At 72.2% G+C, this 115343-nt stretch carries 89 protein-coding genes and 2 pseudogenes (2 of these 91 only partly in view); 49 read left to right on the top strand and 42 right to left on the bottom strand.

What is annotated here, in order from left to right:
* Together IE244_RS10495 and IE244_RS10490 are read right to left on the bottom strand one after the other, a co-directional pair.
* A protein-coding gene (locus IE244_RS10495) for a protein kinase domain-containing protein (RefSeq protein ID WP_191872746.1) crosses the window boundary here: on the bottom strand, nucleotides 1-2624 show its 5' end (the start). The gene continues 3724 nt to the left of window position 1, outside the view; only the first 2624 of its 6348 coding nucleotides appear in the window; it begins with the start codon at nucleotides 2622-2624; its stop codon lies beyond the left edge, outside the window.
* Nucleotides 2625-2861: 237 nt separating this feature from the next.
* Nucleotides 2862-4391, bottom strand: coding sequence for a helix-turn-helix domain-containing protein (locus IE244_RS10490; RefSeq protein ID WP_191872744.1), 1530 nt, complete (start codon nucleotides 4389-4391; stop codon nucleotides 2862-2864).
* A gap of 208 nt (nucleotides 4392-4599) precedes the next feature.
* Between IE244_RS10490 and IE244_RS10485 the strand changes: the two genes are divergently transcribed.
* Nucleotides 4600-5271, top strand: a complete 672-nt coding sequence (locus tag IE244_RS10485) for a hypothetical protein (RefSeq protein WP_191872742.1) — start codon at nucleotides 4600-4602, stop codon at nucleotides 5269-5271.
* A gap of 235 nt (nucleotides 5272-5506) precedes the next feature.
* Nucleotides 5507-8224, top strand: a complete 2718-nt coding sequence (gene acnA / locus IE244_RS10480) for an aconitate hydratase AcnA (RefSeq protein ID WP_308436257.1) — start codon at nucleotides 5507-5509, stop codon at nucleotides 8222-8224.
* A 162-nt stretch (nucleotides 8225-8386) separates the two neighbouring features.
* On the opposite strand, the gene IE244_RS10475 is transcribed toward acnA, so the two are convergent.
* Nucleotides 8387-11053 (bottom strand): SpoIIE family protein phosphatase, encoded by a 2667-nt coding sequence (locus IE244_RS10475; protein WP_191872738.1) that lies wholly within the window; start codon nucleotides 11051-11053, stop codon nucleotides 8387-8389.
* Nucleotides 11054-11552: 499 nt separating this feature from the next.
* Here IE244_RS10475 and IE244_RS10470 point away from each other — a divergent pair, with 499 nt between their 5' ends.
* Nucleotides 11553-14825, top strand: a complete 3273-nt coding sequence (locus IE244_RS10470; RefSeq protein WP_191872736.1) for a GH92 family glycosyl hydrolase — start codon at nucleotides 11553-11555, stop codon at nucleotides 14823-14825.
* 59 nt (nucleotides 14826-14884) lie between these two features.
* Here the strand turns inward: IE244_RS10470 and IE244_RS10465 are convergent, their stop codons facing one another.
* Nucleotides 14885-18688, bottom strand: a complete 3804-nt coding sequence (locus tag IE244_RS10465) for a GH92 family glycosyl hydrolase (protein WP_229854038.1) — start codon at nucleotides 18686-18688, stop codon at nucleotides 14885-14887.
* 392 nt (nucleotides 18689-19080) lie between these two features.
* On the opposite strand from IE244_RS10465, the gene ngcE reads away from it, so the two are divergent.
* The 10 genes from ngcE to IE244_RS10415 all read left to right on the top strand — a co-directional run bounded on the left by ngcE (nucleotide 19081) and on the right by IE244_RS10415 (nucleotide 32581).
* Complete coding sequence (ngcE, locus tag IE244_RS10460) at nucleotides 19081-20526, top strand: N-acetylglucosamine/diacetylchitobiose ABC transporter substrate-binding protein (protein WP_191872734.1); 1446 nt, start codon at nucleotides 19081-19083, stop codon at nucleotides 20524-20526.
* A 30-nt stretch (nucleotides 20527-20556) separates the two neighbouring features.
* Nucleotides 20557-21483 carry a carbohydrate ABC transporter permease gene (locus IE244_RS10455; RefSeq protein ID WP_191872733.1) on the top strand — a complete coding sequence of 309 codons (927 nt, stop codon included), beginning with the start codon at nucleotides 20557-20559 and terminating at the stop codon, nucleotides 21481-21483.
* Nucleotides 21484-21487: 4 nt separating this feature from the next.
* The gene (locus tag IE244_RS10450; protein ID WP_031169189.1) at nucleotides 21488-22411 is read left to right on the top strand and encodes a carbohydrate ABC transporter permease; all 924 of its coding nucleotides are present in this window, start codon (nucleotides 21488-21490) and stop codon (nucleotides 22409-22411) included.
* A gap of 225 nt (nucleotides 22412-22636) precedes the next feature.
* Nucleotides 22637-23848, top strand: a complete 1212-nt coding sequence (locus IE244_RS10445; RefSeq protein ID WP_191872732.1) for an ROK family transcriptional regulator — start codon at nucleotides 22637-22639, stop codon at nucleotides 23846-23848.
* A gap of 134 nt (nucleotides 23849-23982) precedes the next feature.
* Nucleotides 23983-25080: a sugar ABC transporter substrate-binding protein gene (locus IE244_RS10440; protein ID WP_191872925.1), complete on the top strand. Its 1098-nt coding sequence runs from the start codon at nucleotides 23983-23985 to the stop codon at nucleotides 25078-25080.
* Nucleotides 25081-25260: 180 nt separating this feature from the next.
* Nucleotides 25261-26052, top strand: a complete 792-nt coding sequence (locus tag IE244_RS10435; RefSeq protein WP_031169194.1) for an ATP-binding cassette domain-containing protein — start codon at nucleotides 25261-25263, stop codon at nucleotides 26050-26052.
* Nucleotides 26049-27341, top strand: coding sequence for a sugar ABC transporter permease (locus IE244_RS10430; protein WP_191872731.1), 1293 nt, complete (start codon nucleotides 26049-26051; stop codon nucleotides 27339-27341). Before IE244_RS10435 ends, IE244_RS10430 begins: the two co-directional genes overlap by 4 nt.
* A 129-nt stretch (nucleotides 27342-27470) precedes the next feature.
* Nucleotides 27471-29399 (top strand): 1-deoxy-D-xylulose-5-phosphate synthase, encoded by a 1929-nt coding sequence (dxs, locus tag IE244_RS10425; protein ID WP_191872730.1) that lies wholly within the window; start codon nucleotides 27471-27473, stop codon nucleotides 29397-29399.
* A 149-nt stretch (nucleotides 29400-29548) separates the two neighbouring features.
* Entirely contained in the window at nucleotides 29549-31048 is a 1500-nt protein-coding gene (locus tag IE244_RS10420) for an amino acid permease (RefSeq protein WP_191872729.1), read from the top strand.
* Between the two features lie 72 nt (nucleotides 31049-31120).
* Nucleotides 31121-32581 carry an ArnT family glycosyltransferase gene (locus IE244_RS10415; protein WP_191872728.1) on the top strand — a complete coding sequence of 487 codons (1461 nt, stop codon included), beginning with the start codon at nucleotides 31121-31123 and terminating at the stop codon, nucleotides 32579-32581.
* Nucleotides 32582-32654: 73 nt separating this feature from the next.
* Here IE244_RS10415 and IE244_RS10410 read toward each other — a convergent pair whose 3' ends face one another.
* Entirely contained in the window at nucleotides 32655-33071 is a 417-nt protein-coding gene (locus IE244_RS10410; protein ID WP_191872727.1) for a PIN domain-containing protein, read from the bottom strand.
* 38 nt (nucleotides 33072-33109) lie between these two features.
* Complete coding sequence (locus tag IE244_RS10405) at nucleotides 33110-34084, bottom strand: hypothetical protein (RefSeq protein WP_191872726.1); 975 nt, start codon at nucleotides 34082-34084, stop codon at nucleotides 33110-33112.
* Between the two features lie 17 nt (nucleotides 34085-34101).
* On the opposite strand from IE244_RS10405, the gene IE244_RS10400 reads away from it, so the two are divergent.
* The 6 genes from IE244_RS10400 (at nucleotide 34102) to IE244_RS10375 (ending at nucleotide 42225) form a co-directional block, all read left to right on the top strand.
* The gene (locus IE244_RS10400) at nucleotides 34102-35319 is read left to right on the top strand and encodes a CapA family protein (RefSeq protein WP_373305731.1); all 1218 of its coding nucleotides are present in this window, start codon (nucleotides 34102-34104) and stop codon (nucleotides 35317-35319) included.
* A 254-nt stretch (nucleotides 35320-35573) separates the two neighbouring features.
* Entirely contained in the window at nucleotides 35574-37982 is a 2409-nt protein-coding gene (locus IE244_RS10395; protein ID WP_191872724.1) for a HAMP domain-containing protein, read from the top strand.
* A gap of 6 nt (nucleotides 37983-37988) precedes the next feature.
* A complete protein-coding gene (gene pgsB / locus IE244_RS10390; RefSeq protein ID WP_191872722.1) occupies nucleotides 37989-39593 on the top strand; it encodes a poly-gamma-glutamate synthase PgsB in 1605 nt (534 codons plus the stop codon).
* Nucleotides 39590-40072, top strand: a complete 483-nt coding sequence (locus IE244_RS10385) for a poly-gamma-glutamate biosynthesis protein PgsC/CapC (protein ID WP_031169214.1) — start codon at nucleotides 39590-39592, stop codon at nucleotides 40070-40072. The genes pgsB and IE244_RS10385 overlap by 4 nt, the downstream gene beginning before the upstream one ends.
* 37 nt (nucleotides 40073-40109) lie before the next feature.
* Nucleotides 40110-41162, top strand: coding sequence for an NlpC/P60 family protein (locus tag IE244_RS10380; protein ID WP_191872720.1), 1053 nt, complete (start codon nucleotides 40110-40112; stop codon nucleotides 41160-41162).
* 46 nt (nucleotides 41163-41208) lie between these two features.
* A complete protein-coding gene (locus tag IE244_RS10375) occupies nucleotides 41209-42225 on the top strand; it encodes a DUF8189 domain-containing protein (RefSeq protein ID WP_191872718.1) in 1017 nt (338 codons plus the stop codon).
* Nucleotides 42226-42380: 155 nt separating this feature from the next.
* On the opposite strand, the gene IE244_RS10370 is transcribed toward IE244_RS10375, so the two are convergent.
* The 5 genes from IE244_RS10370 to IE244_RS10350 all read right to left on the bottom strand — a co-directional run bounded on the left by IE244_RS10370 (nucleotide 42381) and on the right by IE244_RS10350 (nucleotide 49149).
* Complete coding sequence (locus IE244_RS10370) at nucleotides 42381-44510, bottom strand: 3-hydroxyacyl-CoA dehydrogenase NAD-binding domain-containing protein (RefSeq protein WP_191872716.1); 2130 nt, start codon at nucleotides 44508-44510, stop codon at nucleotides 42381-42383.
* The gene (locus tag IE244_RS10365; RefSeq protein ID WP_191872714.1) at nucleotides 44507-45724 is read right to left on the bottom strand and encodes a thiolase family protein; all 1218 of its coding nucleotides are present in this window, start codon (nucleotides 45722-45724) and stop codon (nucleotides 44507-44509) included. Before IE244_RS10365 ends, IE244_RS10370 begins: the two co-directional genes overlap by 4 nt.
* 371 nt (nucleotides 45725-46095) lie before the next feature.
* Nucleotides 46096-47385, bottom strand: a complete 1290-nt coding sequence (locus tag IE244_RS10360) for a ribonuclease D (protein ID WP_191872712.1) — start codon at nucleotides 47383-47385, stop codon at nucleotides 46096-46098.
* A 135-nt stretch (nucleotides 47386-47520) separates the two neighbouring features.
* Nucleotides 47521-48177, bottom strand: a complete 657-nt coding sequence (locus IE244_RS10355) for a response regulator transcription factor (protein WP_031169226.1) — start codon at nucleotides 48175-48177, stop codon at nucleotides 47521-47523.
* 294 nt (nucleotides 48178-48471) lie between these two features.
* Nucleotides 48472-49149 (bottom strand): DUF3000 domain-containing protein, encoded by a 678-nt coding sequence (locus IE244_RS10350; RefSeq protein ID WP_078963897.1) that lies wholly within the window; start codon nucleotides 49147-49149, stop codon nucleotides 48472-48474.
* Between the two features lie 104 nt (nucleotides 49150-49253).
* Between IE244_RS10350 and hemE the strand changes: the two genes are divergently transcribed.
* The gene (hemE, locus tag IE244_RS10345) at nucleotides 49254-50294 is read left to right on the top strand and encodes a uroporphyrinogen decarboxylase (RefSeq protein WP_373305734.1); all 1041 of its coding nucleotides are present in this window, start codon (nucleotides 49254-49256) and stop codon (nucleotides 50292-50294) included.
* Between the two features lies 1 nt (nucleotide 50295).
* Here the strand turns inward: hemE and IE244_RS10340 are convergent, their stop codons facing one another.
* Nucleotides 50296-51120 carry a rhomboid family intramembrane serine protease gene (locus IE244_RS10340; RefSeq protein ID WP_191872708.1) on the bottom strand — a complete coding sequence of 275 codons (825 nt, stop codon included), beginning with the start codon at nucleotides 51118-51120 and terminating at the stop codon, nucleotides 50296-50298.
* Between the two features lie 118 nt (nucleotides 51121-51238).
* On the opposite strand from IE244_RS10340, the pseudogene IE244_RS10335 reads away from it, so the two are divergent.
* Nucleotides 51239-51478 (top strand): annotated as a pseudogene (locus IE244_RS10335) (hypothetical protein); the annotation flags it as partial.
* A 38-nt stretch (nucleotides 51479-51516) separates the two neighbouring features.
* On the opposite strand, the gene IE244_RS10330 reads toward IE244_RS10335, so the two are convergent.
* Together IE244_RS10330 and IE244_RS42745 are read right to left on the bottom strand one after the other, a co-directional pair.
* Nucleotides 51517-52911: an FAD-dependent oxidoreductase gene (locus IE244_RS10330; protein ID WP_191872706.1), complete on the bottom strand. Its 1395-nt coding sequence runs from the start codon at nucleotides 52909-52911 to the stop codon at nucleotides 51517-51519.
* 43 nt (nucleotides 52912-52954) lie between these two features.
* Nucleotides 52955-53269, bottom strand: a complete 315-nt coding sequence (locus IE244_RS42745) for a DUF4349 domain-containing protein (protein ID WP_373305730.1) — start codon at nucleotides 53267-53269, stop codon at nucleotides 52955-52957.
* 88 nt (nucleotides 53270-53357) lie between these two features.
* On the opposite strand from IE244_RS42745, the gene hemG reads away from it, so the two are divergent.
* Both hemG and hemQ read left to right on the top strand, forming a co-directional pair.
* Entirely contained in the window at nucleotides 53358-54812 is a 1455-nt protein-coding gene (gene hemG / locus IE244_RS10320; RefSeq protein WP_191872702.1) for a protoporphyrinogen oxidase, read from the top strand.
* Between the two features lie 5 nt (nucleotides 54813-54817).
* Nucleotides 54818-55549 (top strand): hydrogen peroxide-dependent heme synthase, encoded by a 732-nt coding sequence (hemQ, locus tag IE244_RS10315; protein WP_191872700.1) that lies wholly within the window; start codon nucleotides 54818-54820, stop codon nucleotides 55547-55549.
* A gap of 20 nt (nucleotides 55550-55569) precedes the next feature.
* On the opposite strand, the gene IE244_RS10310 is transcribed toward hemQ, so the two are convergent.
* The 5 genes from IE244_RS10310 to IE244_RS10290 form a co-directional block, all read right to left on the bottom strand.
* Nucleotides 55570-57219, bottom strand: coding sequence for an alpha/beta hydrolase (locus IE244_RS10310; RefSeq protein ID WP_191872698.1), 1650 nt, complete (start codon nucleotides 57217-57219; stop codon nucleotides 55570-55572).
* A 150-nt stretch (nucleotides 57220-57369) separates the two neighbouring features.
* On the bottom strand, nucleotides 57370-58149 hold the full coding sequence (locus IE244_RS10305) for a TIGR04222 domain-containing membrane protein (protein WP_191872696.1): 780 nt from the start codon (nucleotides 58147-58149) through the stop codon (nucleotides 57370-57372).
* Nucleotides 58150-58246: 97 nt separating this feature from the next.
* Nucleotides 58247-59017 carry a DUF4142 domain-containing protein gene (locus tag IE244_RS10300; protein WP_191872694.1) on the bottom strand — a complete coding sequence of 257 codons (771 nt, stop codon included), beginning with the start codon at nucleotides 59015-59017 and terminating at the stop codon, nucleotides 58247-58249.
* A 309-nt stretch (nucleotides 59018-59326) separates the two neighbouring features.
* Nucleotides 59327-60643, bottom strand: coding sequence for an MbnB/TglH/ChrH family RiPP precursor modification enzyme (locus tag IE244_RS10295; RefSeq protein ID WP_191872693.1), 1317 nt, complete (start codon nucleotides 60641-60643; stop codon nucleotides 59327-59329).
* A 214-nt stretch (nucleotides 60644-60857) separates the two neighbouring features.
* Nucleotides 60858-61574 (bottom strand): aminoacyl-tRNA hydrolase, encoded by a 717-nt coding sequence (locus IE244_RS10290; protein WP_191872691.1) that lies wholly within the window; start codon nucleotides 61572-61574, stop codon nucleotides 60858-60860.
* 130 nt (nucleotides 61575-61704) lie between these two features.
* Here IE244_RS10290 and IE244_RS41840 point away from each other — a divergent pair, with 130 nt between their 5' ends.
* On the top strand, nucleotides 61705-62658 hold the full coding sequence (locus tag IE244_RS41840) for an ABC transporter ATP-binding protein (RefSeq protein WP_229854036.1): 954 nt from the start codon (nucleotides 61705-61707) through the stop codon (nucleotides 62656-62658).
* Nucleotides 62655-63326: an ABC transporter gene (locus tag IE244_RS41835; RefSeq protein WP_229854035.1), complete on the top strand. Its 672-nt coding sequence runs from the start codon at nucleotides 62655-62657 to the stop codon at nucleotides 63324-63326. Before IE244_RS41840 ends, IE244_RS41835 begins: the two co-directional genes overlap by 4 nt.
* Here the strand turns inward: IE244_RS41835 and IE244_RS10280 are convergent.
* From IE244_RS10280 to zapE, 11 genes are all read right to left on the bottom strand, one after another.
* Nucleotides 63318-63500 carry a hypothetical protein gene (locus tag IE244_RS10280; RefSeq protein ID WP_191872689.1) on the bottom strand — a complete coding sequence of 61 codons (183 nt, stop codon included), beginning with the start codon at nucleotides 63498-63500 and terminating at the stop codon, nucleotides 63318-63320. The two genes, IE244_RS41835 and IE244_RS10280, sit on opposite strands and share 9 nt — an antisense overlap.
* A gap of 18 nt (nucleotides 63501-63518) precedes the next feature.
* Nucleotides 63519-64361 (bottom strand): polysaccharide deacetylase family protein, encoded by an 843-nt coding sequence (locus tag IE244_RS10275; RefSeq protein WP_191872687.1) that lies wholly within the window; start codon nucleotides 64359-64361, stop codon nucleotides 63519-63521.
* A 98-nt stretch (nucleotides 64362-64459) separates the two neighbouring features.
* The gene (locus IE244_RS10270; protein WP_191872685.1) at nucleotides 64460-65983 is read right to left on the bottom strand and encodes an FAD-dependent oxidoreductase; all 1524 of its coding nucleotides are present in this window, start codon (nucleotides 65981-65983) and stop codon (nucleotides 64460-64462) included.
* A 212-nt stretch (nucleotides 65984-66195) separates the two neighbouring features.
* Nucleotides 66196-66462 carry a hypothetical protein gene (locus IE244_RS10265; RefSeq protein WP_031172184.1) on the bottom strand — a complete coding sequence of 89 codons (267 nt, stop codon included), beginning with the start codon at nucleotides 66460-66462 and terminating at the stop codon, nucleotides 66196-66198.
* 116 nt (nucleotides 66463-66578) lie between these two features.
* Nucleotides 66579-67436, bottom strand: coding sequence for a PPK2 family polyphosphate kinase (locus tag IE244_RS10260; protein ID WP_229854034.1), 858 nt, complete (start codon nucleotides 67434-67436; stop codon nucleotides 66579-66581).
* A 179-nt stretch (nucleotides 67437-67615) separates the two neighbouring features.
* On the bottom strand, nucleotides 67616-68164 hold the full coding sequence (locus tag IE244_RS10255) for a YbhB/YbcL family Raf kinase inhibitor-like protein (protein ID WP_229854033.1): 549 nt from the start codon (nucleotides 68162-68164) through the stop codon (nucleotides 67616-67618).
* Nucleotides 68165-68173: 9 nt separating this feature from the next.
* Nucleotides 68174-68980, bottom strand: a complete 807-nt coding sequence (locus tag IE244_RS10250; RefSeq protein ID WP_191872681.1) for a slipin family protein — start codon at nucleotides 68978-68980, stop codon at nucleotides 68174-68176.
* A 123-nt stretch (nucleotides 68981-69103) separates the two neighbouring features.
* Complete coding sequence (locus IE244_RS10245) at nucleotides 69104-70594, bottom strand: SulP family inorganic anion transporter (RefSeq protein WP_191872679.1); 1491 nt, start codon at nucleotides 70592-70594, stop codon at nucleotides 69104-69106.
* 8 nt (nucleotides 70595-70602) lie between these two features.
* A complete protein-coding gene (locus IE244_RS10240) occupies nucleotides 70603-71181 on the bottom strand; it encodes a carbonic anhydrase (protein WP_191872918.1) in 579 nt (192 codons plus the stop codon).
* Between the two features lie 85 nt (nucleotides 71182-71266).
* Nucleotides 71267-71662: a hypothetical protein gene (locus IE244_RS10235; RefSeq protein WP_191872678.1), complete on the bottom strand. Its 396-nt coding sequence runs from the start codon at nucleotides 71660-71662 to the stop codon at nucleotides 71267-71269.
* 165 nt (nucleotides 71663-71827) lie between these two features.
* The gene (gene zapE / locus IE244_RS10230; protein ID WP_191872676.1) at nucleotides 71828-72931 is read right to left on the bottom strand and encodes a cell division protein ZapE; all 1104 of its coding nucleotides are present in this window, start codon (nucleotides 72929-72931) and stop codon (nucleotides 71828-71830) included.
* 37 nt (nucleotides 72932-72968) lie between these two features.
* On the opposite strand from zapE, the gene IE244_RS10225 reads away from it, so the two are divergent.
* The 12 genes from IE244_RS10225 (at nucleotide 72969) to IE244_RS10170 (ending at nucleotide 84935) form a co-directional block, all read left to right on the top strand.
* Entirely contained in the window at nucleotides 72969-73838 is an 870-nt protein-coding gene (locus tag IE244_RS10225) for a pyrimidine reductase family protein (protein WP_191872674.1), read from the top strand.
* Nucleotides 73839-73966: 128 nt separating this feature from the next.
* Nucleotides 73967-74440, top strand: coding sequence for an indole-3-glycerol phosphate synthase (locus IE244_RS10220; protein WP_191872672.1), 474 nt, complete (start codon nucleotides 73967-73969; stop codon nucleotides 74438-74440).
* Between the two features lie 186 nt (nucleotides 74441-74626).
* Entirely contained in the window at nucleotides 74627-76015 is a 1389-nt protein-coding gene (gene murC, locus IE244_RS10215; protein WP_191872671.1) for a UDP-N-acetylmuramate--L-alanine ligase, read from the top strand.
* Between the two features lie 14 nt (nucleotides 76016-76029).
* Complete coding sequence (gene msrB / locus IE244_RS10210; RefSeq protein WP_031172162.1) at nucleotides 76030-76437, top strand: peptide-methionine (R)-S-oxide reductase MsrB; 408 nt, start codon at nucleotides 76030-76032, stop codon at nucleotides 76435-76437.
* Nucleotides 76438-76664: 227 nt separating this feature from the next.
* On the top strand, nucleotides 76665-78050 hold the full coding sequence (locus IE244_RS10205) for a PP2C family protein-serine/threonine phosphatase (protein WP_191872670.1): 1386 nt from the start codon (nucleotides 76665-76667) through the stop codon (nucleotides 78048-78050).
* Between the two features lie 232 nt (nucleotides 78051-78282).
* Nucleotides 78283-79413 carry an ABC transporter ATP-binding protein gene (locus tag IE244_RS10200; RefSeq protein WP_191872669.1) on the top strand — a complete coding sequence of 377 codons (1131 nt, stop codon included), beginning with the start codon at nucleotides 78283-78285 and terminating at the stop codon, nucleotides 79411-79413.
* Complete coding sequence (locus IE244_RS10195; protein ID WP_191872668.1) at nucleotides 79410-80063, top strand: ABC transporter permease; 654 nt, start codon at nucleotides 79410-79412, stop codon at nucleotides 80061-80063. The genes IE244_RS10200 and IE244_RS10195 overlap by 4 nt, the downstream gene beginning before the upstream one ends.
* Entirely contained in the window at nucleotides 80060-80728 is a 669-nt protein-coding gene (locus tag IE244_RS10190) for an ABC transporter permease (RefSeq protein ID WP_191872667.1), read from the top strand. Before IE244_RS10195 ends, IE244_RS10190 begins: the two co-directional genes overlap by 4 nt.
* Nucleotides 80729-80848: 120 nt before the next feature.
* Nucleotides 80849-81811, top strand: coding sequence for an ABC transporter substrate-binding protein (locus IE244_RS10185; RefSeq protein ID WP_191872666.1), 963 nt, complete (start codon nucleotides 80849-80851; stop codon nucleotides 81809-81811).
* A gap of 180 nt (nucleotides 81812-81991) precedes the next feature.
* A complete protein-coding gene (locus tag IE244_RS10180; protein ID WP_191872665.1) occupies nucleotides 81992-83386 on the top strand; it encodes an MFS transporter in 1395 nt (464 codons plus the stop codon).
* Nucleotides 83387-83559: 173 nt separating this feature from the next.
* Nucleotides 83560-84498, top strand: coding sequence for an aldo/keto reductase (locus IE244_RS10175; RefSeq protein ID WP_191872663.1), 939 nt, complete (start codon nucleotides 83560-83562; stop codon nucleotides 84496-84498).
* A complete protein-coding gene (locus IE244_RS10170; protein ID WP_191872661.1) occupies nucleotides 84480-84935 on the top strand; it encodes a DinB family protein in 456 nt (151 codons plus the stop codon). Before IE244_RS10175 ends, IE244_RS10170 begins: the two co-directional genes overlap by 19 nt.
* Nucleotides 84936-85047: 112 nt before the next feature.
* Here IE244_RS10170 and IE244_RS10165 read toward each other — a convergent pair whose 3' ends face one another.
* The gene (locus IE244_RS10165; RefSeq protein WP_191872659.1) at nucleotides 85048-86040 is read right to left on the bottom strand and encodes an Lrp/AsnC family transcriptional regulator; all 993 of its coding nucleotides are present in this window, start codon (nucleotides 86038-86040) and stop codon (nucleotides 85048-85050) included.
* A 28-nt stretch (nucleotides 86041-86068) separates the two neighbouring features.
* A complete protein-coding gene (locus tag IE244_RS10160) occupies nucleotides 86069-86524 on the bottom strand; it encodes a tellurite resistance TerB family protein (RefSeq protein ID WP_031172144.1) in 456 nt (151 codons plus the stop codon).
* A 167-nt stretch (nucleotides 86525-86691) separates the two neighbouring features.
* Between IE244_RS10160 and IE244_RS10155 the strand changes: the two genes are divergently transcribed.
* Both IE244_RS10155 and IE244_RS10150 read left to right on the top strand, forming a co-directional pair.
* Entirely contained in the window at nucleotides 86692-87060 is a 369-nt protein-coding gene (locus IE244_RS10155) for an ArsR/SmtB family transcription factor (RefSeq protein ID WP_191872657.1), read from the top strand.
* Between the two features lie 4 nt (nucleotides 87061-87064).
* The gene (locus tag IE244_RS10150; RefSeq protein ID WP_191872655.1) at nucleotides 87065-89806 is read left to right on the top strand and encodes an HAD-IC family P-type ATPase; all 2742 of its coding nucleotides are present in this window, start codon (nucleotides 87065-87067) and stop codon (nucleotides 89804-89806) included.
* 68 nt (nucleotides 89807-89874) lie between these two features.
* On the opposite strand, the gene IE244_RS10145 is transcribed toward IE244_RS10150, so the two are convergent.
* Both IE244_RS10145 and IE244_RS10140 read right to left on the bottom strand, forming a co-directional pair.
* The gene (locus IE244_RS10145; protein WP_191872653.1) at nucleotides 89875-90327 is read right to left on the bottom strand and encodes a DUF6114 domain-containing protein; all 453 of its coding nucleotides are present in this window, start codon (nucleotides 90325-90327) and stop codon (nucleotides 89875-89877) included.
* A gap of 5 nt (nucleotides 90328-90332) precedes the next feature.
* Nucleotides 90333-91031: a DUF6230 family protein gene (locus tag IE244_RS10140; RefSeq protein WP_191872651.1), complete on the bottom strand. Its 699-nt coding sequence runs from the start codon at nucleotides 91029-91031 to the stop codon at nucleotides 90333-90335.
* A 713-nt stretch (nucleotides 91032-91744) separates the two neighbouring features.
* On the opposite strand from IE244_RS10140, the gene IE244_RS10135 reads away from it, so the two are divergent.
* Complete coding sequence (locus IE244_RS10135; protein ID WP_191872649.1) at nucleotides 91745-92398, top strand: Tat pathway signal sequence domain protein; 654 nt, start codon at nucleotides 91745-91747, stop codon at nucleotides 92396-92398.
* Between the two features lie 18 nt (nucleotides 92399-92416).
* Here the strand turns inward: IE244_RS10135 and IE244_RS10130 are convergent, their stop codons facing one another.
* On the bottom strand, nucleotides 92417-93313 hold the full coding sequence (locus IE244_RS10130) for a lytic polysaccharide monooxygenase auxiliary activity family 9 protein (RefSeq protein WP_191872647.1): 897 nt from the start codon (nucleotides 93311-93313) through the stop codon (nucleotides 92417-92419).
* 618 nt (nucleotides 93314-93931) lie between these two features.
* On the opposite strand from IE244_RS10130, the gene IE244_RS10125 reads away from it, so the two are divergent.
* Both IE244_RS10125 and IE244_RS10120 read left to right on the top strand, forming a co-directional pair.
* Nucleotides 93932-94579, top strand: a complete 648-nt coding sequence (locus tag IE244_RS10125) for a ScbR family autoregulator-binding transcription factor (RefSeq protein WP_191872645.1) — start codon at nucleotides 93932-93934, stop codon at nucleotides 94577-94579.
* 22 nt (nucleotides 94580-94601) lie between these two features.
* On the top strand, nucleotides 94602-95783 hold the full coding sequence (locus IE244_RS10120; RefSeq protein ID WP_191872643.1) for a damage-control phosphatase ARMT1 family protein: 1182 nt from the start codon (nucleotides 94602-94604) through the stop codon (nucleotides 95781-95783).
* Nucleotides 95784-95798: 15 nt separating this feature from the next.
* On the opposite strand, the gene IE244_RS10115 is transcribed toward IE244_RS10120, so the two are convergent.
* The gene (locus IE244_RS10115) at nucleotides 95799-97061 is read right to left on the bottom strand and encodes a cytochrome P450 (protein WP_191872641.1); all 1263 of its coding nucleotides are present in this window, start codon (nucleotides 97059-97061) and stop codon (nucleotides 95799-95801) included.
* A gap of 233 nt (nucleotides 97062-97294) precedes the next feature.
* A pseudogene (locus tag IE244_RS10110) lies at nucleotides 97295-98059 on the bottom strand (alpha/beta fold hydrolase); the annotation flags it as partial.
* A 122-nt stretch (nucleotides 98060-98181) separates the two neighbouring features.
* On the opposite strand from IE244_RS10110, the gene cyc2 reads away from it, so the two are divergent.
* From cyc2 to IE244_RS10090, 4 genes are all read left to right on the top strand, one after another.
* Nucleotides 98182-100362, top strand: coding sequence for a germacradienol/geosmin synthase Cyc2 (gene cyc2 / locus IE244_RS10105; protein ID WP_191872637.1), 2181 nt, complete (start codon nucleotides 98182-98184; stop codon nucleotides 100360-100362).
* Nucleotides 100363-100944: 582 nt separating this feature from the next.
* Nucleotides 100945-101514, top strand: a complete 570-nt coding sequence (locus IE244_RS10100; protein ID WP_191872635.1) for a PDZ domain-containing protein — start codon at nucleotides 100945-100947, stop codon at nucleotides 101512-101514.
* Nucleotides 101515-101739: 225 nt separating this feature from the next.
* A complete protein-coding gene (locus IE244_RS10095) occupies nucleotides 101740-102867 on the top strand; it encodes an aminopeptidase P family protein (RefSeq protein ID WP_191872633.1) in 1128 nt (375 codons plus the stop codon).
* A gap of 62 nt (nucleotides 102868-102929) precedes the next feature.
* Entirely contained in the window at nucleotides 102930-103865 is a 936-nt protein-coding gene (locus IE244_RS10090) for a phosphotransferase family protein (protein ID WP_191872631.1), read from the top strand.
* A gap of 115 nt (nucleotides 103866-103980) precedes the next feature.
* Here the strand turns inward: IE244_RS10090 and treZ are convergent, their stop codons facing one another.
* Complete coding sequence (treZ, locus tag IE244_RS10085; RefSeq protein ID WP_191872629.1) at nucleotides 103981-105726, bottom strand: malto-oligosyltrehalose trehalohydrolase; 1746 nt, start codon at nucleotides 105724-105726, stop codon at nucleotides 103981-103983.
* A 190-nt stretch (nucleotides 105727-105916) separates the two neighbouring features.
* Between treZ and IE244_RS10080 the strand changes: the two genes are divergently transcribed.
* A complete protein-coding gene (locus tag IE244_RS10080; RefSeq protein ID WP_191872627.1) occupies nucleotides 105917-106468 on the top strand; it encodes an FHA domain-containing protein in 552 nt (183 codons plus the stop codon).
* A 108-nt stretch (nucleotides 106469-106576) separates the two neighbouring features.
* Complete coding sequence (locus IE244_RS10075; RefSeq protein ID WP_191872625.1) at nucleotides 106577-106999, top strand: SSI family serine proteinase inhibitor; 423 nt, start codon at nucleotides 106577-106579, stop codon at nucleotides 106997-106999.
* 106 nt (nucleotides 107000-107105) lie between these two features.
* Here the strand turns inward: IE244_RS10075 and IE244_RS10070 are convergent, their stop codons facing one another.
* Together IE244_RS10070 and lpdA are read right to left on the bottom strand one after the other, a co-directional pair.
* Complete coding sequence (locus IE244_RS10070; RefSeq protein WP_191872624.1) at nucleotides 107106-108356, bottom strand: M14 family zinc carboxypeptidase; 1251 nt, start codon at nucleotides 108354-108356, stop codon at nucleotides 107106-107108.
* A gap of 139 nt (nucleotides 108357-108495) precedes the next feature.
* The gene (lpdA, locus tag IE244_RS10065; protein ID WP_191872622.1) at nucleotides 108496-109962 is read right to left on the bottom strand and encodes a dihydrolipoyl dehydrogenase; all 1467 of its coding nucleotides are present in this window, start codon (nucleotides 109960-109962) and stop codon (nucleotides 108496-108498) included.
* 111 nt (nucleotides 109963-110073) lie between these two features.
* Here lpdA and IE244_RS10060 point away from each other — a divergent pair, with 111 nt between their 5' ends.
* Entirely contained in the window at nucleotides 110074-111015 is a 942-nt protein-coding gene (locus IE244_RS10060; RefSeq protein WP_191872621.1) for a LysR family transcriptional regulator, read from the top strand.
* A gap of 6 nt (nucleotides 111016-111021) precedes the next feature.
* On the opposite strand, the gene treY is transcribed toward IE244_RS10060, so the two are convergent.
* Complete coding sequence (gene treY / locus IE244_RS10055; protein WP_191872620.1) at nucleotides 111022-113397, bottom strand: malto-oligosyltrehalose synthase; 2376 nt, start codon at nucleotides 113395-113397, stop codon at nucleotides 111022-111024.
* Nucleotides 113398-113518: 121 nt separating this feature from the next.
* On the bottom strand, nucleotides 113519-115343 hold the 3' portion of the coding sequence (gene glgX / locus IE244_RS10050) for a glycogen debranching protein GlgX (protein WP_191872619.1). 296 nt of this gene lie beyond the right edge of the window; 1825 of the gene's 2121 nt are visible here — the last part of the coding sequence; its start codon lies off the right edge, out of view; it ends in the stop codon at nucleotides 113519-113521.

Below are 115343 nucleotides of genomic sequence, written 5' to 3'. Positions count from 1 at the left end.
GGCTCCAGCCACGACTCCGGCAGGCGTCTGTCGTCCACGGCCTTCTGCGGATCGGCCGGCCACTCGTAGTCCTCGCCGGGCATGCCCAGGTACAGGTAGCCCTCGCCGTCGCGGCCCCCCGAGGCGGAGGTGTCCCGGCGCGGCTCGTACCGGAACGCGCCGCCCTCCCCGGTGCGCCAGACGGTCAGGTACTCCTGGCCGCACTCACGGCAGAACGCCAGCGGGAACAGCGGCTTTCCGTCGCTGTCCGGCTGCTCCAGCTGGTAGGTGCGGGTGAGCGGCCGGGTGAGCGGGTCCTCCAGCGTCGTGTAGACGGTGTCGCCCTTGGAGAGGAACTGGTGCAGCCGGAACGCGAACAACGGCCGTCCGGTCACCGGATGCTTGGCCTGCGCCCCCGCCTCCAGGGTCGCGCGGATCGCCTCGCGCACGCTCTCCTCGGCCACCTCGGACCCTGCGGCGAGCTCGGCCGCGGCCGCCTCCAGCGTGCCCGGGGCGCAGCGGCGCAGCCGCCCGGTGCCCCCCTCGCGCTCCAGCCCGAACCGGGACTCCACCCAGCGCGCCAGCGGGTCCGCCACCAGTGCCTGGTACGAGCGGGGCGCCGCCGGCACGCGCAGCCGCTCGGCCGGCACGGTCGCGGGGGCCTCCCCGGTCGCCCGGACCAGGGTCTCCCCGATGACGCGCTGCGGCAGCACCGTCGTACCGAAGAGCCGGCCGGCGACCCTGGCCGCCTCGCGCTGCCGGTCCTCCCAGGAGCCCTCGGTGGACAGCGTCGCCGAGGTGCCGATGCACTGCAGGGTCGCGGAGGCCTTGCAGGCCTCACGGACCCGGCGGATCAGGAACGCCACGTCCGCACCCTGCCGGCCCCGGTAGGTGTGCAGTTCGTCGAAGACGAGGAACTGCAGCCCTTCGGCCATGCGGATCAGACTGGACCGGTCGTCCGGCCGGGTCAGCATCAGCTCCAGCATCACGTAGTTGGTCAGCAGGATGTCCGGAGGGTTCCGGCGCAGTTCCCGGCGTTGTTCGTCGGACTCCTGGCCGGTGTAGCGGGCGAAGGTGACCGGCTCGCGGCCCGCCCCGAAGCCGTGCCGCAGATACTTCTCCAGCTCCATCAGCTGCGAGTTGGCCAGCGCGTTCATCGGGTAGACGACGATCGCGCGCACCCGGCCGCCCGCGCCGGGCCCCGCCGCCTGACGCTCCCTCAGCACGCGGTCCACGATCGGGACGATGTACGCCAGGGACTTGCCCGAACCGGTGCCCGTGGTCAGGACGTAGGAGTCGCCCGCCTGCGCGGCCTCGATCGCCTGCCGCTGGTGGAGGTGGAAGGTCAGGGGCCGGCCGTCCGGGCGCGCCGAGGTCTCCGTCTTGCCGGCCTGGAAGATCTCCGCGCACCGGGGGTGCAGCACGCCGTCCCGCACGAGGTCGGTGACCTGACCGCCGTCCGCGAAGAACGGGTTCAGTGACAGCCACGGGTCGGGCCACTGCGACTTCGCCGCCAGGTCGTCCTCGACGAAACCGGCGATCCGGGCGTCCCGGATCACCGTCGCACTCCTGGTGAAGCTCTCGTACTCGCTGATCAGGCCGGCATGGATGCCGAAGACATCCATCGCCTCGGGCAGGCGGGGCTCCCTGCGCGGCACGGGTGCCGGCGCGGCCGGGGCGGGCTCGGGGAGCAGGGCGTGCAGCCGCGCCACCGGGTCCGTCGCCTGCCAGTGCGGGGCCAGGAGGGCGGCCGTGCCGTCCGGTGCGAGGGCGAGCGGCACCAGCGCCTCACGCACCAGGGCGGCGTTCTCGGGCCGGAGTTCGGGGTCCTTCTCCAGGAGGCGGTCCACCAGCCGGACCAGCTCGCGGGGCAGGTCCGGGCGCACCAGGGTGAGCCGCGGCGGCTGTGCGCGCTGGTGCTGTTCGCAGAGGTCGTAGGCGGTTCCGGCCGTGAACGGCGGCCGTCCGATCAGCAGCTCGTACAGGATGCAGCCGAGCGCGTAGAGGTCGGCCGGGGCGAGGACCCGTTCGGCGCGGAACTGCTCCGGTGCCATGTAGCGGGCGGTGCCGACACCGACGCCCGTGCTGGTCAGCCGCGTCTGTTCGGGGTCGCCGACGACCGAGCCCATGCCGAAGTCGAGGATCTTGACGGTGCCGTCGCGGGTCAGCATCACATTGGCCGGCTTCAGGTCGCGGTGGACGATCCCGGCGGTGTGCGCGGCGGCGAGGCCGGCGGCGATCTGCGCCCCGACGGCGGCGGCCCAGGAGACGGGGAGCTGGGGTTCCTCGTCGACGAGGTCCGTGAGCGGATGGCCGTCCAGCAACTCCATGGCCAGGTAGGGCAGGCCGCGGCCGCCCGGCGTCCGGTCCACGCCGCCGTCGATCAGCAGGGTGAGGTTCGGGTGGCCCCGGGAGAGCATGCGCATGATCCGCACCTCGCGCCGGAAGCGGTCGATCTCCTTGCCGGGCCCCGAGGCGTCGTCGGAGGCAGCGGTGCGGCCGCGCAGCACGGTCTTGACGGCGACCTCCCGGTGCGGGGAGTCCGGTGCGGCCCGGAGGTCCTCGGCCCGGTGCACCTCGCCCATGTTCCCGCGCCCCAGGATCCCCGTGATCCGGAACCGTCCGTCGACCGTCTCCACGCCCACTGGCCCTCCCGGCGCGTGCAAGGCGGGCACCTCCCGCTACGTCCCCGCCAGGAGCGTATACCTTCACGTGTTGACGAGGCTCACGCCTTTGCGTTGACGTTGTCAACGGACGCCGTGCCGGTGTGCTGCCGGGCGGAACACGGCCACCGCGCCCGCTTCCGGCCGGCGTGGGAGCGGGGCGGGCGGGTGCGGCGGACGGTTCCCGGCGGGGGGGCCGGCCGACGGGCCGGGCGACGGTCAGATGTCCCGGAAGATCTCGATCTGCGCGCCGATCGAGTTCAGGCGCTCGGCCAGGTCCTCGTAACCCCGGTTGATGACGTACACGTTGCGCAGGACCGAGGTGCCCTCGGCCGCCATCATCGCCAGCAGGACGACCACGGCGGGGCGCAGGGCCGGCGGGCACATCATCTCGGCGGCGCGCCAGCGGGTCGGCCCCTCGACCAGGACCCGGTGCGGGTCGAGGAGTTGCAGCCGGCCGCCGAGGCGGTTGAGGTCCGTGAGGTAGATCGCGCGGTTGTCGTAGACCCAGTCGTGGATGAGGGTCTGGCCCTGCGCCACCGCCGCGATGGCCGCGAAGAACGGGACGTTGTCGATGTTCAGGCCCGGGAACGGCATCGGGTGGATCTTGTCGATCGGCGCCTCCAGCTTGGAGGGCCGGACGGTCAGGTCCACCAGCCGCGTACGGCCGTTGTCCGCGAAGTACTCGGGGCTGCGGTCGTGGTCGAGGCCCATCTCCTCCAGGACCGCCAGCTCGATCTCCAGGAACTCGATGGGGACGCGCCGCACGGTCAGTTCGGACTCGGTCACCACGGCGGCGGCCAGCAGGCTCATCGCCTCGACCGGGTCCTCGGAGGGGGAGTAGTCCACGTCCGCGTCGATGTTCGGCACACCGTGCACGGTGAGCGTGGTGGTGCCGATCCCCTCGACCTTGACGCCGAGGGCCTCCAGGAAGAAGCAGAGGTCCTGGACCATGTAGTTCGAGGAGGCGTTGCGGATGACCGTCACGCCGTCGTGGCGGGCGGCGGCCAGCAGCGCGTTCTCGGTCACCGTGTCGCCGCGCTCGGTCAGCACGATCGGGCGGTCGGGCCGGACCGTGCGGTCGACCCGGGCGTGGTACTGACCCTCCGTGGCCGCGATGTCCAGGCCGAACCGGCGCAGCGCGATCATGTGCGGCTCGATGGTCCGCGTGCCCAGGTCGCAGCCGCCGGCGTAGGGCAGCTTGAAGTGGTCCACGCGGTGCAGCAGCGGACCGAGGAACATGATGATCGAGCGGGTGCGTACGGCGGCGTCCGCGTCGATCGCCGCCATCTCCAGCTCGGCGGGCGGCACCAGTTCCAGGTCGACGCCGTCGTTGATCCAGCGGGTGCGCACGCCGATGGAGTTCAGCACCTCCAGCAGGCGGTACACCTCCTCGATCCGGGCGACCCTGCGCAGCACCGTCCGCCCCTTGTTGAGCAGCGACGCGCACAGCAGCGCGACACAGGCGTTCTTGCTGGTCTTGACGTCGATGGCGCCGGACAGCCGACGCCCGCCGACGACGCGCAGATGCATCGGACCCGCGTAACCCAGCGACACGATCTCGCTGTCCAGGGCTTCACCGATTCGGGCGATCATCTCAAGGCTGATGTTCTGGTTCCCGCGCTCGATGCGGTTGACCGCGCTCTGGCTGGTGCCGAGTGCCTCCGCGAGCTGGGTCTGTGTCCAGCCTCGGTGTTGCCGGGCGTCACGGATGAGCTTGCCGATGCGTACGAGGTAATCGTCTGCCATGAGGTTGAGGTTATCTCAGATATGAGATGGTGCTCGTTTGGGGGGTCCGTTCGGGTGACGGGCGTGACGCCCCGTCAGCGGCGCCTGGCCGCAACGGTGTGAGTCAGCCGGAGGGATCTGGGCAAATCGGCCGATGTCGTAGGACACTCGGTTACCCGGGCAACCCCTGTCCATGCGTATCCCTCTCTGTTCCCGAAGGGGGATACACATGAGGACCAGGATGCGCCGGCGGCTCGTCGCCGCGCTGCTCGTCGGCTGTTGCACGCTCGTCTCCTGCGGGACGAAGCGCGCGGACACGGCCCGGGACGACTCGCCGGCACCGCGCTCGACGGTGATCGACAAGGCGTGCGACGTCGAGAACCCTCCGCAGGACACGAATGACGACCAGGGGCTCCCGGACACGACGACCGACGACCAGGGGCTCCCGGACACGACGACCGACGACCAGGGGCTCCCGGACACGACGACCGACGACCAGGAACTCCCGGACACGACGACCGACGACCAGGAGCTGCCCGACACGACGACCGACGACCAGGGGGCGCCCGCGGGGGACACCACGGAGGACGGCGCGGACGTGCCGGGGGCCGGTCCGCACCGCTGGTTCTCGATGGCGCGCGAATTCCGCGCGTACCTGATGGCGAGCGCCCCGAAGGGGGATGCCGCCATCGCCGCCCATGTCACCCGGGTCTGCGTCCGCACGCCCGACGACAGCGGTCGCACGGAGGCCGACGTGTGGGTCGACTATGGCGTGTGGCAGGACGACGAGCTGAACGACGCCGCCAAGGCGTTCGTCCACTGGCGGCGGTCCGTGTACGGCGACCACGGCCATGTGACGGCCCTGGCCCCCGCCAAGATGGACACCGAGCTGAGCTGGTAGCCGCCGCCGGAGCGGACCGGGTCGGGTGCGGACCGGTCGGGTGCGGGCCGGGTTGGGCATGACCATCCAGCGCCCATGTACTAGTGTTATCTCGACATCGAGATATCTGCCGAGGCGCACCGTAGCCGCCACTCCAGTAAGGCTTACCTAACTTAGCCTGACCTTACTGGTTCGGCCAAGCCGGCGTGGCGGCACGATTGACGGTGGTACGCGCACATCAATGAAGGAGACTGTCGTGTCGGCGAACAGCTTCGACGCCCGCAGCACGCTGCAGGTGGGCGACGAGTCGTACGAGATCTTCCGGCTGGACAAGGTGGAGGGCTCGGCCCGCCTGCCGTACAGCCTCAAGGTCCTGCTGGAGAACCTGCTCCGCACGGAGGACGGCGCGAACATCACCGCCGACCACATCCGCGCCCTCGGCAACTGGGACTCCCAGGCCCAGCCCAGCCAGGAGATCCAGTTCACGCCGGCCCGCGTGATCATGCAGGACTTCACCGGCGTGCCCTGTGTCGTGGACCTCGCCACGATGCGTGAGGCCGTGAAGGAGCTCGGCGGCGACCCCGCCAAGATCAACCCGCTGGCGCCGGCCGAGCTGGTCATCGACCACTCCGTCATCGCCGACAAGTTCGGCACCAACGACGCCTTCAAGCAGAACGTCGAGCTGGAGTACGGCCGTAACAAGGAGCGCTACCAGTTCCTGCGCTGGGGCCAGACCGCCTTCGACGAGTTCAAGGTCGTCCCGCCCGGCACCGGCATCGTCCACCAGGTGAACATCGAGCACCTGGCCCGCGTCGTCATGGTCCGCGACGGCAAGGCCTACCCGGACACCCTGGTCGGCACCGACTCGCACACCACGATGGTCAACGGCCTCGGCGTGCTCGGCTGGGGCGTCGGCGGCATCGAGGCCGAGGCCGCCATGCTCGGCCAGCCGGTCTCCATGCTGATCCCGCGCGTCGTCGGCTTCAAGCTCACCGGTGAGCTGCAGCCCGGCACCACCGCCACCGACCTCGTGCTCACGATCACCGAGATGCTCCGCAAGCACGGTGTGGTCGGCAAGTTCGTCGAGTTCTACGGCGAGGGCGTGGCCGCCACCTCCCTGGCCAACCGCGCCACCATCGGCAACATGTCGCCGGAGTTCGGCTCCACCGCCGCGATCTTCCCGATCGACGACGAGACCCTGAACTACCTGCGCCTGACCGGCCGCTCCGACCAGCAGGTCGCGCTGGTCGAGGCCTACGCCAAGCAGCAGGGCCTCTGGCTGGACCCGAAGGCCGAGCCGGACTTCTCCGAGAAGCTCGAACTGGACCTGTCCACGGTCGTCCCGTCCATCGCCGGCCCGAAGCGCCCGCAGGACCGCATCGTCCTCGCGAACGCCGCCGAGCAGTTCAAGCTGGACGTCCGCAACTACGTGGACGACATCGACGAGGCGGGCAAGGAGTCCTTCCCGGCCTCCGACGCCCCGGCCGTCCACCCCAACGGCTTCCCGTCCAACCCGGTTCCGGTCACCGCCCCCGACGGCACGACCTACGAGCTGGACCACGGTGCGGTGACGGTCGCGGCCATCACCTCCTGCACCAACACCTCCAACCCCTACGTCATGATCGGCGCCGCCCTCGTCGCCAAGAAGGCGGTCGAGAAGGGCCTGACCCGCAAGCCGTGGGTGAAGTCCACCCTCGCCCCGGGTTCGAAGGTCGTCACCGACTACTTCGAGAAGGCCGGCCTCACCCCGTACCTGGACAAGCTGGGCTTCAACCTCGTCGGCTACGGCTGCACCACCTGCATCGGCAACTCCGGCCCGCTGCCGGAGGAGGTCTCCAAGGCCGTCAACGACCACGACCTCGCGGTCACCTCGGTCCTGTCCGGCAACCGGAACTTCGAGGGCCGTATCAACCCCGACGTCAAGATGAACTACCTGGCGTCCCCGCCGCTGGTCGTCGCCTACGCCATCGCGGGCTCCATGAAGGTGGACATCACCCGTGACGCCCTGGGCGCCGACCAGGACGGCAACCCGGTCTACCTGAAGGACATCTGGCCCTCCGAGGCCGAGGTCAACGACGTCGTCGCCAACGCCATCGGCGAGGACATGTTCTCGAAGTCGTACCAGGACGTCTTCGCCGGCGACGCCCAGTGGCAGGCGCTCCCGGTCCCGACCGGCAACACCTTCGAGTGGGACGCCGAGTCGACCTACGTCCGCAAGCCCCCGTACTTCGAGGGCATGCAGCACGAGCCGGCCCCGGTCTCCGACATCATCGGCGCGCGCGTGCTGGCCAAGCTGGGCGACTCGGTGACGACGGACCACATCTCGCCGGCCGGCGCCATCAAGGCCGACACCCCGGCCGGCAAGTACCTCACCGAGCACGGTGTGGAGCGTCGTGACTTCAACTCCTACGGCTCCCGCCGAGGCAACCACGAGGTCATGATCCGCGGCACGTTCGCCAACATCCGCCTGCGCAACCAGATCGCGCCGGGCACCGAGGGCGGCTACACCCGCGACTTCACCCAGGCCGGCGCGCCGGTGTCGTTCATCTACGACGCCTCGCAGAACTACCAGGCCGCCGGCACCCCGCTGGTCATCCTGGGCGGCAAGGAGTACGGCTCCGGCTCGTCCCGCGACTGGGCCGCCAAGGGCACCGCGCTGCTCGGCGTCAAGGCCGTCATCACCGAGTCGTACGAGCGCATCCACCGCTCGAACCTCATCGGCATGGGCGTGCTGCCGCTGCAGTTCCCTGCGGGCCAGTCGGCCGACTCGCTCGGCCTGACCGGCGAGGAGACCTTCTCGATCGAGGGCGTGACCGAGCTGAACAACGGCACGACCCCGAGCACGGTCAAGGTCACCACCGACACGGGCGTCGAGTTCGACGCGGTCGTCCGCATCGACACCCCCGGTGAGGCCGACTACTACCGCAACGGCGGCATCATGCAGTTCGTGCTGCGCAACCTGATCCGCAAGTAAGCGGCACAGGGCGGTCGAGGGCCGCGTCCCCGGTACCGGGGACGCGGCCCTTCGCCGTGCCGTGACCAGGTCATCGCCCCGGCTCAGGTGGAACACAGCCTTCTCCCGGCGGACCGGCACAGCGAGGAGCCGTCCCGGGCTGAGGCCCGCCTGCCGGCCGGCTCAGTCGACGAGGAACTCGCCCAGGTCTGGCATGTCTGGCATGTCCGGCACGGCCAGTTCGGCCCAGATCACCTTGCCCTGGTCCGTGTAGCGGGTGCCCCAGCGCTCGGCCAGCTGCGACACCAGGAACAGACCCCGGCCGCCCTCGTCGGTCGTCGCCGCGTACCGCAGATGCGGCGAGGTGCTGCTGGCGTCGGCCACCTCGCAGATCAGCGTGCGGTCATGGATCAGCCGCACATGGATCGGATCGGAGCCGTAGCGGATGGCGTTGGTGATCAGCTCGCTCAGCACCAGTTCCATGCCGAAGCCCAGCTCGGACAGGCCCCACTGCTCCAGCTGGCCGGAGACGGCGGCGCGCATGCCCGACACGGCGGCGGGGTCGCGCGGCACGTCCCAGTCGGCGACCTGGTCGGCCGGCAGCGCCCGGGTCCGCGCGATCAGCAGCGCCACGTCGTCCACCGGCCGCTCGGGCAGCAGCGCGTCCAGCGCCGCCTGGCAGCTCTCCTCCGGCGTCCGCTCGGGGTGACCGGCCAGTGCCCGGCGCAGCAGCTCCATGCCCACGTCCAGGTCGCGCGTACGGTCCTCGATGAGCCCGTCGGTGTACAGCACGAGCTGGCTGCCCTCGGGAAGGTCCAGCTCGGCCGTCTGGAACGGCATGCCGCCCAGGCCCAGCGGCGGCCCGGCCGGCACGTCGGGGAAGGTCACGCTGCCGTCGGGGTGGATCAGTGCCGGCGCGAGGTGCCCGGCGCGGGCCATGACACAGCGGCGCGTCACGGGGTCGTAGATCGCGTACAGGCAGGTGGCGCCCACGATCTCCCCGGCGGTCTCCGGAGAGGCCTCGTGCTGGTCGATGCGGCCGACCAGGTCGTCCAGATGGCTGAGCAGCTCGTCGGGCGGCAGATCGAGGGTGGAGAAGTTGTGCACCGCGGTACGCAGCCGGCCCATCGTGGCGGCCGCGTGCAGACCGTGTCCGACCACGTCGCCGACGGCCAGCGCCACCCTGCTGCCCGGCAGCGGGATCACGTCGAACCAGTCGCCGCTCACTCCGGACTGGGCGGGCAGATAGCGGTAACCCACGTCGAGGGCGCTCTGCTCGGGCAGCGTGCGCGGCAGCAGGCTGCGCTGGAGGGTGACCGCGAGGGCGTGCTCACGGGTGTACCGGCGGGCGTTGTCGATGCTCACCGCGGCCCGGGCCACCAGCTCCTCCGCCAGCGACAGCTCCTCGTGGTCGAAGGGCTCGCGTTTGGACCGCCAGAAGTTGACCATGCCGAGCACTTCGCCGCGGGCCTGGATGGGGGCGGTGACCAGCGAGTGGATGCCGAATTCCACGATCTGCCGGGCGCGCTCCGGGTCCTGTGCCTGCCAGTCCTGCGCGCTCGACAGATCGGTCACCAGCTCGGAGCGGCCGGCGTCGTAGCCGCGCGCCTGGGGGGTCGAGGGCAGGAAGTCGATCAGCCGGCCCTTCTCGTAGAGCGGATGGTCGTCCCGGATGCCGCCCACGGCCACACGCCGCATGTCCGTCGCCGTGGGGCCCGGCTCCTCGCCGTGCAGGACGGCGTCGGCCACGTCCACGGTGACGAAGTCGGCGAAGCGGGGGACGGCGACCCGCGTCAGCTCGTCGGCCGTACGGACCACGTCGAGGCTGGTGCCGATGCCCAGCCCGGCGTCGTACAGCAGCTCCAGGCGCTCCCGCGTGACCTCCGCCCGGCCCGACACCGCCTGCAGCTCGGTGGAGTCGCGCAGGGTCACCACGATGCCGCCGGGGCACCCCGCGCGGTCGGTGGGCCGCTGGTTGACGGCCAGCAGACGGCCCCCGGCGAAGTGCACCTCGTCGCCCGCCTCCCGGCCGGAGACCAGCAGCTCCGTCATCGCCGGGTCGAGGCCCGGCAGCTCCCGCACGCTGCGCCCCTCGACGTCGGAGGGCAGCTCCAGGAGCCGCCTGGCCTCGTCGTTGGCGAGCAGGATCCGCTCGTCGGCGTCGACGATGAGCACGCCCTCCCGCACCGAGTGCAGCACCGTGTCGTGGTGCTCGTACATGCGGCTCATCTCGTCCGCCGCCAGGCTGTGCGTCTGCCGCCGCAGCCGCCGGCCCACCAGCGCCGTACCGCCGGTGGTGACCACCAGCGCGCCGGCCCCGGCGGTCAGGATGATCGGCAGTTGCCGGTCCACCGCGTTGGTCACGTTCTTCACCTTCAGCCCGGCGGAGACGAGGGCGGTCACCCTGCCGTGGTCGTCGTCGATGGGAACGGTGGCCTGGACCTCGTGGCCGAGCGGGCCGTGGACGCTCTCGGTGTAGACCTTCCCGGCCAGCGAGGGTCCGATCCGGCCGACGAAGCGGTGACCGATCTTGCTGGGGATGGGGTGGGTGTAGCGGATGCCCTTGGTGTTCATCACCACGATGAAGTCGACTCCCGCCGACTTGCGCCCCATCTCGGTGAGGGGCTGGAGCACCTTGGACGGGTCCGGGGTGCGCAACGCCTGGAGGACGCCGGGAGAGTGCGCGAAAGTCTGCGCCACGGCTATGGAACGACGCCTGGCCTCCGTGCCGGTGTCGCGTTCCGACTGCAGGACGAGTGCGAGGACGCCGCAGACCACGAGCAGCACCACCAGCGCGACCTGGAGAAGGAAGACCTGGCTGGCCACGCTCCGCGGGCTCCGTTGGACCATGGAACGCCATGACTTACGCCTGAATCGGGCGAAACAGTCCGACATGCGGCATTTCTAGCACCGGTTGCACGCGTTGACTATGCCGGTCCACGAGATGGACGCCACATTTCATCGCCCCGCAGGTCACAGGACCCGTGTTGAGCAACAGGCGTCACGCCTGCATCGCCCGGGTGTGCCCTGGTGGAGGTGCTCGGGCGGACCCGGTGGCCATGCGCACCGGGTCCGCGAGCCGGGCGGGTGAGGGGGGTCGGTGTCCCGCCCGGGTGGTGGTGGCTTGTGTGTCGAGAAGTGCGCGACAACGTTGTCGAATGGTCTGTACATGACTCTACCGCCTGAACCGACAACGATGTCAACCCACTTGGGGTAGCCCGACCGGGTGATCCCGGCGCGCGCCCACGGCGTGTACGCGGTCTTCCGTGGTACCGCTGGCGCACGTTACTGTCCCTGCGGCTTGTGCGACCTGTGGTGCGCGACCCGTCCATGAAGGAGGAAGGGCCGCGTGCGTTTCAGACCCCTGTCCCTGCTGCTCGCCGCGCTGCTCGCGACCGGCGGCGTCGCCGCCACACCCGCCCTCGCGGCATCCGTCGCACCCCCCGGTCTCGTCAAGGACCCCACCTCGTACGTCGATCCGCTGATCGGCACCAGCAACGGCGGTGACGTCTTCCCGGGCGCCGTCGTCCCCTTCGGCATGCTCTCCTGGAGCCCCGAGAACACCAGGGGCGACGCCACCAGGACCGCCGCGCCCGGCGGCTACCAGTACGACGCCACCCGCGTCCGTGGCTTCAGCCTCACCCACATGTCCGGCACCGGCTGCGCGGGCGGCAGCGGCGACATCCCCTTCTTCCCGTACGCCGGCCAGGTGACCTCCTCACCGGCGAGCGACACCAAGGACGCCGTCTACGCCTCCGACTTCACCCACGCCGACGAGACCGCCGAACCCGGTCACTACAAGGTGGGCCTGGCCTCCGGCGTCACCGCCGACCTCACCGCCACCGCACGCACCGGCTCGGCCCGCTTCACCTTCCCGTCCGGCAAGCCCGCCTCGCTGCTGGTGCGCACCGCCCGCTCCGAGGCCGGCTCGGAGGACTCGTCCGTCACGATCGACCCGGACAGCCGGACCATCTCCGGGTCCGTGACCTCCGGGAACTTCTGCGGCTACCTGGATCCGGAAGGCCGGCGCGCCTACTACACCCTCTACTTCACCGCCCGCTTCGACCGCGCCTTCACGGGCACCGGCACCTGGCAGGACGACCGCCTGGACCCCGGCTCGCTGACGGCCTCCGGGGGCACCGGCGGCTTCTCGCACGGCGGGCGGCCCGTCGCGGGCAAGGGCGCCGGCGGCTATGTCGAGTTCGCGCCCGGCACCGGACCGGTGAACGTCAAGGTCGGCATCTCCTACGTCAGCCGGGCGGCGGCCGAGGCCAACCTCGCCGCCGAGAACCCGCCCGGCCGCTCCTTCGACGCCGTCGCGGACGCGGCCCGCCGGGCCTGGCGCGAACGGCTCGGCGCCGTCCGCGTCGGCGGCGGCACGGACACCGACCGCACCACCTTCTACACCGCGCTGTACCACGCGCTGCTGCACCCCAACGTCATCAGCGACGCCGACGGCCGCTACCGGGGCAGCGACGCCGAGGTGCACCGGGTGGGCCACGGCCACCGCGCCCAGTACGGCACCTTCTCCGGCTGGGACGTCTACCGCGACCAGCTGCAGCTGCTCACCCTGCTCGACCCGCGCACGGGCTCCGACATCGCCCAGTCGCTGTACGAGCTGGCCCGGCAGAACGGCGGCACCTGGGACCGCTGGCTGCACGGCGCGAGCGGCACCCACGTCATGAACGGCGACCCCTCGCCGACCGCGCTGGCCGGCATCCGCGCCTTCGGCGGCACGGACTTCGACCTGCACGGCGCGCTGGACTCGCTGGTCGAGGCGGCCACCGTGCCGACCGAGCAGGACCTGTCCCCGGCGGGCAAGCCGGTGCTGTCCGCCGGCCAGCGGCCCTCGCTGGACAAGTACCTCAGGCTGCACTACATGCCCAGCGTCTCCAACGCCTGGGGCGGCGCCGCCGAGACCCTGGAGATGTCCACGGCCGACTTCTCCCTCTCCCAGCTCGCCGCGGCGGCGGGCGAACAGGACACCCGGGCCGCCTTCGCCCGCCGCGCCCAGTGGTGGCAGAACGCCTTCGACGTCGCGGCCGACCCCGGCGGCGGTTACATCGCCGACCGCAAGGCCGACGGCAGCTGGGTCACCGGCTTCACCCCCGGCACCGGCAACGGCTTCGTGGAGGGCACGGCGGCCCAGTACACCTGGATGGTCCCGCACGACCCGGCGGGCCTGTTCGCCGCGCTGGGCGGCCGGGACAAGGCGCTCGCCCGGCTCGACGGCTTCTTCCACGACGAGGACGGCGGCTGGGCCTTCACCGGCCACGGCGGCACCAGGTCCGAGCTGGACAACGAGCCGTCGATCAACGTTCCCTACCTGTACGACTACGCGGGCGCCCCGTACAAGACGCAGGAGACCGTACGCGCCGCCATGCGGCAGCTGTGGTCGACCGGGCCCGGCGGCATCCCCGGCAACGACGACCTCGGCGCGATGTCGTCCTGGTACGTCTTCTCGGCACTCGGCATGTACCCGCAGGTGCCCTCCCGCGCCGAACTGGTCCTCGCCTCACCGCTGTTCCCGCGCGTCGAGATCAGCCGTCCGCAGGGCAACGACATCTCCGTGCGCGCGAGCGGTGCGGCGCCCGGCGCACCGTACATCCGGTCCCTGAAGGTCGACGGCCGGGACAGCGACCGCCCCTGGCTGCCGGCCTCCTTCGTCCGCGACGGCGGCCGGCTCGACTACACCCTGTCCGCCACCCCCGACCCCACCTGGGGCGCGGACAGTCCGCCGCCGTCCTTCCGCGAGGGCGAGCAGCCCTACCAGATCGGCGTCGGTCCCACCGCCGCCACCGTCGCCCCCGGCGAGAGCACCAGGACCGTCGTCCGCGCCCTGTCGCTGACCGGCGGCACCGGCCCCGAGGTGCGCTTCCGGGTGGACACCCCGGCCGGCGTCACGGCAGCGCCCGCCGAGGGCACGGTCACCGACGCGGCCCGGGAGATCACCCTGACGGCCGCGAAGGACGCCGCGCAGGGCTTCGCCACCGCCACGGTGACGGTGACCTCGGGCGACACCTCCTACCGGCAACCGGTGTCGCTGACCGTGGCCGCCCCCGGCACCCTGCTCGCCGCCTACGACAACACGGCGGTCTCCGACGACACCGGCGACCACGACGAGGCGGACTACGACGGCGGTGGCTGGAGCTACTCCCGCCAGGCCCTCGCGGCGGCCGGCCTGACGCCCGGCGGGCAGGGCACGGTCGAGGGCCTCGCCTTCACCTGGCCCGCCTCGCCCGACGGCCGCCCGGACAACGCCACGGGAGCCGGCCAGACCGTACAGCTCCCCACGCCCGCGGCCACGCTGTCCTTCATCGGCAGCGCGGTCAACGGCGACCAGCAGGCCAAGGCGACCGTCACCTACACCGACGGCACCACCGGCACCGTCGACCTGTCCTTCACCGACTGGACCGTCGGCGGCGGGGGCGGCACCGTCCAGTACGACAACCGGGTCGTCGCCAGGACCCCGTACCGCAACGTCGCGGGCGCCGACAAGGACCCGGTGGCGACCTACGTCTTCGCCACCAGGCCGTTCACCGCCCCCGACGGCAGGGCCGTCCGCAGCGTCCGGCTCCCGGACAACGGTGACCTGCACGTGTTCACCCTCGCCACCAGCTGAAGCACGAGAGCGGCCGTCCCGCCGGGGACGGCCGCTCACTGCCGTGTGCCAGGAGCCCGTCAGGCCAGCAGCTCCACCTCCGCCAGCGTCCCCGCGCCGTCCAGGACCAGCCGGTACTTCGGGTACCTGCCCGGCGTGGCGATGGTGAACGCCCGGGTCTGGCGGTCCCAGGCGAACCGTTCGCCCGAGCGGTGGTCCAGGGTCCGCCAGGTGGTGCCGTCCGTGGACCCCTGGAGGGTCCAGCCGGTCGGCGCCCTGGTGTGGTCGGCCGAGGACGTCAGGGTGTACTGGACGGGCTGGACGGCTTTGCCCACCGGCAGGTTCACCGAGGTGACCGCAGCCTCCGTCGCCGACGTGTTGTCGAAGAGCGGCCCGTCGCCCCTGAGGACGTCCGCCCGGGGCGCCGGCACCTTGTCGTCCTGGGTGACGGAGACCGGGGCGGCGTTCTTGCCCGTGCCCCACGTCGACGGCTTGGCGCCCATGAAGAACTCCAGCTCTCCGCCCTTGGACAGCAGCGAGTGCGGGAGCGACGTGGACGTCCACGGCCGGCCGTCGAAGGTCACGCCCTGGACGTAGACGTTCTTCGCGCTGTTCCCCGCTGCCTTGACGACCAGGTCGCGGCCGTTCTCCAGATGGACGGTGACCTTCTTGAACAGCGGGGAGCCGATGGAGTACTCGCCGCTGCCCATCACCAGCGGGTAGAAGCCGAGCGCGGAGAAGAGGTACCAGCCCGACTGCTCGCCGTTGTCCTCGTCGCCGTGGTAGCCCTGTCCGATCTCGCTGCCCGTGTACAGCCGGGACAGCGCCTCACGCACGTACGCCTGCGCCTTCCAGGGCTCGCCGGCCGCGTCGTACATGTAGATGACGTGGTGCGCGACCTGGTTGGAGTGGCCGTACATGCCCATCCGGACGTCCCGGGCCTCGGTCATCTCGTGGATGACACCGCCGTAGGACCCCACGTAGTCCGGCGAGGCCGTCTCCGGCGTCGCGAAGTACGCGTCGAGCTTGTCCGCGAGCCCCTGCCGGCCGCCGTACAGGTTGGCCAGGCCCCGGCTGTCCTGCGGAGCGGTGAAGGCGTAGCCCCAGCCGTTGGTCTCCGTGTAGTCGTAGCCCCACACGCGCGGGTCGTACGCCGAGGAGTCCAGCCGCCAGTTGCCCTTGGCGTCGCGGCCCTGGAAGAAGCCCGCCTTGGAGTCGAACAGGTTCACGTAGTCCCGGGCGCGGTTGAGGAAGTACGCCGACTCCTCGGCGTAGTGCTTCTCGCCCGTCTTCCGGTACAGGGCCTCGCCCATCTTCGCGATGCCGTAGTCGTTGACATAGCCCTCCATCGCCCAGGACAGGCCCTCGCCGGTCGCGGTGCTGGTGTAGCCGAGGAACGGCGAGGTGCTCATGCCCTTGCGGCCCACGCCCGACGTCGGCGGGACGACGGTCGCGTTCTTCAGGGCCGCGTCGTAGGCCGCCTTCGCGTCGAACTGCACGCCCTTCACGTACGCGTCGGCGAACGCCACGTCCGAGGAGGTGCCGGTCATCAGGTCGGCGTAACCGGGGGAGGACCAGCGCGAGGTCCAGCCGCCGTCCTTGTACTGCTGCACGAACCCGTCGACCATCTCGCCCGCCTGGGAGGGGGTCAGGAACGAGTACGCCGGCCAGGTGGTGCGGTAGGTGTCCCAGAAGCCGTTGTTGACGTACACCTTGCCCTCGACGATCTTCGCGCCGGTGTGGGTCGGGGTGTCCTGGCTCTGCATCGGGGAGAAGGGCGAGGCGTACCGGTAGGCGTCCGCGACCTTCTCGAAGCCGGAGTTCGGGTACAGGTACAGCCGGTACATGCTGGAGTACAGCGTGGTCAGCTGGTCCGGGGTCGCGCCCTCCACCTCGACCTTGCCGAGCAGCGTGTCCCAGGCGCGCTGCGCCCGCGCCCTCACCGTGTCGAAGGAGGTGCCGTCCGGGATCTCCTGGCGCAGGTTCTCCTTCGCCTGGTCCACGCTGATCAGCGAGGTCGCCAGGCGCAGGGTGACGGTGCGGTCCGTGCCCGCGGCGAAGCGGAGGTAGCCCTTCACCCCGCTCGATCCGCCGGCGGTGACCGGCTTGTCGAAGGTGCCGTACACGAACAGCCGGGTGGCCCCGGTGGACAGGCCCGACTTCACGTCCGAGTAGCCGGTGACGATCCCGTGCCCCTTGTCCAGGGTCAGCCCCGCCTGCTCGGTGACGTTGTCGAACAGGACGCTCGCGTCGTCGCCGGGGTAGGTGAAGCGCAGCACCGCCGCATGGTCGGTCGGGGTCATCTCGGCCCTGAGACCGTTTTCGAAACGCACCCCGTAGTAGTACGGCCGCGCGGTCTCGTTCTCGTGCCGGAACGGCAGCTCACGCGCCGTCCGGCCGGTGTCCGGGGTGCCGGCGGCGGCCGACGGCATCACCTGGAAGGTCTGCCGGTCACCCATCCACGGGCTCGGCTCATGGCTCGCGCTGAACGCCTGTATCGTGGGCAGGTTGTCGTCGTTGTTCGCACGTGCGTACTCGTACAGCCAGCTCAGCGAGGACGCGTTGGTCACCGGCGTCCAGAAGTTGAAGCCATGCGGCAGGGCCGTCGCAGGGAAGTTGTTGCCGCGTGAGAAGCTGCCGCTGGAGTTGGTGCCCCGCGTGGTCAGTGCGTAGTCCGACAGATGTGCCCTGGGCTTCTCGGGCGCCACGGGCTTGATCGCCACGTCGTCGATCCAGCCCCGGAACTTCGCCGGACCGTCGGGGGAGTCGTACGCCACCAGGATCCGGTCGACCGTCTTCCCGGCCGCCACCGAGCCGATCCCCGAGACCACGTCGTTCCACTGGTTGACGTACAGCGACTTCGACGTGCCCTGTCCGCGCGGCGACAGCGGGAACCCGTGCTGGTCCAGCGCGCCCAGGTCACTCAGATAGGTGCCGTCCGTGAAGGCCAGGTCGAGGGAGACGTCGGTGGCGTCGTAGTCCCGGTCGCCGTCGGCCATCGACGGGAAGATGCGGTACGACAGCCGGGTGTCGCCGGCGACCTTCACGTTCACGTCGAAGACCTTGTTGAACGAGTACGCCCGGCCGCCCGCCGTGTGCCGTCCGGCGTAGCGCAGGGCCCTCCTTCCGGTGAACCCGGCCCGCGCCTTGGCCGTCGGCGAGCCAGTGGGGCCCTTGTCGACCAGGGTCAGCATGTCCTGGGGTACCGGGCCGCCCCCGCCGCCGGTGGAGAACTGGACGTCGGCGAGCTGCAGGATGTCCGGGGCGCCGTTGTTCTTCGTGACCTCCAGCCGGAAGTGCTGGTACTCGGCCGGCTGGTCCAGGTCGTACGACCTGGTCTGGAACCGTTCGGAGAAGGCCTGGCCCGAGCGGGTGTCGACCGTCTTCCAGGCCTTGCCGTCGGCCGAGCCGAGCAGCGTCCAGTCCTTCGGGTCCCGCTGGGCGTAGTCGTTGGCCGAGGTGAGTGCGTACGTCAGCAGCTTGACCGGCTTGTCCAGGTCGAACTCCACCCAGCCGGTGGGTTCGAAGGTCAGCCACTTGGTGCCGGGCTCGCCGTCGACCAGGTTCTCCTCCACCTCGCCGGCCCCGGCGTTCTCGCCGCTCGCCCGGACGTCGGTGACATGGTCGGTGACGTTGCCCGGAATGCCGGTGCTGTAGCCGCCGTCCACGCCGGAGGCCCGCTTGGTGCCGTCCGGCCCGGTGTCCACGGTGTTCAGCCAGTCCGGCGCGGGATCGCCCGTCTCGAACGAGGATGCGAACTCCCGGTCGGCGGCCCGAGCCTTGGCGGGCAGGGCGACCGCCGCGCCCTGAGCGCCGACGGCCATGACAAAGGCGGCCGTGAGGACGACCGCCGGGCCCCATCTGTGCCGAGTTCTCCGCTGCATCTACGGATTCCCCTCCTGCACCCCCTACAGACAACGTTGTCTACCTCGGGGCGCAGGAACCAGTAGGGCGTCAAGTGGCCCGTGATGTCAAGGGTGTTGGGTGTGGCATTCAGGGACTTATGTCGCGACTTTTTCCGCCTTGCCGCACACGGGCCGCTCATATTTCCGCGAGGTCTCAACTCGGAAAAGACCCAGGGCGAACCCTGCATTCGATCTTGCTCAGCCGACCGAAAGTGGACTATACCTGTCGGCGTTTCCCGCACGATCCCGCACGACTCTGCATTGACCCAGCACGACTCTGCACGACTCTGCACGACCCAGCACTACCCGACCGCGGTGCCGGGGAGGATCCGGTTCACCGCCTGAGTCCTGGAGAAGGCGAGGACTTGAGCATGGGATCCACCTCGAACCACGGTGCCGAAGGTGTCGGCCGTCGCGATCTGATCAAGCGGTCCGCCGCGCTCGGCCTGGTCGCGGCCCCGGGCATGGGCCTGCTGTCCGCCTGTGCGAGCAGCGGCGGAGGCGGCCAGAAGAAGGACAAGGCGGGGAAGAAGACCGCCAAGAACCCGCTCGGCGTCAACGACACCGCCAAGATGGAGTTCGTCCTCTTCGACGGCGGCTTCGGCAAGGAGTACGCCCAGGACGCGGTGAAGGTCTACGAGAAGGACTTCCCCAAGGCCACCGTGAAGTTCTCCGCCACCCAGAAGATCCAGTCCACCCTGCAGCCGCGCTTCAACCAGGGCAACCCGCCGGACCTCATCGACAACTCCGGCGCCGAGCAGATGGACATGGGCGTGCTCGTCGGCAAGAACCAGCTGGCCGACCTGACCCCGCTGCTGGACGCCCCGTCGTACGACGACCCGGGCAAGAAGGTCCGCGACACGCTGCGCCCCGGCATCGTGGAGATGGGCCAGTTCGACGGCAAGCCGGTCTGGATCCTCTACTACGCCTACACGGTGTACGGCGTCTGGTACTCGCAGAAGGCCCTGGACTCGCTCGACGAGAAGTACCCCGAGACCTGGGACGAGATGCTCAAGGTCTGCGAGAAGGCCAAGAAGAAGGGCATGGCGGGCTGGACGTACGCGGGCAAGTACCCGTACTACGTCCCCTTCTCGCTCTACCCGATGATCGGCAAGGTCGGCGGGCGCGAGGTGCTCGACGCCATCGACAACCTGGAGCCGAACGCCTGGAAGCACCCGGCCGTCAAGGCCTGCTTCGAGGCGTACTACGAGCTGTACAAGAAGGGCTACATCCTCCAGGGCACCCCCGGCCTGGACCACATCCAGTCGCAGACCGCCTGGGCCAAGGGCAAGGCCCTGTTCATCCCGAACGGCTCCTGGGTGGAGAACGAGTCGGCCAACGTCATCCCGGCCGACTTCGACCTCGCGGTGTCCGCGCCCACCGGCATCGACTCCTCCGACAAGATGCCGTTCGGCACCATCTGGGCCTCCGGCGGTGAGCCCTTCATCGTGCCGGCCAAGGCCGCGAACGTCGAGGGCGGCATGGAGCAGCTGCGCATCATGCTCTCCGAGGCGTCCTCGAAGAACTTCACCGCCAAGGTGAAGTCGCTGACCGCGTACAACGGCGGCACCACCGGCATCACCCTCACCCCGGGCCTGAAGTCGGGTGTGGCGGCGCTCAAGCTGGCCGGATCCAACGTGGTGAATCCGCGGCTGCAGGACTGGTACGTGCAGCTGCAGAAGGAGAAGATCGGTGTCGCCGGGCTCGGCGAGATGATGGCAGGCCGGCTCAGCCCCGCCGAGGCCATCAAGAAGATCCAGGGATTCGCCGACGAGGCGGCCAAGGACACCTCCATCAAGCACTACAAGCACCAGTAACCAGCACCCTCTCAACGCACCGGAGTGGCGATGCAGCACGGCAAGTACCGGTTCATCGTGGGCTTTCTGGTTCTGCCCCTGGGACTGTACGCGCTCTTCGTGGTGTGGCCGTTCATCCAGTCCATCTACTACTCGTTCACGGACTGGACCGGCCTGAGCCCCGATTTCAAGATGGTCGGCTTCGACAACTACAAGAGGATGCTCGACGACGACGTCTTCTGGAAGTCGTTGCAGCACAGTCTGCTGTTCGCCCTGGTGCTCCCGCTGGTGACGATCAGCCTGGCGCTGTTCTTCGCCTTCATGATCAATGTCGGCGGACGCCGCAGGAGGGGCGGCCCCGTGATCTCCGGGGTCCGGGGCTCGTCCTTCTACAAGATCGTCTATTTCTTCCCGCAGGTCCTGTCCATCGCGATCGTCTCGCTGCTGTTCGCCTTCGCCTACAACCCGGACAGCGGTGCGATCAACTCGGTCCTGCGGGGTATCGGCCTCGACCACGTCCAGCCCCTGTGGCTGGGCGACCCGAGCCTCGCGCTGTGGTGCGTGATGGCGGTCCTGGTGTGGTCCACGGTCGGCTTCTTCGTGGTGCTGTTCTCGGCGGGCATGGCCTCCATCCCGGCCGAGCTGTACGAGGCGGCGCTGCTCGACGGCGCCAGCCGCTTCAGCACCTTCTTCCGCATCACCCTGCCGCTGCTGTGGGACACCGTGCAGTCCGGCTGGGTCTACATGGGCATCCTCGCCCTCGGCGCCGAGTCGTTCGCGGTCGTACAGATCATGACGACCGGACCGGGCGGGCCCGACTACTCGACCACGGTGATGGTCCTGTACGTGTACCAGAAGGCGTTCCGGGACGGTCAGGCCGCCTACGCCACCACCATCGGCGTCGCCCTCCTCGTGGTCACGCTCGCCTTCGCGGCGATCGTGATGCGGCTGGGCCGTCGCGAGCGGCTGGAGTTCTGAAGCGATGAAGACGACCGAGACCCCCGCCCCGCTGCCGGCCGAGTCCGGCGCCACCGTCTCCAAGGCCGAGACACCGGCCCCGAGGCCCGCCCGGCCGAAGAAGGAGGGCGGTGTCCTCAACGTCTTCTCCCACGGCGTGCTGGTCATCTGGGCGATCATGGTGGTCACGCCGTTGCTGTGGGCGGTGATGACGTCCTTCAAGGACGACAGCTCGATCTTCGGCTCGCCCTGGTCGCTGCCGCACACGCTGCACTTCGACAACTGGTCGCGGGCCTGGACCCAGGCCAACATGAGCGACTACTTCCTCAACACCGTCCTGGTGGTCGGGGGCTCGCTCATCGGCACCCTGGTCCTCGGCTCCATGGCGGCCTATGTCCTCGCCCGCTTCGACTTCCCGGGCAACCGCTTCATCTACTACCTGTTCATCGGCGGCATGAGCTTCCCGATCATGCTCGCGCTGGTCCCGCTGTTCTACGTCGTGAACAACATGGGACTGCTGAACACCATCCACGGCCTGATCCTGGTCTACATCGCGTACTCGCTGCCGTTCACGGTCTTCTTCCTCACGGCCTTCTTCCGTACCCTGCCCACCTCGGTCGCGGAGGCGGCCTTCGTGGACGGCGCTTCGCACACGCGTACGTTCTTCCAGATCATGCTGCCCATGGCCAAACCCGGCCTGATCAGCGTCGGCATCTTCAACTTCCTGGGCCAGTGGAACCAGTACATGCTGCCCACGGTCCTGAACACCGACCCCGACAAACGGGTCCTCACCCAGGGTCTGGTCCAGCTGGCCGTCAGCCAGGGGTACAAGGGGGACTGGTCCGGTCTCTTCGCCGGCCTGGTGATGGCCATGCTGCCGGTCCTCGGGGCGTACATCGTCTTCCAGCGCCAGGTCGTCCAGGGCCTGACCGCGGGGGCGCTGAAATAGCGCCGCGCACCCGGCGGGGTGACACCCCGCGTCCGTCCGTACGCACGCCGTCCCCCTCGCCGGGGCGGCATGCGTGCCGTTTTCGGACGTGTACGTACCGTTTTCGGGGTACCCGGAAACGGTTCAACCTCTTGACGTAAGCAACCCCGAACGGCTCAGCTTAGAGTTCACTAGTTGGACATACGCGGGGCCTCGCCGAAGCGGCCCCGCGCTCAGGAGGTCGTCGTGGAGACTCCAGGGTCGCAGTCGTCGCTGCACCGAGCCAACCTGGAGCGGGTTGTACGGGCCGTGCGCCTGGCCGGGTCCCTCACGCAGGCGGAGATCGCGCGGACGACCGGTCTGTCCGCCGCGACGGTCTCCAACATCGTGCGGGAGCTGAAGGACGGCGGAACCGTCGAGGTCACGCCCACATCGGCGGGCGGGCGCCGCGCCCGCAGCGTCAGCCTCAGCGGAGACGCCGGGATCGTGATCGGCGTCGACTTCGGGCACACCCATCTGCGCGTCGCGATCGGCAACCTCGCCCACCAGGTGCTGGCCGAGGAGGCCGAGCCGCTGGACGTCGACGCCTCCGCCGCCCAGGGCTTCGACCGGGCGGAGGAGCTGGTCGACCGCCTGATCGCGGCAACGGGCGTGAACCGGTCCAAGGTGGCCGGCGTGGGCCTCGGTGTGCCGGGCCCGATCGACGTGGAGTCGGGCACGCTGGGGTCCACCGCGATCCTGCCCGGCTGGGGCGGCACCAAGCCCGCCGAGGAGCTGCGCGAGCGGCTCGGCGTGCCCGTGCACGTGGACAACGACGCCAACCTGGGCGCCCTCGGCGAGCTGGTCTGGGGCAGCGGGAAGGGCGTCCGGGACCTCGCGTACATCAAGGTCGCGAGCGGCGTCGGCGCCGGTCTGGTGATCGACGGGAAGATCTATCGCGGCCCGGGCGGCACAGCCGGGGAAATCGGACATATTACACTCGATGAATCCGGCCCGGTCTGCCGTTGCGGTAACCGCGGCTGCCTGGAGACCTTCGCGGCCGCGCGCTATGTGCTCCCGCTGCTCCAGCCCAGCCACGGCCCCGATCTGACGATGGAGGGCGTCGTACGGCTGGCCAGGGACGGTGACCCGGGCTGCCGTCGGGTGATCGCCGACGTCGGCCGCCACATCGGCAGTGGAGTGGCCAATCTCTGCAATCTTCTGAACCCGAGCCGGGTGGTCCTGGGCGGTGATCTCGCCGAGGCCGGTGAGCTGGTGCTCGGGCCGATCAGGGAGTCCGTCGGCCGCTACGCCATCCCCAGTGCGGCGCGTCAACTGTCCGTTCTCCCGGGAGCACTTGGGGGTCGTGCCGAGGTGCTCGGAGCGCTCGCCCTCGCCCTCAGTGAGATGGGTGATTCGACGCTTTTGGACGGGTCTGCGGCTGGTGCGCTGCCCGTGGTGGCGCCCGCCTTCACTTAGAGAACGGATGGCACCGTTGCCATCTCGTTAAGGATTTACTTCTTGACGTCGCACGTGTGGCCGAGTTGACTTCCAGCCACCTCGGCCGCAACGACGCGGCCTCGTCAGGGAGGTTTCTAGAAGTGAACACGCGTATGCGTCGTGCGGCCTTCGCCGTTGCTGCTGGTGCCATGGCCGTCTCGCTCGCCGCCTGTGGCAGCGCCAAGGAGTCCGGTGGTGGCTCCAAGTCCTCCAGCCCCAAGAAGGGCGACGCCATCAAGGTCGGCCTGCTCCTGCCGGAGAACCAGACCGCCCGTTACGAGAAGTTCGACCGCCCCTTGATCGAGAAGAAGGTCAAGGAGCTCACCAACGGCAAGGGCGAGGTCGTCTACGCCAACGCCAAGCAGGACGCGACCACGCAGAACCAGCAGGTCGACAGCATGGTCACCAACAAGGTGGACGTGCTGATCGTCGACGCGGTGGACGCTGCGGCCATCAAGAACTCGGTGCAGAAGGCCAAGGACGCCGGCATCCCGGTCGTCGCCTACGACCGCCTGGCGCAGGGCCCGATCGACGCGTACACCTCGTTCGACAACGAGACGGTCGGCAAGACCCAGGGCGAGGCCCTGCTGAAGGCCCTGGGATCCAAGGCCAAGTCCGGCAAGATCGTCATGATGAACGGTTCCTCCACCGACCCGAACGCCGCGCAGTTCAAGGCGGGTGCCCACAAGGTGCTCGACGGCAAGGTGAACGTCGGCAAGGAGTACGACACCAAGGAGTGGAAGCCGGAGAACGCCAACTCCAACATGGAGGGCGCCATCTCCGCTCTGGGCAAGAAGAACATCATCGGCGTCTACTCCGCCAACGACGGCATGGCCGGCGGTATCATCACCGCCCTCAAGGCCGCCGGCATCTCCAACATCCCGGTCACCGGCCAGGACGCGGAGCTCGCGGGTGTCCAGCGCATCGTCGCCGGTGAGCAGTACATGAGCGTCTACAAGCCGTACGCTCCCGAGGCCGCCGCCGCCGCCGAGATGGCCGTGGACCTCGCCCAGGGCAAGTCCCTCGACGCCGTCGCCAAGGACAAGGTCGACAGCCCGACCACCAAGCAGGTCCCCTCGGTCCTGGTGCCGGTCACCGCGCTGACCAAGGACAACATCAAGGACACCGTCATCAAGGACGGCGTCTACACGGTCGCCGACATCTGCACCGCGCAGTACAAGGCGGCCTGCGCCAAGATCGGCCTGAAGTAAGCAGCCGCAGCGCCTTTCCACCCGAGGGAATCCGCTCTTGAATTCCCTCAGCGGGAAAAGGCCTCCACAGCTCCGCCGGCGCCCCGCGTATCAGACAGCCCCGCAAGCTCGTTGCGGGGCGCCGGACGGAACACCCCCTAACTTCTGCACAACCTCCCGCCGGGTCAGGCGGCGAAGGAGATGGTTCACGTGTCCGCTACGCCCGTGCTGGCGTTGCGCGGGGTCTCCAAGCGGTTCGGTGCCGTTCAGGCGCTCACCGACGTAGAGCTTGAGGTCCACGCCGGTGAGGTGGTCGCCCTGGTCGGCGACAACGGCGCCGGAAAGTCCACGCTGGTCAAGACGATCGCCGGCGTGCACCCCATCGATGAGGGCGTCATCGAATGGGAAGGCAAGGCCGTCCAGGTCAACAAGCCGCACGACGCCCAGAACCTGGGCATCGCGACGGTGTACCAGGACCTCGCGCTGTGCGACAACATCGACGTCGTCGGCAACCTCTACCTCGGCCGGGAGATCCGCCGACGCGGGGTGCTGGACGAGGTGGAGATGGAGCGCCGCTCCCGCGAGCTGCTCACCACACTGTCGATCCGCATCCCGAGCGTCCGCATCCCGATCGCCTCGCTCTCCGGCGGTCAGCGCCAGACGGTGGCCATCGCCCGCTCCATGCTCGGTGAGCCCAAGCTGGTCATCCTCGACGAGCCCACCGCCGCCCTCGGTGTCGAGCAGACCGCGCAGGTCCTCGACCTGGTGGAACGGCTGCGGGAGCGTGGTCACGCCGTGATCCTCATCAGCCACAACATGGCCGATGTGAAGGCCGTCGCCGACAAGGTGGCCGTCCTGCGTCTGGGTCGCAACAACGGCGTCTTCGAGGTCAAGTCGACCTCGCAGGAAGAGATCATCTCCGCCATCACCGGCGCCACGGACAACGCCGTGACCCGTCGTGCGGCGCGCTCCAATGGGGAGATCAAGAAGTGAGCATCGACAAGACCTCCACGCCCCCCGAGGACCACGTGGTGGAGAACCCCGAGGCGGCACGCGGCTCCGACGTCGCGGTCGACCCCCGCCTGCTGGTGCGCGAACAGGGCCTCGCGGGCTACGTCACCGAGTTCAAGCGGAAGATGAAGGCCGGTGACCTCGGCTCCCTCCCGGTCGTCATCGGTCTGGCGGTCATCTGGATCATCTTCCAGAGCCTGAACTCCAACTTCCTCACCGCGGGCAACCTCTCCGACATCTCCGTCGCCATGGTCGGCACGGGCATGATCGCCGTCGGTATCGTGTTCGTCCTGCTGCTCGGCGAGATCGACCTGTCCGTCGGTTCGCTCTCCGGCGTCGCGGGTGCCACCTTCGCGGTGCTCAACGTCACCCACGGCATGAACGAGATCCTGGCCCTCGTGCTGTCCATCCTCACCGGAACGGTCGCGGGCGCGCTGCAGGGCTTCTTCTTCGCGAAGATCGGCGTACCCGCCTTCGCGGTCACGCTGGCCGGTCTGCTGTTCTGGAACGGCCTCATGCTCAAGATCCTGGGCGACAACGGCACGATCAACCTGAACGACAACGGCCTGGTCGCCAAGCTGACCAGCTACTACTTCTCCGACGTGGCCGCCGCCTACGGCCTGGCCGCCGCGGTGACGGTGCTGTTCTTCGTCAGCTCCTACCTCGGCAACAAGCGCCGCGAGGCCGCCGGCGTGCCGTCCCGGCCGCTGAGCGAAACCATCCTGCGCACCGCCCTGCTGGGGATCGTCGCCTTCGCCGCCGCGGTCGTCTTCAACCAGTACAAGGGCCTGCCGCTGGCCGTGGTGGTCTTCATCGCCGTGCTGTTCATCACGGACTTCGTCCTGCGGCGCACCGGGTACGGCCGCAAGATCTTCGCGCTCGGCGGCAGCGTCGAGGCCTCCCGCCGTGCCGGTATCAACGTCGACATGATCCGCATCTCGGTGTTCGCCATCTCCGGTACCTTCGCGGCGATCGGCGGTCTGTTCATCGCCTCCAAGATCGCGTCCGCCAACCAGGGCGCCGGCGGCGGTGATCTGCTGATGAACGCGATCGCGGCGGCCGTGATCGGCGGTACGTCCCTCTTCGGCGGCCGAGGCCGCACGTGGAACGCGCTCCTCGGCGTGCTGGTCATCGTCTCGATCCAGTACGGCCTCGCCCTGCAGGGCATCGCCTCGCCGGTGCAGTACATGATCACCGGTGGTGTTCTGCTCGCCACAGTCGTCATCGACGCGGTCACCCGCAAGACCCAGAAGACCGCTGGTCGCGCGTAGCGCCCCCAGCCGTACGGCAGCGCCCGGTGCCCGAAAGGGGCCGGGCGCTGTCGTGTCGTGCAAAGCATGAACATTAGACTCGGGCGAGCCCGGCGAAAGCTCGATCAGCTCTACTGCAAGGAGGCACGGGTGCCGCTGCTGACCCGCATCAGGGGACCGCGCGATCTGGACCGGCTCAGCCTGGAGGAGCTGGACCAGCTGGCAGAGGAGATCCGGACCTTCCTCGTCCAGGAGGTCTCCAAGACCGGCGGGCACCTGGGTCCCAACCTCGGTGTGGTGGAACTGACCATCGCCCTGCACCGTGTCTTCGAGTCCCCGAAGGACAAGGTCCTGTGGGACACCGGCCACCAGTCCTACGTGCACAAGCTGCTCACCGGCCGGCAGGACTTCTCCCGGCTGAAGATGAAGGGCGGCCTGTCCGGCTACCCGTCGCAGGCCGAGTCCGAGCACGACGTCATCGAGAACAGCCACGCGTCGACCGTGCTGGGCTGGGCCGACGGCATCGCCAAGGCCAACCAGCTGAAGAAGCGGGACAGCCATGTCGTCGCCGTCATCGGTGACGGCGCGCTGACCGGCGGTATGGCCTGGGAGGCGCTGAACAACATCGCCGAGGCCAAGGACCGCCCGCTCGTCATCGTCGTCAACGACAACGAGCGCTCCTACGCCCCGACCATCGGAGGTCTCGCCAACCACCTGGCGACCCTGCGCACGACCGACGGCTACGAGCGCTTCCTCGCCCGGACCAAGGAGATCCTCGACCGCACCCCGGTCGTCGGCAAGCCGCTGTACGAGACGCTGCACGGCGCCAAGAAGGGCCTGAAGGACTTCATCGCCCCGCAGGGCATGTTCGAGGACCTGGGCCTGAAGTACGTCGGCCCGATCGACGGGCACGACATCGAGGCCCTGGAGTCCGCGCTGGCGCGGGCCAAGCGGTTCGGTGGTCCGGTCATCGTGCACTGCCTCACCGAGAAGGGCCGCGGCTACCAGCCGGCCCTGCAGGACGAGGCCGACCGCTTCCACGCCGTCGGCAAGATCCACCCGGACACCGGTCTGCCGATCGCCAGCTCCGGCGCCGACTGGACCTCCGTGTTCGGCGACGAGATGGTCAGGCTGGGCGAGGAGCGGGAGGACATCGTCGCCATCACCGCGGCCATGCTCCAGCCCGTCGGCCTGGACCGGTTCGCCAAGCGGTTCCCCGACCGGGTGTACGACGTCGGCATCGCCGAGCAGCACGCCGCCGTGTCGGCCGCCGGCCTCGCGCACGGGGGGGTGCACCCCGTCTTCGCCGTGTACGCCACCTTCCTCAACCGCGCCTTCGACCAGGTCCTGATGGACGTGGCCCTGCACCGGTGCGGGGTGACCTTCGTGCTCGACCGGGCCGGTGTCACCGGCACCGACGGCGCCTCGCACAACGGCATGTGGGACATGTCGATCCTGCAGGTCGTGCCGGGCCTGAGGCTCGCCGCGCCGCGTGACGCCGAGCAGGTGCGGGCACAGCTGCGGGAGGCCGTCGAGGTGACGGACGCGCCGACCGTCGTCCGCTTCTCCAAGGGTGCCGTCGGTCCCGCCGTCCCCGCCGTGGGCCGCGTCGGCGGGATGGACGTGCTGCGCGAGCCCGGCACCGACCGGCCGGACGTGCTGCTGGTCTCCGTGGGCGCCCTCGCGCCGATGTGCCTGGAGATCGCCGGCCTGCTCGACAAGCAGGGCATCTCCACCACCGTCGTCGACCCGCGCTGGGTCAAGCCCGTGGACGAGGCCATGGCCCCGCTGGCCGAGCGGCACCGCGTCGTCGTCACCGTCGAGGACAACAGCCGCGCCGGCGGTGTCGGCTCCGCCATCGCCCAGGCCCTGCGCGACGCGGGCGTGGACGTGCCGCTGCGTGACTTCGGCATCCCGCCGCGCTTCCTGGACCACGCCTCCCGCGGCGAGGTCCTCGCCGAGATCGGCCTGACCGCCCCGGACATCGCCCGTCAGGTCACCGGGCTGGTCGCCAAGCTGGACGGCCGTTTCGACCGTACGCCCGCCGGGGTGGACTCGGTGGAGCCCGCCCGCGACTGACCCGAGACGCGCCCCACGGGCCGGTTCCGCCACTCCTTGCGGTGGCGGAACCGGCCCGTTTGCGTGAACCTGCCTGTGCCGGGGCATACGCACCCCGACCCTCTCGATCATGTCGGCCATGGCGAGCCCCCGAGCGTGGGAGGCACTACGTGAGCAGCGCGCTGTTCAGGACGAAGAACGTCGAGCAGTCCATCCGGGACACCGAGGAACCCGAGCATTCGCTCAAGAAGTCCCTCTCCGCGCTCGACCTGACCGTCTTCGGCGTCGGTGTCATCATCGGCACCGGCATCTTCGTCCTCACCGGGCAGGTCGCCAAGAACAACGCCGGTCCGGCGGTGTCCCTGGCCTTCGTGGCGGCCGGCGTGGTGTGCGCGCTCGCCGCCCTCTGCTACGCCGAGTTCGCCTCCACGGTCCCCGTGGCGGGCTCGGCGTACACGTTCAGCTACGCCTCCCTGGGCGAGCTGCCCGCCTGGATCATCGGCTGGGACCTGGTCCTGGAGTTCGCGCTCGGTACGGCGGTGGTGGCGGTCGGCTGGTCCGGCTACATCCGCTCGCTGCTGGACAACGCCGGCTGGCATCTGCCCGACTACCTGGCCGGCCGGGACAACGCCTCCGGCTTCGGCTTCGACATCCTCGCCGCCGTCCTGGTGCTGGTGCTCACCGGGATCCTCGTCCTCGGCATGAAGCTGTCGGCCCGGATCACCTCGCTCGTCGTCGCCGTCAAGGTGGCCGTGGTCCTCATCGTGATCATCGCCGGCGCCTTCTTCATCAAGGGCGCCAACTACACGCCGTTCATCCCGCACCCCCAGCCGGTGCCGGCCGGCGGCAACCTCAAGGCGCCGCTCATCCAGCTGATGTTCGGCTGGGCGCCCGCCAACTTCGGGGTGATGGGCATCTTCACGGCCGCCTCGGTGGTGTTCTTCGCGTTCATCGGCTTCGACATCGTGGCCACGGCCGCCGAGGAGACCCGCAACCCGCAGCGGGACATGCCGCGCGGCATCCTCGGCTCGCTGCTCATCTGCACCGTGCTGTACGTGGCCGTGTCCATCGTCGTCACCGGCATGCAGAAGTACTCCCGGCTGTCCGTGGAGGCCCCGCTCGCCGACGCCTTCAAGGCCGTCGGGCATCCCTGGTACGCCGGTGTCATCAGCTTCGGCGCCGCCGTCGGCCTGACCACGGTGTGCATGATCCTGCTGCTCGGCCAGACCCGGGTGTTCTTCGCGATGAGCCGTGACGGGCTGCTGCCCCGGTTCTTCTCCCGGGTCCACCCGCGCTTCAAGACCCCGCACCGGCCCACCATCCTGCTCGGCGTGGTCATCGCGGTCGTCGCCGGTTTCACCAGCCTGAGCGAGCTGGCCGAACTGGTGAACATCGGCACCCTCTTCGCGTTCGTCGTCGTCGCGATCAGCGTGATCATCCTGCGCCGGACCCGCCCGGACCTGCCGCGCGCCTTCCGCACCCCCTGGGTCCCGTTCGTCCCGATCCTGTCCGTGTGCGCCACGTTGTGGCTGATGCTCAACCTGCCCGCCGAGACCTGGATCCGGTTCGCCGTCTGGATGGTCGTCGGCTTCGTCGTCTACTTCCTCTACGGCCGCACCCACAGCCGGCTGGCCCTGCGGGAGAAGGCCGCCGAGCAGACCACTCCGTAACCGATTCCCTCGCCTTTCGGCCCCGTATGTCCCACTCCGGCGGGGGCGGCGGGGCCGGATAGCGTGCTGCCCATGCTCGCCGCCCCGCTCGTCCCCCGACGGACCGCAGGCACGAGGACCGTCACCCGGGCGGCGTACTGGACGCGGCTCGTGCCGCTCCTCGCGGCGCTGGCCTGTGTCACCCGGCTGCCGTCCTTCCGCCGGCCCCTGTGGAACCCGGACGAGGGCTACCTCGCCGTACAGGCGCGGCTGCTGGCCCAGGGCGGCCAGCTGTACGACACCGTCGTCGACCGCAAGCCGCCGCTCGTGCCCTGGCTGTACGAGGCGGCGTTCACGGTGTGCGGGTCCGGCTCCCTGACCCCGCTGCGGGTGCTGGCGGTCCTCGCCCAGCTGCTCACCGCCGCGACTGTGGCCTCGCTCGCCCGGCGCCGCTGGGGCGACGGCGCGGGCCGCACCGCCGGGGTGCTGTACCTGCTGGTCTCGGTCGGGCTCAACCCCGAGGACGCGCAGGCCGTCGGCTTCGAGATCTTCATACTGCCCGGCACGGCCGCCGCCCTGTGGTGCGCCGACCGCGGGCGCTGGGGCGCGGCCGGGGCCGCCGTCGCCGCCGCGTTCCTGACCAAGCAGACCGGCGGTGCGGTGCTGCTGCCGGTGGTCTGGCTGCTGCACCGCGGGGGTGCCCCGCGCGCGGGCGCGCTGCGGCTCGCGGCCGGCTGCGCGCTGCCGGTGCTGGGCGCCGCGCTGCTGACGGACCCGGCCCGGTTCCTGTTCTGGACGGTGACCGGTTCCGCCGCCTACGCCTCCTTCACCGGCTCCGAGCTCCACGTCCTCGCGCGCGCCCTGGCCAACACCGCGCTCCTGGCGACGGCCTCGGCCGGCCTGCTCCGGCCGGTCGTACGGGCCCTGCGGACCGCCCGTACCGCGGCGGTGGACCTGTGGCTGTGGCTGGCCTCCGCGGCGGTCGCGGTGACCGTCGGCCTCCACTTCTTCGGCCACTACTACCTGCAACTCACCCCGCCGCTGGCCCTGGTGGCCACCTCCGCCGTGCACGTACTGCCGCCGGAACGGCGCCTGGCCGCCCTCCGCGCCTCCGCCGGTGGCTGCGCCCTCTTCCTCGCCTGGGGTCTGTGCGCCCCGCGCCCCGAACTCGCCCATGCCCAGCGGCTCGCGGCCGTCCTCGAACAGCGCACCGCCGCCGCCGACCGTGTCCTGGTCTGGGGCATGCACCCGGAGACGTACTGGCTGGCGGGCCGCACCCCCGCCACCCGCTACCTCACCGCCGGCCTGCTCACCAACTACAGCGGCGGCCGGGACGGGTCCGAGGTCGGCGAGAAGTACGCCGTGGCGGGTGCCTGGCCGGTCTTCCGGCGGGAGCTGGACGTCCACGCCCCGGCCCTGGTGGTCGACGACTCCCGGGGCGAGCCGTACGCCCCCGACCGGGTCCCAGCCCTGCGCCGGCTGCTTGCCGCGCGCTACGAGGAGGCGGGCACCGTGGACGGGGCGGTCCTGTACACCCGGGTGCCGGGGGACTGAACCGCGCGCGGGCGGGGGGCTCAGCTCGGGACGGTGCGGGGGGTGCTGACCGTGCGGGGGAGGGGCGGGGCGCTCAGCTCAGGACCGTGCGGGGGCCGGTGACCTCCGCGCCGTGTTCCCGGACCCGGCGGCGCAGCGCGCGGTCGGCGGTGACGACCAGGCACGGGCGGCCCGCGGCCGCCGCCGCGAGGTCCACGATGCGGTCGTCACCACTGCCGGGGGCCTCCTCGACACGCACCCCGGGCACCGGGGTCACGCCCCGGGCGGCGCCCTCCACCACCAGGACCAGCTCCACGGGGCCGGGCAGACCGTCCACGCCGGACCGCGCCATGGGCGCCAGCCGGTCGCGCAGACGCTCGGCCGCGGCGCGGCGGTCGCGCCACCAGCCGTCGGGCACCGATCCGACGACATTCGCACCGTCGACGATGAGCAGGGGCAAAGGCTCGCCCCTACCGCCCGGTTCGCTCGGTTTGTCCGATGTGTCTGCCATGTCGATAACAGCCTTGTTGTGTCGGATGCGTGGCGGGCTCAGTGTGTCACGGGCCTGCTCGCCCACCGGCGTGTGATCTCCGTGACCGCGTCGGCCGCCCGGTCGGCGGGCCGTCCGCCCGCGCGCACCGTGGGGGAGAACTCGACGTGCAGGAACGGCACATGGTCGTCGTCGGCCACCCGGCCCTGCATATTGGTCCGGCCCTCCAGGGGGCAGGACCGCACCCAGGCCCGGCACACCCGGAAGCCGTGGCCGCGCAGGTCGTCGGCGAGGTCGCGACCGTCCTGCTTGCCCGCCGACCCGGCGCCGGTGGAGGTGATCACGTCGTACTCGGGCGCGGCGGAGGCGGCGAAGCCGTGCAACTGGATCCCGGGCATCCCGCGGCGGGCCAGTTCGGCGCAGATGGCGTGGAAAACGGTGTCCAGGCGGTGCGCCACGTCCGCGGAGTTACCGGCTCCTGCTTTGCGATGTGCACCTGCGATGACCAGGATCCCGCCGGGTGAGCCGCGCAGCACCCGGACTCCCAGCTGCTCGGTGCCCAGGTCGAAGCCCGGGTGCGGGACCTGGACCGACCAGCTCGGGTGGTGGTCCAGATCGAGGTAGACCCGACCCCAGCCGCGCGGTGTCACGGCGGAGTCGGTGCGGTCGGCCACCTCGGTGTAGCGATGCCCCGAGGGGCGGTCGAAAACCGTGCGCACGGTGAAGTCGCGTTGCGAAAGCTGCTGTTCCGCTTGTTTGCGATGGCCGTCGAGCAACAGACCGACGGCTGTGGCGATGTCCTCCCGGTCGGACCGTCCGGGGTGCAGATAGCCCCGGCCGGGGCCGAACCGGCCGGTGTAGTCCGCCACCTCGCGCGCCAGGTCGATCTGCTCGGCGCCCTTCGGGACGGGCCGGCCGGCCTGGCCGGCACCGTCGTCCGTGTCGCGGAGCAGAGCGACGAGACCCCCGGCGAGGCCAGCGGTGACGAGCAGAATTATTGCGATCGTTATGACGCGTGAGCGATGGGCTCTCATGGTTGTATCAAGATATCTTGGTGAACAGACGCCGTAGCCGGACCCTGCTGTCCCTGCTGACCCCGCTCGCTCTCCTCGCCGCCACCTCCGGCTGCGGTCTCCTGTCGGACGACGGTGCCCCCAGCGGCGGGCGCAGCTTCACCGTCGCCGCCGCCGGGGACATCCTGATGCACCCCGAGCTGGTCGACCAGGCGCGCAAGGACGCCAAGCGCACCGGCAAGGGTGTGGACGGGCTGGACTTCGGGCCGATGATGGCCGGCATCAAGCCGCTGATCAGCAAGGCGGACCTGGCGATCTGCCACTTCGAGCCGGTGATGGGCCCGGCGAAGGGCCCGTTCGAGGGCTTCCCGGACTTCCAGGTGCCGCCGCAGCAGGCGAAGACGATCAAGGACATCGGCTACGACACCTGCTCCACCGCCTCCAACCACACCCTCGACCACGGCTACGAGGGCGTGAAGCGCACCCTGGACGCGCTGGACGCCGCCGGGCTGAAGCACACCGGCTCCTTCCGGACCCAGAAGGAGGCGCTCACCCCGCTGGTCATGAACGTCAAGGGCGTCAAGGTCGCGCAGATATCCTTCGCCTACGGCTTCAACGAGCCGCACACGCTGCCGAAGGACAAGCCGTGGCTGGCCAACGAGCAGGACCTGGGCCGGATCAAGGCCGCCGAGCAGCGGGCCCGCAAGGCCGGCGCCGACGTGGTGATCCTCTCCCTGCACTGGGGCCGCGAGCATCATCCGGAGCCGTCCGCCGGGCAGATATCCTTCGCCCGGAAGATCGCCCGGAACACCGGCATCAACCTGGTCATCGGCCACCACGCGCACGTCGTGGAGCCGATGGAGAAGGTCGACGGCACCTGGATCAGCTACGGCCTCGGCAACCAGATCGCCCGGCACGAGGTGCCGACGGGTCTGACCGAGGAGGGCGTGGTCGCCTGGTTCACCTTCACCGAGCGCGGCAAGGGCCAGTGGGACGTCCAGCCGCGCTTCGAGCCGACGCTGCTGACGATCCCGCCGGACGCCGAGAACGTCCGGGACGGCGGCACCGCCGCCTACTCCGACGACGACGTGCGGGACTACCGCCTGCTGGACGTGCCGGCCGCGCTGCGCGACGACCACGGCCTCACGGACGCCCAGAAGGCCCGGCTGCGGCTCGCCTTCGAGCGCACCGAGGGCACCCTGCTGAACCGTGGCGCGGGCGCGGACGGACTGAAGCCGCTGAACCCGCTGCCGTAGCAGAACCTGGACAGGATGTGAACAAGGCTCGAACGGGTTCCGTACTGGAAGTCCATATGTCCGTTCTTGACCTGCGGTTGCGCAATGTTGCCTAGATCACGTCCGACTTACTGCAACTTAACCCGTCCCTTACATGTCTGAGCTTTCCGGGCGCGGTCTTACATTCACGTGCCCGGACCGTATTTCCTGAGAGGACCCGTTCTGTGGCGTCATCGCCCCCGGCGCGGCAGCACCGAGCCCGCCGCCGAGCCGACATGTCGCTGATCGGAGGCATCCGCCCGCCGATCGCGGTTCTCTCGGCACTCCTGCTGACGCTCGCCGCCATCACCGCGCTGGTGCTGGGCCGCGTCGACGACGCCGGAGTGCCGAAGGCGGTGCTGACGTCCCAGCAGCACTTCGCCGAGGACGGCGCGGTCGCGCTGCGCGCCTCCATCGACGAGTCCGTCACCGACGTCACCCGCTCCGCCGCGCTGTTCAGCGCCGGGCAGCCGGTCTCCGGCGACGCCGTCCTCGACAAGCTCGGCAGCACCTACCAGAAGTGGATGGGCACCGCCGTCGTCGAGATCCGCTCCGGCAAGCTGGTCGCGGCCCGCGGTGAGACGGTGCCGCTGACCGATGTGGACCTCTCCAGCCTCAGCGGCGAGGACGGACTGGCCCCGCGCATGGTCCGGCTGAAGAACGGCGAGGTGCGGCTGCTCTCCTTCGGCCTGCTGACCTGGCCGGGCAAGTCGCAGCTGCTGCTCGTGGCCTCCAGGAACCTGAAGTTCCCCGGCATCAGCCTCGGCCAGTTCCGCTCCATCGCCGTGGTCGACGCGGGCGGCGCGATCCTCAGCAGCGACGGCATCGCCGACCCCGCGTCGGCGCGCAACAGCATCGACCGCAAGGACCTGCAGACCTCCCGCAAGCAGCTGAAGGACTTCGCCGAGCGGGCCTCCCACCGGGCGCAGCAGGACCCGCGCAGCAGCAAGGAACCCGGCAGCGGCGGCTACCAGGGCGTCAGCGGCAGCCTGCTCGGCGGCAAGCTGCTCGGCGACCGGTCCGTCGCCGGATACGCCACGCTCGCCGCGGCCCAGCCCGGCGAGGGCACCACCGCCTCCGGGCTCGGCCTGTCCGTGGTCGCCATGGTCAAGGTGACCGAGGAGGCCGCCCCGGCCGGCTCCCCGGTGTTCGGAGTGCTGGCGGCCGGCGCGCTGCTCGTCGTCGGCGCCCTGGCCGTGGCGGTGCTGCTGGGTACCGTCCAGCGCCCGCTCATCCGGCTGTTCCTGGAGTCCCGCCGGCTCACCCGCGGCGACCTGACCCGGCCGGTGACCGTCCCCGGCTACGGCGAGGCGCGCCGCATCGGCGGTGCCCTGGAACGGCTGCGCCGCCAGCTGCTCGGTGAGAGCGCCGAGGCCACCGGCTCGGCCGAACGCCCGCGCGGGCTGCGCCGGGTGGGCACACCTGCCCTCCTCGCGATCTGCGCGGTGCTGCTGCTGGCCTGGTCCGCACCGCTGATGCTGCTGTTCAACCGCGCGGACAACACGGCCGACGTCCCCCGGCAGCTCGTCAACGACCAGCGCGAACGCACCGACACGCTCAGCGACCGGGTGCGCCGCGCGCTGAACGAGGGCGACGCCGACCTGCAGTCCGTGGCCTCCCTGATCGGCGACAAGACCTCGCCCGAGGCCATGGAGACGGTGCTGGAGCACACGTACAACGAGAACAAGCGCTACCGCTCCCTCTACGTCGTCGACTCCCACGGTGAGGTCCAGGCCCGCGAGGGCAAGAAGCCCCAGGTGGACGAGTCCGACCGGAACTCCGGCAAGCCCATCCGGCTGCTGGGCCGCGGCGGCAAGGAGCCCGTGGTCGTCGCCGCCGCCGAGATACCCGGCCGGGGCGGAGCCCACCTGGTCGGCGAGTTCCGCGTCGAGTTCTTCAACGCGCTGCTGACCCGGCCGGGGCTCGGCGTGGTCCGGCTCGTGGACGACCAGAACAAGATCATCGCCGGCAACACCGGCTTCCTCGCCTTCCAGTCGCTGCCCGACGACCACCTGAAGGACCTCGTCGCGGCCAGCGCCCAGCAGCTGGGCAAGAAGCCACAGCCGAGCGGCGTGCTCTACCGCGAGAACGGCGCGCGGATCGCCGCCGCCGCGCCGTTCTCCGGCAGCGGCTCGGCCGAGGCGCTGCACTGGAGCGTGGTCAGCTGGCAGCCCGTGGACCGGCTCGCCATCCCCGAGTACGACGCCCAGAACCGCACCGTCCTCGCCGGTCTGCTCGGCGCCGCCGCGGCCGTCGCCTGCCTGGGCTGGCTGCACATCGTGGTCGCCCGGCCGCTGAGCACCCTGGCCGACCGGGCCGAGGCGCTGGCCGGAGGCGACCGCAAGACCGTGCTCTTCCCGCAGCACCACGACGAGGTGGGCGCCGTCACCCGCTCGCTGGAACTCGTCCGGCAGCAACTGCAGGACCAGCGCCGGCAGCAGCCCCGCCGCACCCCGCCCCCGCCGGCCGCCCGGCAGCAGCCCACGCCGCAGCAGTCCGAGCGGCGGCAGGACCCGCCCGAGCAGCCCACGTCCCGGCAGCACCTGCCCGAGCAGTACGGCCCGCGCGAGGACCCGCCCCATGAGGCCACGCCCCAGCCGTACCCGCCGCAGCAGTACCCGCCCCAGCAGTACACAAGGAACTGATCACCCGTGCTCTTCCTCTACACCGTGCTGCTGGTCTGCTGTGCGATCCTGCTCGCCGCGGGCATCGTGGAGCAGCGGCGGCACTTCGACAACCTGGACCACATACCCACCCGGGTCCTGGTCAACGGCATCCGCGGCAAGTCCTCCATCACCCGGCTGTGCGCGGGTGCCCTGCGCGGCGGCGACCTGGTCACCGTCGCCAAGACCACCGGCACCGCGGCCCGCTTCATCCACCCGGACGCCACCGAGGAGCCGGTCTACCGCAAGTTCGGCATCGCCAACGTGGTCGAGCAGATCGGCATCGTGCGCCGGGCCGCCGCGTACAAGCCGGACGCGCTGGTCATCGAGTGCATGGCCGTCATGCCGGCCCTGCAGGAGATCAACCAGTCCAAGCTGATCCGCTCCACCATCGGCGTGCTGTGCAACGTCCGTGAGGACCACCTCGCCGAGATGGGCCCCACGCTGGACGACGTCGCTCGCTCGCTGTGCCGCTCGATGCCCGAGGACGGCATCTGCGTCACCGCCGAGAAGGACCGCTTCCACATCCTCCAGGAGGAGGCGGACGCCCGGAACTGCAAGCTGATCTACGCCGACCCGGAGACCGTCACCGACGAGGAGCTGCGCGGCTTCAGCTGGTTCACCTTCAAGGAGAACGTGGCCATCGCCCTCACCGTCGCCGAACTCCTCGGCGTCGACCGCGAGACGGCCCTGCAGGGCATGTACGACGCCCCGCCGGACCCCGGTGTCCTCTCCGTCGAGCGCTACCAGACGCCCGAGGGCAAGAAGCTGCGCTTCGCCAACGTCTTCGCGGCCAACGACCCCGAGTCGACGCTGATGAACATCAACCAGCTGCTCGACCTCGGCGCCATCCACCGCCCGCTCAACGTGGTCATCAACTGCCGCCCCGACCGTGTCGAACGCAACGGGCAGATGGGCGAGATCATCCCCGACCTCGACCCCGAGCGCGTCTTCGTCATCGGCCACCCGGCCAAGTCCGCCATCGACGCCATCCCCGCCGAGTTCCGCTCGCGCGCCGTCGACCTCGGTGGCGACAAGCGCGACGCCGAGGAGTTCATGGGCAAGATGCTGGACATGCTCGGCCAGGACTCGTCGATGGTCGCGATCGGCAACATCCACGGCCAGGGCGAGATCCTGCTGGAGCATCTCGCCGAACTGCCGCCGGACGAGAGCGCCGACGAACCGGTGGCCACCGCGCCCGCGACCCCGGCCGGCCGCGCCGAGGCCACGCCCGCCGCGGCCGACCCCAGCGAGACCATGCAGCTGTACGCACCCCGCATCGACCCGTACCAGCACTACTCGGAGGCGTACGAGTCGCGCTACGCGCAGCACCAGCAGCCGTCCGTCCCCCAGATCCCGGTGCAGCGCGACAGCGCGCACGACTACCCGCACCAGCAGCCGGTGCACCAGTCCGGAGACCAGCAGGCACAGTCGCACGGCACCTGGACCGGTCCCCAGCCGGACCAGGGCGGCCGGCCCGCCCTGCCCCCGGCCGATGCGGCCCAGCCCCGCGGGCTGTTCGAACCCCGTATCCAGCCCCAGCATTCCGCCGACGACAGCCAGCAGTGGCACAGCCCAGGAGAACAGCGTTGATCCCCTCCGTCCTCACCCCCGAGATCGCCGCGATCGGCATCGGCCTGGGGCTGATGTTCTCGCTCATGTGCTACCTGACGACCAACCTGTCGCCGGGCGGCATGATCACCCCGGGCTGGCTCGCGCTCACCCTCATCGAGGACCTCCAGCGGGCCGCGCTGGTGGTCGGCGTGACCGTGCTGACGTACCTCGCCACCCTGCTCATGCAGAAGTTCGTGATCCTGTACGGCAAGCGGCTCTTCGCGGCGGTCGTGCTCAGCGGCGTGCTCATCCAGGCCACCGTGATCATCGTGCTGCAGATGGAGTTCCCGCTGCTGTACGCGAACCAGACGCTCGGCTTCATCGTGCCCGGCCTGATCGGCTACCAGCTGGTCCGCCAGCCCAAGGGCGCGACCCTGCTGTCCGTCGCCTCCGTCTCGCTCGCCACCTATGTGGTGCTGACCGCCGGCATCCTCCTCGGCGCCATGCCGACCGCCTGAACCGCCCGAACCCGACGTACTCCTGGAGCCCCCAACCATGCCGAAGCGCAAAGGCCGCCCCGTCGTCCACACGGTGACGGTCCTGGCGCTGCTCGCGGGCAGCGCCTACTTCACCTACGAACTGCGCAAGGACGAGCAGGCGAAGCTCCCCGCCGGCCAGACGATCACCGAGAACCTGCAGGGTTCGGGCAAGGCGACCGGCAAGCAGACCTGGGAGCGGCTGAGCAACCCGGCGCGCTCGGTGCTGCGCGACGGCAAGGGCGCGGTCATCGCCACCTTCACGGACGGCGCCCGTACGGCCACCCTGAAGGGTCCGACGCGGACCTTCACCGAACCGGTCAACACCACCACCAAGGTGGTCACCGACGACTGGGTCCGCCTGATGCCGGAGAGCTGGACCAAGGGCGCCGAGAAGCAGCAGTGGTTCAAGGACTGGTTCAAGCAGTACTACGGCAGCGAGGAGGACGACATCTTCGCGTTCGCCTTCCAGTACATCCAGGGCGCGCCGGTCAAGAAGGACGACCAGGGCGTCCAGTACGCGGGCCACGCCTTCTACGGGCCCCTGAAGACCGACGGCGTCGACCGCTACGAACAGACCGACTTCTACGACTACCTGGGCATCCCGTACACCTTCCGGGACGGGGTCACGGTGTACCCGCAGAAGGACCGCCTGCGCTCCGTCGACTGCTCCGGCTATCTGCGGCTGGTGTACGGCTACCGCGCCCGCTTCCCGCTGATGTCGGACAACGTGCACGGCGACGGACTGCCGCGCACCGCCGACGGCATGGCCCGCGGCAAGGAGGGCGTCGACATCATCAAGCTCCAGGGTCCGAGCCCCTGGTACGTGCGGCCGCAGAACATCGACGTACTGCAGCCCGGCGACCTGCTGTTCTTCAAGATGGACCACCGCACCGCCAACCACATGGACCACTCCGCGATCTACCTGGGGCCGGACACCGAGGGCCACAAGGTCTTCATCTCCAGCCGCAAGGAGCAGAACGGCCCCACCATCGGCGATCAGGGCGGTGTCTCGCGCCTCGACGGCGACGGCTTCTACGCCAAGCTGTTCCGCAGCGCGAAGCGGCTGTGAGCGGGCGGCCGGGGGCCGTGCCGGCCCCACGGCTTAGAGTGAACCGGTGAACGGCGACTGGTTCCTGCGCGGCCGGGACGGCCGGCTCAGTGTCTACCAGCTGTCGGGCGACGCCGTCCGGTGCCGGGCGGAGCGCGAGCCCGGCGGTCCCTGGACCGCCCCGCGCACCGTCGGCGGCGACCAGAGGCTGCATCCCGTCCTGGCGATCGGTCAGGGCGCCGACGGCTACGCCCACCTGGTCTCCTGGCGGCCCACCGTCAAGGGTGAGTCGGGCCTGGTCCACTCCACCCACTTCCGCCCCCGCCTCTCCGCCCTGGACTGGCACCCGATCGGCCACCCGCTGACGAAGGGCGACCGCACCGGCACCCCCGCGGTCGCCGTCGACGCCCAGGGCCGCGCCCATGTCTTCGTGCCCGACGGCCAGGGCGGGGTGCGGCTGCTCACGCAGAAGGAGAAGGGCGGCTGGGCGGCCTGGCGGGACCTGAAGGGCAACGGGGCAGGGGACGGGCTCGCGGCGGTGACGGGGGAGTCCGGCCGGGTCGAGCTGTACGCGGCCGGCCCCGACGGCATCCAGTACTGGCGCCAGGAGGAGCCGGCCGCCGAGCCGGTCCCGGCGGAATCCCTGCGGGCCACGGTCCGCCCGGGCACCCTGCACGCCCTCGCCACCTCGCCCGACAGCACCACCCTCTACTACACCGACACCTCCGGCGCCCTGTGCGCCTGGCGCCCCGGCGGCAAGCCGGTCACCCTGCTGCCGTCGGCCGGCCACGGCCCGGTCTCGGCGGTGCGCTGCGACCTCGACGGCCACGACTGCACCCTGCTCGCCCAGCGCTCGGCGGACGGCCGGGTCGCCTTCGCCGCCTACCCGACCGAACAGGAGTCGGCGGGCGCCTGGTGGACCGAGTCGGGTCCGCAACTGCCCGTGGACGCACGGGTGTCGCTGGCGACGGACGAGGACGACCGGGTCGTGGCGGCGACGTTGTCCCCGTCGACCGGCCAACTCCTGCTGACCCGCCGCAAGGACGAACCGGGCCTGGCGCTGGAGGCGTGGCGGCAGGTCTGAACCGCCGGCGCCGACCGCCGAGGTGTACGGCGGCCTGGCGGAACAGCGGGCGTACGAGAGCCCCGGCCGGAGCAGCGGCGGGCGCCGACCGGTCGAAACGCCGGGTGCCCGCACCCCGACAGGAGTGCGGGCACCCGGCGTTCACCGGTGAGGCGTTACGCCGGCACGCTCGCCACGCCCGGGGCCAGGAACTTCTTGCCGTTCACCCGCTCCGAGACGCCCTCGCGGTCCAGGTACGGCGTGATGCCGCCCAGGTGGAAGGGCCAGCCGGCACCGGTGATCAGGCAGAGGTCGATGTCCTGGGCCTCGGCGACGACGCCCTCGTCGAGCATGAGCCCGATCTCCTGCGCCACCGCGTCGAGCACACGGGCCCGCACCTGCTCCTCGGTCAGGACGACATCGCCCTGCTTGAGCAGCGCGGCGACCTCCGGGTCCAGCTCCGGCTTGCCGCTGTCGTAGACGTAGAAGCCGCGCTTGCCCGCCTCGACGACGGCCTTGAGGTTCGGGGAGACCTTGAACCGCTCCGGGAACGCGCCGTGCAGCGTCTCGGAGACGTGCAGGCCGATCGCCGGGCCGACCAGCTCCAGCAGCACCAGCGGGGACATCGGCAGACCGAGCGGCTCGATCGCCTTCTCGGCGACCTCGACCGGGGTGCCCTCGTCGATGACGTTCTGGATCTCGCCCATGAAGCGGGTCAGGATGCGGTTCACGACGAACGCCGGGGCGTCCTTGGTGAGGACCGCGGTCTTCTTCAGCTTCTTGGCGACGGCGAACGCCGTGGCCAGCGAGGCGTCGTCGGTCTTCTCGCCGCGGACGATCTCCAGCAGCGGCAGGATCGCGACCGGGTTGAAGAAGTGGAAGCCGACGACCCGCTCGGGGTGCTTCAGCTTCGACGCCATCTCCGACACGGACAGCGAGGAGGTGTTGGTGGCGAGGATCGCGTGCGCCGGGGCGACCGCCTCGACCTCCGCGAACACCTGCTGCTTGACGCCGATCTCCTCGAACACGGCCTCGATGACGAAGTCCGCGTCGGAGAAGCCCTCGGCCTTGTCCAGCACACCGGTGACCAGGGCCTTGAGGCGGTTGGCCTTGTCCTGGTTGATCCGGCCCTTGGCGAGCAGCTTGTCGATCTCGGCGTGGACGTAGCCCACACCCTTGTCGACGCGCTCCTGGTCGATGTCGGTCAGCACGACCGGCACCTCCAGACGGCGCAGGAAGAGCAGCGCGAGCTGGCTGGCCATCAGACCGGCGCCGACGACACCGACCTTGGTGACCGGACGCGCCAGGTTCTTGTCCGGGGCGCCGGCGGGACGCTTGCCGCGCTTCTGGACGAGGTTGAACGCGTAGATGCCGGCGCGCAGTTCGCCACCCATGATCAGGTCGGCGAGGGCCCGGTCCTCGGCGTCGTAGCCCTGCTGCAGGTCGCCGTTCTTGGCGGCCGCGATGATGTCCAGGGCGCGGTAGGCGGCCGGAGCCGCGCCGTGCACCTTGGAGTCCGCGATGAAGCGGCCCTTGGCGACGGCCTGGTCCCAGCCCTCGCCGCGGTCGATCACCGGGCGCTCGACCTCGACGTCGCCCTCGAGGACCTGAGCGGTCCAGATCAGCGACTGCTCCAGGAAGTCCGCGCCCTCGAAGATCGCGTCGGCGATGCCGAGCTCGAAGACCTGCTTGCCCTTGAGCTGCTTGTTCTGGTTCAGGGAGTTCTCGATGATGACCGAGACGGCCTTGTCGGCGCCGATCAGGTTCGGCAGCAGGGTGCAGCCGCCCCAGCCGGGGACCAGACCGAGGAAGACCTCGGGCAGCGAGAACGCCGGGATCGCCTTGGAGACGGTCCGGTAGCTGCAGTGCAGGCCGACCTCGACGCCGCCGCCCATCGCCGCGCCGTTGTAGTAGGCGAACGTGGGAACGGCCAGCTGCGACAGGCGCTTGAAGACCTCGTGGCCGCCCTTGCCGATGGCGAGCGCGTGCTCGTGCTCCTTGAGGATCTCCACGCCCTTGAGGTCGGCGCCGACCGCGAAGATGAACGGCTTGCCGGTGATGCCGACGCCGACGATCCCGCCGTCCGCCGCCTCCTTCTCGACCTGGTCGATCGCGGCGTTCAGGTTCGCCAGCGAGCCGGGGCCGAAGGTGGTCGGCTTGGTGTGGTCGAAGCCGTTGTCCAGCGTGATCAGCGCGAAACGGCCAGCGCCGAACGGCAGGTCGAAGTGGCGGACGTGCGCACTGGTGACGACCTCGTCCGGGAACAGCTCCGAAGCCTGCTTCAGAAGCTCGGTGGTGGTGCTCACTTGTCCCCCTCGAAGTGCGGGTTCTCCCAGATGACCGTCGCGCCCATGCCGAAGCCGACGCACATGGTGGTCAGGCCGTAGCGGACGTCCGGCTGCTCCTCGAACTGGCGGGCCAGCTGCGTCATCAGACGCACGCCGGAGGAGGCCAGCGGGTGACCGAAGGCGATGGCGCCGCCGTACTGGTTGACGCGCTCGTCGTCGTCCGCGATGCCGTAATGGTCGAGGAGGGCCAGGACCTGGACGGCGAAGGCCTCGTTGATCTCGAACAGACCGATGTCGGAGATGGACAGGCCCGCCTTGGCGAGGGCCTTCTCCGTCGCCGGGATCGGGCCGTAGCCCATGACCTCCGGCTCGACGCCCGCGAAGGCGTACGAGACGAGACGCATCTTGACCGGCAGCCCGTTCTCGCGGGCGAAGTCCTCGCTCGCGATGATCGACGCGGTGGCGCCGTCGTTCAGACCGGCCGCGTTACCGGCGGTGACCCGTCCGTGGACGCGGAACGGGGTCTTGAGGCCGGCCAGGTTCTCCAGGGTCGTACCCGGGCGCATCGGCTCGTCGGCGGTGACGAGACCCCAGCCGGTCTCACCACCCTCCGGGTTCGTCCGGCGCACCGAGATCGGCACCAGGTCCTGCTGGATCTTGCCGTTGGCGTACGCCTTGGCGGCCTTCTCCTGCGAGCGCACCGCGTACTCGTCGGCGCGCTGCTTGGTGATGTGCGGGTAGCGGTCGTGCAGGTTCTCCGCGGTCATGCCCATGAACAGGGCGGACTCGTCGACCAGCTTCTCGCTGACGAAGCGCGGGTTCGGGTCCACGCCCTCGCCCATCGGGTGGCGGCCCATGTGCTCGACACCACCGGCGATGACGGCGTCGTAGGCACCGAAGGCGATCGAGCCGGCCGTGGCCGTCACGGCGGTCAGGGCGCCGGCGCACATGCGGTCGATCGAGTAGCCGGGGACGGACTGCGGCAGGCCCGCGAGGATGCCGGCCGTACGGCCGAGCGTCAGACCCTGGTCACCGATCTGGGTGGTCGCGGCGATGGCGACCTCGTCGATCTTCTTGGGGTCCAGACCGGGGTTGCGGCGCAGCAGCTCCCGGATCGCCTTCACGACGAGGTCGTCGGCGCGGGTCTCGTGGTAGATGCCCTTCGGGCCCGCCTTGCCGAACGGGGTGCGGACGCCGTCAACGAAGACGACGTCCCTGACGGTACGAGGCACGATGGCTCTCCTCCAGATGCGGGATGGCACTGCTGCGCTGCGCTGAGCGCGCGCTCAGGGCCCATGCTACTTACGAGTAACGTGACTGCCCAGTCCTCTCGGCTGGAGCGGCGAACGTCACATCCGCACGCCGGGTGACCGAAGCGCATCGAAGGGGAGCGGGGAAACCGCGTGCTCGACCCGACCAGGTCGTGACTCATCGCCGACACGGCCCGCGGCACGCGCGGCCCCGTCCGCGCAGCCGTCGGCCGGAACCGGGCCGCCCGCCCCCACGGGGCCCCGCCGCCAGGATCTTGGCGTGATCTCGACGTCCCTGTTCCGCTTCCGCGGCCCGTCTGGCGCCCGCGGGCGGCGGCGACCGGGTGACGCGCTCAGGCCCCCTTGGCCGACAGCGCCGACACCAGTACCGGCGTCACCAGCTCCACCTGCCACGCCCGCGCGCCGTACCCCGCCAGTGCGTCCTCCACCGACCCGGTGTCCACGCTCCTCGGCGGCTCCCAGCAGATCCGCCGAACCGTGTCGGGGGAGATCAGGTTCTCCTGGGGCATGTTGAGCCGCTCGGCGAGAGCCGTCACCCCTGCCCGGGCCGCGGCCAGGCGCGCCGCGGCGGCGGGGTCCTTGTCGGCCCAGGCGCGCGGCGGCGGGGGCCCGGTCACGGGCTGACCCGGCTGGGGCAGCGCGGTGTCCGGCAGGGACCGGGCCCGGTCCACCGCCGCCTGCCACTGCTCCAGCTGCCGCCGCCCCATCCGGTGCCCGAACCCGTTCAGCGCGGCCAGCGCGTGCACACTGCCGGGCAGGGCGAGCGCGGCCTCCACGATGGCCGCGTCGCTCAGCACCTTGCCGGGTGACACGTCCCGCCGCTGGGCGATCCGGTCCCGCGTCTCCCACAGCTCCCGTACGACGCCGAGCTGCCGGCGCCTGCGCACCTTGTGCATCCCGGACGTGCGCCGCCAGGGATCCTTCCTCGGCTCGGCCGGCGGCGCGGCCGCGATCGCGTCGAACTCCTGCAGGGCCCACTCCAGCTTGCCCTGCCGGTCCAGCTCCTTCTCCAGGGCGTCGCGCAGGTCGATGAGGAGTTCCACGTCGAGCGCGGCGTACCTGAGCCAGGGCTCGGGCAGCGGCCGGGTCGACCAGTCGACGGCGGAGTGGCCCTTCTCGAGGACGAAGCCGAGGACGCCCTCGACCATCGCGCCGAGGCCGACCCGGGGGAACCCGGCGAGCCGGCCGGCCAGCTCGGTGTCGAAGAGACGGGTCGGGAGCATGCCTATCTCGCGCAGGCAGGGCAGGTCCTGGGTGGCCGCGTGCAGCACCCACTCGACGCCGGACAGGGCCTCGCCGAGCCCGGACAGGTCGGGGCAGGCCACGGGGTCGATCAACGCGCTCCCGGCGCCCTCGCGGCGCAGCTGCACCAGATAGGCGCGCTGGCCGTAGCGGTAGCCGGAGGCGCGCTCGGCGTCGACGGCGACCGGGCCGGAGCCCGCGGCGAAGGCGGCGACCACCTCCGCGAGCGCGGCCGCGTCGGTGACGACGGGCGGGATGCCCTCACGGGGTTCGAGCAGCGGTGTCGGCGCCCCCGTCACAGAAGATCCGGCGTCGTCCGGAGGGGTACCCCCGGTGGTGCGCAGGGAGCCGTCTGCTGCGGTGTCTTGGGCGTCGGTCACCTGTCAAGGGTATCCGTGCGTGGACGTCGCCCGTCGCCGGAACGTTCCGTCGACGGGCACGGGAGGGTCGTAAACCAGTCAGGTCGGTGAAAGGCGCGGTTCACGTGAGTGAACCCCGGGGTTGCCGCGGGCGGCTCAGTGGATGATCCCGGTGCGCAGGGCCACGGCCACCATGCCGGCCCGGTCGCCCGTGCCCAGCTTGCGCGCGATGCGGGCGAGGTGGCTCTTGACGGTCAGGGCGGACAGGCCCATCGAGACGCCGATCGCCTTGTTGGACTGGCCCTCCGCGACCAGCCGCAGCACCTCGACCTCACGTCCGGACAGCTCGCGGTAGCCGCCCGGGTGGCTCGGGGCACCCGGGGGGCGGCGGTGCATCCGGGCGGCGCCGAGGGGAGCGGCGCCGGGCCGGGCGGGCAGGCCGATGTTGGTACGGGTGCCGGTGACGACGTACCCCTTGACCCCGCCGGCCAGGGCGTTGCGCACGGCGCCGATGTCGTCGGCGGCGGACAGCGCCAGCCCGTTGGGCCAGCCCGCGGCGCGGGTCTCGGAGAGCAGGGTCAGGCCGGAGCCGTCGGGCAGGTGGACGTCGGCGACGCAGATGTCGCGCGGGTTGCCGATGCGGGGACGGGCCTCCGCGACGGACGAGGCCTCGATGACATCGCGCACGCCGAGAGCCCACAGATGGCGGGTGACGGTGGAGCGGACGCGCGGGTCGGCCACGACCACCATGGCGGTCGGCTTGTTCGGGCGGTAGGCGACCAGGCTTGCGGGCTGCTCGAGGAGAACGGACACCAGGCCTCCTGGGTGGGGGGGACGGGGCCGGCTTGTGGGGAGGAAGCCGGGACGAACCGTGCTTTCAAGGTCACAGTCGTCTTCGGCAGCAAACTCGTCCGCCTTTAGAGAATGATCACGATCTAGTGAGTAACAATCTGCGCAATTCGGACACGCGATCGATCATCCGAAGATCGAGTCGGCCCGAGCGGGTGCGATTCCGGGTCGGAAAGTGGCCGTATCGACAAAGGGATGGTCAATAAGGCGCCCATGCGGATGACGCCGCCGACAACCGCCGGTCGGCTCACCGTCACATCACCGCGGCTGCGGGCCCCTGCGCTGCGGCAGCGTCACCACCGAGGCGTCGCCCGGCCCGGCCGGCGGCAGGCCCGCGACCTGGGCCAGCAGGTCGCACCAGGACGTCAGGTGGGAGGCCGTGTCCGGCACCCCGCCCAGCCCCTCGCGGGGCGTCCAGGACGCCCTGATCTCGATCTGCGAGGCCGACGGCCGCTCGGCCAGACCGCCGAAGTAGTGCGAACTCGCGCGCGTGATCGTCCCGCTCGGCTCGCCGTAGCCCAGCCCGCGCGCCTGCAGCGCCCCGGTCAGCCACGACCAGCACACCTCGGGCAGCAGCGGATCAGCCGCCATCTCCGGCTCCAGCTCCGCGCGCACCAGCGTCACCAGCCGGAACGTTCCGCGCCAGGCGTCGTGGCCCGCCGGGTCGTGCAGCAGCACCAGCCGGCCGTCGGCCAGCTCCTGCTCGCCGTCGGCCACCACGGCCTCCAGCGCGTACGCGTACGGGGCGAGCCGTTGCGGGGCGGGCGTGGGCTCCACCTCGACCTGCGGCCGCAGCCGGCTGCTGCGCAGGGCGTCGACCGCGGCCCGGAAAGCCGGCGGACCCGCGGTACTCGAGCGTCGGTCCGCCTCCTCGGTGTCCTTCACGTCGTCCATTCCGTCGGCGCTGTCCGACATTCGTCCGTGAGCCGCAGCCATGCGGGGAAGAGTAAGGGGAAGCGGGGCCTTGTGCAGGGCAAGACACCCCGCGCCGTCGCCTGCCGCCGTCATGCGAGACTTGCCCCGTGACCGCCAACGACAGCATGCAGCCGACAGCGACGTACGACAGCGCCTTCCTCAGGGCGTGCAGGCGCGAGCCCGTGCCGCACACCCCGGTGTGGTTCATGCGTCAGGCCGGCCGCTCCCTGCCCGAGTACCGCAAGGTGCGCGAGGGCATCCCCATGCTCGAATCGTGCATGCGTCCCGAGCTGGTCACCGAGATCACCCTGCAGCCGGTGCGCCGGCACAACGTGGACGCGGCGATCTACTTCAGCGACATCGTCGTCCCGCTGAAGGCCATCGGCATCGGCCTCGACATCAAGCCCGGTGTCGGCCCGGTCGTCGACCAGCCCATCCGCACCCGCGCCGACCTGGCCCGGCTGCGCGACCTGACACCCGAGGACGTCCCCTACGTCACCGAGGCGATCGGCCTGCTCACCCGGGAGCTGGGCCCCACCCCGCTGATCGGTTTCGCGGGCGCGCCTTTCACCCTCGCGAGCTACCTGGTCGAGGGCGGCCCCTCGCGCACGTTCGAGAACGCCAAGGCGATGATGTACGGCGACCCCGAGTTGTGGGCCGACCTGCTGGACCGCCTGGCCGACATCACGGCCGCCTTCCTGAAGGTGCAGATCGAGGCCGGTGCGAGCGCGGTCCAGCTGTTCGACTCCTGGGTCGGCGCGCTCGCCCCGGCGGACTACCGGCGCTCGGTCATGCCCTTCTCCTCGAAGGTCTTCGACGCCGTGGCCGGCTACGGCGTCCCGCGCATCCACTTCGGCGTCGGCACCGGTGAGCTGCTGAAGCTCATGGGCGAGGCCGGCGCGGACGTGGTGGGTGTCGACTGGCGGGTCCCGCTGGACAAGGCGCACCGCCGTGTCGGCCCCGGCAAGGCGCTGCAAGGCAACCTCGACCCCACGGTCCTGTTCACCGACAAGGACACCGTCGAGGTCCGGGCCCGCGAGGTGCTGGACGCGGCCGCCGGCCTGGAGGGCCACGTCTTCAACCTCGGCCACGGGGTTCCGCCGAACACCGACCCGGACGCGCTCACCCGCCTCGTGGAGTACGTCCACGCGCAGACGGCGCGCTGAGTCACCACGTGTAGCGGGGCCGTGCCCGTCTGCCGAACAGCAGGCCGCGCGGCTCCGGCGGGGGCGGCGTGCCGGGCTTGAGCGGCCAGGCGAGCAGCATGCCGGCCAGGAAGCCGACCACGTGCGCCGCGTACGCCACCGTGCCGGGCCCGGACACACCGTGCCCCGAGGAGTACACCGCCTGCAGCGCGAACCAGAAGCCCAGCACCAGCCAGGCGGGCAGCCTGAGCGGCAGGAAGACCAGGAACGGGACGAGGACCCAGACCCGCGCGCCCGGCCACAGCACGAGGTAGGCGCCGAGGACCCCGGCGATCGCGCCCGAGGCGCCGATCAGCGGGTCCCCCGAGGTGGCGTTGAACAGCGCGAAGCCGTAGCCGGCGGCGTAGCCGCAGACGACGTAGAAGAGGAAGTAGCGGATGTGCCCCATCCGGTCCTCGACGTTGTTGCCGAAGATCAGCAGGAAGAGCATGTTCCCGAGCAGGTGCAGCCAGCTGCCGTGCAGGAACATCGCCGTGAAGACCGACAGCGGCGGCGACTTGTCGTAGGACGGCGGGGCCACGACGCAGCCCGGGCCGTGCGGGCCCACGCCGATGTCCCCCGTCGGCACCAGCCCGGGCAGCTGATGGTGGATCAGTTCCCTGGGGACCGCCGCGTACCGGTCCATGAAGGCCTGCAGATGGCACAACCGCGCCAGGTCGCCGCCGCCCGCCGCGGGACCGGCCATGCCGGGCATGGTGACGAACACGAGGACGTTCACGGCGATCAGCGCGTACGTCACCCAGGGGGTACGGCGCAGCGGGTTCACGTCATGGACCGGGATGACCACACAGGACTACTGCCCGGGATGGGGCGGGCGAACCGGTGAACGGCGCGGGGTGGCCGTGCGTATCTGTTCTCAACCGACGTGAGGACAGGCGATGACGAACGCTCCGCAGGTGACGGCGATGCATGCTCTGCCCGATGGAGAGGCCGAGCTGTCTTTGGTGGTACGGCTTCCCTGGGAGGACGTCGCGCGGCTCGGCCAGGAGGCCGGCCGGCTGGCCTCGCAGATGCAGCGGCCGGTGACGCTGGACGAGGCGGTGAGTTACCGGCTGCGGTCCAGCCGGCCGGCCGCCTCGCACGCGAAGCCGGCCGGGGAGCAGCCGGCCGCGGTGTCCGCTCTGCCGCGGATCAGCACAACCGCCTAGACCCCGCGACACCGGGATGATCCGAACGACATCCCCTAGGAGGCGCGTACCCTCGCCGCCGCCTTTCTCGCCGCCACCAGTACCGGGTCCCACACCGGTGAGAAAGGCGGGGCGTAGCCCAGGTCCAGGGCCGTCATCTGCTCCACCGTCATCCGCGCGGTCAGCGCCACCGCGGCGATGTCGACCCGTTTCGCCGCGCCCTCCCTGCCGACGATCTGGACGCCCAGCAGCCGGCCCGTGCCGCGCTCGGCGAGCATCTTGACCGTCATCGGGGAGGCGCCGGGGTAGTAACCGGCGCGGCTGGTGGACTCGATGGTGACGGTCTCGTACCGCAGGCCCACCCGGCGGGCGTCCTTCTCGCGCAGGCCCGTGCGGGCGATCTCCAGGTCGCAGACCTTGCTGACCGCCGTGCCGACCACGCCGGGGAAGGTGGCGTAACCACCGCCGACGGCGCTGCCGATCACCTGGCCGTGCTTGTTGGCGTGGGTGCCGAGGGGGACGTACTGCTCCTGGCCCGAGACCAGGTTCAGCACCTCCACGCAGTCGCCGCCCGCCCAGATGTTCTCGTGCCCGCGCACCCGCATCGCGAGGTCCGTCAGCAGTCCGCCGTGGGCGCCGAGCGGGAGGCCCGCGGCCTGGGCGAGAGCCGTCTCCGGACGGACACCGATGCCGAGGATCACCACGTCCGCGGGGTACTCGGCGTCCTGCGTGACGACCGCGCGGGCCCGGCCGTCCTCCCCGGTGAGGATCTTGGTGACCTCGGCGTCGTTCACCATGGTGATGCCGAGACCCTCCATGGCCCGGTGCACCAGGCGGCCCATGTCCGCGTCGAGGGTCGACATGGGCTCCTTGCCGCGGTTGACGACCGTCACCCCGAAGCCGTGGTTGATCAGCGCCTCGGCCATCTCCACGCCGATGTATCCGGCCCCGACGACCACCGCCTGCCGGCCACGCGCGCGTGCCAGCGTGTCCAGCAGGGCCTGGCCGTCGTCCAGGGTCTGCACGCCGTGCACGCCGGGGGCGTCCGTGCCGGGCAGGTCGGGGCGGACCGGGCGCGCGCCGGTCGCGATGACGAGCTTGTCGTACGCCGTCCAGGACTCGGCGCCGGAATCGACGTCACGCGCGCGTACCCGCTGTCCGGCCACGTCGATCTCCGTGACCTCGGTCCGCAGCCGCAGATCGATGCCCCGCGCGCGGTGCTCCTCGGGCGTGCGGGCGATCAGGGCGTCCCGCTCGGGGACGTCGCCGCCCACCCAGTACGGGATGCCGCACGCCGAGAAGGAGGTGAAGTGGCCGCGTTCGAACGCCACGATCTCCAGTTCGCCGGGCCCCTTCAGCCGGCGTGCCTGCGACGCCGCGGACATCCCCGCGGCGTCACCGCCGATCACGACCAGTCGTTCCGTCCCGCCCCGCCCATCGCGCATGCTCATGGGAACACGCTACGGGGCGAGGGCATGCCAGGCCTCGTGCATATCAGTCACGGTCGGGCCGCTCACCGGCGGACCCCGCCGCCGCGCGGGCCGACGGCGGCGTCCCCGGCGCGGCCGTCGCCGCGGCGGGCTCCCGGCGGCGCGGCAGCCGAGGGCGTACGACCCGCAGCCACAGCAGGGCCGACAGCGCCGCGAAGGCCGCGAACGGCAGGACGGCACCGAGCCCGAGGGCGATCCAGCGCAGCATCGCGACGAACACGTGCCAGCCGCCCGACAGCGCGTCCCCGATGCCGGGCGAGTCGTCACCGACGCCCGAGCGCCCCGGAACGTTGGTGCCGGGTGGTTCCGAAGCGGTCACGGTCCGGCCTCGGCCCGGGCGACGGCCCGCGCCGCGGCGGACCTCGGGCCCCGGCGGGAGTGTCCGTGCGGTCTGAGAGAGTGGGGGCATGAGCGCAACGGGTACGCGTACGGGGCATGTCGTCGTCATCGGAGCCGGAATCGCCGGGCTGTCCGCCGCCCACCGGCTGCTCGGGCGCGGCGCGCGCGTGACCGTGCTGGAGGCCGCGGACCGGGTCGGCGGAAAGCTGCTGCCCGGTGAGATCGCGGGCGTGCGGGTGGATCTGGGCGCCGAGTCGATGCTCGCCCGCCGCCCCGAGGCCGTGACCCTCGCGCGCGAGGTGGGCCTGACCGGGCGGCTCCAGGCGCCCGCCACCGCGACCGCCTCGATCTGGACCCGCGGCGCCCTGCGCCCCATGCCCAAGGGCCATGTCATGGGCGTGCCCGGCACCGCCGCCGCCCTCAGCGGCGTGCTGTCCGGCGAGGGCCTCGCCCGCATCGAGCGCGACGCCGACCTGCCGCGCACCGAGGTCGGCGACGACATCGCCGTGGGGGAGTACGTGGCCGCCCGGCTCGGCCGCGAGGTCGTCGACCGCCTGGTCGAACCCCTGCTCGGCGGGGTGTACGCGGGCGACGCGTACCGCATCTCCATGCGCTCGGCCGTCCCGCAGCTCTTCCAGGCCGCCCGCACCCACGCCTCGCTCACCGAGGGAGTCCGCGAGATCCAGGCCAGGGCGGCGGCCGGCCCGCAGACCGGACCGGTCTTCATGGGCATCGAGGGCGGAGTGGGCACGCTGCCGCTCGCGGTCGCCGACTCCGTCCGGGCGCGCGGCGCGGAGATCCTGACCGGCACGCCGGTCACCGGGCTGCGCCGCCAGGCGTCCGGCGGCTGGCGGATCTCCGCCGGCCCGCGCGAGCTGCGCGCCGACGCCGTGATCGTCGCCGTACCCGCCCCGGCCGCCGCCCGGCTGCTGCGCGCCGAGTCCCCGGAGGCCGCCGCCGAACTGGCCGCCGTCGAGTACGCGTCGATGGCGCTGGTCACCCTCGCCTACCGCCGCTGCGACCTGAGCCTTCCGGAGGGCAGCGGCTTCCTGGTCCCGCCGGTCGACGGCCGCACCATCAAGGCGTCCACGTTCGCCTCCCACAAATGGGGCTGGATCGCCGAGGAGGACCCGGACGTGATGGTGCTGCGCACCTCCGTGGGCCGCCACGGCGAGACGGAGATCCTGCAGCGGGACGACACCGCCCTGGTCGAGGTGTCCCGGCACGACCTGCGCGAGGCCACCGGCCTGGCCGCCGTCCCCCTGGAAACCCGGGTCACCCGCTGGACCGACGGTCTGCCGCAGTACCCGGTCGGGCATCACGCGCGCGTGGCCCGCATCCGCGAGCACGTCGCCAAGCTGCCGGGCCTCGCGGTGTGCGGCGCGCAGTACGACGGCGTGGGCATCCCGGCCTGCATCGCGAGTGCCCACGCCGCCGTCGACCAGCTCGGCGGCGACCTCACGGGTGTCCGGGAGCTGACGGCCAACCCGGTGCAGAGCCTCCACGGCGGAGCGGGAGAATAGGGACCATGAGTGACGACGCCTCCACCACCGAGTCCGGCAGGATCCCGAACAAGGGCAAGCTGGCCAAGGACCTCAACGAGGTCATCCGCTACACCCTGTGGTCGGTCTTCAAGCTGAAGGACGTGCTGCCGCAGGACCGCGCCGGTTACGCCGACGAGGTCCAGGAGCTGTTCGACCAGCTCGCCGCCAAGGACGTGACGATCCGCGGCACCTACGACCTCTCCGGACTGCGCGCCGACGCAGACCTCATGATCTGGTGGCACGCCGAGACCAGCGACCAGCTGCAGGAGGCGTACAACCTCTTCCGCCGCACGAAGCTCGGCCGCGCGCTCGAACCCGTGTGGTCCAACATGGCGCTGCACCGCCCGGCCGAGTTCAACCGCTCGCACATCCCGGCGTTCCTCGCCGACGAGACGCCCCGCGACTACGTGAGCGTCTACCCGTTCGTGCGCTCCTACGACTGGTACCTGCTGCCCGACGAGGACCGCCGCCGCATGCTCGCCGACCACGGCAAGATGGCCCGCGGCTACCCGGACGTGCGCGCCAACACGGTCGCCTCGTTCTCCCTCGGCGACTACGAGTGGATCCTGGCCTTCGAGGCCGACGAGCTGTACCGCATCGTCGACCTCATGCGCCACCTGCGCGCCTCCGAGGCCCGGATGCACGTCCGCGAGGAGGTCCCGTTCTACACGGGCCGCCGCAAGGACATCGGGGACCTGGTGGCGGGCCTGGCCTGACCGGCGCCTCTGCGGGTCCCTTACCGCCGGCCACTTCGAAGAGCGCCCCGCCGGGCCTCTTTCGCCGGCCCCGTCGCCGCCGAAGGCAACCGGTGCGGCGCGCACGCCGCGCGCCGCCCGGGAACGCGGCCCTCCAGCAGGTAGGCCTCGAAGTGGCCGTTGACACACTGGTTGGCGCCGCCCCCGATGCCGTGCGTACCCGCGTCCCGCTCGGTCACCAGCACCGAGCCGGCCAGCCGCCGGTTCATCTCCAGCGCCCCCGGGTACGGTGCCGCCGCGTCCCGCTCGGCCGCCAGGATCAGCACCGGCGGCAGTTCACCGACCCCGGTCCGCACGTCCACCGGCTGCTGGCGGGGCGCCGGCCAGAAGGCGCACGGCAGGTTCATCCACGCGTTGTCCCAGGTCTCGAAGGGCGCCACCCGGGCGAGCCGGGTGTTGTCCCGGTCCCACACCCTCCAGTCCGTCGGCCAGGGCGCGTCGTTGCACTCGACTGCGGTGTAGACCGCGTTGCCGTTCTCCGCCTCTGCGGCCGTCTTCAGGTCCGGCGCGGCCAGCCGCACCAGCGGCTTCGGATCGCCGTGCAGATACGCCGACAGCGCCTGGGCCCGGCTCGGCCAGAAGTCGTCGTAGTACCCGGCCCGCAGGAACGCGTTCTGCAGCTGACCGGGACCGACCTTCCCGCCGGCCGCCTTGCCGGCCAGCCGCTCCCGGGCGGTGTCGTAGCTGCGCTGCACCTTCTCGGAGGTGTCACCGAGCTTGTAGACGTCGTTGTGGCGGGCGATCCAGTCCCGGAAGTCCGCCCAGCGCTCCTCGAACGCGGCCGACTGGTCGAGGTTGTTGCGGTACCAGACCTTGGCCGGGTCCGGGTTCACCGCCGAGTCCAGCACCATGCGCCGCAGATGCGAGGGGAACAGCGTCGCGTACAACGCGCCGAAGTAGGTGCCGTACGACGCCCCGACGAAGGTCAGCTGGTTCTCGCCCAGCGCGGCCCGCAGGACGTCGAGGTCCCGGGCGTTGTTCAGGGAGGTGTAGAAACGCAGCCTGTCCCCGCCGCGCTGGGCGCAGCCGCGCGCGTACGCCCTGGCCGCGGCGATCTGCTCCCGCTTGTACGCCTCCGACGGGTGCGGCGGTGACGCGGTGGGCGCCTTGAGGAAGTGCTTCGGGTCCTCGCAGGACAGCGGCGCCGAACGGCCCACGCCGCGCGGGGCGTAGCCGACCAGGTCGTAGGCGGCGGCGATCCGCTTCCACTCCGGGACCGCGCCGACCAGCGGGAAGTACATGCTGGACCCGCCGGGGCCGCCCGGGTTGTAGACCAGGGCGCCCTGCCGGGGGACCTTCCGCTTGCTGTTGTGCGGGTCCTTCTGGGTCGCCAGGGCCCGGCTGACGGTCAGGGTGATCTGCTTGCCGTTCGGGTGGGCGTAGTCGAGCGGGACGCTCACCGTGCCGCACTGCACGTTCTTCGGGGCTTTCGGCACGTCGGCGGGGGAGCACGCGCCGAAGGCGATGCCGGTCGCCCGGGCGCGGGCCACGGCCACCCCGGTGCCGCGCAGCTCGGCCGCGCCGGGGACACCGGTCGCCGGGCCGGCGGCGGGCGCGCCGCCCGCCGGTGCCGCGGCCAGGGTGGTCAGGAGCAGGGTCCCGGCGGCGGAGTACAGGGCGGCAGCTCTCATCGCGCTATCCCTTCGGTGCAACGGAGGCGATGGCACGGCTGCCACGGCCCGGCGACAACAGAAGGGATATTTCGGTCGGCCGTCGGTGAAGGCAAGCACCATCGGGCCGGTGTCGGCGTCAATGCCCCCTATGCGCCCCCGAAGCCGCCCTCACTCCCGCCAGGGCTGGTCGCGGTGGGTGAACGCGGCGCGCAGCTCGGGCTCGCCGATCGCGCGGATCCCGCGCACGGCGACCGAGGTGAGGAACGACCGCTCGTCGCCGGCCGGCCTGCGCACGAGCGCGCCGAGCAGCCGCTGTCCGGCCGGGGAGGCCCAGCGGGTGTACGGATGCACCTCGAACCGGGCGATGAGCAGGCAGCTCAGGGCCAGGGTGAGGGGCAGGGCGAACCACAGGCCGACCAGCAGCCGGGGCGCCTCGGTCGGGACGGGCAGCAGCAGCGCGCTCACGCCGAGCGCCGCCACGGCCAGCGCGGCGGCACGCACCTGGCGGACGGCGGCCCCCACGGACGTACCGGCGTCGTCGGGTACGGCGAGACCGGCGCGCACCAGCCGGTCGGCGAGGCGCCGCACGGCCTCGGCACCGGCCGCCCGCGCCCGCACCGGCGCGATCCGCGACTGACCCTCCGGACCTATGGCGCCTATGACGGACTGCTCGATCTCGTCGTGCCCGCGCGGGTCCACGACCGTGGCCCAGCCGGTGTGCGCGAGAAGCAGACGGCGCTGGCGGGCCATGGAGACCAGGGTCACGTCGGCGACCCGGGCGGGGCCGCCGGAGAGGAAGGCCGCCTCGTACAACGTGAGAGCGCGCTCCTGGTCCGGCGTCGCGGCAGGCGTGTCCAAGGCCGCCGCGCGGACGGCGGCCAGACACAGCCGGGTGCACGCCGTACCAGCGAAAACCCAGGCCAGGAGCAGGAGGAGGAGCCAGAACATGAAGTTTTTCTATGTCAGAGCCCGGCCCGAACACCATGCCCTGTTCATCATCCGGACACAGTGTCAGTGGTATGTGACGTTCCGTTTCGGGACCGGGTCAGGGGCTGCTCGCCGCCGGCGGAGGGCTGGCGGCGGCGGGCGGCAGGGAGTACGACGCGTCCGGCGAGGGCTCGACCGGCACGGCGGCGCTCGGGGCGGCCGCCGGCGGGGTCGGCACGGGGGTGGGCGAGGCCGCCAGGTCCCTCGCGAGCGAGGCGAAGTCGACGTACCCCGTCGCCTCCAGGACCTTGATGTGGTCCAGGACGGTCGCGTTGGCGTCGTCGGCGAGGTCGCGGACCAGGGAGTTCTGGGTACCGGCCCGGACCTGGGCGACCAGCGCGAACACCCGGCCGTGGGCGAGCCGGAGGATGCCGGCGAACCGGCGGTCGAAGTCCTGCCCCTTCGCCGCCCTCAGCGTGGTGAGCCACTGCGCCTGCTGCTCGTTCGGCCCGTTCGGCAGCGGTACGCCGAGCTGGGTGGCGACGGTGCGCACATGCGCGTCCAGCGAGGTGTGCCCGTCCACGAGGTGCTGGCCCGCGGTGCGTACGGCGGCCGTGGTGCCCTTCTGCTCCGCCAGCTCGCCGGCGGGCAGCTCCCAGAGGCCCGCGAGCCGGACCTTGGTGATGAAGTCCCGGTCCTGCGCGGACAGGGGGCCGTACGGAGTGGTGACGCTCTGCGCGCTCAGCACGTTCGCGTCGGCCGCGCCCTGGCGGTCGGCGTACGACCAGAGCGGGTAGAGCAGCGCCACGGCGGTCGCCGCGAGGGCCGCGATGACGAGACCGGTGCCGCTGAATATGCCTCGGCCCTTGATCGGGGGGCGGGGTCGCATGGCGCCTCCTGTAGCGCACCGCACGCGAGTGTGCAGGGGGTGGTGCGGCTTGGCATATTACGCGGGTTCCCTCGCGGGCCCTGCGGGGCCGGGGCGGGGTGCGCAGGGGGCGGAGCCGGAGTGTGCGCAGGGGCCGGGGCGGGTGCAAGGGGGAGTGGGCCGGGGTGCGGAGGGCGGTGCGGGTTCGTGGTGGGGTGGGTGCGTGAAGGGGGCGGGGGGGGGGGCGTCGGCGCCCTCGGGTGCGTTGTGGCTGGTCGCGCGGTTCCCCGCGCCCGTTGGGGAGCTGCGGTTCCGTCGGCCGCGCGGTCCTCAGGCCGGGTTCCGGTGCAGCGCCTTTCGGGCCAGCCGGGCCATGCGTCCGGTGGGCCTCGGTGCCGGGCCCGCCCGGTCCAGCCACCACTCCCGCAGGGCCCGCCTGACCCCCGCGTCCTCCGGCCGTCCGGCCCGCAGCAGATGCCCGGCGAAGTCCAGCGCGTCCCGCCGGTATCCCCCGCTCATCGGCCGTACGCGGGCGTACTCCAGGAACGCCGCCCGGTACCCGTCGCCGAGAATCACCGCTAGTTCGGGCGCCACCTTCGCCACCACATCCGCCCGCTTCGCCGCGAGCGCCCGCGCCTGCACCCCCATCCGCACCCGGTCGAACCCCTCGGGCACCGGCGTCCCGGCCACCAGAGCGGACAGCACGGCGGCCTGGGCGACACCGACCCGCTCCCGCGCACCGACCACCGGCCGCGCCAGCACCGCGACACTCCCGCCCGCCGAGCCGGCGACGGAGCCCCCCGAACTCCCCTGCGCCCGCCCGCGTCCGGCCGTCACCGCCTCCCGGATCACGGCCAGCTCGCGCTCCAGCTCGGCCGGTTCCGGAAAGTTCTCGTCCCGTTCCAGCAGGACGCCGGGCGGGGCGGCGCGGGAGGCGAGGCCGGTCAGGATGTCGAGCACCGGACGCGGCACGGGGTGGGCGTGGCTGTCGTGCCAGACGCCGTCGCGCTCGAAGCCGCCCGCGACATGGACGTAGGCGATCGCCTCCACGGGCAGCGCGGCCAGCGCCTCGGCCGGGTCCTCGCCCCGGTTGACGTGGTTGGTGTGCAGGTTGGCCACGTCGATCAGCAGCCGTACGCCGGTGCGCTCGACCAGCTCGGACAGGAACTGACCCTCGGTCAGCTCCTCGTCCGGCCAGGAGAACAGCGCGGCGATGTTCTCCAGGGCCAGCGGCACGGGCAGGGCTTCCTGGGCGATGCGGACGTTCTCGCAGAGCACGTCCAGGGCGTCCCTGGTGCGCGGTACCGGCAGCAGGTGCCCGGCCTCCAGGCGCGGCGACGCGGTGAGCGGACCGCCCGCCCGTACGAACGCGATGTGCTCGGTGACCAGCGGCGCGCCCAGCGCCGCCGCCCGCTCGGCGAGCGCCGTCAGGCGGCCCTCGTCGGGGGCCTCGGCGCCGCCGAGGCCGAGGGAGACGCCGTGCGGGATCACCGTCACCCCGCGCTCGCGCAGCCGCACCAGCGAGGCGGGAAGGCGACCGGGGCAGACGTTCTCCGCCACGACCTCCACCCAGTCGATGCCCGGCATGCGCTCCACGGCGTCCGCGATCTCCGGCCGCCAGCCGATCCCCGTCCCCAGTCGCCGCACGGTGCCACCCCTCCCTCGAATGAGGGGGGTATGGCCCCGGCGCCCGGACCCGAACCCCCTGGGAACCGGGTTCAGAGCAACATTTGAGGTTCATCCCCGCGCCGTTCCCCGCGCCGCTTCCCGTGCCGGCTCCCCCGTGTCGGCCCCCGTGCTGGCTTCCCGCGCTGGCTTCCCCGTGCCGCTCCCCGCGTCGGCAGCATCCGGGCGAGCGGTCCTAGCGCAGCCCGGGGTGGTCGGCGACGACCGTGCAGCTGCCCGGTGCGATCTCCGTGAAGCCCGCGTCCCGCACCACCGGCAGTCCGCCGCCGGTCAGCCGCGGCCAGTCGGCGGGGTCGGCCGTACGGACGGCCAGGGCGAAACCCGCGTCCCGCCAGGCGGCGCGCTCCGCGCCGGACAGCGCCCACCAGGCCAGTTGGGCGCCGTGCCCGGCCTGGGCCATCGCCTTCCCGGCCGACATCTCCAGCGCGGGGTTCAGCCACAGCACGGGCTGCGCCGGATCGGCCCCGGCAGGCGGCTCGGGGTCGTCGAGCTCGGTGCCCGACACCTGGAGCTTCGCCAGGTCCTTGGGCCAGCCGTCGAGCGGGATCGGCGGAAAGACCCGTACCTGCGCCGACTTGCCGGTCACCGTGATCCCGGGCAGCGCCTCGGCCCGCCGCCACTCCGCGCCCCGGGCCCGCCGGACGACCTTGCGGATCCGAGCGTCCTCCCAGTTCCGCACGGCCTCGGCCCATGCGCCCTCGCCGTGTGCCCGCTCGTCCGCGAGCAGCACCAGCACGGCCCGGGCGGCCGTCTCCAGCGCATCGGTGCGTGCGGGCGGGGCAGCCCGCTCGATCCGCGCGACGAGGGGCAGCACGAACTGGGGCGCCTCGTCACGGGGGCTCTGCTCGGAGTGGAAGGGGCCGTCACCGGGGGACGTCGAAACAGGGGTCACGTCAGCCCACCCTACGGGGACGCGGGACAGCGCCGACTTCCGGCTCCCGTCGCGTGGGCGGGACCGACCGGGACGACCCCGCGGCCGCTGATCGCAGCACGGCCCAGGGCGGGACCGACACAATGCACCCATGCAACGTGATCTACGACTGGCCGGCGTGGGCCGCCGCTACGGCCTGCGCGGCACCTGGGTGTTAAGGGGTGTCGACCTCACCGTCGCGCCCGGCACCCTGACCCGTATAGAGGGGGCGAACGGCACCGGCAAGTCCACCCTGCTGCGCCTGCTCGCCGGGCTCGACGCGCCCAGCGAGGGCCGCGTCACCGGTCGCCCGCGCACCGCCTACGTCCCCGAACGCTTCCCGTCCGCGCTCCCCTTCACCGCCCTCGGCTATCTCACCCACCTCGGCACCGTCCACGGCCTGAGCCGGGGAGCCGCCGCACGCGCGGCGGGCACGTGGCTGGAGCGGTTCGGCGCGCTCGCCTACGCCGGTACGCCCATGGCGCAGCTGTCCAAGGGCAGCAGCCAGAAGGTCGCGGTCGCCCAGGCCCTGCTCGGCGAGCCGGAGCTGCTGGTGCTCGACGAGGCCTGGACCGGCCTGGACACGGCGGCCCGGGCCGAGCTGGAGCGCGCGGTGGCCGAGCGGACGGCCGCCGGGGGCGCCGTGGTGTTCGTGGACCACGACCCGCGCCGGCTGGCCGGGGTACCGGACGCGACGTACACCGTGCTCGACGGCCGTCTCGCGCACCGCACCCACGAGGGAAGCCCTCCGGCCGGGCCGCTCACCGTCGTCACCGTACGAGGGCCGGCCGGCGGGCGGCTGCCGGCCGAGGCGGCGCGGGCCGTGGCCTCCGCCGAGGAGACCACGGCCGGTGTCCACCGCCTCGCCGTCCCCGCCTCCCGCTCCGACGTCCTGCTGCGCGCCCTGCTCACGGCCCGCCCGCCCTGGCACGTCATGAGCGTCACGCCGCCCCCCGACCTCGCACCGACCCCCGACCTCGCACCGACCCCCGACCTCGCATCGCCCACTGACCTCGCACCGCCCACCGACCTCGCACCCCCCACCGACCCGGGAAGCCGCCCATGACCGCACTCCTGCGCTACCAGGCCGACCTGCTGGTGCGCTCCCAGCGCTGGCTGCCGCCGGTGATCCTGTACGTCGTGTTCCTCGGCATCGGCGTGCAGAGCGGCCAGCCCGTCCTCGACTCGCTCGGCTACACGGCCGCCGGCCTGCTCCCGGTGGCCGCGTGGCTGGTGCGGATCTGCGTCACCGGTGAGCCGGACGCGGCCCGCGCCTGTGTCGCCGCCGCCCGCGGCCCGGCCCGCGCGCACCTCGCCTGTCTGCTGACGGCGCTGCTCGCGTCGGTGGCCCTCGGTGTGGTGGCGACCGTGGTGGTGACGCTCATCAGCGATCCGGCGAGCAACGGTCACCGGGTCCATGTGGCCCCGCTGCGGGCGGCCGCGGCCGGGCTGCCGGCCACGCTCGCCTGCGCGCTGCTCGGCGCGGCCGTCGGCGCGCTCACCAACCGGCCGCTGCTGCGCTCCACCGGCCGGGCCGTGCCCGCGATGCTGCTGGGCGCGCTGCTGGCGGTGGTGGCCACCGGTTCTCCGGCACAGGCCGCGGTCCACGGCCTGGTCACCGGTTCGCAGACCGGCCGGGCGCCGGTGCCGCTGCTGCCGCTGGCCGGGGCCGCCCTGCTCACGGCGGCGGCCTTCGCCGTGGCCGCCCCGCTCAGCACCCGCCGGTCACCCTGAGCAGGCGGTGCGCTGCGCCTCCTGCCACTCGCACCGCGGGCACAGCGTGACGCCCCGGTACGACTCCGGGTACTCCGTCGGCTCCCGGCACAGCACGCACTCGGCGTACGGGGGACCGTCGGCCTGCGGCGGCCGGGCGGCGTCGACGATCGTGCAGTGGTCCTCGTCGCTCATGCCCCCAGCCTAGGACGGTCACCGATGGCCGGACGTCTCGCCGATCAGCTCGGAGACCTTCACGAACCGGTAGCCGCGCTTGCGCAGTTCCGGTACGACGGCGCGGACGACCCGCTCGGTGGTCGGGGCCGCGCTGCGGGTGCAGTGCATGACGACCACCGAGCCGGGCTTCACCCCGTCCAGCACCTGCCGGGTGACGGCGTCGGCGTCCGTGGCGAACGCGTCGCCGCTCACCACGTCCCACTGCACCGCGGTCACCCCGAGCCCGCTCAGCGCGCGCAGCGCCCGCTGGTCGTAACAGCCGCCGGGGAAGCGGAAGTACGGCAGAGCGTGCGGCACGCCCGCGTTGTGCAGGGAGGCGTACGCCCGCTCCACGTCCGAGCGCATCTTGCCGGGGTCGACGGTGGGCAGGCCGTAGCAGTCGCTGGTGAACGCGTAGTGGCTGTAGGAGTGGTTGGCGACCTCGAACTGCGGGTCGTGGCCGAGGCTGCGGGCCTCGGTCGGGTACTCGTCGGCCCACCGGCCGGTCATGAAGATCGTCGCCGGCACCTTCAGCCTGCGCAGGGTGCCGATGAGATCCGGGTTGTCGAAGTGCTCGCCGGCGGCGGCGCGAGGCCCCTCGTCGGCGGTCATGTCGGCGTCGAAGGTCAGCGCGACGGTCTTGCCCAGCGTGCGCGGGCCGTGTGCGAAGACCGGGGTCAGGCCGCCGGGACCCGGGGTGAGTACGGGCGGACGTGAGGCGGGGACGGGGGACTTGGCCGGGGTCTGGCGGACGCTGCCCGCCGGGTCCCCGGTACCGCAGGCGGCGAGAGCCGCGCCCAGGGCACAGACGACGGTGATACTGCGTAGCTGTGGGATCACGATATGAAAATATGACTAACTGACGACTTGTGTGATTATTTGTCCTGCGGTGGGGTGACGGGGGTCCCCCGCGCGGCGGGCTTCGGCCCCGCGCAGCCTCAGAGGTCCCGCTGCTCCAGCGGCCGGACCGCCGGGCCCTGGAGCACCGTGCCGTCGACGGCGAAGCGCGAGCCGTGGCAGGGGCATTCCCAGGCGCGTTCGGCCCGGTTGAAGGAGACCAGACAGCCGAGGTGGGTGCAGCGGGCCGAGACCGCGTGCAGCACGCCCTCCTCGTCCCGGTGCACCGCGAGCCGGCCGCCATCCGCCCGGACCACCGCCCCGTCGCCGGGGGCCAGACCGTCCAGCGGGGCCGGCGGCTTCAGGCGGTCGCCGACGAAGTGCCGGGCCACCTCCGCCTGTGTCCTCAGCAGTGACGGCGCTTCACGTACCACCGACTTCAGCCGGCGCGGGTCGTACAGCCCGTGCCAGGCGCAGTCCCGGCCCGTGATCAGCGCGGTCAGCAGCAGCCCGGCCATGATCCCGCCGCTCAGCCCCCAGCCCCCGAAGCCGGTGGCGACCCAGGTGTGCCGGGCGCCCGGGTGGAAGGGGCCGACCAGCGGCACGGTGTCGGTGGAGTCGTTGTCCTGGGTCGCCCAGGCATGGTCCAGGGCCACGCCGGGGAAGTGCTCCTCGGCCCAGGCGGCGAGCCTCTCGAAGCCGGCCCGCGCATCGCCGGTGCCGGGCGTGAAGTGCTCCCCGGTGACGACGAGGAGGCGCTGCCCGTCCGTGCCGTAGGGCGCGGTCCGCACCGAGCGGGTGTTCTCCTCCGGCGTGATGTACATGCCCTGCGGATCCGGGGCCTCGCCCAGTGGACCCGCCACGACCAGCTCGCGGCGCGGGGAGAGCCGGGCGAACAGCAGCGCCCGGTCGAACACCGGGTAGTGGGTGGCGATCACGACGTCCCGGGCGGTGACCGTGTGGCCCGCCCCGGTCGTCAGCCGGCAGGGGTCCCCGCCCTCCTGCAGCCTCACGACCCGCGTGCCCTCGTACAGTCGGCCACCGCGTGCGACGAGGTCGGCGGTGATCGCCCGCAGGTACTTGACCGGGTGGAACTGGGCCTGCCCGGTCATCCGGACCGCGCCCGCCACCGGGAACGGCAGCCCGGTCTCCGTGGTGAACGAGGCCGGCAGCCCCGCCTCCCGCGCCGCCTTCGCCTCCGCCCGCACTTCGTCCACGCGCGCCCGGTCGCGCACGTACGTGTACGCGTCCCGTGTCTCCCACTCGCAGTCGATGCCGAGCTCGGACACCAGCGCCGCCGCGTGCTCGATCGCCTCCGACTGCGAGCGGCCGTACAGCCGTGCGCCCTCGGGGCCGCGGGTGCGCAGCAGCCGGTCGTAGACGAGGGTGTGCTGTGCGGTCAGCTTGGCCGTGGTGCAGCCGGTGACCCCGGCCGCCGCGCGCCCGGCCTCCAGCACCGCCACCCGCAGCCCGGCCCGGGTCAGTTCGTGGGCGGTGCTCAGTCCGGCGATGCCCGCGCCGACGACGGCCACGTCGACGTCCAGGTCCTCCGTCAGGGCGGGACGGGGTGGCTCCGGCGCGGTCTGGAGCCAGTACGAGCCGGTGACCTGCCGTTGTTCCTGCATGGCCGCCGGGTACCCACCCGCGGCTCCTTCAGTGATCGCTCCCGGGCGCGGTGCGCACCGGTCCCGAACGAGCTGAGGGCGTGGTGGCCCCACACGCACCCGCGCGTGAGGTCACCACGCCCGTCCCCTGCCGGCGGTGGGCGTGCGGGCCGGCCCACCGGATGTCCGGCCCGCCGCCGCTTCCCGCCGTCAGGGGGTCCTGGACCGGCCGCCTAGCCGGCCTTGTTGCTGCAGCCCATGGTCGAGCCCACATGGGTCTGCTGCGCACCCGGGTCGCCCTCGCCGTTGAGCGCGTTGCCCAGCAGGCCGTTGAGGATGCCGACCTCGCCGAGCAGGTCGAGGTTCAGGTCGTGGTCCTTGCAGTTGGAGCTCTGCATGATGTGGCCGCCGTGGCCGTCGGCGTGGGCCGTGCCGGCGGTGACGAGCCCGACGGTGCTGACGGCCGCGAGGAGCACGGCAGCCTTGCGAAGTCTGTGCATGTCATCTCCATGACGTGAGGGTGGATGCGGTCTGCAACGGGGCAACCCCTTACAGTCACGGAGATTATGTGAAAATAGCCCAAAATGGACGGCGGCGCGCCGGTGTGTCCGAGAGGTCAGCCGCCCTTCAGCAGCCGCTCCCGGCACTCCGCCACGTCGAAGTCGCCCCGCGGGTACTGCGGGTCCAGTTCCCGCAGGTGCTCCAGCAGCAGGCGGCTGATCGCCCAGTTCCGGTACCACTTGTGGTCCGCCGGCACCAGGTACCAGGGCGCGTACGGCGCCGCGCAGCGCTCCAGGGCCAGCTCGTACGCCTCCTGGTAGGCGGGCCACCGGGCACGCTCGTCGATGTCGCCGGGAGCGAACTTCCAGTGCTTGTCCGGGCGGTCGAGGCGGCGCAGCAGCCGGCGCCGCTGCTCCTCGTAGGACAGGTGCAGGAAGCACTTGACCACGGTCACGCCGTCCTCGGCGAGGGAGCGTTCGAAGTCGTTGATGAGGCCGTACCGGCTGCCGATCTCGGCGGGCCGGGCCAGATGTCGTACCCGGGCGATGAGGACGTCCTCGTAGTGCGAGCGGTCGAAGATGCCGATCTCGCCCGGCCGGGGCAGCGCCGCGCGCACCCGCCACAGGAAGTCGTGCCGCCGCTCCTCCTCGGTCGGCGCCTTGAACGCCTGGATCCGGCAGCCGGACGGGTTGAGATGGCCGATGACGTGCTTGACCGTGCCCCCCTTGCCGCTGGTGTCCATGCCCTGGAGCACCAGCAGCACACGCCGCCGGTCCCCTGCCGTGCCCGCCGCCCACAACCGCTCCTGGAGGTTCGCCAGGTGCTTGCCCATCCTGGCGCTGTCGGCGAGCCCGGCCCCCTTGCCGCCGGGGGCGGCGGGCGTGGCCCCGGCGTCATACCCGGCGAGTACGACGGGCTCGCCGGGCGGCAGGCGCAGCGCATCCCGGAGTGCCCTTCCGCTCTTCTTCGACACGGCCGCCCCTTCCACCGGATCCCTAGATGGTGCGCCCGGGCCCGTGGACTCCGCCAGCCGTGGCGCGTTCCACCGGGGTGCGGGCTGTGCCGCCGTGCGGCTCGGCCGCGCGAGCGCGACCAGCCGTGGGGGGAGGCGCACCCGCACGACGGCCCGCGACGGCCGAAGTCGCGGAGCGCTCAGCGGGAGTAACGCCCCGTCAGCGTCCCGGCCGCCAGCATGCGGCCGGACACGGCGCGCATCAGGTCGGCGGGGGAGGCGTCCGGGGCCAGGGAGAGCCGCTGGTCGAGCGCGTAGACCGTGAGGACGTAGTGGTGCGGGCGGTCGCCGTGCGGCGGACAGGGGCCGCCGTAGCCGGTCTTCCGGAAGTCGTTGCGGCCTTCGGTCGCCCCCCGCGGCCGCTCACCGGCGGACAGCCGCCGGGTGCGCGGGTCGATGTCCCACACCAGCCAGTGCGTGAACGGGCCCCGCGGGGCGTCGGGGTCCCGCAGCAGCAGGGCCAGGGACGCCGTGCCCGCGGGCACGGAGGCGAGCGCCAGCGGAGGCGAGACGTCGGCGCCGTCGCAGGTGTGCCGGCGCGGGATGGTGCCGTCGTCGCCGTAGGCCGTGCTGGTGAGGGTCAGCCGGCGGGGGGCGCTGCGGGAGGGGACGGTGGCCGGTCCACCACCGTCCGCGCAACCCGTCACGACGGCCATCGCGGCCACGGCGATCACCCAGCTCCTGCGCATGGGCGCACGCTAGCCGGAGCGGAGCTCTCCGTCACCGTTCGACGCGAGCTGCTGCTGCTGGTTGCCCCGCTCCAGGAAGTGCAGCAGCTCCACCGGGATGGGCAGGACCAGTGTGGAGTTCTTCTCGGCCGACACCGCCATCACCGTCTGCAGCAGCCGCAGCTGGAGTGCGGCGGGGGTGTCGGCCATCTGCTGGGCGGCCTCGGCCAGCTTCTTGGAAGCCTGGAACTCGGCGTCCGCGTTGATGATCCGGGCGCGGCGTTCCCGGTCGGCCTCGGCCTGGCGGGCCATGGACCGCTTCATCGTGTCCGGCAGCGACACGTCCTTGATCTCCACCCGGTCCACCTGGACGCCCCAGCCCACGGCCGGACTGTCGATCATCAGCTCCAGGCCCTGGTTGAGTTTCTCGCGGTTGGAGAGCAGGTCGTCCAGGTCGCTCTTGCCGATGATCGACCTCAGGGACGTCTGGGCCATCTGCGAGACCGCGAACTTGTAGTCCTCCACCTTCACCAGCGCGCTCTCCGCGTCGACCACCCGGAAGTAGACGACGGCGTCCACGCGCACCGTGACGTTGTCGCGGGTGATGCCCTCCTGGGCGGGGATCGGCATCGTCACGATCTGCATGTTGACCTTCTGCAGCCGGTCCACGAAGGGGACGATCAAGGTCAGGCCCGGCGGCCGTACGTCATCCATGACGCGCCCGAGCCGGAACAGCACACCCCGTTCGTATTGCTTGACCACGCGGGCCGCCATGGCCAGGTACACCACGCCGACACCGCCGGCCGCGGCGAGCGCCCCCAGCAGCTCCTGGAGCATGATGACCTCCTCACCGAGAGGTCCGTTACGTCTGCTGCTGTAACGATATGCCCGCACCGGGCGGCCGGGCCATGGCCTGGCGCGCCGGGGGGCCGGGCCCCTGGCACGCCAGGCACGGGGGCCTCAGCCCGCCGCTGTCCGCACGGTCAGCCGCACCGGCTCCGTGCCCGCCGCGCTGTGCCGTTCGGCCCAGTTCTCCAGGGCCGTACGGCAGGCGTGATCCAGGTGGTGCAGGCCGGCCAGGTCGAGGCAGACCGGGCGGTCCTGGGGCAGCGACTCCAGACTGTCCAGGATCTTCGGCAGCCGCAGGAAGGTCGCGTTGCCGGACAGATACGCGTCGACCGGACCCGCACCCTTGTCGACGACCTCCAGCTTGACGTGCGAGGACTCCCAGGCGGTCTTGACCACGGCCAGCGCGAGGCCGATCAGCACGCCCTCGAACATGCTGACCGCCACGATCGAGACCGCCGTGACGGCCAGCACCAGCGCCTCGCCCCGGTGCTCGCGCCACAGCACGGCCAGCGCCCGGACCGGGACCAGCTTGGCGCCGGAGTAGATCAGGATGCCCGCGAGCGCCGGGATCGGGATGTGGGCGAGCACGCCGGGCAGCAGCGCCGCGAACAGCAGCAGCCACACGCCGTGCAGCACACGGGAGGCCTTCGTCCGGGCACCGGCCTGGACGTTGGCCGCGCTGCGCACGATCACCGCGGTCATCGGCAGCGCGCCCAGCAGCCCGCACACCGTGTTGCCGGCGCCCTGGGCGACCAGTTCCCTGTCGTACTCGGTGCGCGGTCCTGAGTGCAGCCGGTCCACGGCCGCCGCGCTGAACAGCGACTCGGCGGACGCGATCAGCGTGAAGGCGACGATCGTGCCGAGCATCCCGACGCCCGCCAGCTCTCCGAAGGCGCTGAGCGGCGGCGGCTGGACCGAGCCGAGCAGGCCCTGCACCTCGACCATGGCCACCGGCAGGTCCAGTGCGAACGCGGCCACCGTGGCGAGGCCGACCGCGGCGAGCGGGCCGGGCAGCGTACGCACCTTCGCGGGGACGTGCTTCCACAGCGGCAGCACCGCGACCGTGCCCGCGCACAGCGCGAGCGAGGCCACCGCCGTGCCGTCGCCGAGGGCGTCCAGGAACGCCCCGGGCAGCCCGGCGATCTTGCCCAGTCCGGAGTCGGGAGCCTTGGCCGCCAGCGCCGGGTACAACTGCCCGGCGATGAGTACCAGCCCGATACCGGCCAGCATCCCCTCGACGACGGAGATCGAGATGGCGCGGAAGTAGCGGCCCAGCCTCAGCAGCCCCATGCCGACCTGGAGGAGGCCGGTGGCGAGGACGATCGCGCCGAGCGCCGGCAGCCCGAACTCCTTGACCGCCTCGAAGACGAGCACGGTCATACCGGCCGCCGGCCCCGACACCTGCAGACTGCTGCCGCGCATCAGTCCGGTGACGAGGCCGCCCACGATGCCGGTGACCAGGCCGAGTTCGGCCGGGACCCCGGAGGCGACGGCCACGCCGACGCACAGCGGCAGCGCGACCAGGAAGACGACCAGGGAGGCGGCGAAGTCCTGCCGCAGCTGCGGGAACCTGGCTATGAGAGTGGTGTTCTTGCTGGTCATCGGCGCGCTCACAGGGACTCGAAGGTGTCGGTCTGCGGGCGGTGCGTCCGTACGGTGCCGGTGTGCACCTCGTAGTACCAGGCGTGCAGCCCCAGTTGCCCCGCCGCGGTCCTGCGCTGGACGCACGGGTACGAGCGCAGTCGCAGCAACTGGGTCAGGACGTGGGCCTGTACGCCCTCGGCGACCTCCGGATCCTCGGCCGCGCCGGCCGGGCGCGGGGTGGCGTGCGCGAGCCAGTCGCGCACGGCGGGTACGGCGGTCAGGTCGTCGCCGCGGACCAGCGCGCCGACGGCACCGCAGTGCGAGTGCCCGCAGACGACGATGTCGCGGACGCCGAGCACCTCCACGGCGTACTCGATGGTGGCGGCCTCGCTCGTGGGGTGCTGCGAGGTGTGCGGCGGCACGATGTTGCCCGCGGTGCGCAGCTCGAACAGCTCGCCGGGGCGGGCGCCCGTGATCAGGGCCGGGACGACCCGGGAATCGGAGCAGGTGATGAACAGCACCTGCGGGGACTGGCCTTCGGCGAGCTTGGCGAACTCCTCAGGGCGCTGTCCGAAGGTACGGGCGTTGTCGATGAGGGGCTGCATGACGATGAGTTCCTCCTGGCGCGCCTGCACGGGCGCGTCGGACTCGAACGACGGTGTGTGGGGGTGTGGACAGAGCGCGTGCCTGTCAGCAGCGGAAGACCTGGAGCGCTGCCGGGGTGAGGGCTCTGGGGGTTCTCGCGGCGCGGTGGTACGGCGCGCCGGGTGCGTCCGGCGCGTCGGCGCCGGACGCACGGCCGGCTATCAGCGCAGGCTGCTGGGCCCAGCCGGAGGCCGGGCCGCGCTGCCGGTCGCGCAGGTGCGGGGCACTCAGGGGGGCACCCGAACGGTTCGGGGTACGGACCGAGTCCTTCTCCTCGTGCACCGGCGGTGCGGAGGACGCAATTCCGGACTCAGCCTTGGCCTGTGCCTGACTGAGCGTGTGCGCGGGTGCGAACGTTCCCGTGGGAGCGAAGAGCTGGAGCGCGAGCAGGAGCACGGCGATGAGGGGGAAGCGGGTCCGGGCCGTCGTACCTCGGAACATGCACCCCCCCTTGCCCGCCTCGCGCGTCTTGTCCAGACCAAGTCTTGGTCAATGGATGGTCAAGAAGCAGATTAACCCTGCAAAGGCCTTTGCAGGGTTAACAGCGCGTTACGAACGCAAGAGAGCGTGAAAAGCGCCGGTGGCATGGCGCGATCTGGCTCTTGACTACGAGTCGACGAGGCCCTTCGCGTCGCGGGCCAGCGCGGTGAGCCGGGATATCGCGCGGAAGTACTTCTTCCGGTAGCCGCCGTTCAGCATCTCCTCGCTGAACAGCTTGTCGAACGGCAGCCCCGAGGCCAGCACCGGGACCTCGCGGTCGTAGAGCCGGTCCGCGAGCACCACGAGCCGCAGCGCGGTCGACTGGTCCGGCACCGGCCGCACATCGGTGAGGCACACCGCCTTCAGGTCGTCGGTCAGCGCGCCGTACCGGCTCGGGTGGACCTTGGCCAGGTGCTCCAGCAGATGCGGGAAGTCGTCGAGCGAGGCGCCGGCGGTGGCGTAGGCCGCCTTCGTCACCTCTTCGTCGGTGAACGGCTTCGGCGCCTCGGGCAGACCGCGGTGGCGGTAGTCCTCACCGTCGATGCGCAGCGTACGGAAGCGGGCGGAGAGCCCCTGGATCTCGCGCAGGAAGTCCGCGGCGGCGAACCGGCCCTCGCCCAGCTTGCCCGGCAGCGTGTTGGAGGTGGCGGCCAGTGCCACGCCCGCGTCGACCAGCTTGCCGAGCAGCGTCGACACCAGCACCGTGTCGCCCGGGTCGTCCAGCTCGAACTCGTCGATGCACAGCAGACGGTGGCCGGAGAGGGTCTGCACGGTCTGCTGGAAGCCGAGGGCGCCGACCAGGTTGGTCAGCTCCACGAAGGTGCCGAACGCCTTCAGCGCGGGCTCGGCCGGGGTCGCGTGCCACAGGGACGCGAGCAGATGGGTCTTGCCGACGCCGTAGCCGCCGTCCAGGTAGACCCCGCGCGGACCGGCCGGGGCCTTGGGCGCCTTGGCCCTGCCGAAGCCGAGGAAGCCGCGCCGGCCGGCGCCGGAGGCGTGCGCCCCGCCGAGCCCGGCCGCGAAGCCTTCCAGTATCTGCACGGCCTCGGTCTGGCTGGGCTGGTTCGGGTCCGGTATGTACGTCGAGAAGCGCACCGAGTCGAAGCGCGGCGGCGGCACCATCTCGGCGACCAGCCGGTCCGCGGGGACGTGTGGCTCACGCGTGCACAGCGAGAGGGGGCCCGCTTCGGTCAGAGGGCTGGATCCGGGGGCGGTGGTGGAGGACGACACGGTTATCCATGCTAAGCGCCGTGTCACACTGCACGACATGCGACGCCTGTTCCCTGTGACCGACGAAACAGCAGCCCAGGCCTTCGGCGGGACCGCCCAGGGTGAGGGGGTGAGGCGGGCGACCGGGGTCCGAGCGGCGGATGTGCCGGGCGCGCACGGCGGCAGCGCGCTGGTCGACCGTGAGTGGAGTCTCGCCGAGCTGGCCGCCGCCTACGCCTACCCCGAACCCGTCGCCGGTGCCCCGCGGCCGTGGCTGCGGGCCAACATGGTCTCCTCGCTCGACGGCGCCGCCCAGCACGACGGGCGCTCCCAGCCCATCTCCAGCGCCGCCGACATGCGGATCTTCGGCACGCTGCGGGCGCTCGCGGACGTGATCGTGGTGGGCGCGGAAACGGTACGTCAGGAGGGGTACCGTCCGGCACGCGCGCGTGCCGAGTTCGCCGACGGCCGCAAGGCCGCCGGACAGGCCCCGGCCCCGGTGATCGCGGTCGTCAGCGCGAGCCTGGAGCTGGACTTCTCGCTCCCGTTGTTCACCTCGCCCCTGGTGCCCACGCTGGTCCTGACCGGAGCCGCGGCCGCCGCGGACCGCGTCGCCGCCGCCGAGAAGGCGGGCGCCACGGTGGTGATCGCCGGCGAGGGCACGGGCGTCGAGCCCGCGCGCGCCGTGGCCGCCCTGGCCGGCCTCGGCCATACCCGGCTGCTCACCGAGGGCGGTCCCCGGCTGCTCGGCCAGCTGATCGCCGACGAGGTGCTGGACGAGCTGTGCCTGACCGTCTCGCCCATGCTCACCGCGGGCGACGCCCAGCGCATCGCCGGGGGGCCGTCGGTCGAGGTGCCGCACCGGTTCGAACTCGCGTCCCTCCTGGAGGAGGCCGGATTCCTGTTCGGCCGTTACCGTCGGTCCTGAATCGGCGGAATCTCCCGTTCCGTTTAGCTTCCGGAGGGCACACTTAGTCCGGCACGACCCGTGCGATCGCGGGGCAGGATGGTTTCGGCAGGGGCCTTGTCGGGCCCACGGAGGAGAAGAGGCGTTTGGTGTTCACAAGCGTTCTGATGATCGAGAAGGCCTTGACGGCCGCCGACGTGGAGTTCGTCACCACCTTGCACGGAGACGAGCCGGTCGTGTTCCACGTGCTTCTCCAGCCGCGCGGCGACCAGGCGGACCGTCTGCTGCGGGCCATCGACGACATCGCGCTTGGCGAACTGGACGAGGCGGTCCGCGAACGCGAGACCCCGGAGGGAGCGGAGGCGAAGAGCGTCGGCCGGCAGGCACTCGACGTGTCCCTGCGGGCGTTGCGCTCCGCGGGGAGCCGGGCCGAGGGGCGGCTGGTCGAGGACCACCCGCTGGACGCGCTGAAGGCGCTCGTCGCGGAGGTGGACGCGGACGAGGTGATCGTGCTGACCGATCCGCACTACGTGGAGGAGTTCTTCCACCGGGACTGGGCCTCCAGGGCCCGGCACAAGGTGGGGGTGCCGGTGCTGAAGCTGTTCTCGCACAGTGAGGCGTAGCCGACCCGCCGGACCGGTGCGTCGGCGCCGTCCGGGACGCGGTGCGGCCCGGGGCGCGGGTGCGTGGCGGCTCGTCGCGCGGTTTCCCGCGCCCCTCCAGGCCGCTACGGCCCTCGCTGCAAGGAGCCCGGTGCTTCAGCGCATAGGCTAGGTCCGCTCTAGTACACCGTCTCTGGGGAGAACCACATGGCACCCGGCCTTCCTACCGCCATGGACCGACCGCACTTCATCGGCATCGGCGGCGCCGGGATGTCGGGGATCGCCAAGATCCTCGCGCAGCGCGGGGCCGAGGTGGCCGGGAGCGACGCCAAGGAGTCGGCGACGGCCGAGGCGCTGCGGGCGCTCGGGGTCACCGTGCACATCGGGCACGCCGCCGGGCACCTCGCCGACGACGCGAGCTGTGTCGTGGTGTCCTCGGCGATCCGCCAGGACAACCCGGAGCTGGCCCGCGCGGCCGAGCTGGGCATCCCGGTGGTGCACCGCTCCGACGCGCTCGCCGCGCTGATGCGGGGGCTGCGCCCGATCGCCGTGGCCGGCACCCACGGCAAGACCACGACCACCTCGATGCTGGCCGTGTCCCTCACCGAGCTGGGCCTGGAGCCGTCGTACGCCATCGGCGGCGACCTCGACGCGCCCGGCTCCAACGCCCTGCACGGCGACGGCGACATCTTCGTCGCCGAAGCCGACGAATCGGACCGCAGCTTCCACAAGTACGCGCCCGAGGTCGCCATCGTCCTCAACGTCGAGCTGGACCACCACGCCAACTACGCCTCGATGGACGAGATCTACGAGTCCTTCGAGACCTTCGCCGGGAAGATCGTCCCCGGTGGCACCCTGGTGATCTCCGCCGACCACGAGGGCGCGCGGGAGCTGACCCGGCGGCTGGCCGGATCGGTGCGGACCGTGACGTACGGCGAGGCCGAGGACGCCGACGTGCGGGTGACCGCCGTCGTACCGCAGGGGCTGAAGAGCCAGGTCACCGTGGTGCTGGACGGGCAGGAGCTGACCTTCGCCGTCTCCGTGCCCGGGCGGCACTACGCCCTCAACGCCGTCGCCGCCCTCACCGCCGGCGCCGCGCTCGGCATCCCGTCCGCGGAGCTGGCGCCCGCGCTCGCCGCGTACACCGGGGTCAAGCGGCGCCTGCAGCTCAAGGGGGAGGCCGCCGGGGTGCAGGTGATCGACTCCTACGCCCACCACCCCACCGAGATGACCGCCGACCTGGAGGCCATGCGGGCTGCCGCCGGCGAGTCCCGCATCCTCGTCGTCTTCCAGCCGCACCTGTTCTCCCGCACCCAGGAACTGGGCAAGGAGATGGGACAGGCGCTGGCCCTCGCCGACGCCTCGGTCGTGCTCGACATCTACCCGGCCCGCGAGGACCCGATCCCCGGCGTGACCAGCGAGCTGATCATCGAGGCCGCGCGTGCCGCCGGCGCCGACGTCACCGCCGTGTCCGACAAGGCCGAGATCCCCGGGGTGATCGCGGGAATGGCGAAGCCCGGTGATCTGGTTCTCACCATGGGCGCGGGCGATGTGACAGACCTGGGCCCGCTGATCCTGGACCGCCTGTCGCAGTAAAGGGGCTGAGGCTCATGTCGTACGACGTCGAGAAGCCGGACGAGCAGTGGCGGGCGGAGCTGAATCCGGCCGAGTACGCCGTGCTGCGCCAGGCCGCCACCGAGCCGGCCTTCACCGGTGAGTACACGGACACCAAGACCAAGGGCGTCTACTCCTGCCGCGCCTGCGGCGCGGAACTGTTCACCTCGGACACCAAGTTCGCGTCGCACTGCGGCTGGCCGTCCTTCTACGACCCGAAGGACACCGACGCGGTCGAACTGGTCGAGGACCGCTCCCACGGCATGGTCCGCACCGAGGTGCGCTGCGCCCGCTGCGGGTCCCATCTCGGGCACGTGTTCGAAGGTGAGGGCTACCCGACCCCGACCGACCAGCGGTACTGCATCAACTCCGTCTCGCTGCGGCTGACGCCCGCGGAGGACTGATCGTCCGGAGTCCCGCCCGGGATCTCGATCAAACAACACTCCGAATCTTGCAAAACCCGTGCCTGCCCGGTCTCCTCCGGTCGAAGATGAGCGTCGTAGGACAGGCCGCGCGGGGCGGGTACGGCGGGCCGCGGGACGAACGGCCCGCGTGCTCGCACGGGGCTGCCGAGGGCGAGGGGAAGGGCCAGGCCGGTGCCCCATGCGCTCCGGTTTGAGATTCTGTGAGGGTGTTGGGTGTGGCGCGCTGGATCCAGTCCCGTCGCAGGCCTCCAGCCGACGGCGGCCACCACCGCGAGGACGGCGGCGGCCATGAGGGAACCGCCACGCCCGCGCGGGCCGCGGCGGCCGCGGAACCAGCGGAATCAGCCGGCTCGGCGAAGGCCCCGCAGGCCTCGGAGGGCGTGCCGGCCGCCGACGCCGTGGCGGCCGGCGCGCGGCTGAGCGTGCTGCGGCAGGCCCTGGCCGGGATCGGTACGACCCTCGACGAGGCCACGACCTGCGCCGAGCTGACCCGGGCCACCGCAGGGCTGGCCGGCGGCACGGCCGCCGTGATGCGCCTGGCCGGCCCGACCGTCTCCGGGTACGAGGCGATCACCGGGGACGCCGACGCGCTGCCCGGCGCCGGCTGGGCCGCCGCGGTGGCCCGCGAGGCGGCCGTACCGGCGCTCGGCGCGCAGCCGGAGCCATGGCTGGAGCACGCGGGCGGCGACCGGATCGCCCTGTGCACGCCGCTGATCAGCGGGGAGGACGTGTACGGCGTCCTGGTGTGGGCCCGCTCCGGGCCGCCGCCCCTGCACCAGGCGGAGGCCGAGCTGCTCAGCCTGCTCGCCGAGCGCGCCGCCTCCCACATCCGGCACGCGCGCGACTACGCGAGCGTCAACCGCACCGCCGGCGACCTGCAGCGCGCCCTGCTCTCCGAGCCCGGCCGCCCGCACCCCAACCTCGACATCGCCATCCGCTATCTGCCGGCCGGCGGCGGTGTCCTGGTCGGCGGCGACTGGTGCGAGACCGTACGACTGCACTTCGGTCGGACCCTGCTGGTCGTCGGCGACGTCATGGGACACGGCCTGGAGGCCGCCGTCGACATGAACGCCTACCGCTCCTCCCTGCGCTACATCGCCTCCGCCGACCTGCCCCCGCACCGGGTGCTGCGGCAGATGGACGACATCGCCTCCCGGGAGGCGGAGCTGCGTCCCGCCACGTGTCTGCTCGCCCGGGTCGACCCGGGGCGCGGTCAGGTCACGCTGGCCAGCGCCGGGCATCTGCCGCCCGTACTCATCGCCTCCGGCGGAGAGGCCTCGTTGCTGTCCGTCCCCGTCGGGCCGCCGCTCGGCACCGGGCTCGGCGGCTACGAGTCGTTCACCCACCCGCTGCACGCCGGTGAGACCCTCGTGCTGTTCACCGACGGGCTCGTGGAACGCCGTGGTGAGGACATCGACCGCTCGCTGGCCCGGCTGTCCGCTGTCCGCTTCCCGACGGGGGGCGGGCTGGAGGAGGTCCTGGACACCATCCTCGGCCGTCTGGACGCGCGGCACGCGGAGGACGACGTCGCCGCGCTCGCCGCGCGGCCGCACAGCCGACAGGGGCCTTCGGCCGACCCGGTCTCGCCGTAGGGGCCCAGGCGGTACGCCGGTGACAGGCCGTCAGGGCTCGTCGCGGGTCCGCCGGCTGCCGGCTCCGTCGGATGCCGGCGCGGCGACCGCGTCCTCGGCGGACGCACCGGTCGCTCGCCCGACAGAACGCTGAAACACTCGCGGTCTAGACTCTCCCCGCAATGGCCTGTGCAACGACGACCGTGGCCGAAAGCGGGCGGAACTCCGCCAAACCCGAAGGGCATTCGGCGTTTTGATACGGATAGAGTCAGTGACGAAGCGGTATCCGGACGGCACGGTCGCGGTCGACCGGCTGTCGCTGGAGATACCGGACCGCGCGATCACCGTCCTCGTCGGGCCCTCCGGCTGCGGCAAGACGACGACCCTGCGGATGATCAACCGGATGGTGGAGCCCAGCGAGGGCAGCATCCTCCTCGACGGCATGGACATCCGGCAGCAGCCGGTCAACACGCTGCGCCGCTCGATGGGTTACGTCATCCAGAACGCCGGACTCTTCCAGCACCGCACCATCCTCGACAACATCGCCACCGTGCCCCGTCTGCTCGGCTGGACCAGGCAGAAGGCCCGGCAACGGGCGGCCGAGCTGATGGAACGGGTGGGACTCGACACCTCGCTCGCCAAGCGCTACCCCTACCAGCTCTCCGGCGGCCAGCAGCAGCGCGTCGGTGTGGCCCGCGCACTGGCCGCCGATCCGCCGGTGCTCCTGATGGACGAGCCGTTCTCCGCCGTCGACCCCGTGGTGCGCAAGGGACTCCAGGACGAACTGCTGCGCATCCAGGACGAGCTGGGCAAGACCATCGTCTTCGTCACCCACGACATCGACGAGGCGATCAAGCTCGGCACCATGGTGGCCGTGCTGCGCACCGGCGGCCGGCTCGCCCAGTTCGCGCCGCCCGCCGAGCTGCTCAGCGCCCCCGCCGACGCCTTCGTGGAGGACTTCCTCGGCGCCGACCGGGGCATCCGCCGGCTGTCCTTCTTCCCCTCCGAGGGGCTGGAGCTGCAGACGTCGCCGCTCATCGCGATCGACGCCGACGCCGCACAGCTCGCCGGCCGTGCCGACGCCCCCTACGTCCTCGTCACCGACCCCGACGGCAGGCCGCTCGGCTGGAGCGAACCGGACCGGCTCACCGCCGGGGCCGTCGACCGGGAGCAACTCATCGACCACGGGCGGCCGTTCGTGCCCGGCACCGACTCGCTGCGCACCGCGCTCGACGGCGCCGTGCTCTCCCCGACCGGCTGGGCCGTCGCGGTGGACGGCGACGGACGCGCCGTCGGCGTCGTCTCCCAGCAGGTCATCGGCGAGGCCATCCGTGCCGCCCACCGCCGCGTCACACACGGCGCCGGCGTCGAGGCCGCCCGATGAACGGCTTCTTCGACCTCCCGAGCGACCTCCAGCACAGCTACCTCGGACTGGTCGGCCTGCACCTGCGCGAGGCGCTGATCCCGGTGCTGGCCGGTCTGATCGTCTCCCTGCCCGTCGCCCAGCTCTGCGTGCGCTTCCGCTGGATCTACCCGCCGGTCCTCGGCATCACGACCGTCCTGTACGCCGTCCCCTCGCTGGCCTTCTTCGTCGTGCTCATCGACTACTTCGGGCAGAGCGAGACCACGGTGATGATCCCGCTCGCGCTCTACAGCCTGGTGGTGCTCGTCCCCGCGATCGTGGACGGCGTCCGCTCGGTGCCGCAGGAGACCCTCGCCGCGGCCGAGGCCATGGGCCTGGGAGCGGTGCGCCGCTACTTCCAGGTGCAGTTGCCCATCGCCGTCCCCGCGATCATCGCGGGCCTCAGGGTGGCGACCGTGTCGAGCATCTCGCTCGTCAGCGTCGGCATGCTCATCGGCAACCAGGGCGCCCTCGGCAACATGCTCTACGACGCCCAGACCTACCACCGGCCCGCCCTGGCCGTGAACTCCGTCCTGACCATCGCCGTGCTCGGCATCCTCGCTGACGCCGTGCTGGTCCTGGTCCGCGTCCTGCTCACCCCCTGGATGCCACGGAAGGGAGCCACCCGGTGAACGTCCTCGACTTCGCCCGCGCCTTCTTCAGCGACAGCGCCCACTGGCACGGCTACGACGGCATCCCCACCCGGTTCGCCGAGCACGTCGGGTTCTCCCTGGAAGCCCTGCTGATCGCCGCCGCGATCGGACTGCCCGTCGGGCTGGTCACCGGGCACTACGGGCGGGGCGGCAACGCGCTCGCCCTGATCGCCACCGCCGGCCGGGCGCTGCCCAGCTTCGGTCTGCTGGTGCTGATGTTCATCTGGATCGGCTTCGGTCTGCTGCCGGTGATGATCCCGCTGGTCGTGCTCGCCGTACCGCCGATCCTGGTCACCACCTACGAGGCGATCCGCTCCGTCGACCCCTCGCCGGTGGACGCCGCCCGGGGCATGGGCATGCCCGAGGCACGGGTGCTGTTCCAGGTGGAGGTGCCGGTCGCGCTCCCGCTGATCCTGAGCGGACTGCGCACGGCGGCCATCCAGATCGTCTCCACCGCCACCATCGCCGCCTACGTCAGCCTCGGCGGTCTCGGCCGGTACATCATCGACGGCCTCTACCAGAAGAACTACGAGAAGGTCGTCGGCGGCGCCACGCTGACCGCCGGACTCGCGCTGGCCACCCTCGTGCTGTTCTGGGCGGCGTCCCGGCTCACCGTGTCACCGGGGGTACGCCGCAGCGGCTGACGCACGGCACCGGGGTCCGGTGCCGGCGCGCGCTCCCTTCCCCTGACCGACCGTGGATCGAGGCCGATCGGTGATCTGCGGCCCTTGACTGACCGTGAAACTCATGGATTGGATCAACGCGTGACTTCCACCAACCGCATCAGCAGGTCCATCCGGAGGAACCGAGGCGCGGCGGTGGTCGCCCTCGCGGCGGCGACGGCCCTGCTGGCGGGCTGTTCCTCCAAGGGCGACAACTCCGGCAACCCCCTGACGGACGACAGCAAGGCGAGCGGTGACACCGTCGTCGTCGGCTCCAACAACTTCCCCGAGAGCACGCTGCTCGCCGACATCTACGGTGAGGCCCTCAAGGCCAAGGGAATCAAGGTCGCGTACAAGCCGAACATCGGCAGCCGCGAGACCACCTACGGTCTGATCAAGAACGGCTCCCTCTCGGTGCTCCCCGAGTACAACGGCGCGCTGCTGGCCTACCTCGACAAGAACGCGAAGCCCAAGACGGCCGACGCCACCACGACGGCCATCGAGGCCAAGCTGGACTCCAAGCTGACCCTGCTGAAGCCCGCCGCGGCGCAGTCCAAGGACTCCGTCACGGTCAACGCGGCCACCGCGAAGAAGTACCACCTCACCGAGAAGTCGTCCATCGGCGACCTGAAGGACCTCGCGAAGGACCTGGTCATCGGCGCCTCACCGGAGTTCCAGGCCCGGCAGCAGGGCCTCGTGGGCCTGAAGTCCGTCTACGGCCTGGAGTTCAAGTCGTTCCGGGCGCTGGACGCGGGCGGTCCGCTCACCCAGGAGGCGCTGAAGAAGGACGCCGTGCAGGCCGCGGACCTCTTCACGACCGACGCGACCATCTCCAAGGAGAAGTTCGTCGTCCTCCAGGACCCGAAGAACCTCTTCGGTTTCGAGAACGTCCAGCCGCTGGTCTACAAGGGCGCCCTGTCCAAGAAGGGCGCCGCCGCGCTCGACGCGGTCTCGGCCAAGCTCGACACCGCGACCCTGCTGCAGCTCGACACCGAGGTGCAGGCCCAGCACAAGGACCCGCTGGACGTGGCCAGGGCCTGGCTGAAGTCCGCCGGCCTCGACTGACGCCGCGCCCCTGGCACGACGGGGGCGCGCCCTGTGGGATTTCTTCAGGATCAGCGGTGTTGATGGAAGAAATCCGCAAGCAGGCCGCTCCCGTTCGTGCCCGCTCCGCTCGTTCTCCCACGCTGGCCGAGGCCGGTTCCGGTTCCGGTACCGGCCTGTAGCGAGAGTGAGAGGAACTCCATGACCACGGAAAGCGTGGCTGTAGCCACTCCCTGCCGCGGGCGCTGGCCCGGCCTGGCCGCCCTGCTGCTCGGCGAGGCGATGAACCTGCTGGACGCGACCGTCGTCCAGGTGGCCGCACCGGCCGTCCACGCCGATCTGGGCGGGCCGGTCTCGGATGTGCAGTGGTTCGGCGCCGCCTACACCCTGCCGTTCGCCGTGCTGCTGATCACCGGCGGACGGCTCGGGGACATCGCGGGCCGGCGGCGGATGTTCGTCCTCGGCGTCACCCTGTTCACGGCGGCGTCCGCGGCCTGCGCCCTGGCGCCCTCGCCGGGGCCGCTCATCGCCTTCCGGGCCGTTCAGGGCGCCGCGGCGGCGCTGATCATCCCGCAGACGATCGGGCTGATCAAGGCGATGTTCTCGGGGGAGGAGACGGCGAAGGCACTGGGCAGCATCGGGCCGGTGATGGGCCTGGCCGCCGTCTGCGGACCCGTCGTCGGCGGTGTGCTGACGCATGCCGACCTGTTCGGCTCCTCCTGGCGGTCCGCGTTCCTCGTGAACCTCCCGGTGGCCGCCGTCGTCCTCGTCCTCGCCCGGAACCTGCCGGAGAACCGCGCCCCGCACCGCCCGGCCCTCGACTGGCCCGGCACCACCCTGGCGGCGCTCGGCACCGGACTCCTGGTCTACCCGCTGATCGGCGGCGACCTGCGTCAACTCCCCCTGCGCGACTGGCTGCTGCTGACCGCCGGAGCGCTCGTGCTCGTCGGCTTCGCCCGGCAGCAGCGGCGCACGGCCCGGCCGCTGCTGGAACCCAGCCTGTTCACCCACCGGGGCTTCCCGGCCGCCCTCGTCACCTCCACGGCCTTCTTCGCGGCGACCAACGGCCTGACCGTCGTGGTCGTCCTCCAGCTCCAACTCGGCGCGGGCACCGGTGTGCTGGCGGCCGGACTGAGCCTGCTGCCGTGGTCCGCGGGGCTCGCCCTCGCGTCCTGGTGGGCGGGCTCGCGGCTGGTACGGCGCTACGGGCGCCGGGTCATGCCGTACGGGCTCGGGGTGCTGCTGGCCGGACTGCTCGCCGCCGTGGCCGCGTACCGGGCGACCGCGCCGGGGCACTATCCGGTCGCGCTGCTGCCCGCCCTCGCCCTCGTCGGTGCCGGCGCCGGCCTGTTCACGCCCGCCTTCTTCACCCTCGCCCTGCGCCCCCTGCGCCCGCACGAGGTCGGCTCGGCGGCAGGCCTGCTCAACGCGGTGCAGCAGCTGGGGGCGACGCTGGGGGTGGCGGTGCTGGGGAGCGTGTACCTGTCCGGGGCGGGGCCGAGCGGGCCCCAGGCCGCCTGCTGGGTGGCCGTGGTCCTGATGGTCGTGGCCGGGACGGCGAGCGCCAGGATCGGGACGGCCGACGGGCCCTGCTAAAATCGACGAAACACGTGAGCCTCCTCGCTGCGGACCGCCGTCCGCCGGGGAGGCTTTTCTCATGGCCGGGCGCGCGCGTCCCGCGACGCGGGCGCTCCCGCTTCCAAGCCGCCTGCCCGACGAGGGCCCCGAATCCCTCGCGTGCCCCCGGCCCGCACGAGGAGACCCTTCTCATGAGCCGACGAACGAACGCTGCCGCAGCCGCCGGTACATGGCGACTCGGTGATCTGACCGTCAACCGCCTCGGGTTCGGCGCGATGCGTCTGACCGGAACCGCGCCCTTCGACCGCGGCGCCCCACGTGACCGCGAGCACGCGACCGCCCTGCTGCGACAGGCGGTCGAACTGGGGGTGAACCACATCGACACCGCCGCGTTCTACTTCTCGGCGACGCGTTCCGCGAACGAGCTGATCAACCGCGCACTGGCACCGTACGCGGACGACCTGGTCATCACGACCAAGGTCTGGCCGGGCCGTGACTCCTCGGGCGCCTGGTGGTGGGCGACCCCCGAGCAGCTGCGGGGCCAGGTGGAGGAGAACCTGCGGCAACTCGGCCGGGACCACCTCGACGTGGTGAACCTGCGCGTGCCACCGAGCCGGCGGACGGGCTCGGTCAGCGATCACTTCGGCGCGTTGGCCGAACTGCGCGATGCGGGGATGATCCGGCACCTGGGCATATCCAACGTCACGTCCGGGCAGTTGACCGAGGCCCTCGCCATCGCCCCCGTCGTCTGCGTGCAGAACCCGTACGGAACGGGCGCGCCGAGCGCGGACCGGGCCCTGTTGCGCCGCTGCGGCGAACTCGGCATCGCCTTCGTTCCGTTCTACGCGATCGCCGGTTCCGGGCGCGAGGCGGGGCCGGTGGCCCAGGAGCGCGAAGAGGTGCGCGACGTCGCCCGCGCACACGGGGTCTCCGTCGCACAGGTCCGTCTGGCCTGGACCCTGCACCAGGGACCACATGTGCTGGCCATCCCCGGGACCGGCGATCCCGCCCACCTCGCGCAGAACATCGCGGCCGGCGCGCTACGGCTCTCGGAGCAGGACATGACGCTCCTCGCCTCACCGGACTCACCGGCACCGTTCCTGAACGGCAGATGCTGGAAGGCTGGCTGAACTGGCATCGTGAGACGTTGCCGGCCAAGTGCGCGGGGCTGGAGCCGGACCGACTGGCGCGGACCACGGTGGAACCGTCGAACCTCACCCTGCTGGGCCTGGTCCGTCACATGGCGGAGGTGGAGCGGTCGTGGTTCCGGCGGCGCCTCGCGGGTGAGCGCATCGGGAACGTCTTCACCGACCCGGGAGACGGCGACGAAGGCGTCCAGGGAGTCCACGAGGCCCACGCGGAACGGGACTTCGAGCGGTTCCGGGCCGAGGTCGCCGCGTCCAGGGCGGCGGCGGCCGGCCATGACCTCGACGAGACGTTCACCTCCGCGCGCGGCACCCCCCTCAGCCTGCGCTGGCTCTACGTGCAGATGATCCAGGAGTACGCCCGCCACAACGGACACGCCGACCTCCTGCGGGAGCGCACGGACGCGAAGACGGGCGACTGAGCCTGCCCGCCTGTCCGCGGCAGCGGCCCGGCACAGCCGACGGCACCGCCGTTCCCCCAAGGACCGCGGGGAACCGCGCAACCGGCCACCACGCCCCCGCAGTCGTACGGTCTCACCCGGCAGGGCGTTCGCGGCGTACGCGCGCCGGCACCGTCAGCGCCGGGCTCGCCGCCTTGAGCGTGCGCAGCACCGGGCTGGTCTCCAGCCCGTCGATCTCCCTGAGCGTGCCGAGCCGCCCGGTGAGGTAGCGGTGCAGGTCGGCCGGATCGCGGCACAGGGCCTGGGCGACCAGGTTGGTACGGCCGGTGGTCGCGGCCACGAAGGCCAGCTCGTCATGGCCGGCCAGCGCGAGGGCCACCTTCTCCTGGTCCGCCGGGCGCACCGACAGCCACAGCAGGGCCCGGGTCCGGACACCGAAGAGTCCCGCGTCCACCTCCACGTCGAAGAACAGCGCCCCCGCCGCGCGCAGTTCGGCCAGCCGCCGGGCCACGGTCGCGGGCGACCAGCCGGTCGCCCGGGCCAGCTCGCCCTGCCCGGCCCGGCCGTCCCGCTCCAGCGCCGTCAGCAACGCGCCGTCCTCCGGCCCCGGTTGCCGTACCCCCCGCGCGCTCTCCGCGTACACCAGGGCCGCCTGCTGCTGCTCGTCCAGGGCCTGGGCGCTGCGCCGCCAGTGGGCGGGGCCGCCCAGGTAGGTGTGCAGCAGGCAGTGCGCGGAGACGGCGGTGACGCCGCCGGTGCGCGGGACGTCGTGCAACAGCAGGGAGCCGGGGGAGGAGTCCTCGGCCGGGGCGTGGATCACCGCCGTGATCTCCGTGCCCCCTGAAGTCAGCTTCACCCAGGACGTGTCCGGCCGCCGCACCAGCGCCGCGGCGATGTCCTGCGCGGAGCGTGCGGTCGCCGTCAGCCGGACCAGCCACTGGGCGCGGCCCGCCCGGTCCGGGTCGGCGAGCCCCACCACGCGCAGCCCGGCCTCCGTGCGCAGCCGGCGGTAGCGGCGGGCCACGGTCTGCGCCGAGACCCCGAGCACCTCGGCGATCCTGCTGAACGGCGCCCTGCCGTCCAGGTGCAGGGCGTGGATGAGGGCGCGGTCGAGATCGTCGAGCATGCCCCCATCCTCGCTCGCCCGGTCCCGCTCAGAGGTCGAACTCGTGCGGCGGCAGGTCCAGCGTGTAGCACGCCTCGCGCACCACGGCCTGCTCCGTCTTGTCGAAGTCGCCGTCCGCGCCGCCGATCACGACGCCGATCTGGATCACGGCCCGCGCCTCGGCCGGCTTCTTCTTCGCCTTGGCGATCTCCTGCAGCACGCTCACCTTGCCGAAGGCGAAGTCCGTCGTCAGCTTGTTCAGGTTCTCCTCGAAGCGGCGCCTCAGGTCGTCCGCCGGGAAGTTCTGCAACACCTCGTTCGTCGCGATGAGCTGGGCCACCCGCTGGCGCTCCGAGGGGTCGACGGTCCCGTCGGCGGCGGCCACGAGCGCGCACATCGCCATGCTCGCGTCGCGGAACGCACCGCTCTTCAGGTCGTTCTTCTTCGCCACCAACTGGGTCTGCATCTGCGACGCCGACTCCTTGACGCGGTCCCACAGGGCCATGCGCACTCCTCGATTCAACGGCCGGACGCACCCGCGGCACACCGGCGGAACGTTCTACAACACCGTAGAAACTCATGGGACGGCCGGGAAGTTCCTGCCGACCTAGACTGAGTCCCCGCACACAGACCGGACACAGGACGACACAGAGGAAGCAGAGGAAAGCGACAGTGGCGACAGCGCCCGGCACCGGCTACCAGGACCCCTCCGCCGAGGTGCTGACCGAGGCGGCCGCCGCCTTCGGACTGCTCGCCTCGCCCGCCCGGCTGCACCTCGTGTGGACGCTGATCCAGGGGGAGAGCGACGTCACCGGGCTCGCCGAGCGGGTCGGCGGCGCGCTGCCCGCCGTCAGCCAGCACCTGACCAAGCTGAAGCTCGCCGGACTCGTCCGCTCCCGCCGCGAGGGCCGCCGCCAGGTGTACTTCGTGGACGCCGCCGGACAGGCCGCCGTCGTCGACGTCGTACGCCTGCTCGTCGGCCGGCTCGCCGAACGGGACGCGGCCGGGACGGGCTCGGCGCGCCGCCTCCGCGGTCTCTGAGCAGGTGTCCGGAACGTCCCTGCAGGTGCTGCGGCGCCTGGACACCGGCCCGCGCGGGCTCACCGACGCCGAGGCCGCCGCCCGGCTCGCCGCGCACGGCGAGAACACCCCGCCCCGCCCGCGCGTCCCCTCCTGGCCGCGGCGCTGGCTTCGCGGCCTGCGCGACCCGTTCACCGCCGTGCTGCTCGCCCTCGGCCTGGTCTCGGCGTTCGTCGCCCCCTGGGGCACCGCCACCGTGATCCTCACCCTGGTCGCCGTCGGCTGCGCGGTGCGCGCCGCCGGTGAGCGGCGCGCCGACCGCTCGCTTGCCGCCCTGCGCGAACTGGTCGCCGGCACGGCCACCGTGCTGCGCCGCGCCGACGACAGCGCCGCACCGCGCGCCCACGAGATCCCGGTCGCCGACCTCGTCCCCGGCGACGTCGTGCGGCTCGGCCCCGGCGACCTGGTCCCCGCCGACGTACGACTGCTGCGCGCCCGCGGCCTGGCGGTGCGCCAGGACGCGGTCACCGGCGAGTCCGCGCCCGTGCCCAAGTCCGCCGCCGACCTGCCGGAGCCGCACACCACGTCCGCCCTGTGCTTCCAGGGCAGCGCGGTCGTGACCGGCAGCGCCACCGCGGTCGTCGTGGCGACCGGGGCGCGCACCCGGTTCGCCGCCGCCCAGCGGTCGCCGGGGCGGCGCGAGCCCAGCGCCTTCGACCGGTCCGTGCACGGCATCGCCTGGGTGCTGGTCCGGTTCATGCTGCTCACCCCGCCGCTGGTGCTCATGGCGGGCGCGGCGATGCGCGGCTGGGGCCCGCAGACACTGCCGTTCGCCGTGTCGGTGGCCGTCGGGCTCACTCCCGAGATGCTGCCGGTGATCGTCACCAGCTGCCTGGCCCGGGCCGCCGCCCTGCTGGCCCGCACCCGCAGGGTCGTCGTACGGCGGCTGCCCGCGCTGCACGACCTCGGCGCGATCGACGTGCTGTGCGTGGACAAGACCGGCACCCTCACCCAGAACCGGCCCGTCGTCGCCCGCTGTCTGGACGCGGACGGCCGGGACGACCCGGAGGTGCTGCGCCGGGCCGCCGCCTGTGCCTGGTGGACCCTGCAGCTCGCCGAACTGCCCGCCCCGGACGCCCTCGACGAGGCCCTGCTCGACACCGTCGGTGCGGCCGGAGAGGAGTACGACGGACTCGCCGCGCTGCCCGTCGCCCCCGGCCGGCGCCTCGCGACCGCCGTTCTCGCGGGCCGGCTCGGCCACCACCTGCTGGTCACCAAGGGCGCCGCCGAAGACGTCCTGGAGCGCTGCGACCTGCCGGCCGCCGAGCGGCAGCGGCTGCTGGCGCTCGCCGCACGCGAGGCGCGGACCGGACAGCGGGTGCTGGCCGTCGCCACGGCCGAACGCCCCGCCCGTACCCGCCCGTACACGCCCGCCGACGAACGCGGCCTCACCTTCCGCGGCCTGGTCACCTTCCGCGACGAACCCGCCCCCGGCGCCGCCGACGCCCTGCGCGCCCTCACCGCCCTCGGTGTCCGCATCCACGTGCTCACCGGCGACCACCCCGCCACGGCGGCCCGCGTCTGCCACGAGCTGGGCCTCAAGGTCACCGAGACACGCACCGCCACGGCCGCCCAGGGAGAGGCCGCGCCTGCGGCCGGCGCGATCCGGTCCGCTGGTGGTGCCGTCCGTGCGGGCGGTGACCCGGCCTCGGCCGCATCAGACGAGGCCGGAGCCGGGGGCGGTGCGCCGGGGGTCCGCGGCGGCGGGGAGCATTGGGTGGGCGCGGGAGTGTGTCCGGCGGGTCCGGGGGCGGCCGGGGGCGGTTCCGGCTCGGCCGACGAGGCCGCGGCCGAGGCCGGCGGGCAGGAGGTGCGGGTCCGTACCGACGTGGCGCCGGCCGGGGCGGCCACGGTCGTGGCCCGTTGTACGCCGCAGGACAAGGCCCGGTTCGTCGCCCGGCTGCGTGCTGCCGGGCACACCGTCGGCTTTCTCGGGGACGGCGTCAACGACGTGCCCGCGCTGCTCGCCGCCGACGTCGGTATCGCACCGCGCGGGGCCGTGGCGGTGGCCCGGGAGAGCGCCGACGTCGTGCTCGCCGAGAAGGACCTCACCGCCATCGGACACGCCGTCACCGCCGGCCGGCACAGCAGCGCCAACATCGCCGCCTACCTGCGCGTGACCCTCTCCTCCAACCTCGGCAACGTCCTCGCCATGCTCGCCGCCGGGCTGATGCTGCCCTTCCTGCCGATGCTCCCCGTGCAGGTGCTCGCGCAGAACCTGTGCTTCGACGCCGCCCAGTTCGCCTTCGCCCACGACCGCCCGGCCCCGCACGAGCTGCGCCGGCCCACCGTGCTGCGGCCACCCGCCTTCCTGCGGTTCATCACCGGCTTCGGCGTGCTCAACGCCGTGGCCGACCTGGCCACCTTCGGCGTCCTGGCGCTCGCCCTGGACGGTCCCGACGCCCTGGACGACCGGGCCGTGTTCCACTCGGCCTGGTTCACCGAGAACCTGCTCACCCAGGCGCTGGTCATGCTTCTCCTGCGGGACGGCCGGCGCCTCGTGCGCGGCGGGCGGCCCGGCCCGGTCGGCTGGGCCGCCGCTCTGCTCGCCGCCGTCGGCCTCGCCGTGCCGCCCAGTCCGCTGGGCGCCGCGCTCGGCATGACCGCGCTGCCCGCCGCGTACCATCTGCTGCTCGCCGCCGTGCTCGCCCTGTACGCCCTGGCGCTCACCGCGGCGAGGATCCGCCACACCCGGCGCCGGCCGTGACCCGGGCCCCGCTGAGGGCTCGTGGGCGAGAGTCCTTCGGCGCGGTCGGCCCGTGGAGCGCCGTACGGTCAGGCGGCCGTGCCCTCCGCTCCCTCCGGTACCGCAGCCGCCCTCGCCCGCTCCTCCTTCCGGCGTGTGCGGCGGCTGACGCGCGGCTCCTGGTCGGGGAGCCACCCGAAGGCGAGGCAGCAGCCGGTGACGCCCAGCAGCAGACCGAGGAAGAAGCCGCCCAGATTGGAGGTGAGCCAGGTGCCCAGGGAGACCAGGACCCCGGTGAGGGAGTAGAACAGCCGCTGCGTGGGGTTGAAGAGGATCAGCAGGCCCAGCAGCGCCATCACGGTGGGCAGCAGATAGCCGGCCAGCCCCTGCATGCCGATGTGCATCACGACCTTCAGCGAGGCCTTCTCGGTGAGCAGGATCTCCCCGCCGGCCAGGGTGAGCAGCAGCCCGCCCCAGAACGGCCGGCGGGCCCGCCAGCCGCGGAAGGCGGCCCGCGCTCCCCGGCGTGCACGGTCGGACACCGCGATCAGCAACCCGAGTCGCTGAAGCGGAGCTTGAGACCGGGCAGCTTGAACACGCCCGCCGTGGTCGCGTAGTTGGTCTGCCGCAGGTTGCCGATGTGCACGGTGTCGGCCTGCTGGCTGAACACGCCGATCGGCCCCTTCACGCCCGCCTTGGTCAGCGTGCTGGCGTCGTTGCCGATCTCGATGTTGTTGAACGCCGCGTCGCCGGACAGCTCCGTGGAATCGGTGGTGAGGCCACTGGCCGTCACCTTGGTCGCGCCGCTGCCGGCCGTGATGAGCAGGTTGGTGCCGCCGAGGTCGACGCTCTGGCACAGGTGGTCGAGCGTGGCGTTCTTGATCGCGGAGGTCACCACGAGCACCTGACCCCCGCTGTCGCCGGCGTTCGGGCTGCCCTCCGCCATGTTGTCGAGGCCGCCGAACTGCTCGAATCCGGTGCCGTTGAGTTCCGTCGCGGTGACCGTGAACGGCATCCCGGAGACCGCGAACTGCACGCCCAGCGCCCCCTGCGCGGTGAGCACCGCCAGGCCGGCGGCGACGAGCGTGGCGGGTACCGCCATCACCGCGGCCCGGCGGGCCCGGACCCGGCCCCGTCTCTCACCGCCGGCGGCGGTCGCGGCGGCCTGCGGCACTTCGGACGGTGAACCGTTTCCCGGGTTCTCGGGGGTGTTGCCGACGGACGGGACGTCCGGGGACGAGGCCATGTCTGCTCCCATGGGCATGGATCAACGCGGGTCGGGCTTCAGTGGCGCGGTGTCCTGGCGCGGACGGCGACTGCCGCGTTCGCCTCCTCACCTCGTAGGGCGGGAGCAAGGGCTTTCTCGCTACGCGGCGGTAGCCGACCAGGAAGTTACCGCCGGTTACTTCGAGGGGTCAAGGGAGATGTGAAAAAAGGGTGTCGGATGTGCGCGGGAGGCGACCGAACACGCCAACTGCCTTTGAAATGCTTGACGTTGACGGTTGATCAGGTCTACAAATTCCCCTGTTTCACGGATCCGTGGCGCCGGATCCCCCGAGCGGTGCCGGCCGCGTTCCCGGCTGTCTCACGTCGACCGCTCAGCCCAGCCCAGGGAAACCGTTCACATCGGTGCGGCTGCGCACGGTCATCCCCCCCGACCGTGCCCCGCCGTCACCGGTTGTTCCCGGCCGGTCCCGGCCGTTCCCTGCCGGACCGGCCGAAGGTCTTCCCCCGAGGCCTTCGGCCGGTCACCGGGCTGCCGCCGTCGCCGGTCCGTCGCGTACGGAGAAGGCGCCACGGCCCTGCGCCGGCGGCACCGCGCCACGCTGCCTCACCTCACCGCGCCGCACGACGCACCTCCCGCCCCGGCCCGCACCCCGGGCCTCGTCAGGACCTCCGGAGACGCACCCCCGCACCCCCGCCCCCTCACCGGACCCCACCCAGGAAAGAGGCACCCGCATGCGCACGCGATCCCTCCTCGCCCTCGCCGGTACCGCCACCGCGCTCGCCCTCACGGTGGCCGCCCCCGCATCCGCCGACGGCACCGCCGTCCTCACCACCGGCAGCGCGGGCGGCGCCGCCGTCGCGACCGGCGACACCCTCACCGCGCCGCTGGCCTCGGGCACCTCCGCCACGCTCTACTCCAGCGCGACCGGCACCAGCGGCGTCAAGTGCACGTCCTCCCAGTTCACCGCCACGGTCACCGGCAACCCGGCCGCCCCCGGCACGGCCGGCGAGTCCGTCACCGCTCACACCTTCGACGCCAGCTCCTGCACCAGCAACGTCACCGGCGTCACCGGCGTCAGCAGCATCACCGTCGACAACCTGCCCTACACCGCGGCCGTCGCCTCCGACGGCACCCTCGCCGTCTCGCCGGCCAGCGGCTCCACCATTCAGACGACGGTCAAGCTGCGCACCCTGCTGGGCACCATCACCTGCGTGTACCAGGCGCCCAGTCTGACCGGGAAGACCGACAACACCGACAGCAGCATCAGCTTCACCAACCAGCAGTTCACCAAGTCCTCCGGCTCGTCGCTGTGTTTCGCGAACGGCTACTTCACCGCCAAGTACGCGCCCGTGACCGACGGGGGAGCCCGGGTCTACGTCAACTGAGCGGTCGGCGCCCCGATTTCAGCGGCGTCGTAGCCGCACCGCGAGGACGGCGCCCCCGGTGAGGACCAGCACCGCGGCGGCGCCGCCCGCCAGTACGGGCGCCGAGGGTCCCGAACCCGCACGCGTCTCCTCCGCCACCGGTGTGCCGGCGGCGGAGGACACCCGCCTGTCGGTGCCCGCGCCATCCGTGCCCGGGGCGGCGCGCCCACCCGTGGCGGGCGTCGGACGTGTCGTCGCCGGCGCCGCCTTCCCACCCCCTGTCTCCCGCGCCCCCTTCTCCGGGAACACCACGTCGGAACACGAGTAGTAGGTGTCCGGCGTGCTGCTGTTCTGCCAGACGGTGTAAAGGATCTGCCGCCCGGTCCGGTCCTTCGGCAGCGTCGCGTCGATGTGATACGCCCCCTTCCGCAGGGGCGGATCGGTGACCTGGGCGAAGGGGCGCTCCGGGAGATCGGACCACGTAAGCGGTTTCCCCGGGTCGTAACCGGGCTTGGTGAGGTACAGCCTGAACGTCCCCGTGTGGGCGATCGTCGAGGCGTACGTCATCGTCAGTCTCTCGCCGGGCGTCAGCCGGGTGGCCGGCCAGTCCCGCCGGGCCAGGTCCAGGCCCCGGTACGCGGGCAGGTTCCCGCTGCACAGCCTGCCGTCCGGAATCACCTGCCGGTCGCGGCCGTTGACCCCCGCCACGCGCAGGTTGTCCCACGCCGTGAACGGGGTGCCGTTCGCCGCGACCGCCGCGCGGCAGGCCGCCGAGCGGCCGGCGTCACCCCCCTCGGGGGAGCAGGCGTAGACCCGGCTGACCGGGTCCGTGGGGGCTCCGTGCGCCTGGGCGGGCCCCGCCGCCCACGACAGGAGCAGGAGCGGGGCCGCGGTGGCGGCCACCGTGACACTCAGACGGGCGGTCATCCGGGTCATCCGGGACGTCTCCTCGGCGGCGCGGGAAAGGGGTATGCGGCGTCCAGTACGACGGCCGCGTCCCGTATGTTCAGCAGGACCGGTCCCACGCGTGCTCCCGGGCCGGCCCCTCCGCCATCCCCGGGCTGGTCCTCAGGCCGCTCCCGGGCAGGTCTCTCCGCCATCTCGGGCGGGTCTTCCTGCCGTCTCCGGAACCGGTCCATCGGCCGCCTCCGGGTCAACCCATCGGCCATTCCCGGGACCGGAGCCTCGGCCGTCGCCGGACCGGCGCATCGGTGAGCGGGGGGCGTGAAAGCACCGACCGGTTGGGATGTTTCGCGCCCTGCTTCGAGGCCCCGTTGAGGAGCCGGTCGTCGTCCTCGTATCGTGGCGATCATGGGTCCGGCACCCGCCGTTCCGCGGCTGCCGAGGACGGTCGGGAAACACAGGGGGAGGAACCGTTCTGGTCTCGTCCGCTCACGGACCGCCGAGGAGCCGTCCGGCGCCGGATCCGCAGGTGACAGGTGTCGCCCCCTCGGTCCGTCCCCCGGACTCCCGCTGCCCATCGGTGAGTTATCGTGTGCAAGGGGACTAAAAAAAACCGCATGTCCCGTTCGTTCGAGTCAGGAGGGTCCCAGGATGGCGAGGCAGTTACGCGCCGAGCAGACCCGGGCAACGATCATCACGGCCGCCGCCGATCTCTTCGACCGGCACGGCTACGAGTCCACCAGCCTGAGCGACATCGTCGCACACGCGAAGGTCACCAAGGGTGCGCTGTACTTTCACTTCGCCGCCAAGGAGGACCTCGCCCACGCCATCCTCGAACTCAACGCCAGGGCCGCGCAGAAGCTCGTCGTCGAGGTCGAGGGCCGTGGCTATTCGTCGCTGGAGGCCCTGATGCGCACCACGTTCGGGATCGCCCGGCTCGCCGTGGAGGATCCGGTGCCGCGCGCCGCGCTCCGTCTCGCCACCGCGGACGTCGCCGTACGGCCGCCGCTGCGGCACCCGTTCACGGAATGGCTGGAGTTCGCCAACCGGAAGTTCTCCGCGGCCGTCAGGGAGGCCGATGTGCACGGCGATCTCGACGTCGGCATCGTCGCGCACTCCCTCGTGTCCTTCTACGTGGGCACCCGGGTCGCCGGCCGCTCGCTCGAACCGGTAGGACGGCTTCCGCGTAGGGTCGCGGAGATGTGGCACCTCCTGATCCGGGGGCTGGTCCCGGTGCACCGCCGCCCCCGCTACGTCACCCTCGCGACGCAGCTGGAGCGGGAGATCAGAATCGCCTGACGCCCGCGATACGGTGACGGACATGCCCGACACCCCGTTCGCACCCGTGATCCTCGGCAACGAACCCGGCTCGTTCCCGCACAGCGTGCTGGCCGAACGGCATCCGGCGATCATCCGGCAGGTGCGGGACGCCTTCCCGTACGGCCCCGGGCAGCACCGGGCACTGGACGACCTGCTGAAGAGCTGCACGCAGGGGACGGTCGAGCCGTTGCCCGACGATGCCCCGGACCGGGACCGGTGGCGGGAGTGGGGCCTGCCCGGCTGCTCCGGACGCTCCTGGTACGACGTGCCGTGGCTGTGGTCCGAGAGCTACTTCTACCGCCGGCTGCTCGACGCCGTCGGCTGGTTCGGTACCGGCGCCTGGCAGGGCATCGATCCCTTCCGGCCGTTCAAACGCGCCGAACTCGACGCACAGGAGACCGACGAGGAACTGGCCGCGCTGGACGCCCTGCCCGGCCTGCCCGAGGAGGAGCGGGCGCAGGCCCTGCTGCACGGCTCGCTGTGGGGCAACCGCGCCGACCTCGGCTTCCGGCTCTCCGCCGAGGGCGCCGAGGCCCGGGAACCGGCGCCCTCGCTGGTCGCCGACGACAGTGCGGCCCTGTGGGCGCTGCTGCCGCCCGGCGGCACGGCCACGCTCGTCCTGGTCGCGGACAACGCGGGCCGCGAACTTGTCCCGGACCTGCTCCTGATCGCCCATCTCCTCGCCGAGGGACGGGCCGCGCGTGCGGTGCTGCACGTCAAGCCGTACCCGTACTACGTCTCCGACGCGACGACCGCCGACGTCGTCGACGCCCTGCACCGGCTGCGGGCCGCGTCCGGCGCGGCCGCCGAGTACGCGCGCGTGCTGTGGTCGGCCATGGCCGACGGCCGTCTCACCGTGCGCGCCCACCCCTTCTCCTGCGCTCCGCTGCCGTACGCCGAGATGCCGGACGACCTGCGCGCCGAGTTCGCCGCGGCCACGCTCACCGTCTTCAAGGGCGACCTCAACTACCGGCGCCTGGTGGGCGACCGGCTCTGGCCGCCGACCACGCCCTTCCGGGAGACCACCGCCTACTTCCCGGGCCCGGTCGCCGCGCTGCGCACCCTGAAGTCCGAGGTGATCACCGGACTGTCCGCGGCGACCGAGAGCGCACTGGTGGCGGCCGAGGCCCGGCGCTGGCGCACCAGTGGCACCCACGCGCTCATCCAGGTCGACGCCAGGTGACCTGCCACGTCGGCATCAAGTGACGTACAGGCGAAGTGACTTGACGCCGTTGACGAAGTTGGACACCAGCCGTCCGGCCGGTGCGGCGAGCCGTGGCCCGGGGAGGGCGCGCAGCACCTCCGCGTGGAGCAGCCGTAGCTGCAGCCGGGCGAAGTGGGCGCCGAGGCACACATGCGGGCCGTCGCCGAAGGACACGTGCGGGTTGGGGGAGCGGGTGAGGTCGAGCCGGGCCGGATCGGTGAAGACCCGCTCGTCCCGGTTGGCCGAGGCGTGGAGGACCACGACCTTGTCACCGGCCCGGATCCGCCGCCCCGCCAGCTCGGTGTCCCGGACGGCGGTCCGGCGGAAGGTCAGCACGGGCGGATGCCAGCGCAGCAACTCCTCCACCGCCGTGGCAAGTTCCGCCTTCCCGGTGCGCAGCGACTCGTACGCTTCCGGGTGTTCCGCCAGTGCCAGCAGTCCGCCGGGGGCCGCGCTGCGCACGGTGTCGTTGCCGGCGACGGTGAGCAGGAAGAAGAACATCTCCAGTTCGGCGTCGGTGAGTTCGGCGTCGGACGCGAGGGCGGTCATCACGTCGTCCGCCGGATGGCGCCGTTTGTACGCGGCCAGGTGACGTGCGTAGGCGAACATGTCCTTCAGCATCGCCGGGGAGCGCGGGTTGACCGGTCTTCCCGCCCCGTCCAGCACCTGCGGGCCGGCCTCGTCCGGGTCCTGGTAGCCGATGACCCGCTGCGTCCAGTGCAGCAGCAGCCGGCGGTCGCTCTCCGGGACGCCGAGCAGGTCCGCCAGGTTGAGCAGGGCGTACTCGTCGGTGACGGAGCCCACCAGGTCGACCGTGCCGTCGCCTTCCCGCGCCTGCCTAAGCGCCCCGGCGAGCAGGGTGCGCGCCCGCTCGCCGGCGAGCGCCGCGAACCGGTCGACCCGGCCCGGTGTGAACGCCCGGCTGACCAGTCGACGCAGGCGGTGGTGCCGCGGCGGGTCCTGATTGAGCATCATGCCGCGGATGAACGGCAGGTCCTCGGGGTCCGGGTCGCGGATCTGGGTCGCGCCGAGGTGGGAGGAGTACGTCGTGGCGTCCTTCAGCACCCGCACGACGTCGGCGTGCCGGGTCACCGCCCAGAACCCCGGCCCGGCCGGCCAGCCCAGTACCTCGGGCTCCTGCTGCCAGGCGACCGGATGGTGGTCGCGCAGCACCCGGTAGTCGTCGTGGGGCACACCGGCGGCGTACCGGCGCGGGTCGAACACATCGGGCACCGCCGGCACCTCACCCCCGCTCACGCCGGCTCACTGCCCCCGGCCGTGACCCCGGCACCGGCCGACCGGCCCTCACCGGCCGTGACCCCGGCACCGGCCGACTTGTCCCCGCCGGCCGGGGCTGAGACGTGGCCCGACCGGCCGTCGCCGACCGCATGCCCTCCGTCGTCCCCGCGCCCCCTGCCGACCGCATGCCCTCCGCCGGCCCCGTGATCCTCGTCGTCCACGCGCCCCCGGCCACCCCCCGGCCCGTCGGTGTCGGACCGCAGGAAGTCCTCCACGACGCGGACGAGTTCCAGCGGGCACTCGTCCATGGCGTAGTGCCCGGCGGACGCCAGCGCCACGAGTTCGGCGCGCGGGTACCAGGACATCCAGGTCTGCCGCATGACCTCGGGCGACAGGGCCGGGTCGAGTGCGCCGGCCACCGCCAGGGCGGGGACCCCGCTGTTCTCGACGTCGGCGTGGAAGTCGTCGCCCGCCCACGAGTCCAGCCAGGCCCGGAACGCCTTCGCGTCGCTGCGCTCCAGCGAGCGGGCGACCATCCGGTCGAGCCAGACGGCGGGGCGTCGGCCCCCGGTGGTGAAGTCGATGATCGCGCGCCGGTTCGCCGGCTGGTGCGCGGCGTCCGTGAACAGCGCGGCCTGCGCACCGGCCAGCGGCAGGCCCGAGGCGGGCACCGGGGAAACGCCGACGATCCGGCGCAACCGGCCCGGGGCGAGCCCGAGCAGCCGCTGCGCCACCGCGCCGCCCATGGAGTGCCCGACCACCGAGAACCGCTCCCAGCCGAGCCGGTCGGCCAGCTCCAGCAGGTCGGCGGCGGCCCCGGCCGTGGTGTACGGGCCCGCGGCGTCCCGGGCCTCGCCGTAGCCGCGCAGGTCGACCAGCGCGTAGGTGAAGGCGGTGCGGTCGAGGTCCGGCAGGACGGGCGCGTAGGCGGAGCGGTCGGCGAACCAGCCGTGCACGGCGAACACCTTGTGGGCGCCGGCGCCGTGCACTTCATGGGGCAGCACGAAGGAGGTCATGCGCCTACCGTGGCCGCCGCGCGGGGGCACGGCAAGGGCGCGGGCCGGGGGCGGTTCACGCGATGGTGTGATCATGTTCCGCGCGGTGGATGGGTGTGGGGGGCCACGGGTAGGGCCCGGCCATGACGCAGCCGTTCGAACTCCCGCACTTCTACATGCCGTATCCCGCGCGGCTCAACCCGCACCTCGAAGAGGCGCGTGCGCACTCCACCGGGTGGGCGCGGGAGATGGGCATGCTGGAGGGTTCCGGGATCTGGGAGCAGGCCGACCTGGAGGCGCACGACTACGGGCTCCTGTGTTCCTACACCCACCCCGACTGCGACGGACCGGCCCTCTCGCTGATCACCGACTGGTACGTGTGGGTGTTCTTCTTCGACGACCACTTCCTCGACATGTACAAGCGCACCCCGGACCGCGCCGCCGGAAAGGCCCACCTGGACCGCCTGCCGCTGTTCATGCCGCTCGACCCGTCGACTCCCGTGCCCGAGCCGGAGAACCCCGTCGAGGCGGGTCTGAAGGACCTGTGGGCACGCACGGTGCCGTCGATGTCCGTGGACTGGCGCCGCCGCTTCTCCGTGGCCACCGAGCACCTGCTGAACGAGTCGATGTGGGAGCTGTCGAACATCGACGAGGGGCGGATCGCCAACCCCGTCGAGTACATCGAGATGCGCCGCAAGGTGGGCGGCGCCCCCTGGTCGGCCGGGCTCGTGGAGTACGCGACGGCGGAGGTGCCGGCCGCCGTCGCCGGCACCCGTCCGCTGCGTGTCCTCATGGAGACGTTCGCCGACGCCGTCCACCTGCGCAACGACCTCTTCTCCTACCAGCGCGAGGTCGAGGACGAGGGCGAGAACAGCAACGGCGTGCTCGTCCTGGAGACCTTCTTCGGCTGTACGACCCAGCAGGCCGCCGACACGGTCAACGACATCCTCACCTCACGCCTGCACCAGTTCGAGCACACCGCGCTCACCGAAGTCCCTGCCGTCGCCCTGGAGAAGGGCCTCACCCCGGTCGAGGCCGCCGCGATCGCCGCCTACACCAAGGGGCTCCAGGACTGGCAGTCCGGCGGTCACGAATGGCACATGCGCTCCAGCCGCTACATGAACAAGGGCGCTCGCCCCGGCTCACCCTGGCAGCTGCCGAGCGGCCCCGGCACCTCGGCCGCCGACGTCGGCGCGCTCCTCGCCTCGGCCGCCCGGGAACGCCTGCGCGCCTACACCCACGTCCCCTTCCAGAAGGTCGGGCCCTCCCCGCTGCCCGAGTTCCACATGCCGTACCCACTCGGACTCAGCACGCACCTCGACGCGGCCCGCCGCAACCTCGTCGTCTGGTCGCACCGCATGGGCATCCTTCAGGAAGGCGTCTGGGACGAGGACAAGCTCACCGCCTACGACCTCGCCCTGTGTTCCGCCGGCCTGGACCCGGACGCCACCCCCGAGGCCCTCGACCTCAGCGCCCAGTGGATCGCCTGGGGGACGTACGGCGACGACTTCTACCCGCTGGTCTTCGGCAGCCGCCGGGACCTGGCAGCCGCCCGCCTGACCACCGCCCGGCTGTCGCGGTGCATGCCGGTCGAAGGCGAGCCCGCCCTCGTCCCGGCCGACGCGATGGAGCGGGGGCTCGTCGACCTGTGGACGCGTACGGTGGCCGGCATGACCGCCGACCAGCGGCGCGACCTGAAGGCCGCCGTGGAGACGATGACCGAGAGCTGGCTGTGGGAGCTGTCCAACCAGCTGCAGAACCGCATCCCCGACCCGGTCGACTACCTGGAGATGCGGCGCGCCACCTTCGGCTCCGACCTCACCCTGAGCCTGTGCCGGATGGGCCACGGCCCCGCCGTCCCGCCGGAGGTGTACCGCAGCGGCCCGGTGCGCTCGCTGGAGAACGCCGCCGTCGACTACGCCTGCCTGGTCAACGACATCTTCTCGTACCAGAAGGAGATCGAGTACGAGGGCGGGATCCACAACGCCATCCTGGTGGTGCAGAACTTCTTCGGCGTCGACCATCCGGCAGCGCTCGGCGTCGTCCACGACCTGACGACCCAGCGCATGCGGCAGTTCGAGCACGTCATCGCGCACGAACTGCCCGTGCTCTACGACGACTTCGGGCTGTCGGAGCAGACGCGGGCGGCCATGGACGACTATGTCCTCGACCTGCAGAACTGGCTCGCCGGGATCCTGAACTGGCACCGCGAGGTCGACCGCTACAAAGCCGCGTGGCTGGGCCGCCGGTCGCACGGCTTCCTGCCCGACCGCGCGCCCGCCGCCCCCGTCCTGCCGCTCGGTCCGGCCCTGTCGCTCGGCTGACGGTCGCCCACACGGGCTGATCCGCGGCGGCCCCGGCCCACCGGGTACAGGAACCATGGACCGGCGGCCTCCCCGGCATGTCAGGCCGCGGCCCTCGCGCCGACGGCCCCTGGGAGACGCCTGGGGTGCGGCGGTCCTTGGGCCGACGGTCGGAGGAGCCGTGGGGCGACGGTCCGTGGGGCTGTCATCCGGCGGTCCGGGGCGGACGGTCGTGGACCGTCGTTCGGCGGTCCGGTGTCGATGTGGCCTGTGGCCGACGGTCTGCGGGGGCGTGAGGCGGCGGTCCGGGGCTGATGGGGCCGGGGGTGGGACGGCCCGAGGCGCTGAAGGGGCGGGGAGTGACGCCGGTCGGGTGGGTTCGGTCGCCGCGGTTGGGCCGCGGCGCGGGCGGGCGGTGCCTCGGGGGTCGGCGCTCGCCGGCTCCGGCCGCCCCGGTGCCGGTTCTGCGGCCGGGGGCGGACCGCCGGGTGTTCGTCCCAGGGGCCATGGCTACCCTCAGCCACCCTCCGGCCAGTCTCACTCGTTCGTGTCTCGTCGCGGCCCGGCGCCCCGGGTAGAGCACCAGCCGGAGGCGAGCGAACCATGGAACCCACTGTGTTGCGTCCCAAGCCGATGCCAGGTCAGGACCCCCGGCAGGGCGGCGGCACCCCCACGCCTGCCCACCGCCCGCACGCCGCGCCCCGGCGCGGCCGGCGGCTGCGGACCGTGCTGTTCGGCCTGTCCCTCGGCACCCTGCTGGTGCTGTCCGGCGTCGGCATCGGCACGGTCGGCGCCGCGGTCATCGGCATGAGCCGGCTCGCCGAACTGCAGCGCCAGGCCCCGCCGGCCACGCCGTCCGCCCGGGCCACGCCCGCTGCCACCGCGAGCCCCGCTCCGGCCGCCACCCCCGGGGCGGTCCTCGGGGTCGAGGCCGTCGACGCCGAGAAGGCGGGCGCGCTCCTCGTGGGCGTGCACGTGCCGGGCCCCGGCTACGCGGCCGGCCTGGTCCGCGGGGACGTCCTGCTGCGGTTCGGCTCCTCCCGCGTCGACTCCGCCGCCGATCTCGCCCGGTTCGTCGCCCATGCCCGGCCCGGGAAGCCGGTGCTCCTCACCGTGCGTCACACCGGCGGGGGCTTCCAGCAGTTGACCGTCCTGCCGGGTGTGGTGGTCTGAGCGGGGCCGACGCCGGATCCCGTCTCGGCACTCCCTCGGTCACCCCGGGAAACCCGCTGGTCACCGTCCGCACCACACGCCATGATGGGCCCATGCCGAGATCCCTGTGCGCCGACCGCGTCTCGCGGGCGGCAGCGGCGACCGGCTCGCGTGACCCTGTGCAGCCGGGCAGGATGCTGCCCGAGACGCCCTCGCCCGTTCGCCCACCCGTGCCCGGAGGCCCGGATGACCGGTAGTACGCCCGCGCCCTTCACCGCCGCCGACCACAGGGCCCGCATGGAGCGCGCCGCGCGCTCCGCGGCCGACGCCGGTCTCGCGGGGCTGCTGGTGGCACCGGGGCCGGACATGGTCTGGCTCACCGGCTACACCCCCACCGCCGTCACCGAACGGCTCACCGTGCTGGTCCTCACCCCCGGCCGGGATCCCGTGCTCGTCGTACCGACGCTGGAGGCTCCGGACGCCGAGCACGCGGCCGGCTCGTCCGCGCTCGCCCTGCGCGACTGGACCGACGGCAAGGACCCCTACGCCGTCACCGCCGCGCTCCTCGACGACCGCGGCCGGTTCGGCATCAGCGACAACACCTGGGCCATGCACCTGCTGGGCCTGCAGCGGGCGCTGCCCGACACCTCCTACGCCTCTCTCACCGACGCCCTCCCCATGCTGCGCGCCGTCAAGGACGCCGCGGAACTGGAACTCCTCGCCGCCGCCGGAGCGGCTGCCGACGCAACGTTCGAGGAGATCCGGAAAGTTCCCTTCGCCGGCCGCCGCGAGTCCGACGTCGGCCACGACCTCGCCGGCCTGCTGCGCCGCTTCGGGCATGAGCAGGTCGACTTCACCATCGTCGGCTCGGGCCCCAACGGCGCCAACCCCCACCACGAGGTCGGCGACCGCGTCATCCAGCACGGCGACATGGTCGTCCTGGACTTCGGCGGTCTGAAGGACGGCTACGGCTCCGACACCACCCGCACGGTCCACGTCGGCGAGCCCACCGAGGAGGAGCGCCGGGTGCACGACATCGTGCGCGAGGCCCAGGAGGCGGGCTACCGGGCCGTACGGCCCGGCGTGGCCTGCCAGGAGGTCGACCGCGCCGCCCGTGCGGTGATCACCGAGGCCGGGTACGGCGCGTACTTCATCCACCGCACCGGGCACGGCATCGGCGTCACCACGCACGAGCCGCCGTACATGATCGAGGGCGAGGAGCAGCCCCTCGTGCCGGGCATGTGCTTCTCCGTCGAGCCCGGCATCTACCTGCCCGGCCGCTTCGGGGTACGCATCGAGGACATCGTCACGGTGACCGAGGACGGCGGCCGTCGCCTGAACACCACCACCCGTGACATGGTCATAGTGGACTGAGAGCACCGAGCGACCCAGGAGACACCCCCGCGACGACATCCAGGAACGGCGACGCGCGACCCATGACCCAGGCACCGACACCCACCGCGGACACCGTCCGCAGACTGGTCCGTTCGCTGCTCAAGGAGGGCGGCGACGACACCGGGGGGCCCGATGTGCGGCCCGTGACGGAGGGCCGTACGCACACGTGGTGGGTCGGTACCCGCCATGTGCTGCGCCTCGCGCCCGACCGCGAGTCCTCCGTCGCCCGCCGCCGGGAACTGCGCCTGCGCGACCTGATCCGCCCGCACGTGCCCGTCGCCGTCCCCACCAGCGTCGCGCACGGCGACTGGGCGCCCGGCCTCGCCTACACCCTGGACACCAAGGTGCCCGGCGGTACGGCCGACGAGCACGACGTCTCCGCCGTCGGCGAGGCCGACCTCGCCGGACTGCTCACCGGACTGCGCGCGGTGCCCGTCCGGCAGGCCGAGACCCTCGGCGTGTCGCGCACCGCCCCGCGCTCCCTGGAGGCCCTGCGCCGCATGGCCGTACACGCCGCCGAACGGCTCGCCGCCGCCGACGAGTTCGACGCCGCCCGGCTGCACCAGCTGACCCCGCCCGGTGCGGCCCAGCTCGCCGCGCAGCCCGGCACCGCCGTCCTCACCCACCACGGCATGACCGGCGAGCACGTGGTCGTCAGCGCCGACGGGCGGGTCCGCGGCGTCCTGGACTGGACCCGGGCGGCCCTGGGCGACCCCGCCGAGGACATCGCCGGCCTCGCCGTCGCCGTCGGATCCCCGGCGGCCGTCCGCGCCGCCACCCTGGCCGGCTACGGCGCCCGCCCCTGCCTGCGCGGGCTGTGGCTGGCCCGCTGCGACACGGTCATCCGCCTCACCGACCACCTCGAAGGGCGCGCCCCCGGCTCCCTGCCCCTGCTCCGCGTCCAGCTGCGGCGCGCCTGGGAGCCGATCCTGCTGGAGCGGCTGTCGGACTTCAAGGAGGACGAGCCGGAGCCTTAGCGCGCCCCGCGGGGGTGCGGGGCTGTACCGAGGTGCGGCCGCGCCGCGTGGGCGCGACCGGCGACGGCGCGCGCCGTACCGCCCACGGTCGCACACCGCCCGGCGCGTGGGCTTCTCACGGCTGGGACAGGACCACGCACGACTCCCCGGGAAGCTGGAGCAACCCGTCCGGTCCCGGAACCCGCACCGGCTCCCATGCCGCCAGCACCTTTGCCGGGCGGGTGCCCAGGGGGATGGCTGCCGGCTCCTTGCCGAGGTTCACCGCCACGCGTACGTCACCGCGCCGGAAGGCCAGCCAGCGGGCCTGCTCGTCGTACGCCACCTTCGTGTCGGCCAGGTCGGGGTCGGTGAGGTCGGGCTCGTCCCGGCGCAGCGCGATCAGCCGGCGGTACCAGGCGAGCACGCGCGCGTGGGGCTCGCGTCCCGGCTCCGCCCAGTCCAGGCAGGACCGCTCCCGGGTCGCCGGGTCCTGCGGGTCCGGTACGTCCTCCTCGGCCCAGCCGTGCGCCGCGAACTCCCGCCGCCGGCCCTGCCGTACCGCCTCGGCCAGCTCCGGATCGGTGTGGTCGGTGAAGAACTGCCACGGCGTGCCCGCCGCCCACTCCTCGCCCATGAACAGCATCGGCGTGAACGGCGAGGTCAGTGTCAGCGTCGCCGCGCAGGCCAGCAGGCCGGGGGAGAGACGGGCGGCGAGCCGGTCGCCCTGGGCGCGGTTGCCGACCTGGTCGTGGGTCTGGCTGTAGCCGAGGAGCCGGTGCCCGGCCACCCGCGCGCGGTCCAGCGGGCGGCCGTGGTGGCGGCCCCGGAACGTCGAGTACGTGCCGTCGTGGAAGTAGCCGCCGGTGAGCGTCTTGGCGAGCGCGGCGAAGCCGGCCCGGGCGAAGTCGGCGTAGTACCCCTGGGAATCGCCGGTCAGCGCGGTGTGCAGGGCGTGGTGGAAGTCGTCGTTCCACTGCGCGTGCAGCCCGAGGCCGTGCTCCGCGCGCGGGGTGATGAACCGCGGGTCGTTCAGGTCCGACTCGGCGATCAGGAACAGCGGCCGGTCCAGCTCCTCGGCCAGGCCGTCCACGGCCGCCGACAGCTCCTCCAGGAAGTGGCACGCGCGCGTGTCGTACAGCGCGTGCACCGCGTCCAGGCGCAGCCCGTCGATCCGGTAGTCCCGCAGCCACGCCAGCGCGCTGCCGACGAGGAACGCGCGTACCTCGTCCGAGCCCGGCGCGTCCAGGTTCACCGCCGAGCCCCACGGCGTGTGGTGGGTGTCGGTGAAGTACGGCCCGAAGGCGGGCAGATGGTTGCCCGACGGGCCCAGGTGGTTGTGCACGACGTCCAGGACGACCCCCAGACCGAGTTCGTGCGCCCGGTCGACGAAGCGTTTCAGCGCATCGGGCCCGCCGTACGGCTCGTGCACCGCCCACAGCGACACCCCCTCGTACCCCCAGCCGTGCCGTCCCGGGAACGGACACAGCGGCATCAACTCCACGTGAGTGACGCCCAGTTCCACCAGGTGCTCCAGCCGGCCCGCCGCCGCGTCCAGGGTGCCCTCGGGGGTGTACGTGCCCACGTGTGCCTCGTACAGAACGGCGCCCTGCAGCCCCCGCCCCGCCCACCGGGCACGCCACGCGTAGTGCCCGTGGTCCACGACCGCGCTCAGCCCGTCCGGGCCGTCCGGCTGGCGGCGTGAGCGCGGGTCGGGCCGCACGGGGCCGTCGTCCAGGGCGAACCCGTACCGGGCGCCGTCCCCGGCCTGCGCCTCCCCCCTCCACCATCCGGCGCGTTCGGGATCACGCGTCAACGCGCGCGTCCCGCCCTCGCAGTGGAGCGTCACTCGGTCTGCCTGCGGTGCCCACACCTCGAACTGCACGGACGGTTCCCCTTCGTCTGTGATGTCTCGCCTGCTCACCGTGATGTCCCGCGTCCCCATCGTGCCCGCCGGGACGATCAATCCGCTTTCGAATGCACCCTTCCCCGGTGGGTGTCGTGGAAGTGCGCGCAGAACGGCCCCGATTCCCGCTTTCTGGACACCAGGGGTTCACTGCCCGACAATCACCAGCGTGACGTCGTCCTTCGAGTTCTCCACCTACCCCGCGCGGCTGTCCGACGCGGAGCGCGACGAGGCGCTGCGGGTGCTGCGTGACGGTGTCGCCCTGGGCCGGCTCTCGCACGACACGTTCGTACGCCGTATGGAGCTGGCGCTCGCCGCCCGCCGGTCCGACGAACTGGCCGCGCTCGTCGCCGACCTGCCTCGCGAGAACCGTTTCTCCCGCGCGGTTCTCGGCAGCGTCGAGGCCGTCTCCGGATTCACCGTACGGCTGCGCCGCGCCTGGCAGGCCGAGCGGCTGCCCAAGCTGCTGCTGCCGCGCCCCGCGCACGCCCACCCGCTGCGCATAGGCCGCGACCCCGCATGCGGGCTGCGCCTGAACCACGAGACCGTCTCCCGCCTGCACGCCGAACTCAGCCGCCAGGCGGACCTGTGGGTCCTCAGGGACCTCGGTTCCACCAACGGCACCACCGTCAACGGACGCCGGGTGATCGGCTCGGTCGTCGTCCGCGAGGGCGACCAGGTCGCCTTCGGCCGGATGGCGTTCCGGCTCGCCGTGAGCTGAGCGGCGACGGCCGGTCGTGGCCGAACGGGTGCACCGTCACACGCGCGTGCCCTCCCGATCGGGTGAGCCGGGCTGCGGAACGCGCGCCGGCGTGCCGATGCATGGGGCATGACGTACATCACCCGAGTCACCGCGGCGGCCGGCGCCCTGTTGACGGCCGCCGGCCTGCTCGCCGCGGCCCCCGCCCAGGCGGCACCCCGCAGCACGTTCCCCCTCACGGACAACTGGCTCTACCTCACCGTCGCGCGCGGCGAGACCCTGGCCGGCGACAAGCACGGCACCCTGCTGCTGTGCGACCCGCTGCCGCTGGGGTACGCGCGGGCGGCCGAGGCCTGTGCCGAACTTGAGGCCGCCCGGGGCGACATCGCGCGCATCGCGCAGAAGAAGGTCTTCTGTCCGATGATCTTCGCCCCGGTGACCGTCCACGCGCACGGGCAGTGGAACGGACAGCCGGTCGACTACCAGGAGACCTACTCCAGCAAGTGTGTCATGGAGGCGCGGACGGGAGCGGTGTTCGCCGTGGACCGCTGAGCCGGGCCGGCGGGCGGCGCGGCACGGTCTGTATGGGCGGCGCGGCAGGGGCGGCGCGGCAGGGGCGGCGCGGCGGGGAGAAGGCGGCCCGGGAGGCGTGACGGCCTCACACCGTCCGCTCACGGGCCTGCTGCGCCGCCACCAGCACCGTCCGGGACTGGTGCTCCACCTGGTGCTCCAACGGCACCCAGCGGGCCCGGAACCGTGTCGCGAAGGCGTCGCACCAGGCGGTGACGAGCTGTTCCAGCCCCGGCGCCGCCCGGTCGTCCGCCTCCCGCAGCACCCGCAGCAGCATGGCCGCCGCGCGCAGCGGCAGCCGCCGCCCGAAGGCGTCCACACTGCCGACGTACGCCATCGTCGTGCCGGCCGGCGGGGTGTGGACCCAGTCCTCGGCCAGGCCGGGGATCAGCTCCAGCGCCCAACGCGCCGCCCGCAGCAGCGGACCGTCCACGCCCTCCAGGCGGGGCAGCGCGTCGGTGAGCACGTGCTCCACCTCCAGCGCGTCCCGCAGCAGCCGCTGCGCCAGGCGCCGCATCGCCGCCGCCGGTGCCGGGTGCGGCGCCGGATCGTCCACCAGGTCGCTGGCCCACATCGGCACCTCCACCACGGCCGTCAGACCGCCGTACCGGTGCGCGTGGTACCAGGTGCTGTGCCGCGCGTCGTCCGGCATGCTCGGGTAGGCGGCGCCCGTCTCCGGGCCCGGCATGACATGCACACCGGGGCCGGAGGCCGGCCAGCCGGCGGCGTCCGAGGCGCCCGTCTCCACCGGGATGTGCAGTTGTGCCGCCGACTTGGCGAACGGCTCGGCGAGCCCCGGCACGTCCCTGGTCAGCTGTACCCAGCTGCCGCCCAGGTCGGTGCCGTGCAGGGTCACCTGGAGGTAGGGCCGCAGTTCGTCGATCACCCCCGTCAGCGCCCGGGTCTCGGGCGGCAGCCGGTCCGGCGGCAGCACGGACGGCGACCACTCCGGCTGCTCGGCGCCCGTCGGCCGGTAGAAGCCGAGGTGGTAGTCGAGCAGGCTGCGCGGAGCCGGTGTCACATGCAGGCTCGCGCCGTCCGGATCGGCGCACAGCAGGAAGTGCCAGGACGTGTCCGCCCGCAACTCCCGCTCGGCCAGCACCCTTTCGGCCAGAACCCGCAGGGTGGAGCCCCCGGTCGGCTCGTTGGCGTGGGCGCCCGCGACCACCAGCACCGCCCGCCGGGCGTGCCCCACCGACAGCAGGTGCAGGGGTCTTCCCGCGCGTGAGAGGCCCACCTGCCTGAGCGAGCACAGCCCGGGTCCCTGAGCGGCCAACGCCTGAGCGGAGGCGATCAGTTCGGGAACGCTGGGATAGCGCAGCTCCGGCAGAAGACTCACCCCCGACTTGTTCCCGCCCGGCTTCGCCCTCCAAGTCCCGCACGCGAAGGGTGAACTGTCAAGAACGCTGCGGGGGAGGCTCCCAGGGGCGCCCGGACTCAGGCGCCGGGGCATGGCGCGGGCGGCGCGTGCCGTGGGCTCACTGCTGGTGCAGGCCGCGTCCCGCGAGGGTCAGGAACACCTCGCCCACCGCCTCCGACAGCGTCGGGTGCGCGTGCACATGCCGGGCCACGTCCGAGGGTTCGGCATCCCAGCCGACGATCAGCTGGCTCTCCGCGATCATCTCCGACACGTGCGGGCCGACCAGGTGCACGCCGAGCACCTGTCCGCCGCCGGCCTCGGCGACGACCTTCACCATGCCCCCCTGGCCGTGCACCATGCCCTTGGCGACGGCGGTCAGCGGCATGGTGTCGACGTCCACCGCACGCCCCCGCGCGCGTGCCTCGGCCTCGCTCAGTCCCACCGAGGCGGTCTGCGGCGCGGAGTACGTCACCCGTGGTACGGCGGCGTAGTCCACCGGGGCCGAGGGCAGCCCGGCCAGCGTCTCGGCGACCAGCAGGGCCTCCGCGAAGGAGGCGTGGGCCAGGCCCAGGGACGGCGGCGGCAGCAGATCGCCGACGACGTGGATGCCCGGCACGGCCGTCTCCAGCCGCTTCCAGTCCGCCGGTACGACGAACCCCCGTCCGTCGGTCGTCAGGCCGGCCGCCGCCAGGCCCAGGCCCTCGGTGACCGGCGCCCGGCCGACGGCCACCAGCAGCCGCTCCGCCTCCACCGTGCGCGTCTCGCCCCGCGCGGTGCGCACACGCGCGCGTACGCCGTTCTCCAGCACGTCCGCGTCCAGCAGCCGGGCGCCCGCCTGCACATCGATCCCGCGCTTCTTCAGGCCGCGCGTCAGGTGCCGGCTCACATCGGCGTCCTCCAGCGGCACGATCCGCTCCGCGGCCTCGACCAGGGTGACCTCCGCGCCCATGGACCGGTGGAAGGACGCGTACTCCACGCCGATCGCGCCCCCGCCGAGCACCAGGACGGACGCCGGCAGCCCCGGCGCGAACAGCGCGTCGTCGCTGGTCACCACCCGCCGCCCGTCCGGCACGAGCCCCGGGAGCGTGCGCGGGTGCGAGCCGGTGGCGAGGACGATGCCGCGGCGCGCGGTGAAGTCGTGCACGCCGGGCGCGGACCTGTCCGGGGCGCCCGGCGCGGAATCCGTGAGCGCGCCCTCCACCCGCACCGTACGTGGACCCGTCAGGCGTGCTCTCCCGCGCACCACCCGTACGCCGGCGTGCGCCAGATGCGCCTCGACCCCCTTGTGGTTGCGCGCCACGATGTCGTCCCGCGTGGCCACCAGCGCCGCCCAGTCGACCGAGTCCAGCGTGGCCTTCACCCCCCACCGCTCGCGCGCCTCGGCGATGCCGTCGACCAGCTCGGCGGCGTGCAGCATCGCCTTGCTCGGGATGCAGCCCCGGTGCAGACAGGTGCCGCCGACCTTGTCGCGCTCGACGAGGACGACGCCGAGCCCGAGGGAGGCGGCGCGCAGCGCGGTGGCGTAGCCGCCCGTTCCGCCGCCGATGACGAGGACATCCGGGGTGTTCGTGGCCTGTGTGCTCATGCCTCCACCCTCCGCCCGCCCCTTGTCATGAGTCCAAGGCAATGTTGTTGTGGAAGCCATGCAGAATGCTTATGCGCGGCATGCCGGTGAGTCCTGGGGGAGGGCGCGGATTTGAGCCTGCGGCAGATGGAGTACTTCGTGACCGTCGTCCAGGAGGCGTCCTTCACCCGGGCGGCGGAGACCCTGCACGTCACCCAGCCCGCGCTCTCGCACCAGATCAAGGCGCTGGAGAAGTCGGTCGGCGGCGCCCTGCTGGAGCGCCTGGCGCGTGGCGTGCGCCTGACCCCCATGGGGCGGGCCTTCCTGCCGCACGCCGAACTCGCCGTCCGCAGCGCCGCTCAGGCCCGCCGCGCGGCGCGGGCCACCGCCGGAGCCGAGGGCGGCGAACTGCATGTCGCCACCCTGCACTCCCTCGCCGTCGGCGTCCTGCCCGACGTCTTCGCCCGCTGGCGCGCAGCCCGTCCCCGGGTCCTGCTGCGCCTGCACGAGTACGCCACCACCGAGGCGCTGGAGGAGGCCGTGCAGCGCGGCACCGCGGACCTCGCGTTCGGCCCCGGGCCCGCCGACCCGCCGGGCACGGTCGTACCGGTCGGCGAGGAGGAACTCGTCCTCGTGGTCCCCTTCGACGACCGGCTGGCGGGCCGTACGACGGTGACGCTGCCCGAGCTCGCCGACCGCGCCTGGATCCGCTGCGCCATGGAACCCGTCGTGCACGGCGCGCGCTTCCTCGACTGGGCGTGCGGGCGGGCCGGGTTCGCGCCCCGGACCGCCGTGTGGACCGAGCACACCTCGACGGCCGTGCGGATGGCCGCGGCCGGCGTCGGGGTGTGCGTCGCACCCGCCCACGTCGTGCGCGGTGCCGTCGGGGAGGACTGCATGGTCCTCAGCCCCGACCCGGCATGGAAGCGCCCCCTGACGGTCTACGCGCGCGTGCCGCCCACCGGGGCCGCCGAGGCCTTCGTGGACCTCCTGCGCACCACCTGGCCCGCTCTCGGAGACCTGCCGGAACAGCCGTACGAGGACTGCCCGCTGCCCGTCGCGCCCGTCCGCTGAGCCGCCTCACCCCTGCGCCACACGCTCCAGCAGCACCACCGGCAGCCGGTCGAAGAGGTCCGCCACGCGTGCGTGCCCCGTGAACTCCCTGCCGTCGGTCAGCACGTCCGCCCAGCGGCCCGGCGGCAGCGTCAGCGCGGTGTCCCGCCAGCCGCCCGCCTCCGCGAGGCGCAGCGACAGCCGGGTCACCGCCGTGACCACCTCGCCGGAGCGCGCGAACGCCGCACAGTGCTCCGCCGCCGGGCCCTCGGCGGTGAGCGGTTCGTACGACGCGGACGTGCCGAAGGCAGCGGGGCGCCGGGCGCGCAGCCGCAGCGCCGCCGCCGTCAGCGCGTCCTTCTCCCCGGGCACCTCGGGCGGGAACGGCACCGGACGCCGGTTGTCCGGGTCCACCAGCGCCCGGTACTCGCCCTCCGTGCCCTGGTACACGTCCGGCACCCCCGGCATCGTCAGATGAACCAGGGCGGTGCCGAGAACGTTGGCCCGGATGTGCGGCTCCAGCGCCTTGCGGAACGCGGCCACGCGCGCGCCCGGCGCCCCGCACGGGCCGGCGGCGACGAACGAGGCCACCGCCTCCTCGTACGGCGGCTCCTGCTCCGTCCAGCTGGTGTACATGCCCGCCTCGCGCACATGCTTCAGCAGCGCCTGCCGCACCCGCTCCTCCTCCGCGGGCCCGAGCCCGAACACCGTCTGCCAGGCCGCCCAGGCCAGCTGCCCGTCCGGCACGCCCACGCCCTCCTCGGGCCCGGCCGCCTCGGCCAGCAGCCGCGTCCACCGGTCGGGGCACTCGGTGAGCACGGCCAGCGCCGCACGCACGTCGGCACTGCGCTTGGTGTCGTGCGTGGTGACCACCGTGCCGGTGGCCGGCCAGTCGCGCTGCACGCGCGCGCAGTACGCGTGGAAGTCCTCCGGGGACACTCCCGGCCGGCCCGGATCGCCACCCACCTCGGTCGCCGACAGCAGCGGCACATAGCGGTAGAACGCGGTGTCCTCCACCGACTTGGCGCGCAGCGCCGACGCCGTCTGCGCGAAGCGGGTACGGAACTCCACCCGGTCGGCGTGGTCCGGCGCCGCCGGGTCACCGGGCGGTTCGACGAGCAGCCGCCGCACGATGCCGACGGCCTCCGCCTCCTCGGGCACCACGAAGGCCAGCCGCGCCTCGTCGGCGGCCTCCTCGGTGACGACGGCGGCCGCGTCACCGCAGGCGTACGGCCGGTACACCCGCATCCGCACCAGCAGCTCCTCCACGGCCGTGCGCAGCGCCCAGGGGGCCCGGTCGCGCAGCGCGAGGTCGGGCGAGGACGCGCACAGCCGGGTGGCCACCCGGGTGAGCCGGTCGGTCTCCGCGGCCAGCTCGTGCGTGAGCACCTTGTAGGCGGCCCGCCGTACCGTCGCCTCCCAGTTGCCGCCCCGGTCCGTCTGCGGCGCCGCGAAGGCCCGATAGCGGCCCAGCAGTTCATACGCCCCCGTCTGGTCCGTGAACAGGCCGTCGACCTGGCGCAGGGCGTCGTAGCCGGTGGTGCCCGCGACGGGCCAGGACGCCGGCAGCCGCTCGCCGTCGGCGAGGATCTTCTCCACCACCGTCCAGCGCCCGCCGGTCGCCTCGTGCAGCCGGGCGAGGTAGCCGTCCGGGTCGGCGAGCCCGTCGGGATGGTCGACGCGCAGTCCGTCGATCACGTCCTCGCGCAGCAGCTGGAGGATCTTGGCGTGGGTGGCGTCGAACACCTCCGGATCCTCCACCCGCAGCCCGATCAGCTCCGAGATGCTGAAGAACCGCCGGTAGTTCAGCTCCGTACGGGCCAGCCGCCACCACACCGGGCGGTACCACTGGGCGTCCAGCAGCTCCGGCAGCGGCAGCTCCGCGGTGCCCGCGCGCAGCGGGAAGACGTGCTCGTGGTAGCGCAGGACGTCGCCGTCGACCACGAGGTGCTCCAGCTGTGAGCCGACCGGACCGCCGAGCACCGGCAGCAGCACCCGCCCGTCCTGCGCCCCCCAGTCGATGTCGAACCAGCGCGCGTACGGCGAGCCGGGCCCCTCGCGCAGCACCTCCCACAGGGCGTGGTTGTGCCGGGGTGCCATCGCCATGTGGTTCGGCACGATGTCCACCACCAGGCCGAGACCGTGCTCCCGCGCGGTCCGTGCCAGCGACCGCAGGCCCTCCTCGCCGCCCAGTTCCTCGCGCACGCGCGCGTGGTCCACGACGTCGTAGCCGTGCGCGGAGCCGGGCACGGCCTCCAGGACGGGGGACAGGTGCAGGTGCGAGACGCCGAGCGACGCCAGGTACGGTACGGCCGCCGCGGCGGCGGCGAACGGGAACGCGGGCTGGAGCTGCAGCCGGTAGGTGGCCGTGGGCACCTCCGGTCCGGGGCGCGCAGAAGTCATGGAAACCTACGTACCCCGTCGGCCGTCTTTCGTGTCATCGCCGCGCGTACGGACCCACGCGCACGCGGAGTGGACGAGCAGCCCCGCCAGGGGGGCTGCCGCCACTGACCCGCCGGGCCCGCTACGCCGGCCGCTGCAGCACGGTCAGGCTGCGGTCCGGCAAGGTGATCCGGTCGCCCGCCCCGACCTTCGTCCCCGACCCCGGCGGCACCCCGTCGGGCTCGGCCGTGTCGACGACGACCTGCCACTGCCGTCCGTGGTCGACCGGCACCACGAAGTCCAGCGGCGCCGGCGAGGCGTTGAACATCAGCAGGAACGAGTCGTCGGTGATGCGCTCCCCGCGGGCGCCCGGCTCGGAGATCGCGTTGCCGTTCAGGAACACCGTCAGCGCGGACGCCCGCGCCGAGTCCCAGTCCCGCTGGGTCATCTCGGTGCCCTCCGGGGTGAACCAGGCGATGTCGGAGAGATCGTCATGGGTGCCCTCCACCGGACGGCCGTGGAAGAAGCGGCGCCGGCGGAAGACGGGATGGTCCCGGCGCAGCCACACCATCGCGCGCGTGAACTCCAGCAGACCACCGGCAGGATCGTCGCCGTCCTCGGGCCAGTGCACCCACGACAGGTCGTTGTCCTGGCAGTAGGCGTTGTTGTTGCCCCGCTGGGTGCGCGCGAACTCGTCGCCGTGGCTGATCATCGGCACGCCCTGGGACAGCATCAGCGTGGCGATGAAGTTCCGCATCTGCCGGGCGCGCAGCCGGAGCACCTCCGGGTCGTCCGTCTCGCCCTCCACCCCGCAGTTCCAGGACCGGTTGTGGCTCTCGCCGTCCCGGTTGTCCTCGCCGTTGGCCCTGTTGTGCTTGTGGTTGTAGGCGACGAGGTCGTGCAGTGTGAAGCCGTCGTGGCAGGTGACGAAGTTGATCGAGGCCAGCGGGCGGCGGCCGTCGCCCTGGTAGAGGTCCGAGGAGCCGGTCAGCCGGGAGGCGAACTCCGCGAGCGCCCGCGGCTCGTCCCGCCACAGGTCCCGCACCGTGTCCCGGTACTTGCCGTTCCACTCGGTCCACAGCGGCGGGAAGTTGCCCACCTGGTAACCGCCCTCGCCCACGTCCCAGGGTTCGGCGATCAGCTTCACCTGCGAGACCACCGGGTCCTGCTGCACCAGGTCGAAGAACGACGACAGCCGGTCCACCTCGTGGAACTGCCGGGCGAGCGTGGCCGCGAGGTCGAAGCGGAAGCCGTCCACGTGCATCTCGGTGACCCAGTACCGCAGCGAGTCCATGATCAGCTGGAGCACGTGCGGGGACCGCATGAGCAGCGAGTTCCCGGTGCCCGTGGTGTCCGTGTAGTAGCGCGGATCGTCCGCGAGACGGTAGTACGACGCGTTGTCGATGCCCTTGAAGGACAGCGTCGGGCCCAGATGGTTGCCCTCGGCGGTGTGGTTGTAGACGACGTCCAGGATGACCTCGATCCCGGCCTCGTGCAGCGCCCGGACCGCCGACTTGAACTCCAGCACCTGCTGGCCGCGGTCGCCCCAGGAGGCGTACGCGTTGTGCGGGGCGAAGAAGCCGATGGTGTTGTAGCCCCAGTAGTTGCCCAGGCCCATGTCGGCCAGCCGGTGGTCCTGTACGAACTGGTGTACGGGCATCAGTTCCAGGGCCGTGACCCCGAGCTTGGTCAGATGGTCGATGAGCGCCGGATGGGCGAGCGCCGCGTACGTGCCCCGCAGCTCCTCCGGGAGCCCCGGGTGACGCATGCTCAGACCCTTGACGTGGGCCTCGTAGATCACCGTGTGGTGGTACTCGGTGCGCGGCGGCCGGTCGTCGGCCCAGTCGAAGTACGGGTTGATCACCACCGACGCCATGGTGTGCGGCGCCGAGTCCAGGTCGTTGCGGCTGTCCGGAGCGCCGAAGTGGTAGCCGTACACCTCCTCGCCCCAGTGGATCGAGCCGCTG

This window comes from Streptomyces filipinensis (genome assembly GCF_014649495.1).
In the GTDB taxonomy this organism is placed as follows: Bacteria; Actinomycetota; Actinomycetes; order Streptomycetales; family Streptomycetaceae; genus Streptomyces; species Streptomyces filipinensis.
The sequence above is the reverse complement of the archived record's forward strand: the minus strand, read 5'-3'. Positions and strand labels throughout refer to the sequence as shown.

What these genes read in the sequence shown, in the direction of transcription:
- IE244_RS10490 (WP_191872744.1), bottom strand. Translation starts at nt 4,391, where the DNA reads ATGGCAGACGATTACCTCGTACGCATCGGCAAGCTCATCCGTGACGCC.
- IE244_RS10485 (WP_191872742.1), top strand. Translation starts at nt 4,600, where the DNA reads ATGAGGACCAGGATGCGCCGGCGGCTCGTCGCCGCGCTGCTCGTCGGC.
- IE244_RS10475 (WP_191872738.1), bottom strand. Translation starts at nt 11,053, where the DNA reads ATGGTCCAACGGAGCCCGCGGAGCGTGGCCAGCCAGGTCTTCCTTCTC.
- IE244_RS10465 (WP_229854038.1), bottom strand. Translation starts at nt 18,688, where the DNA reads ATGCAGCGGAGAACTCGGCACAGATGGGGCCCGGCGGTCGTCCTCACG.
- ngcE (WP_191872734.1), top strand. Translation starts at nt 19,081, where the DNA reads ATGGGATCCACCTCGAACCACGGTGCCGAAGGTGTCGGCCGTCGCGAT.
- IE244_RS10455 (WP_191872733.1), top strand. Translation starts at nt 20,557, where the DNA reads ATGCAGCACGGCAAGTACCGGTTCATCGTGGGCTTTCTGGTTCTGCCC.
- IE244_RS10450 (WP_031169189.1), top strand. Translation starts at nt 21,488, where the DNA reads ATGAAGACGACCGAGACCCCCGCCCCGCTGCCGGCCGAGTCCGGCGCC.
- IE244_RS10440 (WP_191872925.1), top strand. Translation starts at nt 23,983, where the DNA reads ATGCGTCGTGCGGCCTTCGCCGTTGCTGCTGGTGCCATGGCCGTCTCG.
- IE244_RS10435 (WP_031169194.1), top strand. Translation starts at nt 25,261, where the DNA reads ATGGTTCACGTGTCCGCTACGCCCGTGCTGGCGTTGCGCGGGGTCTCC.
- IE244_RS10415 (WP_191872728.1), top strand. Translation starts at nt 31,121, where the DNA reads ATGCTCGCCGCCCCGCTCGTCCCCCGACGGACCGCAGGCACGAGGACC.
- IE244_RS10410 (WP_191872727.1), bottom strand. Translation starts at nt 33,071, where the DNA reads ATGGCAGACACATCGGACAAACCGAGCGAACCGGGCGGTAGGGGCGAG.
- IE244_RS10405 (WP_191872726.1), bottom strand. Translation starts at nt 34,084, where the DNA reads ATGAGAGCCCATCGCTCACGCGTCATAACGATCGCAATAATTCTGCTC.
- IE244_RS10395 (WP_191872724.1), top strand. Translation starts at nt 35,574, where the DNA reads ATGTCGCTGATCGGAGGCATCCGCCCGCCGATCGCGGTTCTCTCGGCA.
- IE244_RS10380 (WP_191872720.1), top strand. Translation starts at nt 40,110, where the DNA reads ATGCCGAAGCGCAAAGGCCGCCCCGTCGTCCACACGGTGACGGTCCTG.
- IE244_RS10350 (WP_078963897.1), bottom strand. Translation starts at nt 49,149, where the DNA reads ATGGCTGCGGCTCACGGACGAATGTCGGACAGCGCCGACGGAATGGAC.
- hemE (WP_373305734.1), top strand. Translation starts at nt 49,254, where the DNA reads ATGCAGCCGACAGCGACGTACGACAGCGCCTTCCTCAGGGCGTGCAGG.
- IE244_RS10330 (WP_191872706.1), bottom strand. Translation starts at nt 52,911, where the DNA reads ATGAGCATGCGCGATGGGCGGGGCGGGACGGAACGACTGGTCGTGATC.
- hemG (WP_191872702.1), top strand. Translation starts at nt 53,358, where the DNA reads ATGAGCGCAACGGGTACGCGTACGGGGCATGTCGTCGTCATCGGAGCC.
- hemQ (WP_191872700.1), top strand. Translation starts at nt 54,818, where the DNA reads ATGAGTGACGACGCCTCCACCACCGAGTCCGGCAGGATCCCGAACAAG.
- IE244_RS10310 (WP_191872698.1), bottom strand. Translation starts at nt 57,219, where the DNA reads ATGAGAGCTGCCGCCCTGTACTCCGCCGCCGGGACCCTGCTCCTGACC.
- IE244_RS10305 (WP_191872696.1), bottom strand. Translation starts at nt 58,149, where the DNA reads ATGTTCTGGCTCCTCCTCCTGCTCCTGGCCTGGGTTTTCGCTGGTACG.
- IE244_RS10300 (WP_191872694.1), bottom strand. Translation starts at nt 59,017, where the DNA reads ATGCGACCCCGCCCCCCGATCAAGGGCCGAGGCATATTCAGCGGCACC.
- IE244_RS41840 (WP_229854036.1), top strand. Translation starts at nt 61,705, where the DNA reads ATGCAACGTGATCTACGACTGGCCGGCGTGGGCCGCCGCTACGGCCTG.
- IE244_RS41835 (WP_229854035.1), top strand. Translation starts at nt 62,655, where the DNA reads ATGACCGCACTCCTGCGCTACCAGGCCGACCTGCTGGTGCGCTCCCAG.
- IE244_RS10280 (WP_191872689.1), bottom strand. Translation starts at nt 63,500, where the DNA reads ATGAGCGACGAGGACCACTGCACGATCGTCGACGCCGCCCGGCCGCCG.
- IE244_RS10270 (WP_191872685.1), bottom strand. Translation starts at nt 65,983, where the DNA reads ATGCAGGAACAACGGCAGGTCACCGGCTCGTACTGGCTCCAGACCGCG.
- IE244_RS10265 (WP_031172184.1), bottom strand. Translation starts at nt 66,462, where the DNA reads ATGCACAGACTTCGCAAGGCTGCCGTGCTCCTCGCGGCCGTCAGCACC.
- IE244_RS10255 (WP_229854033.1), bottom strand. Translation starts at nt 68,164, where the DNA reads ATGCGCAGGAGCTGGGTGATCGCCGTGGCCGCGATGGCCGTCGTGACG.
- IE244_RS10250 (WP_191872681.1), bottom strand. Translation starts at nt 68,980, where the DNA reads ATGCTCCAGGAGCTGCTGGGGGCGCTCGCCGCGGCCGGCGGTGTCGGC.
- IE244_RS10245 (WP_191872679.1), bottom strand. Translation starts at nt 70,594, where the DNA reads ATGACCAGCAAGAACACCACTCTCATAGCCAGGTTCCCGCAGCTGCGG.
- IE244_RS10240 (WP_191872918.1), bottom strand. Translation starts at nt 71,181, where the DNA reads ATGCAGCCCCTCATCGACAACGCCCGTACCTTCGGACAGCGCCCTGAG.
- IE244_RS10235 (WP_191872678.1), bottom strand. Translation starts at nt 71,662, where the DNA reads ATGTTCCGAGGTACGACGGCCCGGACCCGCTTCCCCCTCATCGCCGTG.
- IE244_RS10225 (WP_191872674.1), top strand. Translation starts at nt 72,969, where the DNA reads ATGCGACGCCTGTTCCCTGTGACCGACGAAACAGCAGCCCAGGCCTTC.
- murC (WP_191872671.1), top strand. Translation starts at nt 74,627, where the DNA reads ATGGCACCCGGCCTTCCTACCGCCATGGACCGACCGCACTTCATCGGC.
- msrB (WP_031172162.1), top strand. Translation starts at nt 76,030, where the DNA reads ATGTCGTACGACGTCGAGAAGCCGGACGAGCAGTGGCGGGCGGAGCTG.
- IE244_RS10195 (WP_191872668.1), top strand. Translation starts at nt 79,410, where the DNA reads ATGAACGGCTTCTTCGACCTCCCGAGCGACCTCCAGCACAGCTACCTC.
- IE244_RS10180 (WP_191872665.1), top strand. Translation starts at nt 81,992, where the DNA reads ATGACCACGGAAAGCGTGGCTGTAGCCACTCCCTGCCGCGGGCGCTGG.
- IE244_RS10175 (WP_191872663.1), top strand. Translation starts at nt 83,560, where the DNA reads ATGAGCCGACGAACGAACGCTGCCGCAGCCGCCGGTACATGGCGACTC.
- IE244_RS10170 (WP_191872661.1), top strand. Translation starts at nt 84,480, where the DNA reads ATGCTGGAAGGCTGGCTGAACTGGCATCGTGAGACGTTGCCGGCCAAG.
- IE244_RS10165 (WP_191872659.1), bottom strand. Translation starts at nt 86,040, where the DNA reads ATGCTCGACGATCTCGACCGCGCCCTCATCCACGCCCTGCACCTGGAC.
- IE244_RS10160 (WP_031172144.1), bottom strand. Translation starts at nt 86,524, where the DNA reads ATGGCCCTGTGGGACCGCGTCAAGGAGTCGGCGTCGCAGATGCAGACC.
- IE244_RS10140 (WP_191872651.1), bottom strand. Translation starts at nt 91,031, where the DNA reads ATGGCCTCGTCCCCGGACGTCCCGTCCGTCGGCAACACCCCCGAGAAC.
- IE244_RS10135 (WP_191872649.1), top strand. Translation starts at nt 91,745, where the DNA reads ATGCGCACGCGATCCCTCCTCGCCCTCGCCGGTACCGCCACCGCGCTC.
- IE244_RS10130 (WP_191872647.1), bottom strand. Translation starts at nt 93,313, where the DNA reads ATGACCCGGATGACCGCCCGTCTGAGTGTCACGGTGGCCGCCACCGCG.
- IE244_RS10125 (WP_191872645.1), top strand. Translation starts at nt 93,932, where the DNA reads ATGGCGAGGCAGTTACGCGCCGAGCAGACCCGGGCAACGATCATCACG.
- IE244_RS10120 (WP_191872643.1), top strand. Translation starts at nt 94,602, where the DNA reads ATGCCCGACACCCCGTTCGCACCCGTGATCCTCGGCAACGAACCCGGC.
- cyc2 (WP_191872637.1), top strand. Translation starts at nt 98,182, where the DNA reads ATGACGCAGCCGTTCGAACTCCCGCACTTCTACATGCCGTATCCCGCG.
- IE244_RS10100 (WP_191872635.1), top strand. Translation starts at nt 100,945, where the DNA reads ATGGAACCCACTGTGTTGCGTCCCAAGCCGATGCCAGGTCAGGACCCC.
- IE244_RS10095 (WP_191872633.1), top strand. Translation starts at nt 101,740, where the DNA reads ATGACCGGTAGTACGCCCGCGCCCTTCACCGCCGCCGACCACAGGGCC.
- IE244_RS10090 (WP_191872631.1), top strand. Translation starts at nt 102,930, where the DNA reads ATGACCCAGGCACCGACACCCACCGCGGACACCGTCCGCAGACTGGTC.
- IE244_RS10075 (WP_191872625.1), top strand. Translation starts at nt 106,577, where the DNA reads ATGACGTACATCACCCGAGTCACCGCGGCGGCCGGCGCCCTGTTGACG.
- lpdA (WP_191872622.1), bottom strand. Translation starts at nt 109,962, where the DNA reads ATGAGCACACAGGCCACGAACACCCCGGATGTCCTCGTCATCGGCGGC.
- treY (WP_191872620.1), bottom strand. Translation starts at nt 113,397, where the DNA reads ATGACTTCTGCGCGCCCCGGACCGGAGGTGCCCACGGCCACCTACCGG.